General features: G+C 58.1%; 83 protein-coding genes, 1 tRNA gene and 2 pseudogenes. 53 read left to right on the top strand and 33 right to left on the bottom strand.

Annotation, left to right across the window (positions count from 1 at the left end; genetic code table 11):
* Positions 1 to 223: pseudogene (locus tag K787_RS0116230) on the top strand (methyl-accepting chemotaxis protein); the annotation flags it as partial.
* 72 nt (positions 224 to 295) lie between these two features.
* On the opposite strand, the gene ahpF reads toward K787_RS0116230, so the two are convergent.
* Together ahpF and ahpC are read right to left on the bottom strand one after the other, a co-directional pair.
* Positions 296 to 1909, bottom strand: coding sequence for an alkyl hydroperoxide reductase subunit F (gene ahpF / locus K787_RS0116225; RefSeq protein ID WP_022963866.1), 1614 nt, complete (start codon positions 1907 to 1909; stop codon positions 296 to 298).
* Positions 1910 to 2009: 100 nt separating this feature from the next.
* A complete protein-coding gene (ahpC, locus tag K787_RS0116220; protein ID WP_022963865.1) occupies positions 2010 to 2573 on the bottom strand; it encodes an alkyl hydroperoxide reductase subunit C in 564 nt (187 codons plus the stop codon).
* 327 nt (positions 2574 to 2900) lie between these two features.
* On the opposite strand from ahpC, the gene K787_RS0116215 reads away from it, so the two are divergent.
* The 10 genes from K787_RS0116215 to K787_RS0116170 all read left to right on the top strand — a co-directional run bounded on the left by K787_RS0116215 (position 2901) and on the right by K787_RS0116170 (position 10243).
* Positions 2901 to 4157 carry an acyl-CoA dehydrogenase family protein gene (locus tag K787_RS0116215; protein WP_022963864.1) on the top strand — a complete coding sequence of 419 codons (1257 nt, stop codon included), beginning with the start codon at positions 2901 to 2903 and terminating at the stop codon, positions 4155 to 4157.
* Between the two features lie 97 nt (positions 4158 to 4254).
* A complete protein-coding gene (gene moaC, locus K787_RS0116210) occupies positions 4255 to 4746 on the top strand; it encodes a cyclic pyranopterin monophosphate synthase MoaC (RefSeq protein WP_022963863.1) in 492 nt (163 codons plus the stop codon).
* The gene (gene moaD, locus K787_RS0116205) at positions 4743 to 4991 is read left to right on the top strand and encodes a molybdopterin converting factor subunit 1 (RefSeq protein WP_022963862.1); all 249 of its coding nucleotides are present in this window, start codon (positions 4743 to 4745) and stop codon (positions 4989 to 4991) included. The genes moaC and moaD overlap by 4 nt, the downstream gene beginning before the upstream one ends.
* 1 nt (position 4992) lies before the next feature.
* Positions 4993 to 5442 (top strand): molybdopterin synthase catalytic subunit MoaE, encoded by a 450-nt coding sequence (gene moaE, locus K787_RS0116200; protein WP_022963861.1) that lies wholly within the window; start codon positions 4993 to 4995, stop codon positions 5440 to 5442.
* 146 nt (positions 5443 to 5588) lie between these two features.
* Positions 5589 to 6143, top strand: a complete 555-nt coding sequence (gene moaB / locus K787_RS0116195) for a molybdenum cofactor biosynthesis protein B (RefSeq protein WP_022963860.1) — start codon at positions 5589 to 5591, stop codon at positions 6141 to 6143.
* On the top strand, positions 6140 to 7378 hold the full coding sequence (locus K787_RS0116190) for a molybdopterin molybdotransferase MoeA (protein ID WP_022963859.1): 1239 nt from the start codon (positions 6140 to 6142) through the stop codon (positions 7376 to 7378). Before moaB ends, K787_RS0116190 begins: the two co-directional genes overlap by 4 nt.
* Positions 7379 to 7446: 68 nt before the next feature.
* Entirely contained in the window at positions 7447 to 8442 is a 996-nt protein-coding gene (ubiU, locus tag K787_RS0116185; protein ID WP_022963858.1) for a ubiquinone anaerobic biosynthesis protein UbiU, read from the top strand.
* 23 nt (positions 8443 to 8465) lie between these two features.
* Positions 8466 to 9356, top strand: a complete 891-nt coding sequence (locus K787_RS0116180; protein ID WP_028615011.1) for a U32 family peptidase — start codon at positions 8466 to 8468, stop codon at positions 9354 to 9356.
* A complete protein-coding gene (ubiT, locus tag K787_RS0116175) occupies positions 9350 to 9850 on the top strand; it encodes a ubiquinone anaerobic biosynthesis accessory factor UbiT (RefSeq protein WP_022963856.1) in 501 nt (166 codons plus the stop codon). The genes K787_RS0116180 and ubiT overlap by 7 nt, the downstream gene beginning before the upstream one ends.
* Positions 9851 to 9874: 24 nt before the next feature.
* Positions 9875 to 10243, top strand: coding sequence for a putative zinc-binding protein (locus K787_RS0116170; RefSeq protein ID WP_022963855.1), 369 nt, complete (start codon positions 9875 to 9877; stop codon positions 10241 to 10243).
* A gap of 45 nt (positions 10244 to 10288) precedes the next feature.
* Here the strand turns inward: K787_RS0116170 and narL are convergent, their stop codons facing one another.
* Positions 10289 to 10969 carry a two-component system response regulator NarL gene (narL, locus tag K787_RS0116165; protein WP_022963854.1) on the bottom strand — a complete coding sequence of 227 codons (681 nt, stop codon included), beginning with the start codon at positions 10967 to 10969 and terminating at the stop codon, positions 10289 to 10291.
* Positions 10966 to 12843, bottom strand: coding sequence for a histidine kinase (locus K787_RS0116160; RefSeq protein WP_022963853.1), 1878 nt, complete (start codon positions 12841 to 12843; stop codon positions 10966 to 10968). The genes narL and K787_RS0116160 overlap by 4 nt, the downstream gene beginning before the upstream one ends.
* A 300-nt stretch (positions 12844 to 13143) precedes the next feature.
* Between K787_RS0116160 and K787_RS0116155 the strand changes: the two genes are divergently transcribed.
* The 9 genes from K787_RS0116155 to moaA all read left to right on the top strand — a co-directional run bounded on the left by K787_RS0116155 (position 13144) and on the right by moaA (position 25450).
* Entirely contained in the window at positions 13144 to 14745 is a 1602-nt protein-coding gene (locus tag K787_RS0116155) for an MFS transporter (protein ID WP_022963852.1), read from the top strand.
* Between the two features lie 14 nt (positions 14746 to 14759).
* On the top strand, positions 14760 to 15218 hold the full coding sequence (locus K787_RS0116150) for a universal stress protein (protein WP_022963851.1): 459 nt from the start codon (positions 14760 to 14762) through the stop codon (positions 15216 to 15218).
* A 22-nt stretch (positions 15219 to 15240) separates the two neighbouring features.
* Positions 15241 to 16731, top strand: a complete 1491-nt coding sequence (locus tag K787_RS0116145) for an MFS transporter (protein WP_022963850.1) — start codon at positions 15241 to 15243, stop codon at positions 16729 to 16731.
* A gap of 88 nt (positions 16732 to 16819) precedes the next feature.
* The gene (locus tag K787_RS0116140; RefSeq protein ID WP_022963849.1) at positions 16820 to 20596 is read left to right on the top strand and encodes a nitrate reductase subunit alpha; all 3777 of its coding nucleotides are present in this window, start codon (positions 16820 to 16822) and stop codon (positions 20594 to 20596) included.
* A 10-nt stretch (positions 20597 to 20606) separates the two neighbouring features.
* Positions 20607 to 22145, top strand: a complete 1539-nt coding sequence (gene narH, locus K787_RS0116135; protein WP_022963848.1) for a nitrate reductase subunit beta — start codon at positions 20607 to 20609, stop codon at positions 22143 to 22145.
* Positions 22146 to 22147: 2 nt separating this feature from the next.
* Positions 22148 to 22882: a nitrate reductase molybdenum cofactor assembly chaperone gene (gene narJ / locus K787_RS0116130; protein ID WP_022963847.1), complete on the top strand. Its 735-nt coding sequence runs from the start codon at positions 22148 to 22150 to the stop codon at positions 22880 to 22882.
* A gap of 9 nt (positions 22883 to 22891) precedes the next feature.
* Complete coding sequence (narI, locus tag K787_RS23430) at positions 22892 to 23629, top strand: respiratory nitrate reductase subunit gamma (protein WP_022963846.1); 738 nt, start codon at positions 22892 to 22894, stop codon at positions 23627 to 23629.
* A complete protein-coding gene (locus tag K787_RS0116120; protein ID WP_022963845.1) occupies positions 23626 to 24444 on the top strand; it encodes a peptidylprolyl isomerase in 819 nt (272 codons plus the stop codon). The genes narI and K787_RS0116120 overlap by 4 nt, the downstream gene beginning before the upstream one ends.
* A 10-nt stretch (positions 24445 to 24454) precedes the next feature.
* A complete protein-coding gene (moaA, locus tag K787_RS0116115) occupies positions 24455 to 25450 on the top strand; it encodes a GTP 3',8-cyclase MoaA (RefSeq protein ID WP_022963844.1) in 996 nt (331 codons plus the stop codon).
* Positions 25451 to 25509: 59 nt separating this feature from the next.
* Here moaA and K787_RS0116110 read toward each other — a convergent pair whose 3' ends face one another.
* The 11 genes from K787_RS0116110 to K787_RS0116060 form a co-directional block, all read right to left on the bottom strand.
* Entirely contained in the window at positions 25510 to 25824 is a 315-nt protein-coding gene (locus tag K787_RS0116110) for a c-type cytochrome (protein ID WP_022963843.1), read from the bottom strand.
* A gap of 127 nt (positions 25825 to 25951) precedes the next feature.
* Positions 25952 to 26206 (bottom strand): cytochrome C oxidase subunit IV family protein, encoded by a 255-nt coding sequence (locus K787_RS23425; RefSeq protein WP_022963842.1) that lies wholly within the window; start codon positions 26204 to 26206, stop codon positions 25952 to 25954.
* A gap of 8 nt (positions 26207 to 26214) precedes the next feature.
* Complete coding sequence (locus K787_RS0116100; protein WP_022963841.1) at positions 26215 to 26820, bottom strand: cytochrome c oxidase subunit 3; 606 nt, start codon at positions 26818 to 26820, stop codon at positions 26215 to 26217.
* Positions 26817 to 28655, bottom strand: coding sequence for a nitric oxide reductase activation protein NorD (locus tag K787_RS0116095; RefSeq protein ID WP_022963840.1), 1839 nt, complete (start codon positions 28653 to 28655; stop codon positions 26817 to 26819). Before K787_RS0116095 ends, K787_RS0116100 begins: the two co-directional genes overlap by 4 nt.
* A 4-nt stretch (positions 28656 to 28659) precedes the next feature.
* Positions 28660 to 29574: a 4Fe-4S binding protein gene (locus K787_RS23420; RefSeq protein WP_022963839.1), complete on the bottom strand. Its 915-nt coding sequence runs from the start codon at positions 29572 to 29574 to the stop codon at positions 28660 to 28662.
* A gap of 79 nt (positions 29575 to 29653) precedes the next feature.
* Positions 29654 to 31066 carry a cbb3-type cytochrome c oxidase subunit I gene (locus tag K787_RS0116085; protein WP_022963838.1) on the bottom strand — a complete coding sequence of 471 codons (1413 nt, stop codon included), beginning with the start codon at positions 31064 to 31066 and terminating at the stop codon, positions 29654 to 29656.
* A gap of 36 nt (positions 31067 to 31102) precedes the next feature.
* Positions 31103 to 31549, bottom strand: coding sequence for a c-type cytochrome (locus K787_RS0116080; protein WP_022963837.1), 447 nt, complete (start codon positions 31547 to 31549; stop codon positions 31103 to 31105).
* Positions 31550 to 31595: 46 nt separating this feature from the next.
* Positions 31596 to 32474 (bottom strand): CbbQ/NirQ/NorQ/GpvN family protein, encoded by an 879-nt coding sequence (locus tag K787_RS23415; protein ID WP_022963836.1) that lies wholly within the window; start codon positions 32472 to 32474, stop codon positions 31596 to 31598.
* Positions 32475 to 32701: 227 nt separating this feature from the next.
* On the bottom strand, positions 32702 to 33061 hold the full coding sequence (locus tag K787_RS0116070; RefSeq protein ID WP_022963835.1) for a YbaN family protein: 360 nt from the start codon (positions 33059 to 33061) through the stop codon (positions 32702 to 32704).
* The gene (locus K787_RS23410; protein WP_022963834.1) at positions 33061 to 33768 is read right to left on the bottom strand and encodes a Crp/Fnr family transcriptional regulator; all 708 of its coding nucleotides are present in this window, start codon (positions 33766 to 33768) and stop codon (positions 33061 to 33063) included. The genes K787_RS0116070 and K787_RS23410 overlap by 1 nt, the downstream gene beginning before the upstream one ends.
* Positions 33769 to 33792: 24 nt before the next feature.
* On the bottom strand, positions 33793 to 34971 hold the full coding sequence (locus K787_RS0116060) for an NnrS family protein (RefSeq protein ID WP_022963833.1): 1179 nt from the start codon (positions 34969 to 34971) through the stop codon (positions 33793 to 33795).
* A 135-nt stretch (positions 34972 to 35106) separates the two neighbouring features.
* On the opposite strand from K787_RS0116060, the gene K787_RS0116055 reads away from it, so the two are divergent.
* Positions 35107 to 35541 carry a membrane protein gene (locus K787_RS0116055; protein WP_022963832.1) on the top strand — a complete coding sequence of 145 codons (435 nt, stop codon included), beginning with the start codon at positions 35107 to 35109 and terminating at the stop codon, positions 35539 to 35541.
* On the opposite strand, the gene ytfE is transcribed toward K787_RS0116055, so the two are convergent.
* Positions 35531 to 36226, bottom strand: coding sequence for an iron-sulfur cluster repair protein YtfE (gene ytfE / locus K787_RS0116050; protein WP_022963831.1), 696 nt, complete (start codon positions 36224 to 36226; stop codon positions 35531 to 35533). The genes K787_RS0116055 and ytfE overlap by 11 nt on opposite strands.
* A 173-nt stretch (positions 36227 to 36399) precedes the next feature.
* Between ytfE and norR the strand changes: the two genes are divergently transcribed.
* Both norR and hemN read left to right on the top strand, forming a co-directional pair.
* A complete protein-coding gene (gene norR / locus K787_RS0116045; RefSeq protein ID WP_022963830.1) occupies positions 36400 to 37929 on the top strand; it encodes a nitric oxide reductase transcriptional regulator NorR in 1530 nt (509 codons plus the stop codon).
* Positions 37930 to 38025: 96 nt separating this feature from the next.
* The gene (gene hemN, locus K787_RS0116040; RefSeq protein WP_022963829.1) at positions 38026 to 39408 is read left to right on the top strand and encodes an oxygen-independent coproporphyrinogen III oxidase; all 1383 of its coding nucleotides are present in this window, start codon (positions 38026 to 38028) and stop codon (positions 39406 to 39408) included.
* Between the two features lie 36 nt (positions 39409 to 39444).
* On the opposite strand, the gene K787_RS0116035 is transcribed toward hemN, so the two are convergent.
* Together K787_RS0116035 and K787_RS23405 are read right to left on the bottom strand one after the other, a co-directional pair.
* Positions 39445 to 40119 (bottom strand): spermidine synthase, encoded by a 675-nt coding sequence (locus tag K787_RS0116035; protein WP_022963828.1) that lies wholly within the window; start codon positions 40117 to 40119, stop codon positions 39445 to 39447.
* A 131-nt stretch (positions 40120 to 40250) separates the two neighbouring features.
* The gene (locus tag K787_RS23405; RefSeq protein ID WP_022963826.1) at positions 40251 to 41903 is read right to left on the bottom strand and encodes a L,D-transpeptidase family protein; all 1653 of its coding nucleotides are present in this window, start codon (positions 41901 to 41903) and stop codon (positions 40251 to 40253) included.
* A 238-nt stretch (positions 41904 to 42141) separates the two neighbouring features.
* Here K787_RS23405 and K787_RS23400 point away from each other — a divergent pair, with 238 nt between their 5' ends.
* Positions 42142 to 42837, top strand: a complete 696-nt coding sequence (locus K787_RS23400) for a murein L,D-transpeptidase catalytic domain family protein (RefSeq protein WP_052185396.1) — start codon at positions 42142 to 42144, stop codon at positions 42835 to 42837.
* A 74-nt stretch (positions 42838 to 42911) separates the two neighbouring features.
* On the opposite strand, the gene K787_RS24820 is transcribed toward K787_RS23400, so the two are convergent.
* From K787_RS24820 to K787_RS0115990, 6 genes are all read right to left on the bottom strand, one after another.
* The gene (locus K787_RS24820; protein WP_022963824.1) at positions 42912 to 44378 is read right to left on the bottom strand and encodes an HTH domain-containing protein; all 1467 of its coding nucleotides are present in this window, start codon (positions 44376 to 44378) and stop codon (positions 42912 to 42914) included.
* A 332-nt stretch (positions 44379 to 44710) separates the two neighbouring features.
* Positions 44711 to 46039 (bottom strand): hypothetical protein, encoded by a 1329-nt coding sequence (locus tag K787_RS0116010; RefSeq protein WP_022963823.1) that lies wholly within the window; start codon positions 46037 to 46039, stop codon positions 44711 to 44713.
* Positions 46040 to 46064: 25 nt separating this feature from the next.
* Positions 46065 to 46769 (bottom strand): hypothetical protein, encoded by a 705-nt coding sequence (locus K787_RS0116005; protein ID WP_022963822.1) that lies wholly within the window; start codon positions 46767 to 46769, stop codon positions 46065 to 46067.
* A 195-nt stretch (positions 46770 to 46964) separates the two neighbouring features.
* Positions 46965 to 47426: a hypothetical protein gene (locus K787_RS0116000; protein WP_022963821.1), complete on the bottom strand. Its 462-nt coding sequence runs from the start codon at positions 47424 to 47426 to the stop codon at positions 46965 to 46967.
* Positions 47419 to 47763 (bottom strand): STAS-like domain-containing protein, encoded by a 345-nt coding sequence (locus K787_RS0115995; protein WP_022963820.1) that lies wholly within the window; start codon positions 47761 to 47763, stop codon positions 47419 to 47421. The genes K787_RS0116000 and K787_RS0115995 overlap by 8 nt, the downstream gene beginning before the upstream one ends.
* Entirely contained in the window at positions 47753 to 48709 is a 957-nt protein-coding gene (locus K787_RS0115990; RefSeq protein WP_022963819.1) for a hypothetical protein, read from the bottom strand. Before K787_RS0115990 ends, K787_RS0115995 begins: the two co-directional genes overlap by 11 nt.
* A gap of 414 nt (positions 48710 to 49123) precedes the next feature.
* Between K787_RS0115990 and K787_RS23390 the strand changes: the two genes are divergently transcribed.
* The 4 genes and pseudogenes from K787_RS23390 (at position 49124) to K787_RS0115970 (ending at position 50366) form a co-directional block, all read left to right on the top strand.
* The gene (locus K787_RS23390) at positions 49124 to 49492 is read left to right on the top strand and encodes a hypothetical protein (protein WP_235801948.1); all 369 of its coding nucleotides are present in this window, start codon (positions 49124 to 49126) and stop codon (positions 49490 to 49492) included.
* Positions 49434 to 49646 (top strand): annotated as a pseudogene (locus tag K787_RS25775) (tyrosine-type recombinase/integrase); the annotation flags it as partial. The gene K787_RS23390 and the pseudogene K787_RS25775, both read left to right, overlap by 59 nt.
* Positions 49647 to 49675: 29 nt before the next feature.
* Positions 49676 to 50041 carry a type II toxin-antitoxin system RelE/ParE family toxin gene (locus tag K787_RS0115975; RefSeq protein ID WP_022963816.1) on the top strand — a complete coding sequence of 122 codons (366 nt, stop codon included), beginning with the start codon at positions 49676 to 49678 and terminating at the stop codon, positions 50039 to 50041.
* Complete coding sequence (locus K787_RS0115970) at positions 50034 to 50366, top strand: XRE family transcriptional regulator (protein WP_022963815.1); 333 nt, start codon at positions 50034 to 50036, stop codon at positions 50364 to 50366. Before K787_RS0115975 ends, K787_RS0115970 begins: the two co-directional genes overlap by 8 nt.
* A gap of 65 nt (positions 50367 to 50431) precedes the next feature.
* On the opposite strand, the gene K787_RS0115965 is transcribed toward K787_RS0115970, so the two are convergent.
* The 5 genes from K787_RS0115965 to K787_RS0115940 all read right to left on the bottom strand — a co-directional run bounded on the left by K787_RS0115965 (position 50432) and on the right by K787_RS0115940 (position 58048).
* Positions 50432 to 50505: transfer RNA gene (locus K787_RS0115965), tRNA-Gly, on the bottom strand.
* Positions 50506 to 50592: 87 nt separating this feature from the next.
* Entirely contained in the window at positions 50593 to 51603 is a 1011-nt protein-coding gene (locus K787_RS0115960; RefSeq protein WP_022963814.1) for an LLM class flavin-dependent oxidoreductase, read from the bottom strand.
* 219 nt (positions 51604 to 51822) lie between these two features.
* Complete coding sequence (locus K787_RS23385; RefSeq protein ID WP_022963813.1) at positions 51823 to 54213, bottom strand: EAL domain-containing protein; 2391 nt, start codon at positions 54211 to 54213, stop codon at positions 51823 to 51825.
* Entirely contained in the window at positions 54204 to 55484 is a 1281-nt protein-coding gene (locus tag K787_RS0115945; protein ID WP_022963812.1) for a tetratricopeptide repeat protein, read from the bottom strand. The genes K787_RS23385 and K787_RS0115945 overlap by 10 nt, the downstream gene beginning before the upstream one ends.
* 203 nt (positions 55485 to 55687) lie before the next feature.
* The gene (locus K787_RS0115940) at positions 55688 to 58048 is read right to left on the bottom strand and encodes an EAL domain-containing protein (protein ID WP_022963811.1); all 2361 of its coding nucleotides are present in this window, start codon (positions 58046 to 58048) and stop codon (positions 55688 to 55690) included.
* 198 nt (positions 58049 to 58246) lie between these two features.
* Here K787_RS0115940 and flhA point away from each other — a divergent pair, with 198 nt between their 5' ends.
* The 14 genes from flhA to K787_RS0115870 all read left to right on the top strand — a co-directional run bounded on the left by flhA (position 58247) and on the right by K787_RS0115870 (position 72692).
* A complete protein-coding gene (gene flhA, locus K787_RS0115935) occupies positions 58247 to 60373 on the top strand; it encodes a flagellar biosynthesis protein FlhA (protein ID WP_022963810.1) in 2127 nt (708 codons plus the stop codon).
* Positions 60374 to 60450: 77 nt separating this feature from the next.
* Complete coding sequence (gene flhF, locus K787_RS0115930; RefSeq protein ID WP_022963809.1) at positions 60451 to 61812, top strand: flagellar biosynthesis GTPase FlhF; 1362 nt, start codon at positions 60451 to 60453, stop codon at positions 61810 to 61812.
* A gap of 43 nt (positions 61813 to 61855) precedes the next feature.
* Positions 61856 to 62683 carry a flagellar synthesis regulator FleN gene (gene fleN, locus K787_RS0115925; protein ID WP_022963808.1) on the top strand — a complete coding sequence of 276 codons (828 nt, stop codon included), beginning with the start codon at positions 61856 to 61858 and terminating at the stop codon, positions 62681 to 62683.
* Positions 62680 to 63417, top strand: coding sequence for an RNA polymerase sigma factor FliA (locus K787_RS0115920; protein ID WP_028615004.1), 738 nt, complete (start codon positions 62680 to 62682; stop codon positions 63415 to 63417). Before fleN ends, K787_RS0115920 begins: the two co-directional genes overlap by 4 nt.
* Positions 63418 to 63711: 294 nt before the next feature.
* A complete protein-coding gene (locus tag K787_RS0115915; RefSeq protein WP_201765121.1) occupies positions 63712 to 64089 on the top strand; it encodes a chemotaxis response regulator CheY in 378 nt (125 codons plus the stop codon).
* Positions 64090 to 64110: 21 nt separating this feature from the next.
* Positions 64111 to 64905, top strand: a complete 795-nt coding sequence (locus K787_RS0115910) for a protein phosphatase CheZ (RefSeq protein WP_022963805.1) — start codon at positions 64111 to 64113, stop codon at positions 64903 to 64905.
* Between the two features lie 26 nt (positions 64906 to 64931).
* A complete protein-coding gene (locus K787_RS0115905) occupies positions 64932 to 67145 on the top strand; it encodes a chemotaxis protein CheA (RefSeq protein WP_022963804.1) in 2214 nt (737 codons plus the stop codon).
* 87 nt (positions 67146 to 67232) lie between these two features.
* Positions 67233 to 68339, top strand: coding sequence for a protein-glutamate methylesterase/protein-glutamine glutaminase (locus tag K787_RS0115900; RefSeq protein WP_022963803.1), 1107 nt, complete (start codon positions 67233 to 67235; stop codon positions 68337 to 68339).
* A complete protein-coding gene (locus K787_RS0115895; protein WP_022963802.1) occupies positions 68339 to 69079 on the top strand; it encodes a flagellar motor protein in 741 nt (246 codons plus the stop codon). The genes K787_RS0115900 and K787_RS0115895 overlap by 1 nt, the downstream gene beginning before the upstream one ends.
* Positions 69080 to 69093: 14 nt before the next feature.
* A complete protein-coding gene (motD, locus tag K787_RS0115890; protein WP_022963801.1) occupies positions 69094 to 69936 on the top strand; it encodes a flagellar motor protein MotD in 843 nt (280 codons plus the stop codon).
* Between the two features lie 99 nt (positions 69937 to 70035).
* Positions 70036 to 70830, top strand: a complete 795-nt coding sequence (locus K787_RS0115885) for a ParA family protein (protein ID WP_022963800.1) — start codon at positions 70036 to 70038, stop codon at positions 70828 to 70830.
* Positions 70831 to 70957: 127 nt separating this feature from the next.
* Positions 70958 to 71716 carry a chemotaxis protein CheW gene (locus tag K787_RS0115880; protein WP_022963799.1) on the top strand — a complete coding sequence of 253 codons (759 nt, stop codon included), beginning with the start codon at positions 70958 to 70960 and terminating at the stop codon, positions 71714 to 71716.
* 83 nt (positions 71717 to 71799) lie between these two features.
* Positions 71800 to 72279, top strand: coding sequence for a chemotaxis protein CheW (locus K787_RS0115875; RefSeq protein WP_022963798.1), 480 nt, complete (start codon positions 71800 to 71802; stop codon positions 72277 to 72279).
* Positions 72280 to 72308: 29 nt separating this feature from the next.
* Entirely contained in the window at positions 72309 to 72692 is a 384-nt protein-coding gene (locus K787_RS0115870; protein ID WP_022963797.1) for a DUF2802 domain-containing protein, read from the top strand.
* Between the two features lie 538 nt (positions 72693 to 73230).
* Here the strand turns inward: K787_RS0115870 and K787_RS0115865 are convergent.
* The gene (locus K787_RS0115865; RefSeq protein ID WP_152486857.1) at positions 73231 to 73533 is read right to left on the bottom strand and encodes an EscU/YscU/HrcU family type III secretion system export apparatus switch protein; all 303 of its coding nucleotides are present in this window, start codon (positions 73531 to 73533) and stop codon (positions 73231 to 73233) included.
* Complete coding sequence (gene fliK / locus K787_RS24375; protein WP_022963795.1) at positions 73530 to 75137, bottom strand: flagellar hook-length control protein FliK; 1608 nt, start codon at positions 75135 to 75137, stop codon at positions 73530 to 73532. The genes K787_RS0115865 and fliK overlap by 4 nt, the downstream gene beginning before the upstream one ends.
* A 293-nt stretch (positions 75138 to 75430) precedes the next feature.
* Here fliK and ccmA point away from each other — a divergent pair, with 293 nt between their 5' ends.
* The 9 genes from ccmA to ccmI are packed head-to-tail and all read left to right on the top strand — an operon-like array spanning position 75431 to position 82339.
* Entirely contained in the window at positions 75431 to 76066 is a 636-nt protein-coding gene (ccmA, locus tag K787_RS0115855) for a cytochrome c biogenesis heme-transporting ATPase CcmA (protein ID WP_022963794.1), read from the top strand.
* A complete protein-coding gene (gene ccmB / locus K787_RS0115850; protein ID WP_022963793.1) occupies positions 76066 to 76737 on the top strand; it encodes a heme exporter protein CcmB in 672 nt (223 codons plus the stop codon). The genes ccmA and ccmB overlap by 1 nt, the downstream gene beginning before the upstream one ends.
* A 13-nt stretch (positions 76738 to 76750) precedes the next feature.
* Positions 76751 to 77497 (top strand): heme ABC transporter permease, encoded by a 747-nt coding sequence (locus tag K787_RS0115845; protein ID WP_152486858.1) that lies wholly within the window; start codon positions 76751 to 76753, stop codon positions 77495 to 77497.
* Positions 77494 to 77661, top strand: a complete 168-nt coding sequence (gene ccmD, locus K787_RS0115840) for a heme exporter protein CcmD (protein WP_022963791.1) — start codon at positions 77494 to 77496, stop codon at positions 77659 to 77661. Before K787_RS0115845 ends, ccmD begins: the two co-directional genes overlap by 4 nt.
* Positions 77661 to 78122, top strand: coding sequence for a cytochrome c maturation protein CcmE (gene ccmE, locus K787_RS0115835; protein WP_022963790.1), 462 nt, complete (start codon positions 77661 to 77663; stop codon positions 78120 to 78122). The genes ccmD and ccmE overlap by 1 nt, the downstream gene beginning before the upstream one ends.
* 12 nt (positions 78123 to 78134) lie before the next feature.
* Positions 78135 to 80105, top strand: coding sequence for a heme lyase CcmF/NrfE family subunit (locus K787_RS0115830; protein ID WP_022963789.1), 1971 nt, complete (start codon positions 78135 to 78137; stop codon positions 80103 to 80105).
* Positions 80102 to 80641, top strand: coding sequence for a DsbE family thiol:disulfide interchange protein (locus K787_RS0115825; protein ID WP_022963788.1), 540 nt, complete (start codon positions 80102 to 80104; stop codon positions 80639 to 80641). The genes K787_RS0115830 and K787_RS0115825 overlap by 4 nt, the downstream gene beginning before the upstream one ends.
* Positions 80638 to 81114 carry a cytochrome c-type biogenesis protein gene (locus K787_RS0115820; protein WP_022963787.1) on the top strand — a complete coding sequence of 159 codons (477 nt, stop codon included), beginning with the start codon at positions 80638 to 80640 and terminating at the stop codon, positions 81112 to 81114. Before K787_RS0115825 ends, K787_RS0115820 begins: the two co-directional genes overlap by 4 nt.
* Positions 81107 to 82339 carry a c-type cytochrome biogenesis protein CcmI gene (ccmI, locus tag K787_RS0115815; protein WP_022963786.1) on the top strand — a complete coding sequence of 411 codons (1233 nt, stop codon included), beginning with the start codon at positions 81107 to 81109 and terminating at the stop codon, positions 82337 to 82339. The genes K787_RS0115820 and ccmI overlap by 8 nt, the downstream gene beginning before the upstream one ends.
* A 56-nt stretch (positions 82340 to 82395) precedes the next feature.
* Here the strand turns inward: ccmI and K787_RS0115810 are convergent, their stop codons facing one another.
* Together K787_RS0115810 and K787_RS0115805 are read right to left on the bottom strand one after the other, a co-directional pair.
* Positions 82396 to 83859 (bottom strand): SLC13 family permease, encoded by a 1464-nt coding sequence (locus K787_RS0115810; RefSeq protein ID WP_022963785.1) that lies wholly within the window; start codon positions 83857 to 83859, stop codon positions 82396 to 82398.
* Between the two features lie 31 nt (positions 83860 to 83890).
* Positions 83891 to 85204 carry an MFS transporter gene (locus tag K787_RS0115805; RefSeq protein ID WP_022963784.1) on the bottom strand — a complete coding sequence of 438 codons (1314 nt, stop codon included), beginning with the start codon at positions 85202 to 85204 and terminating at the stop codon, positions 83891 to 83893.
* Between the two features lie 191 nt (positions 85205 to 85395).
* On the opposite strand from K787_RS0115805, the gene smc reads away from it, so the two are divergent.
* Positions 85396 to 88896, top strand: a complete 3501-nt coding sequence (smc, locus tag K787_RS0115800; protein ID WP_022963783.1) for a chromosome segregation protein SMC — start codon at positions 85396 to 85398, stop codon at positions 88894 to 88896.
* Between the two features lie 103 nt (positions 88897 to 88999).
* Positions 89000 to 89896 (top strand): cell division protein ZipA, encoded by an 897-nt coding sequence (gene zipA, locus K787_RS0115795; protein WP_022963782.1) that lies wholly within the window; start codon positions 89000 to 89002, stop codon positions 89894 to 89896.
* Positions 89897 to 89996 lie beyond the last annotated feature (100 nt).

Genomic DNA, 89996 nt, shown 5'->3' with positions numbered 1-89996 from the left:
CTCAGTTTTTGCCGCCGCCCAGATTAACGAGCGCAACCTGGTGATTGCCAGTGCAGCTGAAGAGCAGGCGCAGGTAGCGCGGGAAGTGGATCGCAATCTGGTTAATATTCGAGATCTGTCCACCCAGTCGGCGGCAGGGGCGGAGCAAACCAGCAGCTCCAGCCGAGAGTTGTCACGCTTGGCCGTGGATCTGAACGACCTGGTCAATCGCTTCAAGCTGTAAGCCTCAAGCTAAAAGCGGGCAATAAAAAGCCGCACCCAATAGGGCGCGGCTTTTTTGTGCCTGCGGGTTTAATCAGGCGGGTACGCTGCTTGGCTGCGCTGCTTTGCTTTCAGTTTCCGCGTTCTGCGGGGCCGGTGTTCGGATCAGGTAATCAAAAGCACCCAGGGCGGCGGTAGAGCCGGCGCCCATGGCGATGATGATCTGCTTGAACGGCACTGTGGTCACATCGCCTGCGGCAAATACGCCGGGCAGGGAAGTAGCGCCACGACTGTCGATCTCGATCTCGCCATGCTTGCTCAGTGTTACCGGGCCGCCTTTGAGCCAATCCGTGTTAGGGATCAAACCGATCTGCACGAAAATACCGGCAACATCTACCTGCTGGTTTTCCTGCGTGGCGCGATCGGTGTAGGTCAGGCCGACAACTTTGTTGCCGTCACCGCGTACTTCGGTGGTTTGCGCGTTCTTGATAATCTTGATGTTCGGCATGGAGCGCGCCTTGCGCTGTAACACTTCATCGGCGCGCAGGGTATCGGCAAATTCCAGTACGGTCACGTGCTCGACGATGCCAGCCAGATCGATAGCCGCTTCGATGCCCGAGTTACCGCCACCGATCACGGCCACGCGCTTGCCCTTGAATAACGGACCATCGCAATGCGGGCAATAAGCCACGCCCTTGCCGCGATACTGCTGTTCGCCGGGCACATTCATTTCTCTCCAGCGCGCACCGGTGGCGAGAATGACCGAGCGGCCGGACAGCTTGGCGCCGCTTTCCAGCTCCAGCTGTACATAACCGCCCTCAGCGGTTGCTGCGCTCAGGCGGTTGGCAGTCTGCTCGGTAAACACTTCAATATCGTATTCCTTGACGTGTTCTTCCAGGCTGGCGACCAGCTTGGGGCCTTCGGTGTAGTTGACCGAAATGAAGTTCTCGATGCCCATGGTGTCCATTACCTGACCACCAAAACGTTCGGCTACCAGTGCGGTACGAATACCCTTACGCGCGGCATAGATTGCCGCCGCAGCGCCGGCTGGGCCGCCACCGATAATCAGCACTTCATAGGGCTCTTTGGCGCTCAGCTCGGCAGCCTTGCGCTTGCTTGCACCGGTATCCAGCTTGTTGACGATTTCTGGCAGGGTCATGCGGCCCTGGCCGAAAGGCTGGCCGTTCAGATAGACCGAAGGCACTGCCATGATCTGGCGTTTTTCCACTTCGTCCTGGAACAGCGCGCCGTCGACCATCACATGGGTGATATTCGGATTCAGCGTGGCCATCAGGTTCAGCGCCTGGACGACGTCCGGGCAGTTCTGGCATGACAGCGAAATATAGGTTTCGAAATGGTACTCGCCGGTCAGATGGCGGATCTGCTCGAGCAGCACCGGATCGGCCTTTGACGGATGGCCACCGGATTGCAGCAAGGCCAATACCAGTGAAGTAAATTCGTGACCCATGGGCAAACCGGCGAAGCTGATGCGGGGCGGTACGCCGCTCTGCGCGATGCTCATGCTTGGCGTGCGCTCAGCTTCAATCCAGTTCAGAGCGATTTTTGGCGACATCTCGGCGATTTCGCTCGCCAGTTCGCTCAGCTCTTTGCTCTTGGGGCTTTCATCCACGGACACGCTGAGCTCTATCGGGGTAACGATATTCTGCAGGTACGTGTCCAGTTGCTTCTTCAGATTCGCGTCCAACATATGCGTGTCCGTCCTTAAATTGGTTAAATGCAGGCGATAAAAAACCCGGCCCGCCTACCGGGAGCATAGCTCCCCGGCGGGACGGGTTATCTGGCAATACTTAGATCTTGCCTACCAAGTCAAGCGAGGGAGCCAGAGTGGCTTCGCCTTCTTTCCACTTGGCCGGGCATACTTCGCCAGGGTGGGCAGCAACATACTGAGCGGCCTTGACCTTGCGCATCAGGTCTTCGGCGTTACGGCCGATACCTTCGGAGGTCACTTCAACTGCCTGGATGATGCCCTGTGGGTCAATGATGAAGGTACCACGGTCAGCCAGGCCCATATCTTCGCGCATGTTGTCGAAGTTACGGGTGATGGCGCCAGTCGGGTCACCGATCATGGTGTACTGGATTTTGCCGATAGTTTCGGAGCTATCGTGCCACGCTTTGTGAGTGAAGTGGGTGTCGGTAGAAACGGAATAGATTTCCACGCCCATTTTCTGAAACTCGTCGTAGTAATCAGCTACGTCACCCAGCTCGGTCGGGCAGACGAAGGTGAAGTCAGCAGGGTAAAAGAAGAACACGGACCATTTGCCCTGAATGTCGGCTTCGGTCACTTCGATGAATTCGCCGTGCTTGTAAGCCTGGGCTTTGAAAGGTTTGACTTGAGTATTGATAACGGACATTAGTAACTCCTCATAGAGTTGATTGGTAGGTTTGAAAGAAGGACTAAATATACGGGGCTGGTGAGCAAAATTGAAATAAGTTAAGGCTAAGCGGTGTATAGGTAAAAACTATTGATGATTTATTATTCATGGGGCTGGCTGAATAATCTACTTTGATTTGGATCAATTCCAACATTCATAAAATCAATTCAACTGTGGGTAGCCACGGTCTAAGGTACCTGTTCCAGACCGCGTTAGCCAGTTTCCGCCATCCTGCCAGCGCTTTGTGACAAGTGTTGCACGGTTGCCGAAACTGCAACAATCACAGTATTGGATAGGGAGTGAATCATGGATTTTGCCTATAACGCCAACACCCAGGCCCTGCGTCAACAACTCAGGGACTTTCTCGATAGCCATATAGTTCCGCGCATTGGCGCTTGGCAGCAGGAAGTGGCAGCCGGTCAATACCCGGTGTCCTTCATGGCCGACCTCAAGGCGCTGGCCAGGCAAGAAGGGCTGTGGAATCTGTTTTTGCCCAGCCTGAAAGCTGACGAGCCGGGTCGCGGCCTCAGTAACCTTGACTATGCACCGCTGGCAGAAATCATGGGCCGCGTCAGCTGGGCCTCCGAGGTGTTCAATTGCAATGCGCCGGACACCGGCAATATGGAGCTGCTGCACCTGTTTGCCAGCCCGCAGCAGAACCGCCAATGGCTGCAGCCATTGTTGGCCGGGGAGATACGCTCGGCTTTCGCCATGACCGAGCCGGATGTGGCTTCATCCGATGCGAGCAATATCCAGACGCTGATCCGCCGTGAGGGCGACGACTATGTGATCAACGGCCGCAAGTGGTTTATCACCAATGCCTCGCATCCGGATTGCGCTTTTCTGATCGTGATGGGCAAGACCGACCCCGAGGCCGACGCACACCGCCAGCAGAGCATGATCATTGTGCCGTTCAATACGCCGGGGGTAGAGCTGCTGCGCAATATTCCGGTAATGCACCATATCGCTCCCGAAGGCCACAGTGAGCTGCTGCTGCGCAATGTGCGGGTGCCAGTCAGCAATCTGTTAGGCGCCGAGGGCGACGGCTTTATGATGGCTCAGGCCCGGCTGGGACCCGGTCGTGTACACCACTGCATGCGGGCCATCGGTATGGCCGAATTGGCGCTGGAGCTGATGGTCGACCGGGCCCAGGAGCGCAAGACCTTCGGGCGCTATCTGCATCAGCACGGCAGTATCGGCGATTGGATTGCCCGCTCGCGCATGGAGATCGAACAGGCCCGTCTGCTGGTGCTGAAAACCGCCTGGATGATTGATGAAGTAGGCGCCAAGGCCGCGCGCCGGGAAATTGCCATGATCAAGGCCGTGGTGCCGAGTATGCTGGCGGGGGTAGTAGACCGGGCCATGCAGGTATTCGGAGCCATGGGCCTGACCCCCGATACACCCTTGGCGGACCTGTGGATAGCCTCGCGCGCGCTGCGGATTGCTGATGGCCCGGACGAAGTGCACCTGCGCAGCATCGCCCGGTTGGAAATTGACGCCGGCAAGGACCGACGCGGCAGCAGCAGTGACTACCTGACGCCACCTGACAGCCTGCGGCGCTGAGCGCTTAACTAGATCCGGGCATGCCTCCACAGAGGTAATGCCCGATCGTCGGGATTTCGGTACAGTAGTGGTCATGACTACAGAACAGGATATGCCGATGTTGACGCACCTGAATGCCCAGGGCGAGGCCAATATGGTCGATGTTACCGCCAAGGCCAACAGCGAGCGCGAGGCCGTGGCCGAAGCCCTGGTGCGCATGCGCCCGGAAACCCTGGCGATGATCCAGCAGGGCGGCCACCCTAAAGGTGATGTGTTTGCCGTGGCGCGTATTGCCGGCATCATGGCGGCCAAACGCACGCATGAACTGATCCCCCTCTGCCACCCCTTGCTGCTGACCAGCATCAAGGTGCAGCTGAGTGCTGAGTTGCCCAATGCTGTGCGGATTACCGCGCGCTGCAAGCTGGCCGGGCAAACCGGGGTGGAAATGGAAGCATTGACCGCTGCCAGCATTGCCGCCTTGACTCTCTATGATATGTGCAAGGCGGTGGACAAAGGCATGGTCATCGAATCGACCCGTTTGCTGGAAAAGACCGGCGGCAAGAGCGGGCACTTTCAGGCAGAAGCACAGCACGCCGGAGAGTCGTTATGATTAGCCTGCAGCTGTTTGCCCGTTACCGCGAACTGCTCGGGGTTGATCAGCAGCAGCTGGAGTGGACACCTGAACTGGACACGCTGCGTGCTCTGCGTGACAGTTTGCTGAGCCGTGGCGGGGCCTGGCAGGTGCTCGCCGAACCGCGGCTGATGTGCGCCCTCAATCAGGACATGGTCAGCCTTGATACGCCGCTGCGGGACGGTGACGAAGTGGCCTTTTTCCCGCCTGTGACCGGTGGCTGAGATGGCCATTACAGTACAAACAGCCAGTTTTGACCCAGGCGCTATGCTTAACCGTCTGCATGCCCAGCAGTTGGGGGTGGGCGCGGTGGTCGGTTTTACCGGTTATGTGCGTGATTTCAACGACGGGCAGGAGGTCGCGGGCATGCTGCTGGAGCATTATCCGGGCATGACCGAAAAGGCCCTGCAGATAATCGTTGATGAGGCGCAGGGGCGCTGGCCGTTGCTCAGCGTTGAGGTGCTGCACCGCGTGGGGCGCCTTGAGCCCGGCGAGCCAATCGTCTTTGTTGGTGTCAGCTCGGCCCATCGAGCGGCGGCCTTCGACGCCTGCCAGTTCATTATGGATTACCTGAAAACCCGTGCGCCGTTCTGGAAGAAAGAAGACAGCGCCGACGGACCGCGCTGGGTGGATGCCCGGGACAGCGATAGTCAGGCCCTGGACAAGTGGCGCTAGCCCGTCGATAGCTCGCTAGCCCCCAATAGCATAGAAAAGTCCCCGCAAAGACTCCCCACAATGCCCCCGCCGGCTACCCCCAAGGGGGAATACAGTTCTGCCCCAGGCCTTGGCATGCTGCCGTAAATTCCAACGGAGCAGCCCCCATGGCTCACCTGCGTCAGACTGAATTCATCGCGCTACCGATAGCCGTGCTCAGCGTCAGCGATACCCGTTCACTGGCAACCGACGACGCCGGCCAGACCTTGGTCGATCGTCTGCACGCGGCGGGTCATCAGTTAGCTGACCGCCAGCTGTGTATCGACAACACTTATCTGCTGCGTGCACAGCTGTCCCAGTGGATTGCTGATCCGCGCATACAGGTGGTGCTGATTACCGGTGGTACCGGCTTTTCAGCGCAGGACAATACGCCGCAGGCGGTTACCCCGTTGCTCGACAAGCTGATGGATGGCTTTGGCGAGTTATTCCGTCAACTGTCCTATGCCGACATAGGTACCTCCACTGTGCAGTCTCGTGCTCTTGCCGGTTTTGCCAATGGCACGCTGATCTGCTGTCTGCCCGGCTCACCGGGGGCCTGCCGCACGGCTTGGGATGGCATTCTGGAAGCACAACTGGATTCGCGCAGCAAACCCTGCAATGTGGTACCGCACCTGGGCTCGGCTGAGACGCAGGCGCTGGCTTGCTGTGGTACTCGAGCATGAGTGGCTGTGACTGCGAGCGACCGCAGAGGCACAGCTGGTTGTCCGTCGATGAGGCCATAGCCCGGCTACTGAGCCAGACACCCGCAGCGCCAGCGGTTGAACGGGTGGTGCTGGCTGCCGCCTGCGGGCGGATACTCGCAGAGCCGCTGTTGGCGCGCATGGATAGTCCGGCCTGGAACAATAGTGCCATGGATGGTTATGCCTTGCGCGCCGCTGACCTGCCGGCCGAAGGCGGTTGGTTACCCTTGGCTGGGCGCAGTGCCGCGGGCGAGGCGGCGGCCACCCTGACCGCGGGTCACGCTTTGCGCATTTTTACCGGCGCACCCTTACCCGCGTTGGCCGACACCGTGGTCGCCCAGGAAGACTGTCAGCTTGAGGCTGGCGCGGTGCATCTGCCGGCGGTCAGGGTCGGGCAACATGTGCGGCAGCGGGCCGAGGAGTTGCGTGCGGGTGCTCCGTTGTTGTCTGCCGGCCGACGCCTACGTGCCCATGATCTGGGGCTATTGGCCAGTCAGGGTATCGATTGGGTCGCGGTACACCGGCCGCTGCGCGTGGCGTTATTGAGCAGCGGTGATGAGCTGTGCGAGCTAGGTCAGCCACTCGCTGCAGGCCAGATCTACGACGCCAACCGGCATACCCTGGCCAATCTGCTACAGGGCTGGGGCTGCGAGATCAGCGAGAGTCGGGTCATGCCCGACAACCTGCCACAGACCTGCGACCAGCTGTTGGCCGCTGCGGCTAACGCCGACGTATTGATCAGCTCTGGTGGCGTGTCGGTGGGGGAAGAGGATCATTTAAAGGCGGCGGTGCGTCAGCTGGGGCGGCTGGATGTGTGGCAGTTGGCAATCCAGCCTGGCAAGCCGCTGGCCTTCGGTGAGGTCGCAGGTATCCCCTGGATTGGGCTGCCCGGCAACCCGGTGGCGGTCTGGGTCACCGCGTTGATGGTCGCCAGACCCTGGTTGCTCAAGGCCCAGGGGCGCGATGAGCTGGCGCCGACGGGCTGGTTGATGCCGGCCGCCTTCGACTGGCCCAAGGCCAAACCCCGGCGTCAGTTCCTGCGTGCCAGGCTGCAGCCGAGCAGCGCAGGCCAGGAGGTGGTTGTGCATCCGCACCAGGGTTCAGCCATGCTCGCGGCCGCCAGCTGGGCGGATGGTCTGGCCGATATTGGCGCGGGCGCGACACTGGGTCAGGGTGATTTGGTTCGTTATTGGCCCCTGGCTGAACTGCAGTATTGATCCGTATCAAGGACCGAACACACCTGCTACGGCAAAGTGCCGTTTGATCTGAGTCAGGGAGCCATTTTATGCAACTGGTCTGTCCCGCCGGCAGTCTGCCGGCATTGAAAGCCGCCATTCGGCAGGGCGCCGATGCGGTCTATACCGGATTTCGCGATGATACCAACGCGCGCCATTTTGCTGGTCTGAATTTTACTGAAAAACAATTGGAAAGCGGACTGCAGTTGATTCGCAGTGCCGGTAAGCAGCTGTATATCGCCGTTAATACCTACGCGCTACCGGATGGCTGGCCGCGCTGGCAGCGCGCCGTCGATCAGGCTGCCGACCTGGGGGCGGATGCCCTGATTGCCGCCGACCCCGGGGTGCTGGCCTATGCCCGTCGGACGCATCCGCAACTGCCGTTGCACCTGTCGGTACAAGGCTCGGCGACCAATGCCGCGGCGCTGGATTTTTACTACCAGCACTACGGCATCCGCCGCGCAGTGCTGCCGCGGGTGCTATCGCTGAATCAGGTACGCCAGGTGGCTGAGGCCAGTCCGGTACCGGTCGAGGTCTTTGCCTTTGGCAGTCTGTGCATCATGGCCGAGGGGCGTTGTCACTTGTCCTCTTATGTCACCGGGCAATCGCCGAACCTGTGCGGGGTCTGTTCACCGGCCAGTGCCGTGCGCTGGAGCCAAGAGCCCGAAGCGCTGGTCTCGCGACTTAATGAGGTGTTGATTGATCGCTACGCCGATGGCGAGGCGGCGGGCTATCCGACCCTGTGCAAGGGGCGCTTTATGGTCAATGGCAAACGTTTTCATGCGCTGGAGGAACCGACCAGTCTCAATACCCTGGATCTGATTCCGCAGTTGGCCGCCATCGGTGTTACTGCAGTCAAGATTGAAGGGCGCCAGCGCAGCCCCAGCTATGTTGAACAAGTCACCCAGGTCTGGCGCCAGGCGCTGGATTGCTATGCGGCAAACCCAACAGGGTTCGCGGTGGATGCGAGCTGGAACCGTATGCTGGAGAAATTATCCGAGGGCAGTCAGACCACCCTGGGTGCCTATCACCGGCCATGGCAATGAGCGGCAATGAGGAACGCAAACAGATGAACCTCTCGATGGGACCGATTCTGTTCTACTGGAGTCGCCAGACAACCATGGATTTTTACGCGAGCATGGCTACGCAGCCGCTTGACGCCATTTATCTCGGCGAGACGGTCTGCTCCAAACGCCGCGCGCTGTCCCTTGACGATTGGCTTGGGTTGGCCCGCGACCTGCGCAGCGAAACCGCTGCCGAGCTGGTGATCTCCGGCATGGCGCTGATCGAGGCGGCGTCCGAACTCTCCACCCTGCGCAGGTTGTGCGACAACGGCGAGATCCGTGTGGAGGCCAATGATATGGCCGCAGTGCAGTATCTCAGTCGCTCCGGCGTCGAGTTCACCGGCGGTCCATCACTGAATCTGTATAACGCCTACGCCCTGGACGAGCTGGTGCGGCTGGGCATGACGCGCTGGGTGCCGCCGGTAGAATGCTCCGAGGCGTTGCTGCGTGATCTCATCTGTCAGGCACGTCAGCAAGGGCTGGGGTTGCCAGAGATCGAAATCTACGCCTGGGGCTATTTACCCCTGGCGTACTCCGCACGCTGTTTTACCGCGCGGGCCGAGAATCGCCCGAAGGACGACTGTGGTTTTATCTGCCAGGACTACCCCGAAGGCATGCCACTACTGAGCCAGGAAGGGCAGCCGTTGTTTACCCTCAACGGTATCCAGACCCTGTCTGCCGGCATCAGTAATCTGCTCGCCGAATACCCGCGCATGCAGGCGCTGGGGATTCACATGTTGCGCCTCAGCCCTGCAGCAACGGGCATGGAAAAGGTGATCAGCAGTTTTGATCAGGTCAGACGTGGCGCCGAGCCACCGCTGGCAGTAGATGGTTGTAACGGCTACTGGTATGGCCAGCCCGGCATGCTGCGGGTCGAAGAGGCGGGTCTATGTTGAGCCCCGTACACCTGGCGCTACGGGCGACAGGGCCATTGCTGGGTCTGGGCCGTCATGCGCCCTTTGTGCTGCAGCGGCTGCTGATAGAGCAGGCCATGGCCAGCCTGTTTGCCGAGCCGCTGGCGGACGGCAGCTTTGCTTGCCTGCAGGGCCGCTGGTTGCGTCTTGAAGTTGCGGACCTGGGCCTGGCCTGGAATGTGACGCGTGGGCGTCTGGGTCTGCAGCTAGGCGAGCATGCATCGGCAGATCTGCTGATTCGCGGTAACTGGCGGGAGTTTCTGTTACTGGCCAGTCGCCATGAAGATCCTGACACCCTGTTTTTCCGCCGACGCTTGACCATTGAGGGTGACACCGAACTGGGTCTGGAGATCAAGAATCTGATCGACAGCCTCGATCCCGAGGAACTGCCACCGCGCCTGTGGCGGGTTTTGCGCTGGCTGGGCGCGGGCGTTGCGGCCGACGAGTGTCCGCCGGTACCGCCGCACCCAGCCTGACCTATCACTGCAAAGGAGGCGGCCATGCTGAACAAGACCGACCCGTTGATCTACTCGTGCTCTGGCTGCTCGAATGTGGCGCAGTTGGCCAATACCCTGGCGCTGCGACTCGATCGCAGCGGGATTGCTGAAATGTCCTGTATCGCCGGGGTCGGTGGGGGTGTGCCGGCGCTGGTCCGTACCGCCCAGTCTGGCCGCCCGATTGTAGCGATCGACGGATGCAAGTTGCAGTGTGCGAAAGCCTGTTTGCATCAAGCGGGCGTAGAGCCGGATTTGCATGTCATGCTGGGTGATTTTGGCCTGCGCAAACGCTTCGGCGAAGACTGCAGCGAGTTTCAGGCCGACCAGCTCGAGGACAAGCTGGTGGACATGATCTGGCGGCTGCAAAGGTAGATCGGGCCACGCTGACGGGGTTGCGCCTCGCTCGACTAACGTCGTTCAGGCGATATTGTTTTCCACTACCCAGACCGCCGCTTCGGTGCGTGAACGCATGCCGAGCTTGTTCAGCAGCCGCTTCACGTGGACTTTTACCGTGCCTTCGGCAATATCCAGCCGGCGCGCGATCATTTTATTGCTCAGGCCCTTGGTGATCAGCTTCAGTACGTCCTTTTCGCGCTTGGTCAGGTTGGCTGCCTGAACCTGTGACTGGGTTTTAGGTCGCTCGCGCAGGGCTTCGGCCAGCACCATCGTCAGCTCTGGGCTCAGGGCCAGCTTGCCGCGTGCCGCCAGACGCACGTGTTCGACGAGTGCATCGGGGTCCATGTCCTTGAGCAGGTAGCCGTCGGCGCCGTGACGCAGGGCTTCGAGCACATCGCTCTGATCATCCGATACAGTGAACATGATGATCCGCGCGTCGACCTGTTGATCACGCATCTGCCGCAGGGTTTCCAGACCGTCCATGCCGGGCATGTTCAGGTCTAGCAGAATCAGATCGGGTTCCAGCTCGATGGTCATGCGCAGAGCGTCCGGGCCGCTCCCGGCCTCGCCGACCGGGTCCATGTCATCTTCCATTGCGAGTAAATCGCGTAGGCCCCTGCGCATCATGGGATGGTCGTCCACCAGCAGTATTTTAATCGGGTCTTCTGCCGGGGTGTCGGTAGCACTGGCATGCTCGGTCATGATCCGGTCCGCTCCTGTTTCAGATTGAGTAGGCGATAGTCTGGCGGGAAACGCAGGTACACGCGTGTGCCGCCTACCTCGCGCGGGGTAATGGTCAGTGTTCCATTGAGGCTATTGGCGCGCTCGATCAATATGCTGACGCCATAATGCCCTGCCGGAGAGATCGCCTCGGCAATGCCGACCCCGTCATCATCGACGGTGACGTGAATAGTGCCCTGTTTGTCCTGTGTCAATCTCAGAGCGCAGGATTTTGCTTGGGCGTGTTTGACCACGTTGCTCAGCGCCTCGCGGACAATTTGCAAACAATGGATTTCCTCGTTGGGCGTCAGGGGGCAATGGTCGAGCCGGTAGTCCATCTGGATGTCGACCCCCGAATTGGCCCCGAACTCTTTCACTGTGGCCTGCAATGCCGGCTTCAGTCCTGGCTCGTTGACCTTGATACGGAAGGTGGTGAGCAGCTCGCGCAACTGCCGGTAGGCCGCGTTGAGGCCTCGCTCGATCTCCTCCATGGTCTCGGTCAGCTCTGCCGGGGCACATCCCTTAGCCGTCTGGCGCTTAAGCCTGGCTAGTTGTAATTTCTGCGCGGACAGCGACTGGGCGAGCGAGTCGTGCAGCTCGCGCGCGATCACTGCGCGTTCTTCCATCAATGCCATTCTGGCTTGTTGCTGGCCCTGATCGCTCAAGATAAGGCAGGCCGCGTAGAGGTCTGCGAGCGTGATCATCAGTCGCGTTTGCCAGGGCTCGAGCTGCTCTCCTGGCGGTTGCTCGATACGCAGCGCCCCAAGCTCAGTCTGCCCGGAACGCAAGTCGAAACTGATCAGGAGGCTACCCGATGCTAGTTGAGCGCCTTTGTGGTTCACCGGGCACGCCTGACAATCGGGTAGTTTGCAGTACGCTGGCGGCTGCAAGCTGGTAGAGGTCATCGCGGTGTGACTGCCGGCCTCGGCGACCCGGTTCAGGCACAGTGAAACGGGCCCGCAACCGAGGATGTCACGGACTTTCGACAGTTGCCGGCCCATTATCAGCACCGGCTCGTCCGGACGGCTATAGAGCAAGCGGGCGCTGTCGAAAAGCAATTGCAGGGTGGCGTTGCTGCGGGTCAGTGCGGCGGTTTTTTCGTCGACCTTGCTTTCCATCTCGGCATACAGACTGGCCAGCTCCTGGTTCATCTGGTTTAGCGTGCGCGCAAGCATGCTTAATTCTGTGTCTCCGGCCACGCTCACCTGGCCGGTGAAGTTACCGCGACTTATCTGCCGTGCCATGGCGGTCAACTGGCGCAACGGCGTTACCAGTTTGTTGTTCAGCGCGAAGATCAGCAAAAACGCAATCAGTACGGTTACAAAGAGGGTGCCCACTTGAAGGGCACGGATGATTTCCAGATTCTTCTCCGACGACTCCTGCAGGGTCTGGACGAATTGATCCAGCTGCGCGACGAACTGCGGCACCTCGGCGCGGAACGCAGCCGCTCCGGCGGGCGTTTGCAGCAGCGGCCGCATGGTCTGCTGCCACTGTTCCAGCGCCTGCGTGTGCAGCTGTCTCAGGCCGCTACCATCATGTCGTAGCAGCGCCGCCTCGATAGAAGCCGACCCCAGCGTAGCATCCATCGCCTGTAGCTTATGTTCCAGCGTGGTGGGGTCCTGGTCGGCGATCAAGGCGAGGCGATATGCCTGCATTCTCAGGCTCCCGGCCTGATTTATGGCCCCGGCATCGCCCTCCAGAGAGTCGGCCATATGCAGACCGCCGATCATGCTGACAAGGGTCACGCAAATAATGATGACGAACGCGACCATGGTACTGAACACGATCGAATGGCGCGGTGCAGGTAAGTTCGCATCACTTGCCTCGGATTCGTTGCGCGTACTGGGCGTCATCATCTAGGGCGGCTCCATGGGAAAATCCTGCATTGGCGGGAGTATACCCCTTAAGCCACGGTGCCGTGCGGGGTGAGCTGGTCGATCTCTTTTGGCTTTTTCAAGCTAATGATTATATTGAAATTTTATTTGATTTTGGGAGTATCCCAAAGGAGGTATAGGGCCTGTTATGGCATTGCTGCGGCCCACCAAATATTGATCTAGGTCAAGTTAAGCAAAGTGGTCGCGCTCTACGGTGCCAGCCATCCCCACCGCTCCGGGACGTCGGACGATGGCACAGCAGGCAATAGGGAAGGGCGCAGTATGACCGATATCGAAAAATGGAACCCGGAAGACCCGGACTTCTGGGATAGTCGCGGCAAGAAAATAGCGAATCGCAATCTGTGGATTTCCATTCCCAGCTTGTTAATGGGTTTTGCCATCTGGTTGATGTGGGGCATCGTCACGGTGCAGATGATCAACCTGGGCTTCCCGTTCGCCCCGGCGGAACTCTTTACCCTCACCGCGATTGCCGGTTTGACCGGAGCCACGTTGCGCATACCGGCGTCCTTCATGATTCGCATCGCCGGCGGGCGCAACACCATTTTCCTCACCACGCTGCTGTTGGTAATCCCGGCTGCCGGCGCGGGGATGGCCCTGCAAAGTCAGGATACGCCGCTGTGGGTATTCCAGTTGTTGGCGTTCCTGTCCGGTATTGGCGGCGGCAATTTTGCCTGCTCAATGAGCAATATAAGTGGTTTCTTCCCGAAGAATCAGCAAGGCCTGGCCCTGGGCCTGAACGCTGGTCTGGGTAACTTCGGTGTCACCACTATGCAGATTCTGATTCCGCTGGTGATGACAGCAGGCGTGTTCGGTGCCTTCGCTGGCGGCTCGATGACGCTGCTCAGTGACAGTGGAACCCTGATCGGCCGTATCGCCGCCGGTACTGAAACCTGGATACAGAATGCCGGCTGGATATGGGTAGTATTTCTTATCCCGCTGGGCTTTGCCGGTTGGTTCGGCATGAACAACCTGCGGACTATCACGCCCAATCCCGGAAACCCGTTATCGGCCTTTGGCAAGATCCTTGGACTCTATGCGGTGGGCTTTGCTACCGCCGGATTGGGGCTGTATCTGTACTTGCCGGCGCCCACCGGGCTCGGCGTGCTGAACATGTGGGTGGCCATGATCCTGATCATGGGTCTGACCCTGTTCATCCTGCGCATGCTGCCAGGCAGCATCAAACCGAATATCAAACGCCAGTTCCAGATTTTCTCGGATAAACACACCTGGTCCATGAGCGTGCTTTACATTCTGACGTTCGGCTCCTTTATCGGCTTTTCCATGGCTCTGCCGCTGTCGATTACGGTGATCTTCGGCTACCTGAATGAAGTCGCCCTCGATGGCAGCGTGACCCGCGTGCTTAACCCCAATGCTCCGAGCGCGCTGACCTATGCCTGGATCGGTCCCTTTGTCGGGGCGCTGATCCGACCGCTGGGCGGCTGGATCTCCGACAAGGTCGGCGGTTCGATCGTGACCCAGGTCATCTCCGTGGTCATGGTGGCTGCGTCCGTTGCCGCAGGCTACGTGATGCAACTGGCCTACAGCTCGACGCATCCAGAGCAGTATTTCTTCCTCTTCCTGCTGCTGTTTCTGGTGCTGTTCGCGGCATCCGGCATCGGCAACGGTTCGACCTTCCGCACCATTGGGGTGATCTACGACCGCGAGAAGGCCGGCCCCGTACTGGGTTGGACCTCGGCAGTGGCGGCCTACGGCGCCTTTGTTGCCCCCATCGTCATCGGCGAGCAGGTCAAGGCGGGTACCCCTGAGGTGGCCATGTACGGGTTTGCGGTGTTCTACGCACTCTGTCTGGTACTCAACTGGTGGTTCTACCTGCGCCCCAATGCCTACGTCAAAAACCCCTGAGCGGAGTACCGGATATGCGAATCATGATTGCCTATGACCACTCCCGCAACGCCATCACGGCACTGCAGAACACCATCGACATGTTCAAACCGCTGAAGCCGCTGATCATGCTGGTCGGCGTCGTGGAGGAGAGTCTGGATACCAGCGGTGTGGCCAATCAAAGCTATCAGGAGCAGCGGGCTGAATTTGAGGGCTACCTGCGCCTGGCAGCCGAACAGGTTGTTGAGCAGGGCCTGGATGCCGAAGTGATTATCGCCGAAGGGGACGTGCGCAAGATGATCCTTAAGGCAGTCGAGCACAAAAAACCAGACCTGCTGGTCATCGCCCGCCACAGCCAGGAGCCCGACGGCGGTTTCATCTCGCGTTCGCTCAACCTGCTGGTGGATGAGCTCGATTACATGACGTTTGGCAGTGTCAGCGCCTTTCTGGCTCGCCGGGCGCCCTGTCCGGTACTGATCCAGGCCTGCCCGTGATGCGCAAAGTGGAGAATGAAGTATGAAAGTGGCAGAGATTTTCCAGTGGAAACGGCCGGAGATAAAAGCCCTGCACCTGACCTGGCTGGCGTTCTACATCAGCTTCTTCGTCTGGTTCGGCATGGCGCCTTTGGCATCGAGCATGCTCAAGAGCCTGAACTGGCTGACCCCCGAAGATATCAAGCTGTTTGCCATTGCCAACGTGGCGCTGACCATTCCGGCGCGCATCATCGTCGGCATGGCGCTCGACCGCTTTGGCCCGCGCCGGGTGTTTTCGATCCTGCTGGTGGTCATGGCGCTGCCGGCGTTGTTCTTCGCCTTTGGCGACACGCGGGTCCAGCTATTGGTGTCGCGTCTGATTCTGAGCTCGGTAGGTGCCAGCTTCGTTGTTGGTATTCATATGACCGCGATGTGGTTTAAGCCCAAGGACATCGGTTTTGCCGAGGGCTTTTACGCTGGCTGGGGTAACTTCGGTTCCGCCGCAGCCGCAATGACGCTGCCGGCCATTGCCATCCACGCCTTTGGTGGGCCGGACGGCTGGCGCTGGGCGGTGGCCAGTTCGGCGATCATCATGGCGGTCTACGGCGTTTACTACTGGTTTGCGATAACCGACGGCCCCGTCGGCACTATCCATCGCAAGCCGCACAAGACCGCGGCGCTGGAGGTCAGCACCTGGGCGGATATGATCAAACTGATCGCCTGGACTATCCCGATGGTCGGGGTGCTGGCGATCCTGGTATGGCGCGTGGAAGGCATGGGTTACCTGTCCGAGACCGGTGCCTGGATCTGCTACGCGGTCATTGCTGCGGTGGTGGTCTACCAGGTGGTACAGATTCTCAGGGTGAATGTCCCGATTCTGAAAAAAGGCGTACCTGAGGACGACAAATACCCCTTCAACAGCGTCGCGGCACTGAACTCCACCTATTTCGCCAACTTTGGCGCCGAGCTGGCAGTGGTGTCCATGCTGCCCATGTTCTTCGAAATGACCTGGGGCCTGACACCCACGGTGGCTGGGCTTATTGCTGCCTCCTTCGCCTTCGTCAACCTGGTCGCCAGGCCCATGGGCGGGATGGTCTCTGACCGCATGGGCAATCGGCGCTTCGTCATGCTCGCCTATATGTTCGGCATCGGCCTGGGTTTCCTGTTCATGGGCCTGATGAATGAGAAGTGGCCGCTGTTTGTCGCGGTGTTCATTACCGTGGCCTGCTCGGTCTTCGTTCAGGGTGCGGAGGGCGCCACCTTCGGCATCATTCCTTCGATCAAACGCCGGGTTACCGGGCAGATCTCCGGCATGGCCGGGGCCTACGGCAACGTCGGCGCAGTCTGCTACCTGACCCTGTACACCTTTGTTACCCCATCGCAGTTCTTCCTGATCATCGCTGCGGGCGCCTTCGTCAGCTTCGGCCTCTGCCTGCTCTGGCTCAAGGAGCCTGAAGGGGCGTTCTCGGAAGAATATTACGTGTCCTCGGTGGACCGCGAACTGGAGGCCCTGAACGCGCAGAAAGTGGTCTGAATACGAACCTGTGTGCGCCGCGTCGCGGTGCCCTGTAACTACGTGATAGCCGGTCCGGCGAAGACCAGACCGAATGAGGAGAAACACCATGAGCCACTTGCTCGATCAGCTACGCTTCTTCAACCGCAAGCAGGACGAATTCGCCGATGGACACGGTGAAACGCGCATCGAATCGCGCGACTGGGAAAACGTCTACCGCGCCCGTTGGCAGTACGACAAGATCGTGCGCTCGACCCACGGCGTGAACTGCACCGGTTCCTGTTCCTGGAAGATCTACGTCAAGAACGGTCTGATTACCTGGGAGACCCAGCAGACCGACTATCCGCGCACCCGCCCGGACCTGCCAAACCATGAGCCGCGCGGCTGTCCGCGCGGGGCCAGCTACAGCTGGTACATCTATAGCGCCAACCGCCTTAAATACCCCAAGGTGCGCAAGGCATTGCTCAAGCTGTGGCGTGACGCGCGTACCACCATGGCGCCGGTTGATGCCTGGCGCAGTATTGTCGAGGATCAAGCCAAGGCGACCTCCTACAAGGCCGAACGCGGGCTGGGTGGTTTTATCCGCTCGAGCTGGGACGAGGTGACCGAAATCATCGCCGCAGCCAACGTCTATACCGTCAAGCAGTATGGCCCGGACCGCGTGGTTGGCTTCTCGCCAATTCCAGCGATGTCGATGGTCAGCTACGCCGCAGGCAGCCGTTACCTGTCGCTGATCGGCGGCGTGTGCCTGAGTTTCTATGACTGGTACTGCGATCTGCCGCCGGCCTCGCCGATGACCTGGGGCGAGCAGACCGACGTGCCGGAATCGGCCGACTGGTACAACTCCAACTACATCATTGCCTGGGGTTCCAACGTGCCGCAGACACGGACCCCCGATGCGCACTTCTTTACCGAAGTCCGGTACAAGGGCACCAAGACCGTCTCGATCACGCCGGATTACTCCGAAGTCGCCAAATTGACCGACCTCTGGCTGAATCCCAAGCAGGGTACCGACGCGGCCCTGGGGCAAGCGTTCAATCATGTGATCTTCAAGGAATTTCACCTGGAGAATCCGAGCGCGTACTTTACCGATTACGTGCGCCGCTACACCGACCTGCCGATGCTGGTATTGCTCGAAGAAACTGATCAGGGCTTCAAGCCAACGCGCTTCCTGCGTGCGTCGGATCTGGACGACCAGTTGGGCCAGGATAACAATCCAGAATGGAAAACCATCGCCGTCGACAGCACCACCGATGAATTGGTCTCGCCGCTAGGTTCCATCGGTTACCGCTGGGGCGAGTCAGGCAAGTGGAATATCGAGGCGCGTGAGGGTGGCGAAGGCCGTGAGGTGTCGCTGCAACTCACCCAGATCGATAAGGGTGAAGTGGTCAATGTGGCCTTCCCGTATTTCGGTGGCCAGTTGCACGATCACTTCCAGCAGGCCGATGGTGAAGAGATCCAGTACCGCCATCTGCCCAGCCGTCTGTTGAACATGGGCGATGGCAGGCAGTTGCGCGTGGCCACCGTATTCGACATTCAGGCCGCCGGCCTGGGTATTGATCGTGGGCTGGGTGGCGCCAACGTGGCTAGCAGCTATGACGATGCCAGCGTACCGGGTACCCCGGCCTGGCAAGAGCAGATCACCGGCGTCAGCCGCGAGAAAGTCATCCAGGTAGCGCGTGAGTTTGCCGATAACGCCGACAAGACCAAAGGCCGCTCGATGATCATCGTCGGCGCGGCGATGAACCACTGGTACCACATGGACATGAACTACCGCGGGCTGATCAACATGCTGATGTTGTGTGGCTGCGTGGGTCAGACTGGCGGCGGCTGGGCACACTATGTTGGCCAGGAAAAACTGCGCCCGCAAACGGGCTGGCTACCGCTGGCCTTTGGTCTGGATTGGAGCCGTCCGCCGCGGCAGATGAACGGCACCAGCTTCTTCTACAGCCACAGCTCGCAATGGCGCCACGAGAAGATGAGCGTGCACGAGATTCTTTCGCCGCTGGCCGACAAGTCGCAGTTTCCCGAGCACATGCTCGACTACAACATCCGCGCCGAGCGTGGCGGCTGGCTCCCGAGTGCGCCGCAGTTCAACCGTAACCCGCTGGCAATTTGCCGCGAGGCGGCGGCCAAAGGCATGGATCCCAAGGAATATGCACTGCAGAGTCTGCAGGATGGCAGTCTGCGGTTTGCCTGCGAGGAGCCGGACAACAGCGATAACTTCCCGCGCAACATGTTTATCTGGCGCTCCAACCTGTTGGGCAGTTCCGGCAAGGGCCACGAATACATGCTCAAGTACTTGCTGGGTACGCCCAGGCATGGCGTGATGAACGAAGATGTGGGCAAGCGCGACGGGCTCAAGCCGACCGAAGCCGATTGGGTGGAGGAGGGCGCGATTGGCAAGATCGATCTGGTGACCACCCTGGACTTCCGTATGTCGTCGACCTGCGTGTACTCCGACATCGTCCTGCCGACCGCGACCTGGTACGAAAAGGACGACATGAATACCTCGGATATGCATCCGTTCATTCATCCGCTGTCCGCGGCTATCGATCCGGCCTGGGAATCCCGGTCCGACTGGGATATCTACAAGTCGATCGCCAAAAAGTTCTCGGAAATCTCCGAGGGCGAGCTGGGTGTGGAACAGGACCTGGTAAGCATCCCGATGCTACATGACAGCCCCGGCGAATTGGCTCAGCCGTTTGGCGGCACCGACTGGAAGACCGCTGGCGAAGCACCGGTGCCGGGCAAGAACTGCCCGAACATGGTCGTGGTCGAACGCGATTTCCCCAACACCTTCAAGAAGTTCAGCTCCCTCGGACCCTTGCTGGAGAAACTGGGTAACGGCGGCAAGGGCATCAGCTGGAATACTGATCACGAAGTCGAGTTCCTTGGGCAGCTTAATCACGAAGTGCTGGATGAGGGTATCAGCCAGGGCCGCCCGCAGATCAATAGCGCAATCGATGCCTGCGAAGTGATTCTCTCGTTGGCCCCGGAAACCAACGGCCACGTGGCGGTCAAGGCCTGGGAAGCGCTGTCGAAGTTCACCGGTCGTGACCACAGCCATCTGGCGGTGGGCAAACAGCACGAGGCGATCCGCTTCCGGGATATTCAGGCGCAGCCGCGCAAGATCATTTCCAGCCCGACCTGGTCCGGCCTGGAAGATGATCATGTGAGCTATAGCGCCGGCTACACCAACGTGCACGAGTACATACCCTGGCGCACCATCACCGGCCGTCAGCAGTTCTTCCAGGATCACCCCTGGATGCAGGCCTTCGGTGAGCAGCTGATGAGTTATCGGCCGCCGGTCAACACCCGCACCACCGGTTACGTGCTGGGCAAGAAGCCCAATGGCAATAGCGAGATCGTGCTGAACTGGATCACGCCGCACCAGAAGTGGGGTATCCACAGCACCTATTCCGACAACCTGATCATGCTCACCCTGAGCCGCGGTGGCCCGATCATCTGGTTGTCCGAAGTCGACGCGGTCAAGGCCGGGATCGAGGACAACGACTGGGTTGAATGCTTCAACGCCAATGGCGCGCTGGTCGCCCGTGCGGTGGTCAGTCAGCGGGTGATGGAAGGGATGGTGATGATGTATCACGCCCAGGAACGCATCGTGAACATGCCTGGCAGTGAAATGACCGGCACCCGTGGCGGCCATCACAACTCGGTTACCCGGGTGGTGCTCAAGCCTACGCACATGATTGGCGGCTACGCGCAGCAGTCATGGGGCTTCAACTATTACGGCACCGTCGGCTGCAACCGCGACGAGTTCGTTGTGGTGCGCAAGATGGACAAGATCGACTGGCTGGATGACGTCGAACTGGGTGGCCTCGGCGGGGAATCCCTGCCACAGCCCCTGCCACAGGATATCGAGTGAGGAACCGGCCATGAAAATTCGTTCACAAGTAGGAATGGTATTAAATCTGGACAAGTGCATCGGCTGCCACACCTGCTCGGTCACCTGTAAAAACGTCTGGACCAGTCGCGAGGGCATGGAATACGCCTGGTTCAACAACGTCGAAACCAAGCCTGGCATCGGTTACCCGAAAGAGTGGGAGAACCAGACCAAGTGGAAGGGCGGTTGGAAGCGCAATGCCGATGGCTCGATCAATCCGCGTATTGGTGGCAAGTTTCGGGTGCTGGCGAATATTTTCGCCAACCCGGATATGCCGACCATCGATGATTATTACGAACCCTTCGACTTCGACTATCAGCATCTGCACACTGCGCCGTCATCCAAGCACCAACCGACTGCACGGCCGCGCTCTGCGATCAGTGGCAAGCGCATGGAGAAGATCGAGTGGGGCCCCAACTGGGAGGAAATTCTGGGTACTGAATTTGCCAAGCGACGCAAGGATCAGAACTTCGATCAGATCCAGGCGGACATATACGGCGAGTACGAAAATACTTTCATGATGTACCTGCCGCGCCTGTGCGAACACTGCCTGAATCCCACCTGCGCCGCAGCTTGCCCGAGCGGTGCGATCTACAAGCGTGAGGAAGATGGCATCGTGCTGATCGACCAGGAGAAGTGCCGCGGCTGGCGCATGTGTATTAGTGGCTGCCCGTACAAGAAGATCTACTTCAACTGGAAGAGCGGTAAGTCGGAAAAATGCATCTTCTGCTACCCGCGCATCGAAGCCGGTATGCCCACTGTGTGCTCGGAAACCTGCGTCGGTCGCATCCGTTACCTCGGGGTGCTCTTGTATGACGCCGACCGCATCCATGAAGTAGCCAGCACGCCCAGCGAACAGGACCTGTATGAAGAGCAGCTGGGCCTGTTCCTTGATCCCCACGATCCGGCGGTGATCGAGCAGGCGCTGGCCGATGGCGTACCGATGTCCGTCATCGACGCTGCGCAGGCTTCTCCGGTGTACAAACTGGCGGTTGACTGGCGTCTGGCGCTGCCGCTACACCCGGAATATCGCACCCTGCCAATGGTCTGGTATGTGCCGCCACTATCGCCGATTCAGAACGCCGCCGAGGCTGGCAAGGTGGGTATGAACGGCATACTGCCGGATGTCGATAGCTTGCGCATTCCGCTGCGTTATCTGGCCAACCTGTTGACTGCAGGCGACGAGGCGCCGGTCAAACTGGCGCTCAAGCGCCTGCTGGCCATGCGCGTGTACAAACGCTCGCAGCAGGTCGAGGGTGTGGAGAATCTGCAGGTGCTGGAGGACGTGGGTCTGACCCGCGCGTTAGCCGAAGATATGTACCGCTACCTAGCGATTGCCAATTACGAGGACCGTTTTGTGATTCCCACCGCGCACCGTGAGGAAGCGCTGAGTGAAGTGTTCGCCGAACGCAACGGGTGCGGCTTCAGCTTTGGCAGCGGCTGCTCCGGCAGTTCCGATACCAATATGTTCGGTGGCAAAAAAGCCAACCGCCGGGATGTGCTCAAAACCGTCCAGCTCTGGGAGGAGTGAATATGAAGATTCTCAAGGTGATTTCCCTGCTGATGGATTATCCGGTGGAAGCCGTGCAGCAGGCACGCGCCGAGCTCGAGGAAGCCATTCTGGCCTCCCGCGAGATCAGCCCCGAGCAACGTCAGGACCTGGTTGGGCTGCTCACCCATCTGGCCAGCAGCGACCTGCTGGACGTGCAGGAAGCCTATACCGAGCTATTTGAACGTGGTCGCTACCTGTCGCTCCTGCTGTTCGAACACGTGCACGGCGAATCCCGTGACCGTGGCCAGGCGATGGTTGATCTGATGGCCCAGTATGAAAGCGCTGGTTTTGCCATCGGCGTAAAGGAGTTGCCGGACTACATCCCGCTGTATCTGGAGTTTCTCGCTACCCGTGACGGCGAAGAGGCACGCGCCGGACTGGGTGAAGTCGAGCACCTGCTGGCACTGCTGGCCAGCCGGCTGGAAGAGCGCGGTTCGGACTATGCCGCCTGTTTCCGCGCCCTGCTACAGATTGCTGGCACCATTCCCGAGCTGGCGATGGCGGCGATTCGCGAGCAAGTGCTCGAGGAAATTCCGGACAACAGCCTGGAGGCCCTCGATAAGGAATGGGAAGAGGAGCAGGTGACCTTTCTTAATGGCGACAGCGTTGCGGCTTGCGGTACCCGGCCAGCGAACGTCAAGTCCAAGGAAGAAATAGCGGTCCCGGTGCACTGGGTGGATTTCAATGACAAGGCCGTGCCGGCTGGCAGGGCATAGGAGACAGACATGTCAAACTTCAATTTTCTGTTGTTCGGGGTCTACCCTTATGTCGCTCTGGCGGTCTTCATTATTGGCAGCTGGGCGCGCTTTGACCTGTCCCAGTACACCTGGAAGGCCCATTCAAGTCAGCTCATGGGCAACAAGGGCATGCGTCTGGCCAGCAACCTGTTCCATGTTGGTATCCTGTTTATCTTTGCCGGTCACTTTGTCGGCTTGCTGATCCCGGAGTCCATCTATCACCATGTGATCAGTACCTCTGGCAAGCAAATGCTGGCGATCGTCTCGGGCGGCTTTTTCGGCATCTTGTGTTTGATTGGCCTGGTGATGCTGCTGCATCGGCGCATGACTAATCCGCGGGTACGGGTGCAGTCGAGCTTTTCCGACATCATGATCCTCTGGGTACTGCTGGCGCAATTGCTGCTCGGCCTGACCAGCATCTTCTTCTCCGTGCAGCATCTGGATGGTTCCGTGATGGTCATGCTGGCGAACTGGGCACAGTACACGCTGACCCTGCAGCCGCTGCTGGGCGCGGCGGCCATCGAGCCGGTTGGGCTGATCTACAAGCTGCATGTATTTCTCGGCTTGAGTCTGTTCGTGTTGTTCCCGTTCACCCGCCTGGTGCATATGATCAGTGCTCCGGTCTGGTATTTGGGCCGCAGCTACCAGATCGTCAGACTCAAAGCGTCCTCGCCCTCAAGGGCGGCCTCCGTCCGTCCCGCTGCGGGCACCAAGGAGCAATCATGAGCACCGACAGCATTATTGCCAGCAGCACTCGGCAGGAGTGGCCACGGGTAAGCATTAACGGTGTGCCGCTTGATCCGCAAGCCATCGCCCAGGAGATGCAATACCACCCGGCCGACACCCGCGAGGAGGCGATTTTTCTTGCCGCACAGGCGCTGGTTATCCGCGAGCTGTTGGAGCAGCGCGCGGCGTATCTAGGGGTTGAAGTGTTCAATCGGGCCGATGAGACTGACGAGGAAGCGCTGATTCGCGGGCTGCTGGAACTGGAAGTACAGGTGCCTGCCGTCGATGAGCAGGCTCTCGAGCAGTTCTATCAGTCCAACCAAGAGCGCTTCAGTTCGGCGCCACTAGTGGCAGCCAGGCATATTCTGTTGGCGGTTGCGCCGGATGATGTTGCCGGGCGCAGCCGCACCCGTGAGCAGGCGCTAACATTACTCAACCAACTGCGTGACAAGCCCGGCCGTTTCGCCGAGTTTGCCACGCAGTACTCGGACTGCCCGTCAAAAGAGCAGGGCGGAGCCTTGGGGCAGATCAGTTCGGGGCAAACGGTGGCAGAATTTGAACGCCAACTACTGCGCCTGGATGAAGGTCTGGCCGGCCAGCCACTGGAGTCGCGCTATGGCTTTCATATCGTCCTGGTAGACCAGCGAATCGATGGAAGACAATTGCCCTTCGAGCTGGTCAGAGACAGTATTCAGGCCGAATTGGCTGAACGAGTTTGGCAAAAAGCCGTGGTACAGTACATCGAGACGCTGATAGGTGAGGCGGGTATCGAGGGCATCGTCATGCGCGGAGCCGCGTCACCACTGCTGCAATAGGGGAAAAGTCATGGCCGATACACAATTGATAGACGGACTGGGTCGACGCATCGATTACCTGCGTATGTCGGTGACTGATCGCTGTGATTTCCGTTGTGTCTATTGCATGGCCGAGGATATGACTTTTTTGCCTCGGCAACAGGTGCTCACCCTGGAGGAGATGCAGCGCTTGGCGGCGCTGTTTGTCGCCCAGGGGGTGAAGAAAATCCGCCTGACCGGGGGCGAGCCCCTGGTTCGCCGCGGCATAGTTGAACTGTGCGCTAGCATCAGCGCGCTGCCTGGCTTGCGCGAACTGGTGATGACCACCAACGGCTCGCAATTGGGCAAGCTGGCGCAACCGTTGGCAGATGCTGGCGTCAAGCGCCTGAATATCAGTCTCGATAGTCTGGACCCAGCAAAATTCCGCGCTATCACCCGAACCGGCGAACTGCAGCAGGTGCTTGACGGTATCGATGCCGCGCGTAATGCCGGATTCGAGCGCATCAAGCTCAATGTGGTGGTGATGAAAGGGCGCAATGCGGACGAGATACCGGCGCTGGTGGATTATGCGTTGGCGCGTGAGCTGGATATCACCTTTATCGAAGAAATGCCGCTGGGTCATGTGGGTCGTTCGCGGGGTGAATCTTTCTGTTCCAGTGACGAAGTGCGAGCCGTGATCGCCCAGCGTTATCAATTGCTCGACAGTACTGACAACTCTGGAGGGCCAGCGCGCTATGTCCGGGTCGAAGGATACCCGCGCAGCCGCATCGGTTTCATCTCTCCGCACTCGCATAACTTCTGCGCAACCTGTAACCGTGTGCGAATGACCGCCGAGGGGCGTCTGTTGTTGTGTCTGGGGCAGGAGAATTCCATCGACATGCGCGCGTTGGTGCGGCGCCACCCAACCACTGATGTGCCCTTGCAGGCCGCTTTGGCCAAGGCCCTGCAAAGCAAGCCCGCACATCATGATTTTTCTGCAGATGGCGAGGTTCAGATTGTCCGGTTTATGAATGCAACCGGGGGATGACGCTGAGATGCACCACCGCAGTTGCGATGGTGTCTCAGCGTGGTCTTGCGGTTAGATCCTTACTTCATGGCGCCGTAGTAGGCGGCCAGATCGGCAATATCCTCATCACTCAGGTTCTTGGCCATCGGCGTCATGATGGCAGCGTTGCCGCCCGTGCGCTGGCCCTCTCGGTAAGCCTTCAGGGAAGACTCCAGGTAAGCCACTTGTTGACCCTTCAGGTTCGGATAGATCGGCACCAGGCCGATACCGTCCGCGCCATGGCAGGCGGTGCATACGGCTGACTTTCCTGCGCCCGCAGCGGCATCGCCAGCGGCCTGGACCATCCCGGTCATGCCAAGGGTAAGCAGGGTCGAAGCAAATAAAACTTTCAGCATCATTATTTCCTCATCATGTCTTTATTGGGTGTTTTCACAACCAGTAATATCATCAATTGCCTATTTGGAAAGGTTAAAGTGTCTGCATCGCGCCTCCTTGTATAACCAGACATTGCGGGACGGGGATTCAAAGGAAAAGGGCCATTGCGGCAAGCACTGCCAGCAGCCAGCCGCTGACAGCCAGGCGCAACCCCATGGGCGCCGTTTTCATCCCCATGAAGTGATCGATCAGCCACTGGCCTTTCACTGCGCTCAATACCAGAACGGCCCATAACAGCCACTCTCCCTGGATCAGCGCGAGTGTCGGCTGGTGCCCGAGCCACCAGCCAAGCAGTGTCAGCGCCAGGAGGCTCAGCCAGCTTAGCGTCAGTCTATGCGTCATGGTTCACCTCAAGGCAATACATAGAGCAATGGGAACAACATCAACCAGACCAGATCGACCATATGCCAGTAACTGGCTGCCGACTCTGCCGCCATTTGCCGCGTAGCACCTGAAGGATAAGCTCCGCGCTGGAAACGCGCCGCCACGACCAGGAGGATGACCATCCCCAGCACTACGTGCATCAGATGGAAGAAGGTGGTGAAGAAATAGAAAAAGTAGAAGGTATTGGTGCGCAGGTTGTAACCGGCACTGAACATTTGCTGGTACTCCAGGCCCTTGACCACCAAGTAGAACAAGCCGCTGGCTGCGCCCGCCCGGAACCACCAGGCCACCTGTGCGGATCGGCCCTGGCGCAGGGCGGCTACGCCCTTGGCGACCCAATAGCTGCCGGTGAGCAGGGCCAGCGTATTGACCAGTCCGGCGAGCGGATGCAGGGTAGCGACACCAGCACTGAACATCTCCGGCCATCTGCCGCGCACGTAGGCCATGCTACCCAGTAGCAGTGCAAATACCGCCAGTTCGGCAAGAATAAAACACCACATCGCCAGGTCGCCGGGTAGCTCGCGGGCGGCGACTGTGGAGTGAACAATGGGCAGACGCTGCATTGCGGTCATGGCGTCCTCCCGGTCAACAACAGGTACAGACGTGGCAGCAGCGTGGGTAGTTCGGCTGCGTTGTGCAGCAAATGAAAGCGCTGTGGGCCGAACAGATACGGAAGGTAATCGGCAGCCTGCTGATCGATCGTCACGCAGAATGGCTCCAGGCCGGCCTTGCGCGCTTCCAACAGTGCATGGCGGGTATCTTCCATGCCGTAGCGGCCTTCGTACAGATCCAGGTCGTTGGGCTTGCCGTCGGTCAGTAACAGTAGCAGCCGCTGCTCGGCGGGTTGCTCCTTGAGAATTTCGGTGGCCTGACGAATCGCTGCGCCCATGCGCGTGTAGTAGCCTGGCCGCAAGGCCTGAATGCGCCCATGCACGGGCTCGCCCCAGGGCTCAGCGAAGTTCTTGATCACGCTAAAGCGCACATGGTCACGGCGTTTGGAGGAAAACCCATACATCGCAAAGGCATCGTTTCCGGCGTCCAGCGCTTCACCCAGCAGGTGCATGCTGTCGCGCACCACGTCGATCACCTGATGTTCATTGTCGGCGTAGGCCTCGGTCGACAGAGAAAGATCTGCCAGTACCAGACAAGCCAAGTCCCGGTGCTGCGCGGCTTGCTGACGCCACAGCGCTGGCTGTGCGCTAGCCAGCCCGCGTTGCCGGGCTGAAGCAAAATCGATGCAGGCTTCCAGATCCAGCGTCGGACCGCTTGGCTGACGTTTGTTCCAGGCCTGTTGCGGGCGCAGCACTTCAAAGCGCCGTCGCAGTTGCTGACCCATTGCTTGCAGGCGGTCGGGCAGGGCGCATGGCGTGGCATCCTTGGGTAGCATCGGAATAACCCGGCAATAGCGCGGTACCATCAGCTGTTTGCGCCAGTCCCATTCGGGCAGTAGCATGCCGGCGCCCAGGGGAATGTCGTCCTCTGCTGCGCTGGGTAGATCCAGGTCCAGCTTCAAGCGTGAAGCACCGGCGTCACCGTGGCGGGATAGGCTGAGGTGATCGAGATCTTCTGCGACACGGTCGGCTTCGTCATCCTCACTGTCGTCCAGGGTGCGGTCGACAGGTACGAACTCCGACCAGGAAAACAGACTCTCCAGGCGGAATACGATCAGCCCATCCTTGCCATCGATGTCATCGATAAATTCTGCGCGTTTGCGGCCCTTGCCTTGCTTCGGCTTGAGCCCGCCGTTACTCACATCGCTACCCCCATCCTGTCTCGATACGGCCGCCTTGGCCGGGTGCAGGGATGGATACAGCCACAAGGGCACGGGCAGGCTGTCGCCATCGGCGACGGGCAGAGCCTGTTGGCTGCCCGGTTCAAGGATGGCTGTGCGCAGGCAGCGCTCGCGGCGCTGCTGGGCGGCATTCAGGCTATCGAGTGACGGGCGCACCGCCACCAGGCCCCAGGCCAGGCGTTGGTACAGCGGACCCAAACCGGGAAAACGCTGAAGCGTTAGCAGCACCTGTTGCTGATTCCACTGCAGCCATTGGTCCGGTTCCGGGGTGCTGGCCTGGCTGGCCAGTGCAATTAACCACAGGTACAGGTCGCGGTTAAGCTCGCGCTCAGGATAAGCCTGAATCACTGGCGGCAGCCGAACGCTGTCCTCGTCACGCCAGGCCAGTGCGTACTGGCGGCCGGTACCGGCAATTTTTTCCAGCCAGTGACGCGGGGGTTTCAGCGCGCGTTCGGTGGCGGCTTTGATGACCAGGCCAGGATCACCGCCCAGTGCACGGAATACCATGGCCAACCGCGGGCCTTCGTCTTCCAGGCGCACCTGGGCTTCGGGATAACTGGTGCGGGCCAATCGGTTGATCAGATTGTGCCAGCGCATGCCGACAAATTCTTCCATGGTGCTAATCCTTTTCCAGAATAGGGATGCGAGCTGCGATGTGGCTACCTGGTTGCTTGTCTATCTTCACTGCCGCGTCACCGCTGACCCAGTGCAACAGTGCGCCATCGGGATTGTTGGCCTGGACCTGCTGGCAGGTCTGCACGCAGACGCCGCATTGGGTGCAGGTAATCTTGTGGCGCTTCATGCCGCGTGGCGGCAGGCGCATCGGGCAGGCCCGGTCGCAGGCATTGCAGTCACGGCAATCACGCGCACGTTCGCGCTTGAAACCGATGACCATAGCGCGACGGTTCACTGCCCAGATCAGGCTCTGGAAGATGCCCACGGCGCAGCCGTACTTGCAGAAAAAATGCCGCGCCAGGGCAAACTCGATGCAGAACAGGGCGGTGCCGATGCCGATGAAAAACCACTGCCAGGCCGGCAGGTTCAGGCTGAACAGACCAGTCCATAGCGGGATGGGCGGCACCAGGTAGGTAAGTAGCGTAACGGCCCACAATGCCGATCCGCCCAGCACCACCACGCTCATGACCAGGCGCGCGCCAGCCCGACGCGGTGCTGAAGGCGGCTCCCAGACGGAACGCCGGCCGAGCCAGCGGGCCATGATGGCGTCGATCCATTCGACCATCGAGAAATGCGGGCACAACCAGCCGCAATACAGGCGGCCCCAGCGCCAGACCACCCAGAGTAGTACGCCGAGCGTGAGCAGAACGGGCAAGCCCAGACGCAGCAGCAGGTGCAGGGTGATGGCGGAGGGATCCAGGGCGCTGGTCTGGGGATCAAGCCCCAGGGTCCAGTCCATGGTCAGAAAAACAAAATGGCCCCTGCTTAGATCGAGACGAAACAGATCCAGCACAGGCGCCAACAGAAAGAGGATAAAGAAAGCGCTACGACTGATGCGGCGAAGCATTGCCAGTTGCATAGTGTCTTCGCCTCCAGTCAGCTTGATGAAAAGGGGGATACGGGCAGCAGCTGCCGCCCGTATCCGATGGTCCTGCTGCTCAGTTCAAGGTGACGGCAGCGCCAACCGGTTCGGTTGGCGCGCTGGTACGCGCGGCGACGACGAAGCTGGCCAGGTACATGAACACCCCGATACCAAAACCAATACCTGCAGCCAGACGCATCCAGTAGATGTTGGTGATGGCGTCCTGGGTGGCCATAAAGCCAAGCGCGTCAGCGTTATCCGGAATGCGCTGCAGCCAGATCTGTACCACGCCGGCAGCGGTCAGCAGCAGGGTGATCAGCAGCATGCTGATACTCATGGTCCAGCAGGAGGCGATTTCCAGACGTTGAGCCTGCGGGCTGTTGGCCTGCCGGCCGTGCAGGATCGGCCAGGCGTAAGAGATAATCGCTAGAACAATCATCACATAAGCGCCATAGAACGCCAGGTGCCCGTGAGCAGCGGTGAGCTGAGAGCCATGGGTGTAATAGTTCACCGGTGCCAGGGTATGCATGAAGCCCCACACGCCAGCCCCGAGGAAGGCCATGATGGTGCAACCGACTGCCCAGGTAACCGCGGCCTTGTTCGGGTGGTCACGCCGCCGCTGCTTGAGCATGCTGAAGGCGAACACCATCAGCATGAAGAACGGCAGGGGTTCGAGCGCCGAGAAGATCGAGCCAATCCACAACCAATACTCCGGTGCGCCAATAAAGAAGAAGTGGTGGCCGGTGCCGAGGATGCCGCTGATCAGCGCCATGGCGATGATCAGATACAGCCATTTTTCCACTACTTCGCGGTCCACGCCGGTAGTGCGGATCAGGATGAAGGCCAGGATGGCGCCGAGGATCAATTCCCATACGCCTTCGACCCACAAATGCACGACCCACCACCAGAAGTACTTGTCCATCACCAGCGAGGCGGGGGTGTAGAAGGCGAACATCCAGAACGCTGCCAAGCCGATAAGACCGGTCATCAGCACCATGTTGACCACCGTCTTGCGACCCTTGAGGACAGTCATGATGACGTTATACAGAAAGCCGACAAACACCAGGGCCAGACCGATCTTGGTAATGGTCGGCTGCTCGAGGAATTCCCGGCCCATGGTCGGGAAATACTTGTTACCTGTGAGCTCCGCCAGTGTCGCGTAAGGCACCGCCAGATAGCCGATGATGGTCAGCGTGCCGGCGGCGGCAAATACCCAGAAGAGTATTCGGGCCAGCAGCGGGCTGTGCAGTTCGCACTGGGTTTCCTCGGGCAAGAGGAAATAGGTCGCGCCCATAAAGCCGAACAGCAGCCAGACGATCAGCAAGTTGGTGTGGACCATGCGGGCCACGTTGAAGGGGATTTCCGGGAACAGGAAGTCGCCAATAATGTATTGGGTCCCCAGTATCAGACCGAACACGATCTGCCCGATGAAGAGGATGATGGCGAAGACAAAGTAGGGCTTTGCTTCCGCCTGACTAGCGTATTTCATGGCAGTAATCCTTGCATTATAGGTCCGGGGTCAGCATCAGCCTTCGTTGTTCGGTGGCCAGTTGTTGGTATCGATACGCGAGGTCCAGATCAGGAACTGGGACAGCGCGCGGGTCTCTTCAGGGCTCAGGTTGAATTGCGGCATTTTCCGCCGCCCTTCGACGGGCAGTGGCTGGGCCTGCATCCAGGCGTTAAAGTAGGCGTGGAAGGCTTCTTCGTTGTCCCCGCCGCGGCGCGGGAACACATTGCCCAGTTCGGGAGCGAAATACGCGCCCTCACCGAGCAAGGAATGACAGCCAACGCAGTTGTTCTTCTCCCAAAGCTCCTTGCCGTGGGCAACCTCTTCAGTCAACTGGTCGCGGTTTTCGCGCTCGGGAATCGCGACCACCGTGTCCACGGTGAGGCCGACGAACAGCAGCATAAAAAACATGCCGCCGCCGTAGTAGATGTTGCGGGCCATGCCCTTGGTAAATCTTTCCGACATGATGTGATCCTCTTTTAGTTGGCAGAAACAGCTTGGCGGGTCGGCATCAGATGCTGCTGCGACGAAGCTCCGGGTTGTTGTGGTTGACATCGTTTTCATCTGCAGTCGCGATGAAGTGCGCGCGGACTACATCGAGAATGGCGGCCTGGGTGGTCGGATCGTCGCTTAGCGGCTCGGCCAGACAGGCGGTGCACGCGGCAACAGGATCCATGCCACTGAGCATCATCCGGGCGCTATGGATTAACAGTCGCGTCGATGGGGCTTCTTCCAGATCATGCGAACCCAGTTGCCGTAGCGCGCCGCATAGCTGCACCAGGCGGGCTGCGGTGGCAGAGTCGATGCCGCTCTCGCTGATCAGGATGGCGGTCTCGGCTACGGCGTCGGGATAATCAAAACTCATGGCGACAAAGCGTTGCCGGGTGCTCGGCTTGAGACCCTTGAGCAGATTGCGGTAGCCCGGGTTATAGGACACCACCAGCATGAAATCCGGATGCGCCTCAAGGCACTCGCCGGTCGCATCAAGCGGCAGAATGCGTCGATCGTCAGCCAGTGGGTGGAGCACTACGGTGGTGTCCTTGCGCGCCTCGATGATCTCGTCCAGATAACAAATGCCGCCCTCGCGCACCGCGCGGGTCAGCGGCCCGTCCTGCCAGTAGGTACCACTACTACCGATCAGGTGGCGGCCCACCAGGTCGGCGGTGGTCAGGTCATCATGGCAGGCCACGGTAAAGAGTTTACGACCGAGCCGATCGGCCATATGCTGCACGAAGCGGGTCTTGCCGCAGCCGGTCGGGCCCTTGATCAGGATCGGCAATCGGTGGCTGGCAGCGTGCTCGAACACGTCGATTTCGTTACCGCTCGGCCGATAGTAGGACGGTTTTGCATCCGACTTGGCTAGCGATGGTATGGAGGTGAGGTTATTCACGGCGGGAGCCCCTGTTAGTATCAGTAACAGATCTAATGCAAGGCCGATGCCATATTTTAAGCTATTGATATATATAAATAAATTAAAGTAATGGTGGTTTTTACCTGGCGTCAATAATGGTCTTAAGTACCGTAAATGGTAAAAAGTACCTCGCGGCGTAGTATCGCTATGGCGACCGGGTCCTGACACCGACGGCCGCCACAGGGCGATACATTATTCAGATTTGCTTATGCTTGGGGACGCGTCCACAGCCAGAGTGCAACGCACAACAGCAGGGCAGTGACGCCCAGTCGAAGCATCAGTGCGGTGGGCGTTAGCCAGAGCAGCGAGGCACTGGTCAGCATCATCGCCGAGGCCAGCCACTTGGCCCTGCGCGGCACTGCACGGCGTTCACGCCAATCGCGGATCATGCCGCCATAGCGCGGATGCGCCAGCAGCCTGGCCTCCAGCGCGGGCCAGCCACGGGCGCCGGCCCAGGCGGCGACTAACAGAAAAGGCGTTGTCGGCAGGCCGGGCAAGACTACCCCGAGCGCGCCAAGGCCGAGAAACACGGAGGCCAGGCAGCGCCACAGCAGTTGCCGGAGCATCAGCTGACGCCCTGGGCTTCCAGCGTAAAGGTGTTCAGCAGCTTGACGACGCTGGGGATGCGGATATGCTTGGCGTGGCTTTCGATCAAGCCGCGATCGCGCAGGGTCGCCATCGCCCGGGAAAGCGTTTCAGGTTTGATCGATAGACGTGCGGCGATCAGGCCCTTAGGCAACATCAGGTCCAACTCGGCATCATCCTCACGCCGATCCTTTACCTGTCCCACCAGATACAAGGCAAAACGTTGCGTAGCGTTCTGCAAAGTCAGGTTTTCCAATTCATCAAGGCGTTGGTGCAAGCGCACGCTCAGATGTCCGAGTAAATGCAGGCAGGTTTGCGGATTGTCCTGCAGGCAATGCAACATCAGCCGATTGGGCAGTGCCGCCAGTTGTACCGGTTCGAGCGCTTCGGCGCACACTGGGTAGACCTGCTTTTGCATGAACATCACTGCCTCAGCGAAGGTGTGGCCGGGCTGGATGATCTCGACCACTTTCTCCTTGCCGTCGGCGGAAATCCGGAACAGCTTCACCTTGCCCTCCAACACGATGAAAAAACGTTCGGCCCGGTCGCCCTGGCGCAATATTAGCGCCTGCGCAGGGTATTCCCGATAGTGGGTTTCGCTTAACAGGGCATTCTGTGATGCGGCTGGAAGCAGGCCGAGCATGGGATGCTGCAGGAGCAATTGGCGATATTGTGGGGTCAGCGTCATGGTGGTTGCCTGTTTCGGTGGATATTAGCCGGGTCGGCCATCAGGGCGCGGGCGATAGAGAATCGCCACGTAATACCAAACGAACAGCATGAAGGCGCCAGCCCAACTGACCGCAGCCAGCCAGAAGCCGAATTGCGGCCATGCCGGCGCGATCCATACGCGCGCAGGTACTGCCAGGTTGAGCAGAATGAACGCCAAAGACATTGCCGGCGCAGGTTCGAGCGGTCGGCCTGTGTGGCCCAGACTGACGCGGGCGATCATCGCCAGGATCATGCCGCTGATGCTGCCAATGGCGAGTAGATGCACGGCCTGGCTGAAGTCCACTAGCCAGCCGGCATTCCACAGGGCCATCGCGTAAAGGGCAACCACCAGCCAGGCATAGGCCAGGTGCAACGACCAGAGCAGCGGCACTGTCCAAAGTCGCGGGTGATGCCAGAGCAGCAGGCGTGCCAGGTGGCCCGCTCCGAGCAAGGCGAACAACAACCCGGCAGGGAGGGAAGGGTGCAGGGCTATTCCGCTCACCATCAATAGCGCTACCAGGATGCTGCCCGCCAGCAGCAGGTAATCCAGCCAGGGTAGTGCTGGCGCAGGCTGCGGCAGATTCAGGCCGCGCTGGGTGAAGAACGGGATCACGCGCCCGCCAATCATGCCCACTAACGCCGCGACCAACCAGAGCGCGCCCAGGTTGCCCTGCCGCTGTAGGGCAAAATCATTCGAGGCTATTCCGATCAGGCTGACCAGGTTGCACAAGGCCAACAAGGCCAGCACCAATACGATCGGGTAGTTGCGCTTTTGCCGTGCGATCCACACAGACCGGGCCATGGCGACTGTAACGGCGGGCAGGAACAGCATGTCCAAGGCGATCACCAGCCAGAGCGGCAGCGCCGCCAGCCAGGCCAGGCGCGCCAACAGCCACACAGCCGCGAGTGCCACCAGTGGCGTACCGCTCAGGCCGGGTACGCCGGTCCAGTTCTGCACGGCAGTGAGCAGGAAGCCAGCGATGATCGCCGCAACGAAACCGAAGAGCATTTCGTGCATATGCCAGGCAAACCAGCCGCCCGTGGGTTGCCAATCGCCGACCTGGCCGAGCCATGCAGCTACCCACAGGGGTATCAGCACCGCAGCGAAGAGGCTTCCGGCGAGAAAGAACGGGCGAAAGCCGAGCTCGAACAAGGCCGATCTCGGGGGTTGATGTGGTCTCATGTGCTACTCCATTATCTGTTGCATGCTCACCTGCAGTTCGTTGGGCCGCAATATGCCAATGGGGGTACCCCGCCTGCAGCACCCGCAAAGCGCCTGAACCCGGTAGGATAGTTCGTTCACTGAAGGAAGCTGCCCATGCTCTATCTGTCACTCAAGACGCTGCATTTGCTGATGGCCATCGCCTTCATCGGCACGCTGTTTTTCCAGGTGTTCATCCTCGCTCCTGTGGGGCGTCAGCTTTCGCAGGAGTTGCGCGGGCGCATGGCGGTCCTATACGGGCAACAGGCGCGTCGGGTAATTCACTGGGTCGCGTTGCTCCTTTATGGCGCTGGTGTAGCCTTGGTCTGGCCCTATCGCCAGGCGCTGGCCGATCCGCTGGCCAGCAGTTTTAGCGTGTTGCTGTCGCTGAAATTGCTGCTGGCGGTATTGATCATCGGACATTACGTGGCGCTGATCGCGCTGCGTAGCCAGGAGTGCGTCACCGAGCGCGGTATGCGCCTGCTGAACATCAGTCTGCTGGTGCACGCGGTGGTGCTGGTGTTCTGTGCCAAGGCCATGTTTACCCTTTAGTGCAGCAGGCCTGACTGTCGTTTCGCGGTGACCCGGCAAACAGAATGTTGTTTTCCAGGTGAATGTGCTGCATCAGATCCTGACGCAGTTCTTCCAGTCCACGATACAGCGCTTGCCAGGTATTGCAGGCGCCCGCCGGTGGCGTGATGTCGTTGGTCAGCCTGATGAGCTGGTCCAGCGCCGCACCATGCTGCTCGTGTTCGAGGCGCATCACGCTGATCGGCCCGGCTACCATCGCTTGGCGCTCTTGCAGCAGCAATGGAAAGAGGATCTGTTCTTCCTTGAGCATGTGGCTTTCCAGCTCCTGGGCCATATACGAGAGGTGATCGGCGAGACCGTTCGGGCAGTCTGTACGGTCGCCATGAACCTGCTCAACGCGCCGAGCGAGCCGGATCAGCTCCGGCAATTGCTCGCGGTGCCGTGCATGGAAGCGCCCCAGAATATGCTCCACCAGCTCTGCGGTAGACGCCTGCTGCCAGTCGCGCGTAGCGGTCGACCCGGGGATCAGAGCCGCCAGTTGCGCGGCCACGTTCGCCGCCGAAATCCCTTTTATCGCAGCGGCGTCGGCCAAGGTGCGGTGGCCCTGGCAACAAAAGTCCAGGCGGTTGGCATGGAAGACCGCAGTGGCCCCCGGGATGCTGCGGGCTAGGTCGCCCAAAGCGCTGTTCAGATAGTCTGCAGACATGGTGTTTGCTCTCAAGTAGAGGTATCAGGCCGATTGGATTAGGTGCCTGCCTAAATATGAGCAAAGCGCATGCCACAAAATAAATTATACTAAAATCATGTACTTGAATTAATGCGGGTATTTAATACCCTGATGAAGTAAGGTTAATAAAACCCTGAAAGGTGATTGATACCATGATCGAGCCCCTACTGTTGCCAGATTTGGTAGCCGAGCTGCCTGCGGCTGTCAGGCTACAGCGACTGGTGCAGGTGCTGCGCGAACATTTTCAATGCGGCGCCGTCGTTCTGTTGCAACATTCGGATGAATGCCTGCGCCCGCTGGCGGCCGTCGGGCTGGTCCAGGACGCGCTGGGCCGGCGCTTCCAGACTGCACGTCATCCCCGTCTGGCGGCGTTGCTTTCCCGCCGCGAGCCTACCTGGTTCGACCCGCAAAGCCCGCTCCCGGACCCCTATGATGGTCTCCTCGACGACTCCCCCGGCGAGCCCATGCCGGTACATGACTGCATGGGCGTGAGCCTGTACTTGGAAGGGCGCTTGTGGGGCGCGCTAACACTCGATGCGCTTGAGGCCGGGACCTTCGACGAAGCGGCGCGGTTGGAGCTGCAAAGGATGACGCCGCTGATCGAGACCTGTGTACGTGTTACCCGTCTCGAGGAGGACAACCGCGCGCTGCGCATCGCGCGGGTGGTCGGCCAGGGCACGTTGTCCGAAGCCAAGGACCACAGCATCATCGGCCACAGCAGCCCGGTCACCAAGCTGCTTGAGGAGCTTTCTGTGGTTGCCGATACGGAGCTTCCGGTGCTGCTCAGCGGCGAAACCGGGGTCGGCAAGGAATTGTTCGCACGCTGGCTGCATAATCACTCCGGGCGGGCTGACAAGCCGCTGGTGCTGGTCAATTGCGCCGCGTTGCCCGAATCCCTTGCCGAGAGCGAGTTGTTTGGTCATGTGAAGGGCGCCTTCTCAGGGGCCGGCAGTGACCGCGGCGGACGTTTCGACGCCGCCGATGGCGGTACGCTGCTGCTCGATGAAATTGGCGAGCTACCCTTGACCGTGCAGGCCAAGCTGTTGCGTACGTTGCAAAATGGCGAGATCCAGCGCCTGGGCGCCGATCAGCCGTTGCGGGTCAACGTACGGATTATTGCAGCCACGAATCGCAATCTGGCGGACCGGGTCGCCAGCGGCGATTTTCGCGCCGATCTGTATCACCGCCTTTCGGTTTACCCCGTCCTGATTCCGCCGCTACGCGAGCGTGGCAACGACATACTGCTGCTGGCCGGACACTTTATCGAACTCAACCGGGCGCGGCTCGGGTTACGCGGGTTGCGCTTGTCCGTGGCAGCGGAGCAGGTATTGCTCGGGTATTTCTGGCCTGGCAACGTGCGTGAGCTGGAGCATGTGATCAGTCGCGCGGCGATCAAGGCCTTGGGTTTTAACGGCTCGCGCCAGGCGATTCTGACCCTTGAATCGGGGCATCTTGATATTCAGGTGGGCAACAACCCGCCAGCCGCAGAGCCAGGCCCTCGGCAGGTTGCGCCAGCCGGGCCGGTGGTGCCGCTGAAACAATCGGTGGACGCCTGCCAGCGCGAGCAGATCCGCCTGGCCCTGGCCCAGACGGACGATGGCTGGGCAGCGGCAGCGCGGTTGCTTGGCCTGGACGCCAGCAACCTGCACAAGCTGGCCCGCAGGCTCGGAATGAAAGCTTGAGAGCTCAGTTGACCAAAATTTGACCTGCATCAAAGTGGTCACTTCGGACAGGGTTTAGCCTGCACGGCATTGAAGTTACCATTGCGGAGTCTATTCATGTCCAACCCCATTCACTGGGATGCAGGCCTTATCCGGCGTTACGACAAAGCCGGCCCGCGATACACCTCATACCCCACCGCGCTGCAGTTCCACGAAGGCATCCAGCCCGGCGATATGCTCTGGGCATTGGCTGAGAGTCGGCGCGCGGGCCGTGATCTGTCGCTCTATGTGCACATCCCGTTTTGCGCCAACATTTGTTATTACTGCGCATGCAATAAGGTCATTACCAAAGATCGCAGCCGCGCCGTGCCTTACTTACAAGCGCTGTATCGTGAAATCGAGCTGCTTAGCGAACATGTCGGCCGCGACCAACAGGTAGAGCAGTTGCACTTTGGTGGCGGCACGCCGACCTTCCTCAGCCATGAACAGATGCGCGGACTCGTCGACAAAATCAGACAGCACTTCACCTTGCATGACGACGATATTGGCGATTACAGCATCGAGATCGACCCGCGGGAAGCCGATTGGTCGACCATGGGCATGCTCCGTGAGGTCGGTTTTAATCGCGTCAGCTTCGGGGTTCAGGACATTGATCCGGCTGTGCAGCGCGCGGTCAATCGCTTGCAGAGTCTGGAGCAGACGCAGACCATCATGGATGCAGCGCGGGCGCTGGAATATCGCTCGATCAATATTGATCTGATTTACGGCCTGCCAAAACAAAGTCCGGCCAGCTTCGCACGTACGGTAGACGCCATTATCCAGATGCGTCCGGAGCGGCTATCCATATTCAACTACGCGCACATGCCGGAGCGTTTTCTGCCGCAACGTCGAATCAAATCAGAGGATCTGCCGATTGCGGCGGCCAAGCTGGCGATGCTGGAGAACAGTGTTCGGCAGTTGACCGAGGCCGGGTACCGGTATATCGGCATGGACCATTTCGCGCTGCCGGATGACAGTCTCAGTCTGGCGCAGGAGACCGGAGAGCTGCACCGCAATTTTCAGGGTTACACCACCCACGGCCACTGCGATCTGATCGGCCTGGGTGTGTCATCGATCAGTCAGGTGGGTGATCTTTTCAGCCAGAATACCAGCGATATCAAAGCCTATCAGCAGTGTCTCGGGGAAAGCCGGCTAGCGATCGCGCGCGGGCTCACCAGCGGGCCTGAAGATCACCTGCGGCGCGCAATCATATTCCAGCTGATCTGCCATTTCAGTCTGTGGTTCCCTGATATAGAAGCCCGTTTCGGGATCGTGTTTCGTGACGTCTTTGCCGACCGCTGGCCGATCCTGGAACAAATGCAAACCGATGGGTTGATTCGTCTGGATGACGACGCTATTGAGGTGCTGCCGGCCGGCCGCCTGCTGGTCCGCTCGATTTGCATGGTATTTGATGCGTATCAGCAGCAGGCGGAAAACGGGCGCTTCTCGCGTATCATCTGAGCCTCTGGCCTTGGGCGTTCTACGCTCGCTCTCAGGTTACTTCGCCAGCCAGATGGTGTGTTTGGGCCCACGGTTGCCGTGGGCGTAGACTTGCACCTCTTCTGTCCTGAATCCGGCCGAACGCAGCCGCGCGCTAAAGCGTTGATCGATGCTGGCAGACCAGACCGCGAGCACTCCGCCGGGGCGCAACGCCTGCTTGCAACCCCGCAAGCCATCAATGCTGTATAGCCAGCTGTTAATCGACTGGGTCAGGCCTTCTGGGCCGTTATCCACATCGAGCATGATGGCGTCAAACCCCTGGGTATCGGTCTTTAGAATGCGCGCCACATCCTCGTGCAGGATCTGAGCGCGTGGGTCCTTGGCGGGGTAGCCCGCCTTGGCTCCCAGAGGCCCCTGGTTCCAGCGGATAACGCCTTCGAGTAGCTCTGCGACCAGCACCTGTGCCTGATCGCCCAACTGCGCTAATGCTGCCGCCAGGGTAAAACCCATTCCCAGTCCGCCGATCAATACCCGTGGGTTGGCGCGGCTGGCAATCTGAGTACAGGCTAGCCTGCCCAGAGCATCTTCCGAGCCGTGCATTCGGGTGTTCATCAACTGCCCGCCCTTGCCGTCCTCGCGTTTGATGATGAAATCTTCGCCGTATTCAAACAGGCACAATTTGGCGCCTTCATCGGGAAGGGGGGTAGAGTCAATCAGCACGAATTTTTTCACGGGTCATCTTCAATCGAGGTTGGCAGGATAGGCTTTCAGCCAGCGAAACAGGCAGCGCAGCCGGTCGGATGGCCGCGGACGGTTCTGACGGTTCAAAAGAGTAAGAGTACGGGCGCAGCGAAAAAAATCAATCATGACGGAGCGCGGTCATAGACAGCACATCCCGCCTCAGCTGGCACTGCAATTGGGGCTTTAGCCGCAGGCTTCGGCGCGGGCATGATTGCCATAGCGGATACCAGCGCCTGGTCGAGTCCGTAACTATCAGCGACAAAAGCCAACTGACCTTCGCTGTTGGCAAACGCTGTCCAATAGGCAAGTATCACCCGCGGACCGTTCGTCAGTGCGATTTCGTGTGTTTGCTTGCTGGCTCGTTGTTGCGCGATGTGCTCGTGCTCTAAGAAACTCAAACCAGCAAACAGCTGGGCCGCAAGTTCGTTTGCATTTTCTACACGTACACAGCCCGAACTCACACTTCGGTTCGTCTGCTGGAATAAGTGCTTGCTGGGAGTGTCATGCAGGTAGATTGAAAACGGGTTGGGCAGACGGAACACGATTTCTCCCAGCGGATTGGTTGGCCCAGGCGGTTGACGCAGGATAATGCCTCTTGGATTGTTCCAATCTATGTGTCGCGGATCCAGCGGCTTGCCTTGGGTGTCCAGTGTCCGCAGGTTGTGCACGCCAAGGTAGTCTGGATTGCGGCGTATCTTCGGCAAGATATCTTCGCGCAGGATGGTTGGGGGTACGGTCCAGCCTGGATTCAGGGTAATCCGGTTGATATATGACACTAGTAGCGGCGTTGGCCTGCTTGATCGTCCTACCTGCGCCCGCGCCCGCCAGAGCGTGTCATTGCCGCGCATGAGCTGGAGACGTGCACTGGCAACATTGATCAATAGCAGATAATCGCTGCGCTGCGCGTTTACCCAGCGCAGCCGCTCCAGATTGATCCGCACCTGCTGCACACGCTGCGCGGGCGATATGTTTAATGCCGTGAGGGTCAGAGGGCCGATTATGCCGTCTACTTGCAACCCATGCTGGGCTTGATAAAGGCGTACTGCCTCCACCAGCGCCCCGTTATAGTTGCTTACCGATACATAGGCGGCAGGTGACTCCAGCAGGAACCCATCCTGCTGCAACTGCGCAGCTAATTGCTCGATTCGCTCGTCGCTCATGCCCGGGCGCAGCACCGGCCCAGGCGGCAAAGGCGCGCGCGAAGCTGGCTGCCTGTCCATCGCGGCATAAGCAGCGCGCAGAGCGCGGTACTGAGGCAGCGCAGGGCGCGCCTGCTCAAAAGAGGCGGCAATGCCTTTCCTTAGGCCAGTAAGGGCAAGTTCTGAGAGCAAAGGCGCGGATGGTGGCGGCAGCGCGTTAGCCTGCCAATAGGGTTCATGGTCCGCTTGCGCGAGACGACCGCGGCTCAGATGCTCCAGCGCCAGCAAATACTGACTGCTGATGCGCAGTTCGTCACACTGCTTCACCGGCGGTCGGGCTTGCAACGCAAAACCGTAATCCTCGGGTGAAAGGCCATCATCGACCAGCTGTTCCAGCTCTGTTTTCAGGGCAGCCCGCTGCTGCGCACCCTCCCAGAGTGTTTTATAATCATTGTTCTGGTACAGCTGGATCAGTGCCGTTTGCAGAGAAGTCGATCTGAGCGTGGGCAAACTGACACAGGATTGCGCCGCATCACCAATGAGCGCCTGCTGTAGGGTTACTGAAGACAGACTGTCGGCGTTTGGGTAGGCTACTGGGCTGACGACAAGGCCGTACACAAACAGCAGGAAAAGCATTGTGAAATCTCTGCTCAACAGGCAACCTCATGTGTCGACTTGGGCTAGTGGCAAATGTAGAAGCATCGAATACTTAACGGAAGCCTATCACGCTAATCCTGTTCCCTCAGACATTGCTGCAGACATGGCGGCAATACGGCAACCTGAACAAGCCCGGAGAAAAAACATGCTCTGTGAGCAACCAAGCAGGAATCCCCGCCGGTTTTGGGGCGCAGTCAGTATTCTGAGCGTCCTGGTGATGATGCTCGGCTACAGTCCGGCGTATGCTGACGGGCAGACACTGAAAAGCAAGCTCGCCAGCGTAGCACCCGAATTAAACCCATTGGCGCTGGAGCGCGCTGTAATAGCGATGACCTGCGCCATCAATCATGGCGCAGAAGCGGCCAGCCGGCTTGCCGTCATCGACTTTTCTCTGCCTTCATCCGAGCAGCGGCTTTGGCTATTTGATCTGCAAGCCAAGTCGCTGATCATGCGCGAACTGGTAGCCCACGGGCAAGGCTCAGGTGATAAGCATGCCAATCAGTTTTCCAATATCGAAGGCAGCCACCAGTCCAGCGTAGGCCTGTTCCGCACCCAGGAAAGTTATTACGGGCAACACGGCTACTCCCTGCGTATGGACGGACTGGAACCGGGCATCAACGATCAGGCCCGCCGCCGTGCCATTGTCATCCACGGCGCGGACTACGTAGATGAAAGCTGGGTTGTCCGCCAGGGACGCATTGGCCGCAGTCACGGTTGTCCCGCCGTATCACAGCAGGCGATTCGCAGCGTAGTCGACAACCTCAAAGGGGGTCAGTTTCTGTTTGCTTATTACCCGGATGAACAATGGATTCAGACGTCCGCCTACTTGAATTGTGCAGATGGCGAAACACCGAGTTTGATTGCCTCGCGTACCGATAATCTTAGAGATCAAGTTCACGTTCTAAGCCAATAACATCAGATCAAATGGTTGGCAACACAGCTGCCAACCGCGTTCGCGCCATCCGCTGATGACGCGCATCAGCCTTGTTAGCCAGTCCAGGCCTGTTTGGTCATGGCTTTCTCGGCGAGTTCTTCGCTGCGCCGATTGGCCGGGCGGTCCTGTAACCCGTTCCAATACTCGACGAACTCTGGTCGTTTCTCCAGAGTGCCAAACAGCATGCCCCAGCCGATATGCGCTCCGACATAGACATCCGCCGCTGAGAAGTGATCTCCGGCAATGTACTGGCGCCCGCGTACCGCCTCGGCAAGCACGTCAACGACCTTTTCCAGGCGCCCACAACCTAACTCCATCTCCTGTTCTGCGTTAAGGTCGACGTTGCACGCGCGCAGACCAACAGCGGCTTCGAAGGGCCCGGCGACAAAGAACAGCCAGCGGTAGTAGGGCCCAAGTGCTGCGCCATCGGGTTTCAGATTGGCCTCGGGAAAAGCCTCGGCCAGATAGGCACAGATCGCAGCGGCTTCGGTAACCACCACGTCACCATGACGAATGGCTGGCACCTTGCCCATGGGGTTGACTGCCAGATACTCGGGTGACTTCATTGAGGTGCCATATTCCAGATACTCGACCTGATAGGGCACGCCGAGCTCTTCGAGCATCCAATGCACGATACCGCCGCGTGATTGGGGGTTGGTGTAGAAAACAAGATCGGTGCTCATGCTGTTCTCCAGAGATCCATTGGTTGGGGTGCTTGCTGGTGTAGTGACAGCATAGGCGGGGGTGCTGACAGATTCTGTCAGTAGTGCTTCGCTATGCCGACACCCTAGGCTTCCAGCGTTTGAGCTTGTCGCGTTGGCGGGCTCTATGGCAGTCAGTTCGGCAGCCCCCAACTCAGTCATCCAGGCCTTGTGCAACGCCTGGCGCCGGCAAGGATAGCGATCAGACAAAGGACTGGCGGTAAGTAGCCGGTCGACCCGGAACTGACGAAAACCACCGCGCATTTCGCACCAGGCGGCAAGCATGCGGGTGGATTCGAAAAAGCCCAACGCAAAAGGCCAGATGATGCGCGACGAGGCAGCACCCTTGCGATCACGGTATTCGATCTGCAGTTTGCGCTCCTCGGCAATCGCCTGGCGCAGGACCTTCAGTTCTACCGATTGATACTTGTCCCAGCCTGGGCCGACCATCAGCGCGGAATCCTGCAGCCGGTGTTGCAGTTCCCGGGGTAGCACCGCAGAGACCTTGGCCAGCGCCTCCGCAGCAGCGCCCGCCAGTTCGCTGTCAGCCCGGCGCTGAACCCATTTCAGGCCCAGCGCCAGGGCCTCGACTTCCTCTGCGGAAAACATCAGGGGCGGCAGCATAAAGCCGGGCTCCAGCACATAACCCATGCCCGGCTCGCCATCAATCTGTGCGCCTATCGCCTTAAGGTCGGCAATATCCCGGTACAGGGTGCGCAGGGATACGCCCAACTCTTCTGCCAGCGCACGACCACTCACCGGTCTGCGGTGCCGGCGTAGTAACTGCATGAGATCAAATAGACGGGTAGTGCGGGACATTCTGGAAAGATAGCACGCGCAGCGGTAATTCGGGATAGCGCAGGGATGCTAGAAGTGGAGCGGTGAAGGGAATCGAATCCTTGTCTAGCATTGTTCGTTAATCAGCAAACCTCGGCAATGGGCGTGTTTCAGTCCCTTTCAGCCATCATTTATCTGCTCTGATTCGCTATGTTTTCGACACTTTATCGACACCAACCCTTTTACTGCTAGCCCATGGATGAATGCCCCAATCAGGCCTCACCACAAAACCTCGACTGCTCAAGGCAAGGAATCAAGTCAGGCTGCGGATTAATTTTCATCTGACCCCAATTCCTGCTTTTCTCCAGCTTCGCTCATTCTATTGGGTATCCTTGCTTTGCATAGTTGTATCGCTTACCGTTGTAATTTATTTTCATCATTATTAGTGAGTAGAAAATATATAAACATCCGTCCAGGTCTTTGAATAGTTCTTGTGGTTCCGGATATTTGACACTCATGCTTCCATGCATGGATGGATGGCGAAGGCTATTCCACATTTCAGCAGTATCTTTCCCAAACAATTCGTAAAATGCAGATCTAACGCTACCAGCGCCTGCGTTTTCTAGGTTGCTCAAAAGCTTTCTTTGTACTCTTGGTGGAACTTTTAGCTCACTTAACATAGCGTCGATTCGCCCAACCCATTCCTGGCATTGGTTCCTAAATTCAATGTCAGCTACTTTTCTTTCGAAGAAAAACGCATCTAGCAGACCTTCTGCATTGGCTGCTAAAGCTTTAGCATAGGCTTCAGTGGCAGACTCTCTTGCTGTTTTAACTTCTTTCCAATATTCTTCAATCTTCTTTCTGTCAATCTTGCTTTGTCTGCAGTATTTACTTAAGAATTCATTGATGTCCCCCAGGCTGTCTGGTCTGGTGCAGGGTATTGGTCTGCCCAACCCATACTCATTTTCCAGCTTTGTAATTGAGTATACCTTTTTTGTTATTCTGGTTTTGCTATAGGTTATTTCGATTAGTGGCTCTATGCTTAATCCGCATATTATCTCTAACCCATTGATAAATCCTTTGGCTAGCTCTTCGCTTATGCTTTTTTTTGACAGCAGGTCTATACAAATATATTCTTTACTTACTTTTGTGATTATGCAGTCAATATTCAATATTTTAATTTCTGTTTTATTTCGCTCTGCACCAAGCTCGCCCATGTCTGTCACTTTATTTTGAGCTATCGTAAAATTCTTAGCGGTGCAATGAATTGTTTTCGCGAAGCTCGCCCCTGGTTTTTGCGATCTCGCCACTGTTTGCTCAATGCTTAGTATCTCACCTTTCAGTACAAGGCTTTCAGTGTTGCCGAACGATATAGAATCAAGATATATATCTGAACCCACCCATACTTCACCGCTCACTGAGGTGGCTTCAATACTAAAGTATATATCTCTCGGAAAGACAGTTCCCTGTGCCAGATTCCTGGAAAGGGTCTCGGTGTCTATAGTTCTGTAACGGGTTTTCTCAGCGTTCTTCCATATGGCCTGTAACGCTAAGCCACCATTTTTATTTTGCTTTAGTAGTCCTGTTCCCACATATACTGCGGGGTTGATCTTGGTTTGTTGTCTAATTATGATTTTGGAACATAGTATTTCCAAGCTGTTGTTTTTTGCAGCATCTAGCAAGTTTCTATCGGAATAGTACATTTTAGCCCCTATTCTTTTTTTATAGCTATGTTCTGAAGCCGCTGTATGCTAGACAATACATCCGTTGCCATTCATCCTGCACTTTATTGGCATTTCCGCATCGTGTTTTTAGCCACTGCTGGGCTGCTTTTCTACAAGTTCGATATTCAATCGAGCCAGATCCGTAGTTTCTGCAAAATGTAGAATTGTCTATTCTGCTATTTTGGTAGGTGTAGGACGTATTCCACTGGGTCACTCGGCCCCTAGCATCCCCCCACCTAAAATGCGCATTGCTTGACCCGTTCAACGTATTGTTGGAGACATTCCTTGCATGCTCCGATCGTCTTCTGCTCGTTTCCTGGTCTGCTCGGACGGCGTGTCTTAGCTGTACCGTATTGATGTCGGTTCTGGGCGTGTAGTTTTGGTTATTGAATACTGTTTGCCTGAACTGCGGTGGCTCTTCACCCTCAGTTGCATTTCTTTCGTTCTCTATTTCCTGCCAGAACACATCTTCGGCTGTAGTTGACCTATCGAATTGGGGTGCCTCTGGAGGCTGATGTGCAACCTCTTGGCTCTTATCGGCACTGCTAGAAAAGTTTTCCAGCCAGCCATGCATCCAGCTTTGGTCTTTCGCTAGATAGGCAGTTATTCCGAATATCATTACGGTTGCAACGATGCTTACGTGGAAGGGGGGAATTCTACGTTCCTTGGTCTTTACACGCGCAGGTGCATCATCCCAATCTGCTTTCATGCTTCGCTCTCCTTGCGTTCGCTACGGGCGAACCATCGCCTAGTCACTTCTTTGGTGATCGCTATCCCGCGTGGTGGTAAAATTCGGGTCAGATGAACATTCCTACCGAGCGGGTTCCAGTCAACGCAGAAAAACCACGTTGGCTGGTAACGTATCAGACGGATTAATGTTTATCTCACGCCATTTACTTTTTAATTAAGAGTTTTTATTACGATAGTGAATATAAAGCGATTTCATAGCGCTTCCAAAAGCCAAGGATTGAGTGGTTTTCTTTAACTTGATCTTATTAGTCGAAAGCTCAGTAGCTTTTTCTGCATCTAAAGTTGCTGCGCTTCTCATCTGATAAAGCAACTCATCTTTATTCTTAAAATCATGGTGTGCTTCTAAAATATCTAAAAGAGCTCTGATGCCATAAATTTCTGATAGCGTGCCCGCTATCCAGTGGTTAGCATTTTCTCTGTTATCAGCAGTTAACCAATACTTCGCACACCTTTGGTCTAGTGCCATTATCTTATCAATAGTTTTATTAATTATTATATATTCTTCGCTACGCGTGGCAATTCTATTAGAGTTGGAAAATATTACCATCCATCCAATTATCACCAAAGCTGGAGATATGATGCTAACCCATAGCGTGACATTGGATATATCAGGCATTGCTCTCTGCTCTCCTGATATAGTCCTCTATTTCTAGAACGTAATCTTGATATTTTGTTTTTACTTCAAGTTTTTTGAAAACCTCATCAGCAGAAAGCTTGTACTCTCTAACTAGTCCGCCAAATGATTCTTCCAGGAATGAAGATCCGTATTCATAGCCGTCTTGAACGGTATCAAGCTGAACTATAACCTTTTCAACCCCTGGGTCTAGAAAAAGATCCTTTAACTTAAGCTCCCTAAATTTTGTGCCATTATATTCACCATCGTCCTCGTATCGCCCAAAAGGAGTTTTCGAAAACTTTCCTACATCTACCTCAACCGTTTTTTTAGCGCTCATCTTCTAGCTCTCCAAAAACCCACTCAATTAGCGTTCCGCCAATTTTATAAGAATGCTCTGACTTATCTATAATTTCGCCCCGCTTATATACCACTTGTCCTTTGCCGCTATAGACCACTAGGTATGCAGGAAATTCATTTAGCTTAACCGGTTTCTTGATGTTTTCAAAACCCATCCCACGGCCCTGTATGCTTAGCCGCGTAACTCCAGGGGACATGGCTCGTTCCACCTCATCACTATTACGTCTAGAGAAAAAGTTTTCAGCACCTATAGTGTCGTGAATCCCCGAGCCTGTGTCGTAGATAATTATAGTGATTTTCTTTTCTTTTTCATTTTTTGAAGCGTATTGCCACCACCTTCCTATCATAAATTCATGAAGTGGGTTCTCTACGTTTTTAAATTTTTCATAGGCATGATGCGCTATGTTCAAATAAGCTTCTTGCATTGCTGAAACAATATGCCTAGGCAATGGGTTGCACTGCACCTGCAAGATCTTAATTATGTCGGTTATCTCGTTTGCTGGATCGCTTCCTGTTTTGTACGGATTTCTTACATCCTTCCATAACTCATCTAGCTTTCTCTGGCCTCCTGGCTTTATTGCAGCCCATAGACCATTTTTTACAATGATATCTCTAGTTGCTTTGTCTTTTGGTAATATGGTGGTTATTATCTGCTCAGGGCTTGAGAATGTTTTATGTGAGGCCCAACATTGACACCTTGTAACTTTTGCGAACACCATCAATGCAGCTGCTGCAGAAATAAATGAGGTCTCGGAAAAGTCTAGCTCTACGTAGTTGAATCTTCCAAAGACTTCAACATCTATTTGATCAAAAAACGATGCCGTGTATTTATATTCATTTTTATGATAAATACACACCGACGGTGGAGCCTGTATCCTAACTCGGGACGTTGGCTTCTTCGGGGTCGCCTTAACAACCTTTTTCATTTTAGTGTCTTTACAGGCATTGGCATCTTTCTAATTTCCTTTTGATTTCATCCATGTCCACTCTTTCGGGCGTACCAGCGCCTAGTCACTTCTTTGGTGATCGCTATCCCGCGTGGTGTATTGGCAACTTTGAGTTAGCTTCGTCGTATTCGGGGCTGGTCTGGCCTGCTTCCGGGATGATATTTCCCGTCGTCAACCATAAAGCGTATTGGGGAGCTATCTTAACGATTGCCTCAATATCGTCCTCATTAGCCCTACGCTTCCCATTCCTCAGGTGATACCACTTGCTACGGTCGATACCGCTCACCTTCTCTAGCTTCGGCGCTGAGATTTCTAGGTGATCCCAAATTGTAATAATTCGCTCTCTTATCATTCCATAACGTTCTAAATAATGTGCACATAGTGGTGGATGTCATGCGCAAATTTGATATATTTGCATCTAGTGGCTTGCGCTATATGCAAATTACTATCTGCGGATCTATTGCTAAACATAGTGGAACAAAGCTGATGGATATGGAAGGTCTAGACCCTCAAAAACTGATTGGATGCCCGCCGCTGATGCCCTGGCAGAAATTCGCTGAGTGGATCGGTATGGGTGACGAACCTATCGTCGTCCGCACGTGGATTGATCGCGGCTACCTCCCCAGCCTAAAAGTCGGCAAGCGCGTGATGGTCAACGTGGCTCTTTGTAGTGGTCAAATGATTCCGGAAAGCTTTGGAACGAGCTTCCTTCAAGCTACCCACAGGCCAGGCGTCTCACGTGCTACGTCATACTTTCGCTAGCCATTTCATCATGAATGGCGGCAACATCGTCACCCTACAAAAAATACTCGGGCATTCATCTCTTGCGATGACGCTTCGCTATGCGCATCTCTCGCCAGATCATCTGGCAGACGCTATTCGCTTTAACCCACTATCATCTGCTATATTCCATTAAAGGAATATTCTTTCTAAGGAATGTCGTGTATGGTTTGGGATGTTGAATATACCGATGAATTTGGAGAGTGGTGGGCAAGTCTTAGTGAGGATGAGCAGGAGTCGGTCGCTGTTTCAGTGACCTTGCTGGAGCACAACGGACCTCACCTAGGCTTTCCCCATAGCAGTGGCATAAACGGGTCAAAACACAGTCATATGCGAGAGCTTAGAACTCAGCATGGCGGGGTACCATTCCGCACCCTGTACGCCTTCGACCCTAGACGCTCCGCTATTTTGCTCATTGGTGGTGATAAAACAGGTGATGATCGGTGGTACTTGGACAATATCCCAATCGCTGACCGCTTGTATGACGATCATCTAGAAGAATTGAGAAAAGAGGGCCTGATTGATGGCTAACAAATTTAGTAACCTTCGCGAGAAAATGTCTCTAGAGTCGCAGGCTCGGGTTGAGGTGAAGGCTCGGGTTTTGCTCGCTGAAATGCCGCTCAACGAGTTGCGCCAGGCTCGCGGCTTGTCACAAAAGGTTCTGGCTGAAATATTGAATGTTCAGCAGCCTTCTATCGCTAAGATGGAGCGTCGGACGGATATGTACCTTTCCACCTTGCGCAGCCATATTGAAGCTATGGGGGGGCATTTGGACCTTGTGGCGCGTTTTCCGGAAGGAGACGTGAAAATCAGTAACTTCTCTGACCTTGAGGCAGAAAGCGCCAAGCGGGCGTGATTTCGACACTTTCTCGACACTTCGTTGAGAGGGTGAAGAAATTGTCTTTATAATCAAAGGCTTAGTGGAGCGGGTGAAGGGAATCGAACCCTCGTCGTAAGCTTGGGAAGCTTCTGCTCTACCATTGAGCTACACCCGCGTGCTGCGCATTCTAAGCAGTTGCTCAGCGTTCGGCAAACACCTTCATAGATTATTTCTCTTAACCCATTATCTTGAGCAGGTTTTGTTAAACAGGTCGCTGGATGCCCGCTGCGATCTTGATCAGCCGGCTATAACTGTCCTGGCGTGCCGCCTGATCAAAGATCGAACTGCTGACAATCAGCTCATCTGCGCCCGTACGCTCAATCAAGTCCGCCATTTGCTGGGCGACAGTGAGTTCGTCGCCGATCAATGTACCCGCCAGCGTCGACATAACCTGATGCTTTTCATGCGGCAACCAGAGCTCACTCATATCGGCCACTGGCGGCGGCATAGGGCCGGGTGTGCCGCGGATCAGATTGAGGAAGGCCTGCTGATGCGAGCTGGCGAGAAAATGCGCCTGCTCCCGGCTTTCTGCTACATAGGCGTTAATGCCTAGCATCACATGCGGCTTCTGCAGGTCGGCGCTGGGCTGGAAATGCTCACGATAGGTGCTCAGCGCTGAATGCAGATAATCCGGCGAAAATTGCCCAGCAAAAGCGAAGGGTAACCCTAACTGCCCAGCCAATTGAGCGCTGAAGGTGCTGGATCCGAGTAGCCAGATCGGCACATTCAGGCCCGCTCCGGGCACTGCGCGCAGGCGCTGGCCTGGCTGCGGATCGGCAAACAAACCGCGTAACTCATCCAGCATCTGGGGGAAATCAGAGCCATCGCCACGTCCATGGCGCAATGCTTGAGCCGTAGCCTGGTCGGTACCCGGGGCACGCCCCAGGCCCAGATCGATTCGTCCGGGATAAAGTGATTCCAGCGTGCCGAACTGCTCGGCAATCTGCAGCGGCGCATGGTTGGGCAGCATGATGCCGCCGGAGCCGATCCGCAGCCGCTGGGTGCCAGCGGCCAGGTAGCCAATCACCACCGAGGTGGCAGCACTGGCGATGCCGGTCATGTTGTGATGCTCGGCCACCCAATAACGTTTGTAGCCGAGTATGTCGGCGTGTTTGGCTAGCGCAAGGGCGTTGTTGAGCGCCTGTGCCGGAGTTGAGCCCTGGGGAACCGGGCAAAGATCCAGTACGGATAAGGGAATGGCTTGGCTCGACATAAGTACTCCTGCACAGAAAGAAATAATGAGGTCATGCTAACGACTAAACTGCAGGCCGCCTACCTGAATAGGCGGGCCTCGAGACAAGGATCCGGCGTGACCGAAGACCTGTCTGCTTATTGGAGTCGTAATGCATAGAGCAAGGTATCAGGCTTTGGCACCGATGCGCCGTGATATCTAATGTCCCGAGGTGGCGGCCAGCCAGGCCTGCCTTTTGCGCTAGCGGCGGCTATTGAAGCGCAGCACCTGGGCGCTGACCAGGCTGTTGTCGCTGTCTGTCACTAGGGTCGCCAGAGGCTTGCCCACATGGTAACCCTGGGCGAAATCGATATTCAGCGACTGGACCTTGTCCAGAATCGCCGGGCTGTGAACATATTCAGCCACGGTCTGCATGCCTAGCCCGGCGGCAAATTGTTGGATGCCACGGGCCACGCTGTAAGCCACAGAATCTGTATCCAGGTGTTTGACCAGGGTTCCATCGATCTTGATGATGTCCACGTTGAGCCGCAGCAAATGCTCAAAATTTGAGTAGCCAGTGCCGAAGTCATCAATCGCGATGCGGCAGCCCAGCTCCTTGACGCGGTCAATGAATTGGCGAACGGCCGAGTAGTTTTCAATACCTTCTGATTCGAGAATCTCGAAAATCACCCTGGGTGCGATGCTGCTCTGCTCCAGGCTGTTGACAATAAAGGTCATAAGCTCAGGGTCGAGCAGGTCTTCGCAGGACAGGTTCAGGGAGAATTCATAGTCGTTGTCGGCGAAGCGGTTGAAGCATTGCTGCACCATGGTGCGGGTGATGTAGCGATATAGGCGGATTTTTTTAGCCACGGCGAGAAATTCCAGCGGACTAATTGCCTGGCCGTCCTCATCAATCATTCTGGCCAGACACTCGAACTTGTCGATACGGCCGGTTTTTAGATCCATGATCGGCTGGAAATAGGGCACGATGCGGCCCTCGTCCAGGGCTTTCTTCAGTCGGTTAGCCCAGACCAGGTTGTGCTCATAACTTTCGCGGGTCTTCTGGCCCGGATCATAGACCTGACAGCTGAGTTTGTTCCGCCGTGCTGACTTCAGTGCAATATTGGCCGATGTCAGCAGTTGACCGTCGGCCTGCTGCGACCCATCGGGTTGCAGGCTGGTGGCCACGCCCAGTGTCATGTTGAGCGGGATGCGATGCTCAATCCAGCTCACCGCCAGTGCGCCGAGTACATCCTGAAGCGCGCTGATCAGCTGCTCCAAACCCTGGGGGTTCTTGCTCTCGGGCAGCCAGATGGCCAGCTCGTCTGCCGGCATGCGGTACAGCCGGCCAGCCGACCCCGCAGGCAAGCTATCAAGAAATGTCTGTAATGCACTCGCCAGTTGGCCAATGACATGGTCGCCGCACTGGTGTCCGTAGAAGTCGTTGATCTCCTTGAACGAGTCGATATTGATCAAAACCAGGGTGCCGGAATTAGCCTTGCCCAGATCGACCAGCAATTTCTCGCGATTGGGCAGTTGCGTCAGGGTATCGGTATGCAGGATATGCACACGATTAAGCAGGTTGGCGACAAACAGCAAGATAATGCCCGACAGCCCCAGCGTAAGAGCGCTGACCAGCCAAACAATTTTCAGGTTGCTTTTGCGCATGGGCAGGAGCACAGCATCGATTTCCGCTTGAGGTACGCCGACGCCAAAGATCATCCCGGCCTGTGTGCGGCTGAAGAACAGCGCATGGTCCTCCTCGTTGATGTTCAGCGGCATGGTCTGCATCGGGGCTACCAGCAGGCGGCCGGAGATGATCGCCGATTGTGGCAAGGGGCCGGTCAGTTTGCTGTGCAACTGACTGTTGATGATGGCATCGATCTTTTGCTGGGCATCAGGCGCGTCGCTAGAGATCGCCAGGCTAGACAGATTGCGGTTTTCGCTATCGAGCAGAAAGGCGAACGCGCCGGGGGTTACCTCCACGCGGCTGACCAGGCGGATGATCTCGTCGGCACGCCAGTCGGTGGATGCCAGGCCGATCACTGCACCTTGCGAGTCGCGCATCACGGTGGTCAAGCTGATCACCACGTTGTCGATCAGTTCCTTGTAGTAGGCGGGTGTCCAATAGAAATGCGGCGTCGCGGGACGGCGGTTTTCCGACCTGGCCTCGGGCAATATGCGCCGGTACCAATCCTGCACATGATAAAGATTTTCCACTGGCTGGATGTGGATCTCGGCGTTGCTGCGGTAGCCGTAGGCTGAACGCTGTTGTTGCAGATTGTCGGCGTTACCGTACCAGATCTCTGCACCGTAGGCCTCTGGCATGTTGGCCAGGGCAGAGCGTAAACCATGTGCCAATTCTTCAGTAGCATTACCCTGGCCAGACCCGCGCCGAAGGATTTCTCCCACATGCGCCAGATTGGCGGTGTTTTGCTCCATCAACTGGTGGTGCGCATTGATACGGTTCAGGTTGGCGTAGAAGGTGTCGGCAATTTGCTGCTGGCGCAGCTCGCTCATGGCTGCCTGAGAAAATTTCAGATTCAGCGAAGACATTAACAAGATCGCGATGAAGAACACCCCGACGAGCACGCTGAGAACCAGCATGATCGAGAACTTCGTCCAGAAGTTTGCCGGTGTTTTCAGTTCCATTTGCCGTTGATTCCATCCTGGATGCGGGACCTGGCCGTTGCCAGCTGATCCTCACTCAACAACTTTTCCTGTCGTTCGATGCCGGCCTTGGCCTGGCTATTCCCATTGAGCAGCGCCAGGCTATACCAGACATAAGCCTCTTCCTGATCGGAGGTGTTGCTGGCGCTACTGGCATAGTCGTTGGCGAGCTTCAGCTGCGCTTCGGCAGAACCTTTGCGCGCTGCCTGGTTCAGCCAGTGGCGAGCCGTGTCGGGCTGTCGCTGTTCATACAAGGATGCGAGTGCCAGGTGGGCGGGCATATGCCCCTGACTGGCGGCCTGCTTCAGGTACTTGTCAGCCTGGCTGACGCTCTGGCTAACGCCAGCGCCGTCCTTGTAAGCCAGCCCGGTGTAATAGCTAGCTTCTGTCAGGCCTTGATTGGCCGCCTGGCGCATCAGTTGCAGTGCTTTGGTTTTGTCTACGGCGGTGCCCTGGCCAGCCTGGTAGAGTTGCCCGAGGACTAACTGCCCGGGCGCATGTTGCTGTCCGGCGGAGCGTCCGGCCCAGGCGAAAGCCGCCGGGAAATCACCGCGGGTGCGTTCCAGGCTGGCCATATGATGCTGGGCCTTGGCATCGCCACTATCGGCTATGGGCCGGCATGCGCTGTGAGCTTGGGTATAGTTCTTGATGGTGAAAAGCAGATAACAGTTGCTGTTCTGTCTACGGCTCACGGCTTCGTCCACTGCGGCGCTGAAGTCAGCAGCGATTGCCGGCGCAGGTTCAGACCTGACTTGCGCAGCGGCCGGGCTCTGCGCTACTGCCGATGGCGTGACTCTGGATTGTGTCACCCGGGCGGCAAAGTCCTGCACATCTTCCGGGCAAGACCTCAAGTAACCACGCTGCATGCGTTGCAGGTGATCCTGGGTAGCGTCACGCTTGGCATAGGTCTGGGCAATCCCACCGCAACGTTGGTCACGCTCCTGGGCGACCAGCGCCAACTGCTTCGCGCGCCGGTCATCAGCCGAATGCTCTTCAATATACAGGGTCAGGGGGTCGATGTAGGGTTGCGCGAACAGCTCGTCAACTTCCTGTTGCAACAGCGCTTGGTCGTTGCTGCCCACCAAGCCGCCAGCGAAGTCGGCGAGTCGGCGGCTTTGCGCGGCGATCATGTCACTGGACTGGGTAAAAAAAGCGCTGGAGCGTGACCAAAGCTGGTCCTTGTCAGGCATTCCTGCACAGCCACTTGAAATAACGGCAGCCAGTGTCAGCAAGGTGGCGGGTAGAAAGCGCATCAACTACTCCTAATACACCAATTGTTATGGGCAATTGATAGCGTGCCGGGGCAGGCCCTGCGGTGCTATGCCTGCCGACTTACCTTTGGCAAGCTAGCAAAACTTGCGGCGCCTGAGAAGAAAGAAATTGCAATTGGCCAGTATTCGTCTGTTTTGCCGTCAAAGTGCTTGCACTGATTAAAGGGTATCGGCTGGGGCCGGCTTTACCTTAGGTTTATTTCGGTGATCAATGCAGCGCTAGGCATGCCGATACAAGCGCCTTGAGCGTAGTCAACCCCCAGTGCTTTAACCTGCTCGTAGATGGCCGGGCTGTGGACGAATTCTGCCACCGTCTGCATGCCCAGCTCGCCGGCGAAACGAACGATACCGCGGGTCAGTGTCAGGGCGTCGGCATCGGTATCCAGTTGGCGTATCAGGCTGCCGTCAATCTTGATCATATCGACATTGAGCCGCAGCAAATGCTCGAAGTTGGAATAGCCGGTGCCAAAGTCGTCGATAGCGATGCGGCAACCCAGCGCTTTGACCTTGTCAATAAACAGCCGGACCTGCTGGTAATTTTCTATACCTTCGGATTCGAGAATCTCGAAGATCACCCGACTGGCCATATCATTGCGCTGCAAGCGTCGGATGATGTCCGAGCACAGTTCCGGGTCAAGCAAGTCCTCGCAGGACAGGTTTAATGAAAACTCGTATTGGTTGTCGGCAAAGCGGGCGAAGCACTGTTCGATCATGCAGCGGGTGATGTAGCGATACAGGCGGATTTTTTTAGCAACCGGCAGAAACTGCGCAGGGCTGATCGGCTGGCCGGCCTCGTCGATCATACGTACCAGACATTCGAATTTGAGAATGCGCCCGGTATGCACGTCAATGATAGGTTGGAAGAACGGCACTATGCGTCCTTCGTTCAGGGCTATTCTGAGCTTGTTGGCCCAGATCAGATTATGTTCGTAGCTTTCCCTGGCGCGGTGCACCGGGTCATAGATCAAGTAACTATTCTGCGTGAGTCGAGCCTGTTTCAGGGCGATGTTGGCACTGGGCAGCAACAGCTCGCCAGCGAGCTGGCTGCCATCCGGCAGTCGGGTGCTGGCCAGCCCCATGCTCACATGCAGCGATATGTTCTGGCCTTCCCAGTCAATCCCAAGCTCGCCTACAAAAGCCATAAGGCTGCTCAGTCTGGCCTGCAGCTCGGCAGCACTATGGTCGCCCGGGATCCAGATCGCCAGTTCATCGGCAGGCATCCGGTACAGACGACTGCTTGTACCCTTGGCGTGTAATTCAAGATAGCGCTGCAAGGCCTGGGCTAGCAGCCTAATAACGTGATCACCACACTGGTGGCCGTAGAAGTCGTTGAGTTCTTTGAAGTCGTCAATGTTTAGCAGTATCAGGCTGGCGGCACGGGTATCGCGCAGATCCACCAGCAAACGCTCGCGGTTGGGCAGGCCGGTCAGCGGGTCGGTATACAGCGTACGCAGTTGCCGTAACGTGATCGCCACCATATAGAGAATCATCGCGGACAGTATCAGCAGTATGCTGCCGATCAGCGCCACGATGCGCAGATTGCTAGTGCGCATGGGCGCCAGTACCGCATCTATTTCCTTTTGTGGCACGCCGATGCCAAAGACCATACCGGCTTGGGTGTTGGAAAAAAACAGTGCGTACGCCTCACCGTCGACACGCAACTCAAGCTGTTGCATGGGGCTAGCAGGTTGCAGGCTCATCGATATGCCGTCGGTTGGCGACAGCAGGGTTTGCAGTTGGCGGCTGGTAATGGCCTCGATCAGTCGCTGCGCGTGTTGCACGTTCTCCGCAAGCGCCAGGCTGGAGAGGTTGCGGTTCTGGTTGTCCAGCAGGAACGAAAAACTGCCCGGGGTCACCTTTACCCGACCGACCAGGCTGACTATTTCGTCAGCGCGCCAATCGGTAACCGCCAATCCCAGCGGCTGACCGTCGCCACTGCGCATCAGGGCGCTGAGGCTGACCACCACGTTGTCGATATGGGTCTGGTAGTAGGCGGAGGTCCAATGATAACGACGGATAGTTGGCTCTGCGCCGGACAGGTCCTGAAGGATCCTTCCGTACCAGTCTCGGCTAGGGAAGTCGGCATCGACTGTATCGGTGCTGATCTCGTCCGACTCCCGGTAGGCGCGCATACCGAATGCGGCTTGACCTAGGGCTCCGGGTTGATAGAGCAGCGTGCTGCCGTAGGCGTCGGGGAAGTCGGCGAGGATCTGTTTCAGGCTTAGACGCAGTTGCACGGCCGAGAAACGCCCTGGGCTGGGATACAGGCGCTGGTAGAGCTCGCCAAGACGAGCGAGGTCTTCAGTGTTTTGTTCCATCTGGTGATGGTGAGCATTGATCCGGTCGAGGTTGGCGCTGAAGGTGTCGGCAATCTGACGTTGACGCAAATCCGCCATGGCGCCTTGGGCAAAGTTCAAATTCAAGCTGGACATCAGCCACATACCCAAAATGAACAGCGCAACCAGGAGGCTCAGCGTCAGCATGATCGAACGCTGGATGCTCAGCATGCCTGAGGCTCTGATCTTGAAAAGATACATCCACGGCATGTGCAGCTTCCCGGTTCTGTCAGTGTTCCTACAATCGCATGCAGACTCATCGCGTTCCAGCGCATCGAACCGCCTAGCCAGCATAGCACCGCGTTGCCTGCGAAAGGATGAAATAAATTGGTAGCTGGAACGGAATTTGCGTAGCAGGTAGCTAACCGTGACATAGCGTCAATAATTTGATCTGGGAATTCTCGAGGCATGGCAGTCGACCGCGCAGAAATGATGAGTAACGTCCGCAGCAATCTGTCTGGGTTGCGGCATGGCGCATTGGGTGTGCCAATTCTGCTGTTGGTGATGCTGGGCATGATGATGCTGCCGGTACCACCCTTTCTGCTTGACGTGCTTTTTACCTTCAATATTGCCCTGTCGCTGGTGGTGCTGCTGGTCTGCGCCTACGCTCTGCGGCCACTGGACTTTGCCGTTTTCCCGACTATTTTGCTGGTCGCTACCCTGTTGCGTCTGGCGCTCAATGTCGCCTCCACTCGGGTGGTGTTGCTCTACGGCCATGAGGGTGGCGACGCTGCGGGCAAGGTGATCCAGGCCTTTGGTGAGGTAGTGATTGGCGGCAACTATGTGGTCGGTCTGGTGGTGTTTGCGATCCTGATGATCATCAACTTTGTGGTGGTTACCAAGGGTGCCGGGCGTATTTCCGAAGTGAGCGCGCGATTCACCCTGGACGCCATGCCCGGCAAGCAGATGGCCATTGACGCCGATCTGAATGCCGGTCTGATCGACCAGGAACAGGCCAAGCTGCGCCGTACCGAAGTCGCCCAGGAGGCTGATTTCTACGGCTCCATGGACGGCGCCAGCAAGTTCGTACGTGGTGACGCGGTCGCTGGCTTGCTGATTCTGTTTATCAATATTATCGGTGGCCTGGCCATTGGCATGGCGCAACACGGGCTGAGCTTTGGCGATGCCGGGCGCATCTATGTCTTGCTGACTATTGGTGACGGTCTGGTCGCGCAGATTCCTTCACTGCTGCTGTCTACTGCGGCAGCCATTATGGTGACCCGGGTCTCCACCTCCGAAGACATGGGCTCACAGGTTAACCGGCAGATGTTCGCGTCGCCCAAGGCGCTGGCGATTGCTGCGGCCATCATGATTGTGATGGGTCTGATTCGCGGTATGCCGCACTTTTCCTTTCTGAGTCTTGGTTTTCTCGCAGCCGCTGCCGCTTACTACATCGCCAACCGTCAGCGCCTTAAGCAAAACGCTGAACAGGAAGTTGAGCGCAAGGCCAGCGAAGTGCCTGCTGCGCCGCGCCCGGAAACGCGCGAACTGGGCTGGGATGATGTGACGCCGGTGGATATGGTCGGCCTGGAAGTGGGCTACCGGCTGATACCACTGGTGGATCGCAATCAGGGCGGGCAGTTGCTTGCGCGAATCAAGGGTGTGCGCAAGAAGCTCTCCCAGGATATGGGTTTTCTCATGCCCTCGGTGCATATCAGGGATAACCTGGATCTGGCGCCCAACGCCTATCGTGTCACCTTGATGGGGGTTGGCGTGGCCGAGGCCGAGGTCTACCCCGAGCGTGAATTGGCGATCAACCCAGGGCAGGTGTTTGGCGAGATCAAGGGTATCGCCGGCAAGGATCCGGCCTTCGGTCTGGACGCCATCTGGATCGAGCCGATGCAGAAGGATCAGGCGCAGTCGCTCGGTTATACCGTGGTCGATGCCAGCACCGTGGTTGCGACCCATTTGAACCAGATACTCAATAAGCATGCGCATGAGCTGATTGGTCACGAGGAGGTCCAGCAACTGCTGCAGGTGCTGGCCAAGGCCTCACCGAAGCTGGCCGAAGAGCTGGTGCCAGGGATTATTTCCCTCTCTGGGTTGCTCAAGGTATTACAGGGCTTGCTCCAGGAACAGGTGCCGGTGCGGGATATCCGTACCATTGCCGAGGCGATCGCCAATCAGCCGGGCAAGAGTCAAGATCCTGGCGCGTTGATCTCGGTCGTGCGGGTTTCCTTGTCGCGCTCAATCGTGCAAAGCATTGTGGGGCTTGACTCTGAGCTGCCTGTGATCACCTTGGAACCAAGGTTGGAACAGATGTTGCTACAGAGTTTGCAGAAGGCCGGGCAGGGTGGTGATGACGGCATCATGCTTGAGCCGGGCATGGCAGAGAAACTTCAGCGCTCACTGGCCGATGCGGTCCAGCGCCAGGAGGTTCAGGGCAAGCCGGCGATATTGCTGGTGGCGGGTCCGGTCCGCGGCATGATGGCCAAGTTTGTCCGCTACGCGGCGCCTGGTGCCCATGTGTTGTCCTACCAGGAAATACCGGACAGCAAGCAGGTCACCATCGTTGCCACGGTGGGTCAAAGCTAGAAGGCGCGGAGTTAGAACGTACGCAAGGTAGCTGCTGCTGCCGGGTCAGTTAAACGAATGCAAAGGGTGGGTCAGCCATGAAAGTAAAACGTTTCTTTGCCGCAGACATGCGTCAGGCGATGAAGCTGGTACGCGACGAGCTCGGTGCCGACGCGTCCATCATTGCCAATCGACGTGTGGTTGGCGGTGTGGAGCTGACCGCTGCACTGGACTATGAGGCGCCGCGCCTGACCCCACCGACTCCGGGCCTGAGCCAGGAACTGAAAAAAACCCAAGAACGTATCGTCACGGCGCGGGCCCAGCTCGAAGCCGGTGAGCGCAGCAGTGCGGGTCCTAGCGTCAACCGTCAGTTGTTTGGCGAAGCCATGCAGCAGGCGGCTCAGCAGGGATCGCCGGTAGCGCGTGATTTGCTCGACCGCTTGAATAGCGAGGTAGCGCAGCCCGCCACGCTGGCGGCGAGCGAGAAAGCTGCTCCCCGAGCTATCGCGTCCGAGGCCGAGTCAGGTTCCGGCCTGAATGCCATGCGCGCAGAAATTGCCGGGCTACGGGAAATGCTCGAAGCGCAATTGGGTAATATGGCTTGGGGTCAGATCAATCAACAACAGCCGCGCCAGGCCAGCCTGTGGCGGCGCCTAACTCAATTGGGCCTACCCGCGGAGCTGAGCCAGAGTCTGCTGCGCCTGGTTGCCGACGAACCCAATACCCGTCAAGCCTGGCGTATGCTGTTGGCGCATTTGTCCCACAGCATCCCGGTTATGCGCGACGAATTGATCGAAGCCGGTGGGGTAGTGGCTCTGGTCGGCCCGACCGGTGCGGGCAAGACCACCACGCTGGGTAAGCTGGCGGCGCGCTATGTACTCAAGCATGGTAGCCAGCATGTAGCGCTGGTAACCATGGATACCTACCGTATCGGCGCACATGAGCAACTGCGTACGCTGGGTCGTATTCTGAATGTGCCGGTGCGCGTGGTGGACGAACAAAATGGCTTGGCCGATGTGCTCAAGGAGTTCTCCGGCAAGCGTCTAGTATTGCTCGATACAGCCGGTTTGCAGGCGCAGGATCCGCATTTGCAGGGCCAACTGAGCCAGTTGGCAGCGCTGGGTAGCCAGGTCAGTACCTTGCTGGTATTGGCGGCAACCAGCCAGTATCAGGTGCTCAAAGCGGCCTACCATACCTACAAGGTGTGCGGGTTAGAGGGCTGTGTCATTACCAAGGTAGACGAGTCAGCCACCCTCGGTGAAGTATTGGGTCTGGCTATGCAACAGGGTTTACCGGTAGCCTATCTGGCAGATGGCCAGCGCATTCCGGACGACATCGCCCGCGCCGTGGGCCATCAACTGGTTAGCCGGGCGGTCAGCCTGGCCGGTAACGAAAGCCCGCCTGATCAGGCCATGGCTGACGTGTTTGCCGGTATACTGCACAACCAGCGCGCCGGTTAACGGACGTTCAACAGTTTTATTGCTAACAAGGTAATCCACGCAGATGGGCAGCAAACATCCGGTTCAGGTGATCGCAGTCACTGGCGGCAAGGGCGGTATCGGCAAAACCAACGTCTCGGTCAACCTGGGCATGGCCCTGGCAGACATGGGGCGGCGCGTGGTGCTGCTTGATGCCGACCTTGGTCTAGCCAATGTTGATGTATTGCTTGGCCTCAGGCCCAAGGCCACGCTGGCGGATGTGCTCGAAGGAACCTGCGAATTGCGCGATGTTCTGCTCACCGGCCCTGGTGGCATGCGCATTGTGCCTGCCGCCTCGGGCGCCGCGACCATGGTCAATCTAAATCCCCAGCAACACGCGGGCCTGATACAGGCGTTCAGCGATATTGGTGACAGCATTGACGTGCTGATTGTCGATACGGCGGCGGGGATTGGCGATTCGGTGGTCAGCTTCGTTCGCGCTGCCCAGGAGGTTCTGGTGGTGGTCTGTGATGAGCCGACCTCGATCACTGACGCTTATGCCTTGATCAAACTGCTCAACCGCGATCACGGCATGACCCGCTTCCGCGTTTTGGCCAATATGGTTCATACGCCACAGGAAGGCCGAACGGTTTTTGCTAAGCTGACCAAGGTAACTGATCGATTCCTCGATGTTGCGCTGCAGTATGTTGGTGCTGTGCCTTATGATGAAAATGTTCGCAAGGCAGTGCAAAAGCAGCGCGCCATCTATGATGTGTTTCCGCGCAGCAAGGCCTCTATCGCCATTCGAGGCATTGCGCAAAAAGTCGATGCCTGGCCGCTACCGGCCAACCCACGGGGGCATCTTGAATTTTTCGTCGAGCGCCTGGTGCAGCAGACGGGTTCAGGCCTATGACCCAAACGGCTGGTGGATTGAGCATGTATACACGCGCACAGTGTTCCGCTAACAATCAAGATCAATTGGTCTCCCAGCACGCCCCGCTGGTTAAACGTATCGCTTACCATATGCTTGCCCGTCTACCCTCCAGTGTTCAGGTTGATGATCTTATCCAGGCGGGGATGATCGGCCTGCTCGAAGCCTCGCGCAAATTTGAAAGCGGCAAAGGTGCCAGCTTCGAGACGTATGCCGGCATCCGCATACGCGGTGCCATGCTTGACGAAGTGCGTAAGGGTGACTGGGCACCGCGTTCGGTACATCGCAATACGCGCATGGTCAGTGACGCCGTGCGTACAGTAGAGTCGCGCCTGGGGCGGGACGCCAAGGACCATGAAATTGCCGCCGAGTTGGAGATGAGTCTGGATGAGTACTACGCCATTCTTAACGATACGTCGGGGAGTAAGCTGTTCAGCTTTGACGAGTTGATTGAGAGCGGTACCCGGGCCGACGCGCACAGTGATGAAGAGCCATTGGGCGGTTTGCAGGATCAGCGTTTTCGCGCTGCGTTGGTCGAGGCAATCGAAGGATTGCCAGAACGTGAACGCTTATTGCTGTCGCTGTATTACGATGAAGAGCTGAACTTGAAAGAAATTGGCGCAGTACTCGGCGTCAGCGAGTCCCGCGTCAGTCAGTTGCACAGCCAGTGCGCGGCGCGATTGCGCGCACGGCTCAGCGGATGGCGAAACGATTGATTTTGTTCGTGGTATCCGGACAATGCCCTGGGTTTATTAAAACAGTGTTTATTAGGGCCGTGTTCAGTAGGGCAGCGCTTAGTAGGACAGCGCTTAGTAGGGCAGTATTCAGTAAAAGGTGTTCAGTAGCGTAAGTCCAGCAAGATGAGTAGGAGTGGCAGCGAACGCAGCGCCGAACGGCGACTGCGGGTACACTGGCCGCAAATAAGTTAAACAGGCTTTTTGGCCAGTAGCTTAACGGGGTGTGACAGTGCACTCTTCCTGGTTTGTACGGAGGTCGACTTGGACAAGAATATGAAAATTCTCATCGTTGATGATTTTTCAACGATGAGGCGCATCATCAAGAATCTATTGCGCGACCTGGGGTTCACCAATACCGCAGAAGCCGATGATGGGACCTCGGCATTGCCAATGCTGCAAAGTGGCAGCTTCGATTTCCTCGTCACCGACTGGAACATGCCGGGCATGAGCGGCATTGATCTGCTGCGAGCGGTGCGCGCTGATGAGCGATTGAAGCATTTGCCGGTACTGATGGTAACGGCCGAAGCCAAGCGCGATCAGATCATCGAAGCCGCCCAGGCCGGTGTTAACGGTTACGTGGTCAAGCCTTTTACCGCTCAAGCGTTGAAAGAAAAGATCGAGAAGATCTTCGAGCGGGTTCAGGCCAAATAATAATTATCCGGGGTACAGGTTATGGCATTAAGTAAGGATCCCGGCCAGGCGACCGCTCAGGAATTTGAACATTCCCTTAAGGATAATGCGCGGCAACTGGTCGACTACCTGGAGCAAGGCCAGTATGGCGAAGCCATCCTGGTGATACATGCGATCAATCAGGCCCGCGACCGGGGCCTGTATTACGAAGTGGGGCAACTGACCCGCGCACTGCACAATTCCATCGTCAACTTTCAGGTCGATACCTCTCACGCGCTGGGTGAAGGCACTGAAGTCTCGACCATTTCGGATGCGTCCGACCGCCTTGATTACGTGGTGAAGCTGACCGACAAGGCCGCCAACCGGACTATGGATCTGGTCGAAAGCAGCGCACCGATTATCAGTAGCTTAGGTCAGCAAGCCAGTGCTCTGCGGGCCGATTGGCAACGCTTGCAGCGCCGTGAAATGGAAGCTGGGGAGTTTCGCGAGCTGTACAAGCGAATGGGCGAGTTCCTTGCCCAGACCGAGGACTCCAGTGCTCAGGTCAGTGCGCATCTGAATGACATTCTTATTGCCCAGGATTATCAGGATCTCACCGGCCAGGTGATCAAGCGTGTGACTGCCCTGGTGCATGACGTGGAAGAAAGCTTGGTTAATCTGGTCCGTATGGCGGGTCAGGTTGATCGCATTGCCGGCATCAACCACGCTCAATCTGAGCTGGAAACAAAAAAAGTCTCTCCCAGGGGTGAAGGTCCGCAGATTCATGCCGATAAAAGAGAAGACGTTGTATCCGGACAGGATGAAGTCGATGATCTTCTCTCCAGTCTGGGCTTCTAACTACAAGCACGCCCGGGAGTGGATGCATGAGTTTTGATGCGGATGAGGAAATTCTTCAGGATTTTCTGGTGGAAGCCGGAGAAATCCTTGAGCTGTTGTCAGAGCAACTGGTCGATCTGGAGAACCGCCCTGATGACACCAATCTGCTCAATGCCATCTTTCGCGGCTTTCATACGGTCAAGGGCGGCGCTGGCTTTCTGCAGCTTGATGCACTGGTAGGCTGCTGCCATATCGCGGAAAACGTCTTTGATATTCTGCGCAAGGGCGAGCGTCAGGTCGATTCAGAGCTGATGGACGTGGTGCTGCAGGCGCTCGACAGCGTTAACGAGATGTTCAGCCAGGTGCGCGAAGGGGAATCTCCCCAGCCGGCCGACCCGGAGCTGCTGGAAGCTCTCGCTCGTCTGGCGGTACCTGCATCCGCCGCAGCGGTTACTGCGAGCTCCTCTGCCGCGCCAGCAGTTGATTCCGATAGCTCGGCCGATGTTACCGACGATGAGTTCGAGCAATTGCTCGAAGCCCTGCATGGCCCTGCTGCGGTTGCTAGTGAAGAGGCTGTGCCGGTGATGGCTGCTGCCCCAGCGTCAGAGGCCGGTGATGAAATCACTGATGACGAATTTGAAGCCCTGCTAGATCAGTTGCATGGCGGCGGTCAGGCGTCTATCCCAGCCGCTGTGGTTGCCAGCCCGGCTGCCAGCCCAGTGGGTAACGGTGATGAGATCAACGATGACGAATTCGAAGCCCTGTTGGACGAGCTACATGGCAAAGGCGCTGCGCCAGGCACAATAGAGCCACCAGCCGCGCTTGCCGCTCAGGCACCTAGCCCAGGTGTAGATGAGCCTGAGCATATTACCGACGATGAATTTGAGGCGTTGCTGGATCAGTTGCATGGCAGTGGTCATGCGCCAGGCAAGCTGGATGCTCCAGCGGCTGCCCCGGCAAGCGCGCCAGTAGCAAAAGTTGCCGCCGCCGTTAAACCGGTAGCCAAGGCGTCGCCGCCAGCGGCGAAATCGGCTGCTGCAGTCGCAGCCGAGCCAGTCAAGGATAAACAGCCGGCATTGGACAGCCCTGCCGCAGAGACCAGCGTGCGGGTCGATACCGCGCGCCTTGACGAGATCATGAATATGGTCGGCGAGCTGGTGTTGGTGCGCAACCGTCTGGTGCGCCTGGGCTTGAGCAGTGGTGATGAAGAGTTGAACAAGGCGGTCGGCAACCTGGATGTGGTGACCGCTGACCTGCAGTCTTCGGTGATGAAAACGCGCATGCAGCCGATCAAGAAAGTCTTCGGCCGCTTCCCACGGGTGGTCCGCGACCTGGCGCGCAACCTGAAAAAAGAAATCAACCTCGAGCTGGTCGGTGAAGAAACCGATCTGGACAAGAACCTGGTCGAGGCCCTGGCTGATCCGTTGGTGCATTTGGTGCGCAATTCGGTAGACCACGGCATTGAGCTGCCCCATGAGCGTGAAGCGGCGGGCAAGTCACGCACCGGCAAGGTGGTACTCGCCGCCGAGCAGGAAGGCGACCACATTCTGCTGACGATTACCGATGACGGCCGTGGTATGGATGCGGAAGTACTGCGCGCCAAGGCGGTTGAAAAAGGCATGATGGAAAAAGACGCTGCAGATCGGCTGAGCGAAAGCGAATGCTTCGATCTGATCCTCGAGCCGGGTTTTTCCACCAAAACAGAAATATCCGACGTGTCCGGCCGTGGTGTCGGCATGGACGTGGTCAAGACCAAGATTTCCCAGCTCAATGGCACTATCGCTATCCAGTCGACCAAGGGCCAGGGCAGTCGTATTGTTATCAAAGTGCCGTTGACGCTGGCGATCATGCCGACGCTGATGGTCATGCTCGCTAATCAGGCCTTTGCGCTGCCCCTGGTCAGCGTCAATGAGATATACAGTCTCGATCTGTCTCGTACCAACGTGGTGGATGGCCAGGAAGTCATCATCGTCAGGGAAAAGGCTTTGCCGCTGTTTTTCCTCAAGCGCTGGTTGATGCCGGGTGTGGAAGATACCAGTGACCGCTCTGCCTCCAGTGTGGTGATTGTCTCGGTGGGTACCCAGCGGGTCGGTTTTGTGGTCGACCAACTGGTCGGTCAGGAAGAGGTGGTGATCAAGCCGCTGGGCCGTATGTTGCAGGGCACTGCGGGCATGTCGGGCGCGACTATTACCGGCGACGGTCGTATTGCCCTGATTCTGGATATTCCCAGCCTGCTCAAGCGCTATGCGCGTCGCGGCTAGTCGAGCTGGTATCAGTATTATTGCAAGGATGGTTATCAGGATGGGCCGCCATACGGCGGGTGATCCGGGCAGGTTTCAGGAGAGTGTATGGCGGTCAAGGTTCTGGTGGTGGATGACTCGGGTTTCTTTCGCCGCCGGGTAACGGAGATCCTTGCCGGAGATCCGCAAATCCAGGTAGTCGGTACGGCCTCCAATGGCCGCGAAGCGGTGGATCAAACGCTGGCATTGCATCCGGATGTGATCACCATGGATTACGAGATGCCGGTGATGGATGGCATCACCGCCGTGCGCGAGATCATGCAGCGCTGTCCTACTGCAGTCTTGATGTTTTCCTCACTGACCTATGAAGGCGCGCGGGTCAGCCTGGATGCGCTGGACGCCGGTGCGGCAGATTATCTGCCGAAGAATTTCGAAGACATTTCACGTAACCCGGACAAAGTTCGGCAACTGCTGTGTGAGCGAGTACATACACTGGCGCGTACCAATCGGCGTTCGCTCGGGCTGGGGCTAGCCAGTGCAGCACCAGCGCCCAGCGGGGCACCGGCAAGCACCCGACCAGCCTTGCGTCCCAGCCAGCCAACACCCGCTGCACGGCCGGTTGCGCCGCGCAGTAACAGCCCCGCGCCACGCAAAAAACAGTATCAACTGGTCGCCATCGGCACGTCGACCGGGGGGCCTGTCGCCCTGCAAAAGGTGCTGACCCAGTTACCCGCCAACTTCCCGGCACCGTTGCTGCTGATCCAGCATATGCCGGCCGCGTTCACCAAGGCCTTTGCCGAGCGTTTGGACAAGCTGTGCAAGATTCGTGTTAAAGAGGCCGAAGACGGCGACACACTCAAGCCCGGTATGGCCTTGTTGGCACCGGGCGGTAAGCAAATGATGCTCGATGGTCGCGGTATTGTGCGCATTTTGCCTGGCGACGAGCGGCTGAATTTCAAGCCCTGTGTGGATGTGACTTTTGGCTCGGCTGCCAAAGCGTTTCGGGACAAGGTGCTCGGGGTGGTGTTGACCGGTATGGGTTCGGATGGCCGCGAAGGCGCGCGCATGCTGAAGACCGCCGGCAGCGATATCTGGGCGCAGGACGAGGCCAGCTGCGTGATCTATGGCATGCCCATGGCCATTGCCAAAGCTAATCTGGCCGACGGCATTTACAGCCTGGATGATATTGGCCGCTATCTGGCAGAGCTTAGCTGATGGATATCCTCAGCATCATCGGCATTATCCTTGCCTTTGTGGCTGTTCTGGGTGGCAATTATCTTGAGGGCGGGCACGCCACAGCCCTGCTCAATGGCCCGGCAGCCTTGATTGTGTTTGGCGGAACCCTGGGGGCGGCCTTTATCCAGACGCCCCTGAAAGTCTTCAAGCGGGCCTTGGTTATCGCCCGCTGGATTATCTTCCCGCCGAGCAATCGGCTGCAGGAAGGGATCAATCAAGTCATCAGCTGGAGCACCATAGCGCGCAAGGAAGGCCTGCTGGGCTTGGAACAAATTGCCGAAATGGAGTCCGATTTCTTCGCCCGCAAAGGCTTGCAGTTGCTGGTCGACGGTAGTGAGCCGGAAGCCCTGCGGAGCATTCTCGAGGTCGATCTGCTGACCCGCGAAAGCCACGATCTGATGGCCGCCAAGGTCTATGAGAGTATGGGCGGCTATTCGCCGACCATTGGTATCATCGGCGCGGTGATGGGCCTGATTCATGTTATGGGTAATCTGGCTGACCCCTCAATGCTGGGTACCGGTATTGCCGTGGCGTTTGTCGCGACCATCTACGGTGTGGCATTGGCTAACTTGTTTCTACTGCCAATCGCGAACAAGCTCAAGGCTGTGGTTCTCGAGCAATCACGCTACCGTGAAATGCTATTGGAAGGTTTACTGTCCATCGCCGAAGGGGAAAACCCGCGGTCCATTGAAATGAAGCTCGAGGGCTTCCTGGGCTAACAGGGGGGCAGGGCATGCGTCGTCGTCGACAGGAAGAGCACGAGAATCACGAGCGCTGGCTGGTCTCCTACGCGGACTTCATTACCCTGCTTTTTGCCTTTTTTGTCGTCATGTATTCCATCTCGTCGGTCAATGAGGGCAAATACAAAGTGCTCTCAGACACGCTGGTGGGCGCGTTCAATCAGCCCCAGCGCTCCATGGACCCCATTCAGATTGGCCAGGAAATACCCCGTGGCCTGAATCGCAGCGAAGCCGTTGGCACGGTTGGTGGTGACGGCGAAGGGGCTCCTGCTGACGCCCTGCAGGATATTACCGCAGCCATGCAGACCGCGTTTGGCGAGCTGATTTCTGCAGGCGATCTGGAAGTGCGCGGCAATGAGTTATGGATTGAAATCGAGCTTAATTCCAGCTTGCTGTTCCCCAGCGGCGATGCCTTGCCGTTGGATGCCGGCTTTGACCTGATTGCGCGCATCGCCACGATTTTGGCGCCGTACCAGAATCCGATTCATGTCGAAGGCTTCACTGACAATATTCCGATTAACTCCAGGCTCTACCCGACCAACTGGGAACTGTCGGCGGCGCGGGCCGCCAGCGTAGTGCGCATGCTGGGCATTGGCGGGGTCGGTCCAGAGCGGATGGCGGCGGTCGGTTATGGCGAGTTTCGTCCGGTTGCGGACAATACGACTGCGGCGGGGCGGCGGGCTAATCGGCGTGTGGTACTGTTGATTTCACGTCACCTGGATACCCGCCACGAGGCTTTTCGTAGTGGCCAGGGTGAGGCCGTAGATACTATGCGCGAAGCGCGCAACGGGGCGGGCACGGCTCCTGCGGTATCTGGCACGGCTCCTGCAATGTAAGTTGTTCAGTCGTCACCTGATGCTCGTGGCGTCATTTTGTTGTCGTTGGAGGGGTGGGCCGCACGCGCCGCGTCGGTAGCATCCTCCCGGAGGAAGGTTATGAAAGTCTGGGCCGTGGCCAATCAAAAAGGTGGGGTGGGCAAGACCACCACCGCAGTGGCCCTGGCTGGCCTGTTGGCGGATCAAGGCCAGCGTGTACTGGTGGTCGATCTTGACCCCCACGGATCGATGACCAGTTATTTCGGTCATGACCCCGATACTCTGACCAGCAGTGTTTTCAACCTGTTCCAGCACAAGGGTCAGGTTCCCGAAGGACTGGCCAAGGCGCTGTTGCTGGAGACCAGTCATGAGAATATTCGGTTACTGCCCTCCAGTACTTCATTGGCCACGCTGGAGCGCCAATCAGCCGCCCAGGGCGGCTTTGGCCTGGTGTTGTCGCGTGCGCTGGCGCAGCTCTGGGATGACTACCAATTTGTCTTGATCGACAGCCCGCCGTTGCTGGGTGTGTCGATGATCAATGCCCTGGCTGCCTGTGAGCAACTGATCATTCCGGTACAGACCGAATTTCTGGCGCTCAAGGGCCTGGAGCGTATGGTGCATACGCTGGATATGGTCAACCGCTCGCGCAAACAGGCACTGCCTTACACCATAGTACCCACATTGTTTGACCGGCGTACCCAGGCATCATTAAGCACACTGCGGATGCTGCGGCGTGATTATCCGGACCACCTGTGGCAGGCTTATGTGCCTATAGATACCAAGCTGCGAGACGCCAGCCGGGCCGGGTTGGTGCCGTCCAGGCTGGATGTCGGCGCACGCGGCGTACTGGCCTACCGGGCACTGTTGCGCTATTTGCTGGCTCAGGCTGTTCCGCGTCGCGAGCAGGTGGCTTGACGCAATTGGTATTAATGCTTGGCGGTTGTCAGCCGATACTGCTTAACAGAGTGATACGAAATCAGGCTGATATAAAACAGCGTGCTGTGCCCCTAACTCAACTCGGGATCTGAAAGACAAGCGAGCCATGACCAAACCCTTGCCCGTACAGCAGTTTGTTCCGCAACAATGCATCCAGAGCTATCTGGATGCATTGTTGCAGGATGCTACCGAGGATCTGAGCCTGGCCGAGCAGCTTGAGGCTGCGCCTGTGCCGGTGGTAGCCGAGCAGCAGGTCGAGGTCTTGGCTGCCCCTGAACTCAATCTTCCGCCGCCAGTCATGGCGCCTGTCGTTCTCGAGCCGCAAGTAGAGCCTGACAGCTCCGTATCCCTGTCCGTATCCCAGTCCGTCCCCCTGGTGGAACAACCACTCTGGCGCGAGCAAGCCTTCGAGGCATTGCTATTTAATGTGGGTGGGCTAACCCTGGCAGTGCCGCTGATCCTGCTTGGAACCATTCATCCGCTGGACAGTGATATCACGCCGTTATTTGGCCAGCCTGATTGGTTCCTGGGTATTATGCCGACCACCGCTGGTAATCTGAAGGTGCTGGACACCGCCCGCTGGGTAATGCCTGAGCGTTACACTCCGGCGCTGCGTGAGAATTTACGCTTTGTCATTTCAGTCCAGGGCCATGACTGGGGGCTTGCCGTGCATGACGTCAGCAAATCGGTCAAACTCATGCCTGAACAGATCAAGTGGCGCTCGCAGGAGGGCAAACGGCCCTGGCTGGCGGGCACCGTTATTGAACATATGTGTGCTCTGGTGGATGTCGCTTCGCTGGCGAGCCTGATAGCCGCCGGGGAAAAAATCCAGCAGGCGGGAAAAACGGCGCGGGCACTGGCGTGAATGCCCTGCACTGAAGATAATGAACAAACTTGGGGCCGGCATCTGAGCCGGATCGGTATCAATGAAGATCGGGAAGCTAGACAATGAAAAATAATACCGCACAGGGCGCTGAAGATCCGATCCTGCAATGGGTGACCTTCCGCCTCGATAACGAAACCTATGGCATCAACGTCATGCAGGTGCAGGAAGTGCTCCGGCATACGGAGATCGCGCCGGTACCTGGTGCGCCTTCTTATGTGCTGGGCATCATTAATCTGCGTGGCAACGTTGTCACCGTCATTGATACCCGCCAGCGCTTCGGCCTGGCGTCGGCACCCATTACCGACAATACCCGAATCGTCATTATCGAGGCGGATAAGCAGGTGGTCGGTATTCTGGTGGACAGCGTTGCCGAGGTGGTCTACCTGCGCCAGTCGGAGATCGAAACCGCACCCAACGTGGGCACTGACGAGTCCGCCAAGTTTATTCAAGGCGTCTGCAACAAAAACGACGAGCTACTGATCCTGGTCGATCTGGAAAAAATGATGACCGAGGATGAGTGGGCCGAGATCCAGGGGTTCTGAGCTCCGTGAACGGATCCGAGGCATGGCTTATGCTGCTACTGGGTCTGGGTCTCGGCGTGATTGTGGCCGTACTGCTGGCGCAGTATTTAGGCTTGAAGCGTCTTGCTGCACGGGTGCAGCAGCAAGACCTTCAGCAAGCCGAGCGGGTGCAGCAGCTGAGAACCGAAGTATTGACCTATCAGCAGGGCAGCATACGCATGGGCGAGGAGCTGGTAGCCTTGCGCGATCAGCTCAAGCGCATCGAAGACAAGCAAATGCGTCTTGAACAGCATGATCCCCAGTCGTTGCCTTACAATCAGGCGGCTCGCCTGGTTGGGCTGGGCGCCAGCGTGGAAGATCTCACCCAGTCCTGCGGCTTGTCCAAGGCGGAAGCTGAACTAGTAGCCAAACTGCACGCCGCACGTAAGCCGTAAACAATAACGCTGCCTCCGGCATTCCCGCGCCAACTCGTCATTCCCGGCCCAGCACCGTCATTCCTGCTCGCAGCATAGCCATTCCCGGCCCAGCACCGTCATTCCTGCCCGCAGCATAGTCATTCCCGGCCCAGCATCGTCATTCCTGCTCGCAGCATAGTCATTCCCGGCCCAGCATCGTCATTCCCGTCCCCATGCCCTTCATTCCCGACCCCAACCCCCGTCATTCCCGCGCAGGCGGGAATCCATTCTGACCTTGAAGCTGACAACGCAGTCCGCAAACAAGAGGCACAACCCCGCTTTTACAAACCGGCCAATGGAGCCCCGCGTTCGCGAGGATGACGGTGGCGGGGAGTTCGGCGTGCGTGCGTGTGTGTGCGACGCGGCGTATTGTAGCGTCAACTAATTCCGGACAACCACGCCGCTGCTGCGGATCATGATCTGCCTAGGCTAGTTTCCAGCTACTGACAATGCCCGCAGCTATTAGCCTGGCTGGCCAGGCTTGTTGGCGCAAGTGCAGTGGCTGGCATTGCAGTACTCAGGTACTGCGGCCGTCATCCTCCTCTGGCGGCACAAACCCTGCTGGTGCCTTGCCTTTGAGATACCAGGCAAAGGCAATAATTTCGGCAATGGTCCGGTACAACGCCTCGGGTATTTGATCGCCGAGTTCCAGGCGCGCCAGCACGCTGGCGAGTTCGGCGTTCTCGTAGATGGGCACCTCGTAGGCCATGGCCAACTCGATAATCTGCTCTGCCAGGTCACCCTCACCTTTGGCCGTCAGCGTGGGCGCCTGATCGCCATCATAGACCAGCGCAATGGCTTCACGTGGCTTGCGCATCATGTCACCTCATCTATCCAGCGTTGCTGCAGAGCCCGATTGGGCTGGGGCGGCGTACCCTGGTGGCAGCTCAGCTCACCCACCTCCAGGCCCTTGGCTAGTAAACGATCACGTAACTGGTTCAGCTCGCTATGCAGAAAAGTCAGGGTTTGCGGCTGCTCAGCCCAGAACTCACTGCTGACTCGGCCCTTGTACAGCTTGGCGATTGCTTGCAGGCTGCCAAGCGGATCAAGATTGAACGCCAGACGTACCTCCCAATGGGGCAGGTGCTCGGTCTGTTTCGCTTCTGCCGACGTATCATCGCGCTGGATGCGCACCTGAACATGGTTGAATTGCTGGCCGTCACGCAGCGGGATTTCCAGTTGCCAGACGGTTTGACTGCTGCCGTCGGAGAACGTCTGTGACTGACCGAGGCTTTGCAACTGATGGTGCTGAATACGCGACAACAGCGCCGCTGTCAGACGCAATAACGCGCCTAGATCCGGTGCGTCGGTCATACCTTGCACCACCCGTGTGGCCACTGGAAAGCCCTGCTGCGCTGGACCTCCGCTGTTTTGTTTCCACGGGCTGAAAGGCAGAGTCAGTTCCTTTATCGCGCTGGGCGAAAGGTGTTGCTGCAGGTTAACTGTCAGATGCAGCAGGGCCGCCTTCAGGTCGGCCCCCGGCAGCGGTGGCGTGGCGGGGCTGACCGGTAGGCTGGACAAGGCGGCGAGCAGTTTACCCAGGGCCGGAGGTTGCGTGGTGCCCGTGCCCGTGCCCGCTGCCAGCGCGGCTGTTTCTGCGCTGGCGCCCTTGAGCAGACCCGCCAACTGGGCCAGATTCGGCTCAAGAAACACGCCGCTGCGTTGCACTGCCTGCGCCACGCCAGCGGGTGTCATTAGTTGCTGCAATGAAGCGACCTGCTGTAGCACCTGGTGCATGGCATTCTGAACACTGGCCGGCATGGCAGGCGCTGTTGCACTGGGGCCCTGGGCGCCGGCTGCGGGCGGCGTAGCAACTTGGCTCAACTGCTCAAGACTCTTGAATAACGGCTCTGAAGAGCCTTGGCGTTGCAGGCTGTCCCGCAGCCCCTGGAGTATTGCCAGTGTCACCTGTTGCCTGGCCGGGTCGGGTACCCGCAGTTCGCCTTGGCTGCCGACCAGCGCGGTAATCAGCGTTCCGGGCTCAAGCGGCTTGGCGCTGGTCAGGTTCAGGGTGCTGCCGCTGGCAGCCCCCTGGAGTAGCCGAGCGATGATGGCAAAGCGTTGCTGTTCTCCCTGGGAGATGGCCTGCTGACTGACTACCTGAGCCTGGACGGCAGAGCCGGGTGGGAACAGTGCTGGGTCCAGGCGGGTGATCAGCTCAGCTGTGGGGGCTTTTGCAGCAGGCTGCAATACAGCCATCAGCTGCGTTTGGCTAATCGCTTGCAACATCAATTGCGCGCCGCTACTGACTGCCCTCGGGCTGGTGGCGACCAATTGTTGTGCGGGTGCGCCCGCGTTTTGCATTACCCTCAATAGCAGTTCAAACTCACTCCCCTTTAGCGTACTTGCAAGCACCTCGGCGCGGGCCGTTTGCCCCGGTGGCAGCAACAGTGCGTCAATCGGACGCAGCAATTGCAAGGCCACCGTAGCAGGCTCTGCCGGTCGGGCCGCAGGCCCCGAAGCAGAGGGGCTCGGGGCGGTCGGGGGAAGTCTGAAGTCTGAGCTCATGTAGTCACATGTTGACGTAAATCACGGTCCTTGTCAGGGGGGCTGTATGTATAATGGCACAGACGTCATGCAGCGCCCGTTGATGTTCAGAATCGGCTGCTGCAAACCAGCACTTGACGCAGCATGAATGGTTAGCGGCTGGCGAGCGTTAAACATGAGTAGATCAGGCCACAGGGCCTGAGAATGTGGGAAAACAGCTTGGAGAACAGGTGAAATCACAGCCCATCACATTGCATCAGCTTGCCTGCGAACGCGACGAGCGTGAGTTGTTTGATGGGCTGTCTCTGCGGCTTGAGCCCGGCCAGGTGCTCCAGGTAGCTGGCCCTAACGGCTCGGGCAAGACCAGCCTGCTGCGTATTCTGGCGGGCTTGTTGCCGCCGGTTGGCGGGGATATTCGTTACGGCGAGCAATCGATTTTTCAGGCGCAAGGGCGCGAGCACTGGCGCCGAGATCGTCTGTTTATCGGCCACGCACCCGCCGTCAAGGGCGCCTTGAGTGCCGAAGAGAATCTGGCCTGGTTATGCGCTTTAAGTCAGCCCGCTACTTCCGCAGCCATCTGGCAGGCGCTTGAGCAAGTGGGCCTGCGCGGATTCGAAGACGTGCCCTGCCAGCATCTGTCTGCTGGGCAGCAACGGCGCGTCGCCTTGGCCAGGCTTTACCTTGAGGCGCATCCGGTATGGATTCTGGACGAACCCTTCACTGCGATTGACCGGGCCGGCGTGGCGGCATTAGAGCAGCATCTGCTTGCGCACGCTGCCGCCGGTGGCACGGTGGTGCTTACGACCCATCACAGCCTGGATCATCTGCACGGCTTGCGGTCCCTTGACCTGGGCCAGGTGGCCTGATGCGGCAGATTGTTTGGCTATTATTCTGCCGGGAATGGCGCTTGGCCTGGCGCCGGCCGGGTGAGTTGTTGAACCCGCTGGTGTTTTTCGCCATCGTCATCAGTCTGTTTCCTCTGGCTGTGGGCCCGGAGCCAGGTATGTTGCGGACCATGGCGCCAGGCGTGATCTGGGTCGCGGCGCTGTTGGCCACGCTGTTGTCGCTGGATGGGCTGTTCCGCAGTGATCACGAGGATGGCTCCCTGGAGCAGTGGGTCCTGTCACCGCACCCGTTGGCGCTCATGGTGCTGGTCAAGGTGCTGCATCATTGGCTGGTCAGTGGCCTGGCGCTGGTGCTGCTAGCGCCGTTGTTTGGGTTGATGCTGTCGCTTCCGGTCTCGGTGCTGCCGATACTTTGTCTGAGTCTGTTTCTGGGTACGCCGGTATTGAGCTTGCTCGGTGCTGTAGGTGCGGCACTGACAGTCGGCCTGAAAAGCGGCGGGGTATTGCTGGCCCTATTGATCCTGCCCCTGTACATTCCGGTGCTGATTCTGGGTACTGGGGCTGTCGAGGCGGCCATGCAGGGCTTGCCGGTCGCAGGTTACGCGTTATGGCTGGGTTGCCTGGCTGTGCTCAGCCTGAGCCTGGCACCGCTGGCGATCGCCGCGGGTCTGCGCATCGGAGTGAGTGAATGAGCGGAGAAGCGGGATAATGAACTGGAGTTTTTTCCACAAGCTGGGTTCGCCCAAATGGTTTTATGACATCAGTGGCCGCTGGTTGCCCTGGTTCGCTGTTGCCACAGTGGTCCTGCTGGGGGTGGGTGTGGTCTGGGGGCTGGTATTTGCTCCGCAGGATTACCAACAAGGCAACAGCTTCCGGATCATCTATATCCATGTGCCGGCCGCCTTTGTCGCTCAATCCTGCTACGTGATGCTGGCCGTGGCGGGCGTAGTGGGCCTGGTCTGGCGCATGAAACTGGCCAACGTGGCTTTGCAATGCGCTGCACCTATCGGCGCCTGGATGACCTTTCTGGCACTGGTTACCGGTGCCATCTGGGGTAAACCGACCTGGGGCACCTACTGGGTCTGGGATGCGCGTCTGACCTCGATGCTTATCCTGCTGTTTCTGTACTTTGGCATTATTGCTTTGGGCCAGGCGATAAGTAATCGTGAGACGGCGGCCAAGGCCACCGCCGTACTGGCGATTGTCGGTGTGGTGAATATTCCGATCATCAAATACTCGGTGGACTGGTGGAACACGCTGCACCAGCCGGCCACCTTTAAGATCACCGAAAAGCCGGCCATGCCGATCGAAATGTGGTTCCCGCTACTGTTGATGGTCTTGGGTTTCTACGCGCTGTTTACCGTTAGTTTGCTGATGCGCATGCGTCTGGAAGTGTTGCGTCGCGAGCACAAGACGCGTTGGGTACGTGACCTGCTGGAGAAGTCCTCATGAGTACATTGACTGAATGGCTGGCCATGGATGGCCATGGACCCTACGTCTGGTCCGCTTATCTGATAACGCTGGTGGTGCTGGCGCTGAATGTTGTGCAGCCGGCGCTGGCTAAACGCAACCTGGTCAGAGCGGCAACGCGGCGTCTGCGACGGGAGGGGTTGTAATGCATCCGCAACGCAAGAAAAAGCTTTGGTTGATTCTGCTGGTGGTCGCTGGCGTAGGTATTGCCGTGGCATTGGCGCTGACTGCCCTGCAACAGAATATCAATCTGTTCTATACGCCGAGTCAGATTGCCGGCGGTGAAGCGCCGGTGGATACCCGCATCCGCGCAGGCGGAATGGTAGTGGAAGGCAGTGTCGCGCGGAACCCCGACAGTCTTGCAGTGCAGTTTGCGGTCACCGATGGAGCCCAGCAGGTGCTGATTTCTTACTCCGGTATCCTCCCAGACCTGTTTCGTGAAGGGCAGGGGATCGTTGCGCTGGGACGTCTGACCGAGGATCGCATGTTGATGGCTGATGAAGTATTGGCCAAGCACGACGAAGAATATATGCCGCCGGAAGTGGCGCAGGCGATGGAAAAAGTTAATCAGATGAAGCTCGATGCCGAAGCGGCATCGAGCTACTAAGTTGGAGGCACGATGATTCCCGAGCTTGGCCAGATTGCCCTGATCATTGCCCTGGTGCTGGCAGTGTTGCAGGCCACCGTACCCCTGTACGGCGCGTGGCGTGGTGACACGCTGGCTATGGGCTTTGCCCAGCCGGCGGCTATTGCCCAGTGCCTGTTTGTGCTGTTCGCCTTTCTTTGCCTGGTGCAGTCCTTTTTGGCCAATGATTTTAGCGTCACTTATGTCGCGCTGAACTCCAACTCGGCGTTGCCCTGGTTTTACCAGATCAGCGCCGTGTGGGGCGGCCATGAAGGCTCGCTGTTGTTGTGGGCGCTGATTTTGTCGGTCTGGACGCTCGCTGTGGCGGTGTTCTCACGCGATTTGCCGGACGAAATGCTCAGCCGTGTGTTGGCCGTGATGGGCATGATCAGCGTTGGCTTCCTGCTGTTCATGTTGATGACCTCCAATCCATTTGATCGCCAACTGCCGTTTTACCCGGCAGACGGAAACGATCTGAATCCCCTGCTGCAGGACTTTGGTCTGATCGTTCATCCGCCGATGCTCTATATGGGTTACGTCGGTTTCTCGGTGGCCTTTGCCTTTGCCATCGCCGCCTTGCTCGGTGGCCGGCTGGATGCCGCCTGGGCGCGTTGGTCACGCCCCTGGACGATTATCGCTTGGGCGTTCCTGACCCTGGGCATCGCGCTGGGCTCCTGGTGGGCCTATTACGAACTGGGTTGGGGCGGTTGGTGGTTCTGGGACCCAGTGGAAAACGCCTCCTTTATGCCTTGGCTGGTGGGTACGGCGCTGATTCACTCGCTGGCGGTGACCGAAAAGCGCGGCGTATTCAAAAGCTGGACCGTGCTGCTGGCGATTGCGACCTTCTCGCTGAGCCTGCTGGGTACCTTCCTGGTTCGCTCCGGGGTATTGACCTCAGTGCATGCCTTCGCCACTGATCCCGAGCGAGGCGTATTTATTCTCGGTTTCCTGCTGGTCGTGGTCGGCGGCTCCTTGCTGTTGTACGCCCTGCGCGCGCCCGTGGTTAAAAGTCAGATCGGCTTTGCGCTCTGGTCGCGGGAGACCTTCCTGCTGATCAATAACGTGATTCTGGTGGTCGCGGCGCTGATGATCCTGCTCGGCACCCTCTATCCGCTGGTACTGGATGCGGTCAGCGGTACGCTGGTGTCGGTGGGCCCGCCGTATTTCAACGCGTTATTCCTGCCGTTGATGGCGCTGCTGATGGCGGCAATGGGCGTAGGCATGCTCAGCCGCTGGAAGGACACGCCGGTTAAATGGCTGTTCAGTCAACTCAAGTGGGTGCTGGCTGGCGCCGCTGTCGCGGCCGTGTTGCTGGCCATTTGGATTGGTGACCATCACCTGGCGGTGGGCAGCATGTTGCTGCTGGTGTTCTGGGTGGTCGGCATGAGCTTCAAGGACATCCGCAACAAGATCCGTCACAAGGGCGCGGTCAAGGGCCTTAGAGGCCTGACCCGCAGCTATTGGGGCATGACCCTGGCGCACATCGGGATCGCCGTCTGTGCGGTGGGTGTGGTGGGTGCCAGCCTGTTCGATAGTCAGCGTGACCTGCGTATGGTGCCTGGCGATCAGTTGGAGCTGGGCGGTTACACCTTCGAGTTTGAAGGTATCCGCCACCTGGAGGGTTCTAACTGGGAGTCCGACAAAGCGGTGGTCAACGTGTTCAAGGGTGATCGGCAGATCACCACCCTGCGGCCGGAAAAGCGTCTGTATACCGTACAGAATCAGCTGATGACCGAAGCGGCGATTCATGCTGGCGTCACTCGTGATCTGTTTGTTGCCATGGGTGAGCCGCTGGGCGGCGATGCCTGGGCCATGCGCGTGCATATCAAGCCTTTCGTGCGCTGGATCTGGCTGGGTGGGTTATTGATGACCTTTGGTGGTTTGCTGGCGGCCAGCGACAAGCGCTATCGGTTGCGCTCACGGCAAGCCAAGGCCGCCAAACTGACTGCGGAGCACAGCCTATGAAGCGGGCATTGATGTTATTGCCGCTAGCGGTGTTCCTGGCGTTGCTGGTGTTCCTGTTCAAGGGCTTATACCTGGACAACGAAAACCTGCCCTCGGTATTGATTGGCAAAGAATTTCCAGCGTTCCAATTGCCCTCGGTGGAAGAAGGGCAGGCCGATATCAGCATGCAGGACCTCAAGGGTAAGCCCTCGCTGGTCAATGTCTGGGCGACCTGGTGCGTGGCCTGCCGGGTTGAGCACCCGGTGCTCAACAAGCTCGCCGAGCAGGGCGTGGTTATCCATGGCGTCAATTACAAGGATGACACCGAAGCGGCGCGCAAGTGGCTGCGTGACCTGCACAACCCCTACCAGTTGAATATCAGCGATCCGCAAGGCCGGCTGGGGTTGGATCTGGGCGTCTATGGCGCGCCGGAGACTTTCCTGGTGGACGCCCAAGGGGTGATCCGCTACAAATTTATCGGCGTGATAGATGAGCGCGTCTGGCAATCTGAACTGGCGCCGCGTTATCAGGCTCTGGTCGAGGAGGCGCAACCATGAAGCGCAGTCTGCTACTGCTATGGGCGCTGGTGTTCTCAGTGTCGGCCCTGGCCGCGATTGATACCTATGAATTTGACACCGAGGAGCAACGCGCGCGCTTTTATCAGCTCAGTAACGAGCTGCGCTGCCCCAAATGTCAGAACCAGAACATCGCCGATTCAAACTCGCCGATTGCCAACGACCTGCGCCGCGAAATCTTCCGCATGCTTGATGACGGCCAGAGCAATGACCAGATCGTCGATTTTATGGTCATGCGCTACGGCGAGTTCGTTCGCTATAAACCGGCGCTGACCGCCCAAACAGCGGTTCTTTGGTTTGCCCCGGCATTTTTTCTGCTGGCCGGTCTGCTCGGGCTGGTAGTCATGCTGCGCCGACGCCAGCGCGCCCTGCGCAGTGCGGCTGGTCAGCATCTGAATGCTGAAGAGCAGCAACGTTTGAAATCCCTGTTGGAGAAGAAGTCGTCCCATGACTGATTTTTGGTTGTTGAGTGTTCTGTTGTTGATCATGGGCGTGCTGGCGGTGATTTGGCCCCTGTGGAAACATCGCCGGCACCAGGCTGTTGATCGCGCCGCGTTGAATGTGGCGCTCTATCAGGAGCGCATGGCAGAGCTGGATGCCCAGGTGGCCGCTGGTGATCTCACCACCCAAGAGCGCGATGACACCCTGGAAGAAGCCAGCCGGCTGCTGCTCGAAGACACCGCCCGCGCGGATGGCGATGAGCGCCCCGGCCGCCGCGGTGGGCCATGGATGTTGATCATTTCCGCCGGGTTATTGCCGCTGATTGTGGTCGGTTTGTACTTTGCCTGGGGCAATCCTGCCGGGTTGAGTCTGTACCGGGACATGCAAACCAGCCCGCAACCGGCGAATCTGGAAGCCATGATTGACCGTATGCAACGCATTACCGAAGTTCAGCCGGAGAACGGCGAGGCCTGGTATATGCTCGGCAGGGCCTACCTGTCGGCGCAGCAGCCGGATCTGGCCGTTAACGCATTCGGGCAAAGCCTCGAGCGTCTGGGCGAACGTCCCGAAGTCCTCGCGCAGCTGGCTCAGGCACGCTTTTTCGCTGCCGGTAATCAGCTCGATAGCCCTGCGGTAGCGGCCCTGAACAAGGCCCTAGAACTGGAGCCACGCGAGCCGACGGCGCTCGGCCTGCTGGGTATCGCCGCGTTTGAAAGTGGCGATTACCCTGCTGCGATCGATTATTGGCAGCGCTTGTTGGCGGGCATGCCGCCGGGCGGAGAAGGCGCTCAAGCGATTCAGGGCGGGATTGACCGCGCTCGCGAGCGCATTGCAGCGGCAGGCGGCGAACAGCCCGCACAGGAAGAACAGAACCTGAGCGAAGTAATCAGTCTGCGTCTTGAATTGAGCGAAGAGGTTGCCGCACAGGTTGATCCCGATGCGGTGATATTCGTCTTTGCCCGCGATCCGGCGGGCCCACCGATGCCGCTGGTAGCACGGCGTTTCAGCGTGGCAGAACTGCCAGTAGATGTGCTGCTGAGCGCGGCTGATGCCATGCTGCCTGACGTCGAGCTGAGCGAAGGGCAGGTGCTGCAACTGACCGCTCGGCTATCACCCACCGGTGATGCGATGCAGGGCTCGCACCAGGGCCAGGTAGATGAGGTGCGCGTAGGTGACCCGCAGGCCGTATTGCTGGTGATCGATCAGGTGATTGATAAGCCCACCGCGTCCGTTCGCTGATTTACCAGACTGCGCCGTTACCAGCACGGCGCAGTCCGCTGTATCCGCAGCCAGAATCAGACCCCGAAGACCCAGCCTACCAGCACGTATCCCGCCAGTGTCACCAGCACAATACCTAGCAGATTCAACGCAAAGCCGGCCTTGATCATGTCACTGATATGCATATGACCGCTGCCGAACACGATGGCGTTGGGCGGCGTGGCAACCGGCATCATAAAGGCACAGCTAGCGGCGATGGCAGCGGGCACGGTGAAGAACACCGGCGACACGTCCTGCGACATCGCCAGCGCCCCGAGTAACGGCAGGAAAGCAGCGGCCGTTGCGGTGTTGCTGGTCACCTCGGTTAGGAAGATGATGACCGTCACCACCAGGGCGATCATCAGCAAGGCCGGCAGCATACCCAACACACCCAGGCTTTCGGCGATCCAGGTGGCCAGGCCAGAACTGCTGATAGCGCCCGCCAGCGCCAACCCACCACCGAACAGCAGCAATACGCCCCAGGGCATATCCTTGGCCGTATCCCAATCCATCAAAAACACCCGATCTCGCGGACTCACCGGAATCAGAAACATGATGATGGCCGCGGCAATGGCGATCACGGTGTCGTTCAGCCAGGGAACCAGATTGGCCGAGAGCAGGGGCTGGAATATCCAGGCCATGGCGGTGCAAACGAAGACGATGCCTACCAGCTTCTCGCCCAGGCTCATGGAGCCCAGCGCATTAAGCTGATCGCGCAGCCCGGCTGAGCTCTGCGCCGACTCTTCGGCCAGCCCGAAGTCCCGGCGCGCCAGCCAGAACCAGATGGCTACCAGCATGGACACTGACACCGGCACGCCGATCAGCATCCACTGGGCAAAGCCAATGTCGATACCCTGATTCTCAGCCAGGTAGGCCGCTAGCAGCGCGTTCGGCGGGGTACCGATCAAAGTGGCGATACCGCCAACGCTTGCGGCATAGGCAATCGCCAGCAACAGGGCTGTGGCAAAACGGCGTACCGCTTCCGGGTTGGCGGAGCCCATCATGCTGATGACCGACAGACCAATCGGCAGCATCATGATGGTGGTAGCGGTATTGCTGACCCACATGCTCAGAAAGGCGGTGGCGATCATGAAGCCGGCAATTTGTCGGCGTGGCTGGCTACCGACCGCAAGCAAGGTCATCAGTGCAATACGCTTGTGCAGATTCCAGCGTTGCATGGCCAGGCCAAGCACAAAGCCGCCCATAAACAGAAAAATGATCGGGTTGGCGTAGGGCGTAGTCGCACTGGCCACCGTGCCTAACCCCAGTGCGGGGATCAGTACAATCGGCAACAGCGCCGTGGCGGGGATGGCGATGGCCTCGGTGGACCACCAGGTGGCCATCAGCAGCATCATGCCCAGAGCCAGCCAGGCTTCGTTGGACATGCCCCCCGGTGCGGGAAACACCAGCGTGGCAAGGAGGAAGAAGGTGCCGAGTATCAGGCCGATAATACGGCTGGCTGGCAAACCCTGTGGGGCATCGGAGGATGCATCGATAGACATTGAAGGCTTCCGCTTACAGAGGTGATGACGTTCAGGATTGAACGTCGTTAAGGGTAAAGGATAGCAAGGCGCCGGCCAGACCGATGCCCGACAGTAGCAGCAACATGCCGGCGGCGCCGATCAGCGAGCTAAGCAAGCCGAATAGCCCGGTAAAGAGTAACAACAAGCCGATGATGCTGTTACCAACGGCGACATAATCGGTGCGCTTATTGCCGCCGGCCATGTCCAGCACATAGGTCTTGCGTCCTACGCGAACTCCGGCATGGGCAATGCCGAGGATAAAGAATGCCAGCGGAAACAGCCAGGCGTGCAGTATCTGCGGCAGTTCCACCCACCAATGCACTGCCACCACCGCAGGCCCCAGCAAGCTGGCAAGAAGCGCCGCACGAATCAGCACCTGCTTGCTCGACTTGTCGGCCATGCGCCCCCAGAACAGCGCGCTCAGGCTGCTGGCCAGGCCATTGGCAACCAGAAAGGCGCCGAGCATACCCAGGCCGCTGTTCAGGTCCTGGCCCAGGAGCACGTAATAGGGCGCGGACAGGGCCGAACACAGCAGCAACGCACGGGTAATGACAAAGCGCCGGAAGGGCGCATCGTCGCGCATCAGACTGATCTTGCCCAGCGCCTGGCGCACGGCGTTGTCACCGCCCTCTGTTGCCCCGGGCGCTTCCTCGATCAGTCGATAGATCAGGCTGGCGGCAACCCAGAGCAACGCCGAGGTGATTAGCAAGAGAGCGTAGAACAGCGTGTCGTCATCGGCCGGCGGCCAGATCATGCAATAAACGCCGAACGCCAGCGCCAGCCACCCTGAGAGGCTGCTGGCCAGGCCATTCAGGCGGCCGCGGCGGGTTTTGGGCACGGTTTTGCCAATCACATCCTTGCTCGCCACCGAACACAAGCCGCGGGCCAGGCTGAACACCACCAGACAACCGAGAATCATCAGCCCGGCCAACAGGCCGCTGGTAAGCCAGGCCGCAGTGCCCATGGCCAGCAGGGCCGCGGCCTGTACCAGACTGCCGGCAATCCATACGCTCTTGCGCTTTTGCAGCTGCCGCACATAGGCGGCGATAAACAGTTGCGGCAGCATCGAGCCCGATTCGCGGATCGGCACCAGCCAAGCGACCAGCGCCACTGGCGCGCCGACGACGCCCATCAGCCAGGCCAGGGTGGTCTTCGGATTGGTCAGGGTGTCGCCCAGGGTCGTCAGGGTAGTAGCCGCGACCTGACGAAAGAAATTCTCTGGCACATTGCTGCAGGCACTATCAGGGATATCCTTGCAAACGCGGGTATCCTCTTCTTCCATCAGGCTGCTGTAGAGTTGATCCATATCCGCTGGCAAGGGCATGCAGGCATTCGCTTCAACAAGGTGATAATTGGGCTGCTTCGAGGGCGCCGGCAATTTTGCCGTACCGCGTGCTGCTTGGCCATCTTTACAGTGCCTGCGCACAGGGTATTTCGGCCATAGGGCTTCTCATGGACCGCCTTAGTGGGTAAAAATGCAGGTTTGAGCGACAATCCTCAAGGACAGATGACTCAATGCGATTGAAATGCATCAAATTGGCGGGGTTCAAGTCCTTCGTGGACCCTACCACGGTGTTTTTCCCGACCAACATGGGCGCGGTGGTCGGCCCGAACGGTTGTGGCAAATCCAACATCATCGATGCGGTGCGCTGGGTCATGGGCGAAAGCTCGGCAAAGAACCTGCGTGGCGAATCGATGACCGATGTCATTTTCAATGGCTCCAATTCGCGCAAACCCGTCAGTCAGGCATCCATCGAGCTGATCTTCGACAACAGCGATGGCACACTCAAGGGCGAGTATGCCGGCTATAACGAAATATCCATCCGCCGCAAAGTCACCCGCGAAGCACAGAACCAGTATTACCTGAACGGCACCAAGTGCCGGCGCCGGGATATTACCGACATTTTCCTCGGTACCGGTCTGGGCCCACGCAGCTACTCGATTATTGAACAGGGCATGATCTCCAAACTGATCGAGGCCAAGCCTGATGAGTTGCGGTTATTTATCGAGGAGGCCGCTGGCATCTCCAAGTACAAGGAGCGCCGCCGCGAAACCGAGAACCGCATACGCCGTACCCATGAGAACCTCGCGCGCCTGACCGATCTGCGCGAAGAGCTGGAGCGGCAACTGGCGCATCTACAGCGTCAGGCCCAGGCGGCCGAGAAGTACAAGGAATTCAAGGCCGAAGAACGCCAGCTCAAAGCCCAGCTGCAAGCGTTGCGCTGGCTGGCGATGGACGCTCAGACGGTGGAACGCGAGCATCGGGTGCGCGAGCTGGAGATCGGCATGGAAGCGCTGATTGCCGAGCAGCGCAATGCCGACAGCGAAGTGGAAAAACAGCGCGACCAGCATGCGGATCTGACCGACTCTTTCAATCAGGCTCAAGCCCGGTATTACAGTGTTGGCGCGGATATCAGCCGGATCGAACAGGTGCTGCAGTTTAATCGCGACCGGCAGCGGCAGCTCTATGACGATATGGAGCAGACCGAGCAGGCCTGGCAGGAGGCGCAGAGTCACCTGAGTCAGGACCAGGCATTGCTCGCTGATTTGCACAATGAGCTGGCTGAAATCGAACCTGAACTGGAGATGGCCAGCGCCGCAGATGAAGACACCTCTGGCCTGTTGCAGACCGCCGAAGAAGCCATGCAGAGCTGGCAGTCGGCCTGGGACCAGTTCAACCAACAAGCCGCTGCCCCGCGCCAGCAGGCAGAAGTCGAGCAATCACGTATTCGCCATCTGGAGCAAGCAATAGAACGCCTCAGTGAGCGTATCCAGCGCCTTGAGGATGAGCGCAGCGGCTTGACTGCCGGGCCGCTGGACGACGAACTGGCCGAACTCGGCGAGCAGCTTGCCGAGATGGAATTGCGTAGCGAAAGCGAACAGCAGCAATTGGAAGACCTGTCCGAGGGGCTTCAGCAAGAACGTGAGACCCTTAACGCGCTGCATCAGGAACGCGATATCCGTCGCGGCGAGATACAACGCAGCAGCGGCCGACTGGCATCGCTGGAGGCGTTGCAGCAGGCCGCGTTGGACCATGGCCAGGGTGTGCGCCAATGGTTGCAGGAGCAGGGCTTGCAGGGCCTCCCGCACCTGGCGGAACAGCTGCAGGTGGATAGCGGTTGGGAGCGCGCAGTAGAGACCGTATTGGGTGATGACCTGCAAGCAGTGAGTCTGGACGATCTCAATAGTGTGGCAGCCACCCTGGGCGCGTTTGACCAGGGCAGTTTGCGCCTGCTCGAGAATCAAGCACTTGTGGCGGTTAACCGCGGGGGGCCGAGCCTGCTGGACAAAGTCCGCTGCCCGGTAGACCTGCGTGCCTGGCTTGGCACGGTGCGTACCGCCGACAGCCTGGAACAGGCGCTGGCGCTGCGCCAGGAGTTGGCCGCGCATGAATCGGTGATTACCCTTGAGGGTCATTGGCTGGGGCCGAACTGGTTGCGTTACCAGCGCGGTGAGGCCAACGAAGCCGGTGTATTGGCGCGTCAGCAGGAAATCGACAGCCTGGAAGCGCGCACCGCCGAGCAGGAGGCCGCACTGGAAGAAGACAATAGACGCGTCGACGCCTTGCGCGAACGAATTCGCCAACTTGAGCAGCAGCGCGATGGGCTGCAGCAGGGGCTGGCCGCCCAGAGCCGTGAGCAGGGCGATCTCAAGGCGCAGTGGTCGGCGCGGCAGGTGCGCCTGGAGCAGGTCAACGCCCGGCGCCAACGCATCACCGACGATCTTGAAGATATCAAGGCGCAACGCAGTGACGAGCAGGAGCAGATCGGTGAGGCGCGCATGACCTTGCAGGCCGCCCTTGATCATATGGCCGCCGATGCCGGTCAGCGCGAAGAACTGCTGCGCCAGCGGGATCAGGTTCGCGAAGGGCTGGACCACGCCCGCCAGCACGCGCGCCAACACAAGGACAAGGCCCATCAACTGGCGCTGCGCGTGCAGTCCTTGCGCGCCCAGCAGGATTCGACCAGTCAAGGGCTCGAGCGTTTGACGGCGCAGGCCGAGCGCTTAGGCGAGCGCCGTGAACAGCTGAAAATGACCATCGAGGAAAGTCAGGCCCCGGAAGAGGATCAGCGTATCGAGCTGGAAAGCCTGCTCGAGCAACGTATTCAGGTTGAAAAAGACCTGACTCAAGCGCGTCAGGCGGTGGAAGCGGTCGATCAGCAAATGCGTGAGCAGGACCGGCGCCGTACCCAGGCCGAACAGCAGGCCCAACTGTTGCGTGGGCAACTGGACGAGCAGCGCCTGATCGCCCGCGACCTGCAAACCCGCCGTCAGGGGTTGCAGGAGCAGTTGCTGGAATTAGGCTACGATCTCAAGGCCGTGCTCGAACTCCTGCCTGAAGGCGCCACCGAGGCCGATTGGGATCAACAATTGGGCCAGCTGGATGCACGTATTCAGCGGCTGGGTGCCATCAATCTGGCGGCCATCGACGAGTATCAGCAGCAATCCGAGCGTAAACGTTATCTGGATGCGCAGAATGCTGACCTGGACGAGGCGCTAAATACGCTGGAACAGGTGATCCGCAAGATCGACAAGGAAACCCGCAGCCGCTTCAAGGAAACCTTCGACAAGATAAATCATGGATTGCAGGCGCTGTTTCCCAAGGTATTTGGCGGCGGCCATGCCTATTTGGAGCTGACCGGCGACGATCTGCTCGATACCGGCGTGACCATCATGGCCCGGCCGCCGGGCAAGAAGAACAGCACCATCCACCTGCTGTCCGGTGGGGAAAAGGCGCTGACGGCGATTGCGCTGGTGTTTTCCATCTTCCAGCTCAACCCTTCACCGTTCTGCATGCTCGACGAAGTTGACGCGCCGCTGGACGACGCCAACGTCGGGCGTTATGCGCGAATTGTTAAAGAGATGTCGAAGCGAGTGCAATTCATTTACATTACTCATAACAAAATAGCGATGGAAATGGCCGACCAACTGCTCGGCGTTACTATGCATGAACCTGGTTGCTCCAGGCTGGTCACAGTAGACGTAGAAGAGGCTGCGGCACTGGCAGCAGTGTAAAGCTGCGCGCTGGCATGTTAATGTCACAGCATCAACTTACTTTAAGGTTCGTGCCCAAGGGCTTGAGCCAGAACAGAATCAGAAGAACAGGGTCAGGATATTCATGGATTTCGGTTTGCGTGAGTGGCTCATCATTATCGGCCTACTGGTAATCGCCGGCATTCTGTTTGACGGCTGGCGGCGTATGGGTGGTCGTTCGAAAATCCGTTTCAAGCTGGATCGCAGCGTCAAAGACCTGCCTGATCCGGAAGAGGCTGCTGACCTGCTAGGCCCGCCCCGCGTGGTCGGCCGGCATGAGCGCCAGGAACGCCACGAGCGCGAGGAACCATCCTTCGATGAGGATGATTTCGACTCGGAACCGGCCTTGCAGATGCCTGCGGAAAAGCGTCAGCCGGAGCAGGTTGGCCTGGATCTGGAAGAGCCAGCTCCTCCGGTATTGCTTGATCCCTTGGGTGCCAGCGGTATGACCGCAAAGCCGACCAAACCCGGCAAACCTGCCAAGTCGCCTGAAGCCAAAGCCCCGATCAAGTCAACTGACGGGGAGCCGCCGAAAAAAGAAGCGGCGCCGGTTGAAGAGGTGCTGGTCATTAACGTGATCGCCCGCGATGAAGAAGGATTCGCTGGCTCAGCGCTACTGCAGAGCATTCTGGAGAGCGGCTTGCGCCATGGTGAAATGAATATTTTTCACCGGCACGAAAGCATGAGCGGGAATGGCGACGTGCTGTTTTCCATGGCCAATGCCTTGAAGCCCGGCGTATTCGATCTGGACGAGATGGACCACACGCGCGTGCGTGCCGTCAGCTTCTTCATGGGCCTGCCCGGCCCTCGGCACCCCAAACAAGCCCTGGATCTGATGATCGCTGCCGCGCGTAAACTGGCCCACGAACTGGGCGGCGACCTTAAGGACGAACAACGCAGCGTCCTTACCGCGCAAACTATCGAGCACTACCGCCTGCGCATCGCCGAGTTTGAGCGCAAGCATTACAGCATGCGGCGCTGAATTAGGCCCTCCCAAACCCATCGCGGCGAGGCCGCCGCTCCCACCCTGGCCGTGCGCACATAAAGGCTCCGGCACTAGACCCGGTAGGAGCGGCGGCCCC

This window comes from Halopseudomonas pelagia CL-AP6 (genome assembly GCF_000410875.1).
Classification (GTDB): domain Bacteria; phylum Pseudomonadota; class Gammaproteobacteria; order Pseudomonadales; family Pseudomonadaceae; genus Halopseudomonas; species Halopseudomonas pelagia.
The sequence above is the reverse complement of the archived record's forward strand: the minus strand, read 5'-3'. Positions and strand labels throughout refer to the sequence as shown.

What these genes read in the sequence shown, in the direction of transcription:
- ahpF (WP_022963866.1), bottom strand. Translation starts at nt 1,909, where the DNA reads ATGTTGGACGCGAATCTGAAGAAGCAACTGGACACGTACCTGCAGAAT.
- ahpC (WP_022963865.1), bottom strand. Translation starts at nt 2,573, where the DNA reads ATGTCCGTTATCAATACTCAAGTCAAACCTTTCAAAGCCCAGGCTTAC.
- K787_RS0116215 (WP_022963864.1), top strand. Translation starts at nt 2,901, where the DNA reads ATGGATTTTGCCTATAACGCCAACACCCAGGCCCTGCGTCAACAACTC.
- moaC (WP_022963863.1), top strand. Translation starts at nt 4,255, where the DNA reads ATGTTGACGCACCTGAATGCCCAGGGCGAGGCCAATATGGTCGATGTT.
- moaD (WP_022963862.1), top strand. Translation starts at nt 4,743, where the DNA reads ATGATTAGCCTGCAGCTGTTTGCCCGTTACCGCGAACTGCTCGGGGTT.
- moaE (WP_022963861.1), top strand. Translation starts at nt 4,993, where the DNA reads ATGGCCATTACAGTACAAACAGCCAGTTTTGACCCAGGCGCTATGCTT.
- moaB (WP_022963860.1), top strand. Translation starts at nt 5,589, where the DNA reads ATGGCTCACCTGCGTCAGACTGAATTCATCGCGCTACCGATAGCCGTG.
- K787_RS0116190 (WP_022963859.1), top strand. Translation starts at nt 6,140, where the DNA reads ATGAGTGGCTGTGACTGCGAGCGACCGCAGAGGCACAGCTGGTTGTCC.
- ubiU (WP_022963858.1), top strand. Translation starts at nt 7,447, where the DNA reads ATGCAACTGGTCTGTCCCGCCGGCAGTCTGCCGGCATTGAAAGCCGCC.
- K787_RS0116180 (WP_028615011.1), top strand. Translation starts at nt 8,466, where the DNA reads ATGAACCTCTCGATGGGACCGATTCTGTTCTACTGGAGTCGCCAGACA.
- ubiT (WP_022963856.1), top strand. Translation starts at nt 9,350, where the DNA reads ATGTTGAGCCCCGTACACCTGGCGCTACGGGCGACAGGGCCATTGCTG.
- K787_RS0116170 (WP_022963855.1), top strand. Translation starts at nt 9,875, where the DNA reads ATGCTGAACAAGACCGACCCGTTGATCTACTCGTGCTCTGGCTGCTCG.
- narL (WP_022963854.1), bottom strand. Translation starts at nt 10,969, where the DNA reads ATGACCGAGCATGCCAGTGCTACCGACACCCCGGCAGAAGACCCGATT.
- K787_RS0116160 (WP_022963853.1), bottom strand. Translation starts at nt 12,843, where the DNA reads ATGATGACGCCCAGTACGCGCAACGAATCCGAGGCAAGTGATGCGAAC.
- K787_RS0116155 (WP_022963852.1), top strand. Translation starts at nt 13,144, where the DNA reads ATGACCGATATCGAAAAATGGAACCCGGAAGACCCGGACTTCTGGGAT.
- K787_RS0116150 (WP_022963851.1), top strand. Translation starts at nt 14,760, where the DNA reads ATGCGAATCATGATTGCCTATGACCACTCCCGCAACGCCATCACGGCA.
- K787_RS0116145 (WP_022963850.1), top strand. Translation starts at nt 15,241, where the DNA reads ATGAAAGTGGCAGAGATTTTCCAGTGGAAACGGCCGGAGATAAAAGCC.
- K787_RS0116140 (WP_022963849.1), top strand. Translation starts at nt 16,820, where the DNA reads ATGAGCCACTTGCTCGATCAGCTACGCTTCTTCAACCGCAAGCAGGAC.
- narH (WP_022963848.1), top strand. Translation starts at nt 20,607, where the DNA reads ATGAAAATTCGTTCACAAGTAGGAATGGTATTAAATCTGGACAAGTGC.
- narJ (WP_022963847.1), top strand. Translation starts at nt 22,148, where the DNA reads ATGAAGATTCTCAAGGTGATTTCCCTGCTGATGGATTATCCGGTGGAA.
- narI (WP_022963846.1), top strand. Translation starts at nt 22,892, where the DNA reads ATGTCAAACTTCAATTTTCTGTTGTTCGGGGTCTACCCTTATGTCGCT.
- K787_RS0116120 (WP_022963845.1), top strand. Translation starts at nt 23,626, where the DNA reads ATGAGCACCGACAGCATTATTGCCAGCAGCACTCGGCAGGAGTGGCCA.
- moaA (WP_022963844.1), top strand. Translation starts at nt 24,455, where the DNA reads ATGGCCGATACACAATTGATAGACGGACTGGGTCGACGCATCGATTAC.
- K787_RS0116110 (WP_022963843.1), bottom strand. Translation starts at nt 25,824, where the DNA reads ATGCTGAAAGTTTTATTTGCTTCGACCCTGCTTACCCTTGGCATGACC.
- K787_RS23425 (WP_022963842.1), bottom strand. Translation starts at nt 26,206, where the DNA reads ATGACGCATAGACTGACGCTAAGCTGGCTGAGCCTCCTGGCGCTGACA.
- K787_RS0116100 (WP_022963841.1), bottom strand. Translation starts at nt 26,820, where the DNA reads ATGACCGCAATGCAGCGTCTGCCCATTGTTCACTCCACAGTCGCCGCC.
- K787_RS0116095 (WP_022963840.1), bottom strand. Translation starts at nt 28,655, where the DNA reads ATGGAAGAATTTGTCGGCATGCGCTGGCACAATCTGATCAACCGATTG.
- K787_RS23420 (WP_022963839.1), bottom strand. Translation starts at nt 29,574, where the DNA reads ATGCAACTGGCAATGCTTCGCCGCATCAGTCGTAGCGCTTTCTTTATC.
- K787_RS0116085 (WP_022963838.1), bottom strand. Translation starts at nt 31,066, where the DNA reads ATGAAATACGCTAGTCAGGCGGAAGCAAAGCCCTACTTTGTCTTCGCC.
- K787_RS0116080 (WP_022963837.1), bottom strand. Translation starts at nt 31,549, where the DNA reads ATGTCGGAAAGATTTACCAAGGGCATGGCCCGCAACATCTACTACGGC.
- K787_RS0116070 (WP_022963835.1), bottom strand. Translation starts at nt 33,061, where the DNA reads ATGCTCCGGCAACTGCTGTGGCGCTGCCTGGCCTCCGTGTTTCTCGGC.
- K787_RS23410 (WP_022963834.1), bottom strand. Translation starts at nt 33,768, where the DNA reads ATGACGCTGACCCCACAATATCGCCAATTGCTCCTGCAGCATCCCATG.
- K787_RS0116060 (WP_022963833.1), bottom strand. Translation starts at nt 34,971, where the DNA reads ATGAGACCACATCAACCCCCGAGATCGGCCTTGTTCGAGCTCGGCTTT.
- K787_RS0116055 (WP_022963832.1), top strand. Translation starts at nt 35,107, where the DNA reads ATGCTCTATCTGTCACTCAAGACGCTGCATTTGCTGATGGCCATCGCC.
- ytfE (WP_022963831.1), bottom strand. Translation starts at nt 36,226, where the DNA reads ATGTCTGCAGACTATCTGAACAGCGCTTTGGGCGACCTAGCCCGCAGC.
- norR (WP_022963830.1), top strand. Translation starts at nt 36,400, where the DNA reads ATGATCGAGCCCCTACTGTTGCCAGATTTGGTAGCCGAGCTGCCTGCG.
- hemN (WP_022963829.1), top strand. Translation starts at nt 38,026, where the DNA reads ATGTCCAACCCCATTCACTGGGATGCAGGCCTTATCCGGCGTTACGAC.
- K787_RS23405 (WP_022963826.1), bottom strand. Translation starts at nt 41,903, where the DNA reads ATGCTTTTCCTGCTGTTTGTGTACGGCCTTGTCGTCAGCCCAGTAGCC.
- K787_RS23400 (WP_052185396.1), top strand. Translation starts at nt 42,142, where the DNA reads ATGATGCTCGGCTACAGTCCGGCGTATGCTGACGGGCAGACACTGAAA.
- K787_RS24820 (WP_022963824.1), bottom strand. Translation starts at nt 44,378, where the DNA reads ATGTCCCGCACTACCCGTCTATTTGATCTCATGCAGTTACTACGCCGG.
- K787_RS0116010 (WP_022963823.1), bottom strand. Translation starts at nt 46,039, where the DNA reads ATGTACTATTCCGATAGAAACTTGCTAGATGCTGCAAAAAACAACAGC.
- K787_RS0116005 (WP_022963822.1), bottom strand. Translation starts at nt 46,769, where the DNA reads ATGAAAGCAGATTGGGATGATGCACCTGCGCGTGTAAAGACCAAGGAA.
- K787_RS0116000 (WP_022963821.1), bottom strand. Translation starts at nt 47,426, where the DNA reads ATGCCTGATATATCCAATGTCACGCTATGGGTTAGCATCATATCTCCA.
- K787_RS0115995 (WP_022963820.1), bottom strand. Translation starts at nt 47,763, where the DNA reads ATGAGCGCTAAAAAAACGGTTGAGGTAGATGTAGGAAAGTTTTCGAAA.
- K787_RS0115990 (WP_022963819.1), bottom strand. Translation starts at nt 48,709, where the DNA reads ATGAAAAAGGTTGTTAAGGCGACCCCGAAGAAGCCAACGTCCCGAGTT.
- K787_RS23390 (WP_235801948.1), top strand. Translation starts at nt 49,124, where the DNA reads ATGCGCAAATTTGATATATTTGCATCTAGTGGCTTGCGCTATATGCAA.
- K787_RS0115975 (WP_022963816.1), top strand. Translation starts at nt 49,676, where the DNA reads ATGGTTTGGGATGTTGAATATACCGATGAATTTGGAGAGTGGTGGGCA.
- K787_RS0115970 (WP_022963815.1), top strand. Translation starts at nt 50,034, where the DNA reads ATGGCTAACAAATTTAGTAACCTTCGCGAGAAAATGTCTCTAGAGTCG.
- K787_RS0115960 (WP_022963814.1), bottom strand. Translation starts at nt 51,603, where the DNA reads ATGTCGAGCCAAGCCATTCCCTTATCCGTACTGGATCTTTGCCCGGTT.
- K787_RS23385 (WP_022963813.1), bottom strand. Translation starts at nt 54,213, where the DNA reads ATGGAACTGAAAACACCGGCAAACTTCTGGACGAAGTTCTCGATCATG.
- K787_RS0115945 (WP_022963812.1), bottom strand. Translation starts at nt 55,484, where the DNA reads ATGCGCTTTCTACCCGCCACCTTGCTGACACTGGCTGCCGTTATTTCA.
- K787_RS0115940 (WP_022963811.1), bottom strand. Translation starts at nt 58,048, where the DNA reads ATGCCGTGGATGTATCTTTTCAAGATCAGAGCCTCAGGCATGCTGAGC.
- flhA (WP_022963810.1), top strand. Translation starts at nt 58,247, where the DNA reads ATGGCAGTCGACCGCGCAGAAATGATGAGTAACGTCCGCAGCAATCTG.
- flhF (WP_022963809.1), top strand. Translation starts at nt 60,451, where the DNA reads ATGAAAGTAAAACGTTTCTTTGCCGCAGACATGCGTCAGGCGATGAAG.
- fleN (WP_022963808.1), top strand. Translation starts at nt 61,856, where the DNA reads ATGGGCAGCAAACATCCGGTTCAGGTGATCGCAGTCACTGGCGGCAAG.
- K787_RS0115920 (WP_028615004.1), top strand. Translation starts at nt 62,680, where the DNA reads ATGACCCAAACGGCTGGTGGATTGAGCATGTATACACGCGCACAGTGT.
- K787_RS0115915 (WP_201765121.1), top strand. Translation starts at nt 63,712, where the DNA reads ATGAAAATTCTCATCGTTGATGATTTTTCAACGATGAGGCGCATCATC.
- K787_RS0115910 (WP_022963805.1), top strand. Translation starts at nt 64,111, where the DNA reads ATGGCATTAAGTAAGGATCCCGGCCAGGCGACCGCTCAGGAATTTGAA.
- K787_RS0115905 (WP_022963804.1), top strand. Translation starts at nt 64,932, where the DNA reads ATGAGTTTTGATGCGGATGAGGAAATTCTTCAGGATTTTCTGGTGGAA.
- K787_RS0115900 (WP_022963803.1), top strand. Translation starts at nt 67,233, where the DNA reads ATGGCGGTCAAGGTTCTGGTGGTGGATGACTCGGGTTTCTTTCGCCGC.
- K787_RS0115895 (WP_022963802.1), top strand. Translation starts at nt 68,339, where the DNA reads ATGGATATCCTCAGCATCATCGGCATTATCCTTGCCTTTGTGGCTGTT.
- motD (WP_022963801.1), top strand. Translation starts at nt 69,094, where the DNA reads ATGCGTCGTCGTCGACAGGAAGAGCACGAGAATCACGAGCGCTGGCTG.
- K787_RS0115885 (WP_022963800.1), top strand. Translation starts at nt 70,036, where the DNA reads ATGAAAGTCTGGGCCGTGGCCAATCAAAAAGGTGGGGTGGGCAAGACC.
- K787_RS0115880 (WP_022963799.1), top strand. Translation starts at nt 70,958, where the DNA reads ATGACCAAACCCTTGCCCGTACAGCAGTTTGTTCCGCAACAATGCATC.
- K787_RS0115875 (WP_022963798.1), top strand. Translation starts at nt 71,800, where the DNA reads ATGAAAAATAATACCGCACAGGGCGCTGAAGATCCGATCCTGCAATGG.
- K787_RS0115870 (WP_022963797.1), top strand. Translation starts at nt 72,309, where the DNA reads ATGCTGCTACTGGGTCTGGGTCTCGGCGTGATTGTGGCCGTACTGCTG.
- K787_RS0115865 (WP_152486857.1), bottom strand. Translation starts at nt 73,533, where the DNA reads ATGATGCGCAAGCCACGTGAAGCCATTGCGCTGGTCTATGATGGCGAT.
- ccmB (WP_022963793.1), top strand. Translation starts at nt 76,066, where the DNA reads ATGCGGCAGATTGTTTGGCTATTATTCTGCCGGGAATGGCGCTTGGCC.
- ccmD (WP_022963791.1), top strand. Translation starts at nt 77,494, where the DNA reads ATGAGTACATTGACTGAATGGCTGGCCATGGATGGCCATGGACCCTAC.
- ccmE (WP_022963790.1), top strand. Translation starts at nt 77,661, where the DNA reads ATGCATCCGCAACGCAAGAAAAAGCTTTGGTTGATTCTGCTGGTGGTC.
- K787_RS0115830 (WP_022963789.1), top strand. Translation starts at nt 78,135, where the DNA reads ATGATTCCCGAGCTTGGCCAGATTGCCCTGATCATTGCCCTGGTGCTG.
- K787_RS0115825 (WP_022963788.1), top strand. Translation starts at nt 80,102, where the DNA reads ATGAAGCGGGCATTGATGTTATTGCCGCTAGCGGTGTTCCTGGCGTTG.
- K787_RS0115820 (WP_022963787.1), top strand. Translation starts at nt 80,638, where the DNA reads ATGAAGCGCAGTCTGCTACTGCTATGGGCGCTGGTGTTCTCAGTGTCG.
- ccmI (WP_022963786.1), top strand. Translation starts at nt 81,107, where the DNA reads ATGACTGATTTTTGGTTGTTGAGTGTTCTGTTGTTGATCATGGGCGTG.
- K787_RS0115810 (WP_022963785.1), bottom strand. Translation starts at nt 83,859, where the DNA reads ATGTCTATCGATGCATCCTCCGATGCCCCACAGGGTTTGCCAGCCAGC.
- K787_RS0115805 (WP_022963784.1), bottom strand. Translation starts at nt 85,204, where the DNA reads ATGCCCTTGCCAGCGGATATGGATCAACTCTACAGCAGCCTGATGGAA.
- smc (WP_022963783.1), top strand. Translation starts at nt 85,396, where the DNA reads ATGCGATTGAAATGCATCAAATTGGCGGGGTTCAAGTCCTTCGTGGAC.
- zipA (WP_022963782.1), top strand. Translation starts at nt 89,000, where the DNA reads ATGGATTTCGGTTTGCGTGAGTGGCTCATCATTATCGGCCTACTGGTA.